Source organism: Paenibacillus sp. FSL L8-0436 (assembly GCF_038593025.1).
Taxonomy (GTDB): Bacteria; Bacillota; Bacilli; order Paenibacillales; family Paenibacillaceae; genus Paenibacillus_AQ.
The window spans coordinates 1,552,295-1,667,637 of record NZ_CP151955.1; the positions used below are offsets into that span (position 1 = coordinate 1,552,295).

General features: G+C 48.8%; 104 protein-coding genes, 1 tRNA gene and 4 pseudogenes (2 of these 109 running past the window's edge). 82 read left to right on the plus strand and 27 right to left on the minus strand.

The features are described 5' to 3' along the window. The 4 genes from NSS79_RS07210 to NSS79_RS07225 all read left to right on the plus strand — a co-directional run. Positions 1–34 carry the end of an aldolase catalytic domain-containing protein gene (locus NSS79_RS07210; RefSeq protein ID WP_179091808.1) on the plus strand. 926 nt of this gene lie to the left of the window's left edge, so only the last 34 of its 960 coding nucleotides appear in the window; the start codon falls outside the window, past its left edge; the stop codon is at positions 32–34. A 180-nt stretch (positions 35–214) separates the two neighbouring features. Continuing rightward, entirely contained in the window at positions 215–2,341 is a 2,127-nt protein-coding gene (locus tag NSS79_RS07215; protein ID WP_342438819.1) for an EAL domain-containing protein, read from the plus strand. 93 nt (positions 2,342–2,434) lie between these two features. Then, positions 2,435–2,508 (plus strand) — tRNA-Gly (locus NSS79_RS07220). 443 nt (positions 2,509–2,951) lie between these two features. Continuing rightward, a complete protein-coding gene (locus NSS79_RS07225) occupies positions 2,952–3,191 on the plus strand; it encodes a hypothetical protein (protein WP_342438820.1) in 240 nt (79 codons plus the stop codon). 133 nt (positions 3,192–3,324) lie between these two features. Here the strand turns inward: NSS79_RS07225 and NSS79_RS07230 are convergent, their stop codons facing one another. After that, on the minus strand, positions 3,325–3,951 hold the full coding sequence (locus NSS79_RS07230; RefSeq protein WP_342438821.1) for an HXXEE domain-containing protein: 627 nt from the start codon (positions 3,949–3,951) through the stop codon (positions 3,325–3,327). Between the two features lie 20 nt (positions 3,952–3,971). Beyond that, positions 3,972–4,559, minus strand: coding sequence for a TetR/AcrR family transcriptional regulator (locus NSS79_RS07235; protein WP_342438822.1), 588 nt, complete (start codon positions 4,557–4,559; stop codon positions 3,972–3,974). Positions 4,560–4,686: 127 nt separating this feature from the next. Here NSS79_RS07235 and NSS79_RS07240 point away from each other — a divergent pair. Beyond that, a pseudogene (locus NSS79_RS07240) lies at positions 4,687–4,917 on the plus strand (hypothetical protein); the annotation flags it as partial. A 29-nt stretch (positions 4,918–4,946) separates the two neighbouring features. Here NSS79_RS07240 and NSS79_RS07245 read toward each other — a convergent pair. Both NSS79_RS07245 and NSS79_RS07250 read right to left on the minus strand, forming a co-directional pair. After that, a complete protein-coding gene (locus tag NSS79_RS07245) occupies positions 4,947–6,302 on the minus strand; it encodes a dipeptidase (protein ID WP_342438823.1) in 1,356 nt (451 codons plus the stop codon). A gap of 157 nt (positions 6,303–6,459) precedes the next feature. Continuing rightward, the gene (locus NSS79_RS07250; protein WP_342438824.1) at positions 6,460–7,140 is read right to left on the minus strand and encodes an SDR family NAD(P)-dependent oxidoreductase; all 681 of its coding nucleotides are present in this window, start codon (positions 7,138–7,140) and stop codon (positions 6,460–6,462) included. 114 nt (positions 7,141–7,254) lie between these two features. Between NSS79_RS07250 and NSS79_RS07255 the strand changes: the two genes are divergently transcribed. From NSS79_RS07255 to NSS79_RS07270, 4 genes are all read left to right on the plus strand, one after another. Then, positions 7,255–7,710: a helix-turn-helix domain-containing protein gene (locus tag NSS79_RS07255; RefSeq protein ID WP_342438825.1), complete on the plus strand. Its 456-nt coding sequence runs from the start codon at positions 7,255–7,257 to the stop codon at positions 7,708–7,710. A 43-nt stretch (positions 7,711–7,753) separates the two neighbouring features. Then, positions 7,754–8,707: a methyltransferase domain-containing protein gene (locus tag NSS79_RS07260; protein WP_076112686.1), complete on the plus strand. Its 954-nt coding sequence runs from the start codon at positions 7,754–7,756 to the stop codon at positions 8,705–8,707. Positions 8,708–8,741: 34 nt separating this feature from the next. Further along, positions 8,742–9,359: an NUDIX hydrolase gene (locus tag NSS79_RS07265; RefSeq protein ID WP_342438826.1), complete on the plus strand. Its 618-nt coding sequence runs from the start codon at positions 8,742–8,744 to the stop codon at positions 9,357–9,359. 202 nt (positions 9,360–9,561) lie between these two features. After that, complete coding sequence (locus NSS79_RS07270) at positions 9,562–9,714, plus strand: hypothetical protein (protein WP_179091807.1); 153 nt, start codon at positions 9,562–9,564, stop codon at positions 9,712–9,714. A 254-nt stretch (positions 9,715–9,968) separates the two neighbouring features. On the opposite strand, the gene NSS79_RS07275 is transcribed toward NSS79_RS07270, so the two are convergent. The 3 genes from NSS79_RS07275 to NSS79_RS07285 all read right to left on the minus strand — a co-directional run bounded on the left by NSS79_RS07275 (position 9,969) and on the right by NSS79_RS07285 (position 12,517). Beyond that, complete coding sequence (locus NSS79_RS07275) at positions 9,969–10,187, minus strand: hypothetical protein (RefSeq protein WP_342438827.1); 219 nt, start codon at positions 10,185–10,187, stop codon at positions 9,969–9,971. Positions 10,188–10,213: 26 nt separating this feature from the next. After that, the gene (gene abc-f / locus NSS79_RS07280) at positions 10,214–12,226 is read right to left on the minus strand and encodes an ABC-F type ribosomal protection protein (RefSeq protein WP_342438828.1); all 2,013 of its coding nucleotides are present in this window, start codon (positions 12,224–12,226) and stop codon (positions 10,214–10,216) included. A 123-nt stretch (positions 12,227–12,349) separates the two neighbouring features. Beyond that, entirely contained in the window at positions 12,350–12,517 is a 168-nt protein-coding gene (locus NSS79_RS07285; RefSeq protein ID WP_179091806.1) for a hypothetical protein, read from the minus strand. Positions 12,518–12,685: 168 nt separating this feature from the next. Between NSS79_RS07285 and NSS79_RS07290 the strand changes: the two genes are divergently transcribed. Beyond that, positions 12,686–13,063: a PH domain-containing protein gene (locus NSS79_RS07290; protein WP_342438829.1), complete on the plus strand. Its 378-nt coding sequence runs from the start codon at positions 12,686–12,688 to the stop codon at positions 13,061–13,063. Between the two features lie 22 nt (positions 13,064–13,085). On the opposite strand, the gene NSS79_RS07295 is transcribed toward NSS79_RS07290, so the two are convergent. Both NSS79_RS07295 and NSS79_RS07300 read right to left on the minus strand, forming a co-directional pair. Continuing rightward, entirely contained in the window at positions 13,086–13,625 is a 540-nt protein-coding gene (locus NSS79_RS07295) for a chromate transporter (RefSeq protein WP_342438830.1), read from the minus strand. Continuing rightward, positions 13,625–14,203 carry a chromate transporter gene (locus NSS79_RS07300; protein ID WP_342438831.1) on the minus strand — a complete coding sequence of 193 codons (579 nt, stop codon included), beginning with the start codon at positions 14,201–14,203 and terminating at the stop codon, positions 13,625–13,627. The genes NSS79_RS07295 and NSS79_RS07300 overlap by 1 nt, the downstream gene beginning before the upstream one ends. 225 nt (positions 14,204–14,428) lie before the next feature. Between NSS79_RS07300 and ggt the strand changes: the two genes are divergently transcribed. The 21 genes and pseudogenes from ggt (at position 14,429) to NSS79_RS07405 (ending at position 38,797) form a co-directional block, all read left to right on the plus strand. Then, the gene (gene ggt, locus NSS79_RS07305) at positions 14,429–16,006 is read left to right on the plus strand and encodes a gamma-glutamyltransferase (RefSeq protein WP_342440313.1); all 1,578 of its coding nucleotides are present in this window, start codon (positions 14,429–14,431) and stop codon (positions 16,004–16,006) included. Between the two features lie 64 nt (positions 16,007–16,070). Beyond that, positions 16,071–16,631, plus strand: a pseudogene (locus tag NSS79_RS07310) (amidase family protein); the annotation flags it as partial. A gap of 561 nt (positions 16,632–17,192) precedes the next feature. After that, positions 17,193–17,633: an amidase family protein gene (locus NSS79_RS07315; RefSeq protein WP_342440314.1), complete on the plus strand. Its 441-nt coding sequence runs from the start codon at positions 17,193–17,195 to the stop codon at positions 17,631–17,633. A 657-nt stretch (positions 17,634–18,290) separates the two neighbouring features. Continuing rightward, entirely contained in the window at positions 18,291–19,868 is a 1,578-nt protein-coding gene (locus NSS79_RS07320) for a PucR family transcriptional regulator ligand-binding domain-containing protein (RefSeq protein WP_340894205.1), read from the plus strand. A 76-nt stretch (positions 19,869–19,944) separates the two neighbouring features. Continuing rightward, positions 19,945–21,084, plus strand: a complete 1,140-nt coding sequence (locus NSS79_RS07325) for an XdhC family protein (RefSeq protein ID WP_342438832.1) — start codon at positions 19,945–19,947, stop codon at positions 21,082–21,084. Then, the gene (locus tag NSS79_RS07330) at positions 21,032–21,592 is read left to right on the plus strand and encodes an NTP transferase domain-containing protein (protein ID WP_256718269.1); all 561 of its coding nucleotides are present in this window, start codon (positions 21,032–21,034) and stop codon (positions 21,590–21,592) included. Before NSS79_RS07325 ends, NSS79_RS07330 begins: the two co-directional genes overlap by 53 nt. A 217-nt stretch (positions 21,593–21,809) precedes the next feature. Then, positions 21,810–22,973: a BMP family ABC transporter substrate-binding protein gene (locus NSS79_RS07335; protein ID WP_342438833.1), complete on the plus strand. Its 1,164-nt coding sequence runs from the start codon at positions 21,810–21,812 to the stop codon at positions 22,971–22,973. Positions 22,974–23,080: 107 nt separating this feature from the next. Continuing rightward, positions 23,081–24,613, plus strand: a complete 1,533-nt coding sequence (locus tag NSS79_RS07340; protein ID WP_342438834.1) for an ABC transporter ATP-binding protein — start codon at positions 23,081–23,083, stop codon at positions 24,611–24,613. Then, entirely contained in the window at positions 24,610–25,725 is a 1,116-nt protein-coding gene (locus NSS79_RS07345; protein ID WP_342438835.1) for an ABC transporter permease, read from the plus strand. The genes NSS79_RS07340 and NSS79_RS07345 overlap by 4 nt, the downstream gene beginning before the upstream one ends. A gap of 30 nt (positions 25,726–25,755) precedes the next feature. Next, entirely contained in the window at positions 25,756–26,685 is a 930-nt protein-coding gene (locus NSS79_RS07350) for an ABC transporter permease (protein ID WP_342438836.1), read from the plus strand. 76 nt (positions 26,686–26,761) lie between these two features. Further along, complete coding sequence (locus tag NSS79_RS07355; RefSeq protein WP_342438837.1) at positions 26,762–27,670, plus strand: FAD binding domain-containing protein; 909 nt, start codon at positions 26,762–26,764, stop codon at positions 27,668–27,670. A 37-nt stretch (positions 27,671–27,707) separates the two neighbouring features. Continuing rightward, a complete protein-coding gene (pucD, locus tag NSS79_RS07360; RefSeq protein ID WP_342438838.1) occupies positions 27,708–30,029 on the plus strand; it encodes a xanthine dehydrogenase subunit D in 2,322 nt (773 codons plus the stop codon). Then, positions 30,019–30,567 (plus strand): (2Fe-2S)-binding protein, encoded by a 549-nt coding sequence (locus NSS79_RS07365; RefSeq protein ID WP_342438839.1) that lies wholly within the window; start codon positions 30,019–30,021, stop codon positions 30,565–30,567. The genes pucD and NSS79_RS07365 overlap by 11 nt, the downstream gene beginning before the upstream one ends. Continuing rightward, a complete protein-coding gene (uraD, locus tag NSS79_RS07370) occupies positions 30,564–31,085 on the plus strand; it encodes a 2-oxo-4-hydroxy-4-carboxy-5-ureidoimidazoline decarboxylase (RefSeq protein WP_342438840.1) in 522 nt (173 codons plus the stop codon). Before NSS79_RS07365 ends, uraD begins: the two co-directional genes overlap by 4 nt. A gap of 82 nt (positions 31,086–31,167) precedes the next feature. Beyond that, complete coding sequence (locus NSS79_RS07375; protein ID WP_342438841.1) at positions 31,168–31,494, plus strand: hypothetical protein; 327 nt, start codon at positions 31,168–31,170, stop codon at positions 31,492–31,494. Next, entirely contained in the window at positions 31,491–31,880 is a 390-nt protein-coding gene (gene uraH / locus NSS79_RS07380; RefSeq protein WP_342438842.1) for a hydroxyisourate hydrolase, read from the plus strand. The genes NSS79_RS07375 and uraH overlap by 4 nt, the downstream gene beginning before the upstream one ends. A 39-nt stretch (positions 31,881–31,919) precedes the next feature. Continuing rightward, entirely contained in the window at positions 31,920–33,314 is a 1,395-nt protein-coding gene (locus tag NSS79_RS07385; protein ID WP_342438843.1) for an allantoinase, read from the plus strand. Next, a complete protein-coding gene (locus tag NSS79_RS07390) occupies positions 33,311–34,606 on the plus strand; it encodes a Zn-dependent hydrolase (RefSeq protein WP_342438844.1) in 1,296 nt (431 codons plus the stop codon). The genes NSS79_RS07385 and NSS79_RS07390 overlap by 4 nt, the downstream gene beginning before the upstream one ends. A gap of 22 nt (positions 34,607–34,628) precedes the next feature. Next, positions 34,629–35,861, plus strand: a complete 1,233-nt coding sequence (locus NSS79_RS07395; protein WP_342438845.1) for an alanine--glyoxylate aminotransferase family protein — start codon at positions 34,629–34,631, stop codon at positions 35,859–35,861. A gap of 299 nt (positions 35,862–36,160) precedes the next feature. Continuing rightward, positions 36,161–37,966, plus strand: a complete 1,806-nt coding sequence (locus tag NSS79_RS07400; protein ID WP_342438846.1) for an adenine deaminase C-terminal domain-containing protein — start codon at positions 36,161–36,163, stop codon at positions 37,964–37,966. 378 nt (positions 37,967–38,344) lie between these two features. Beyond that, positions 38,345–38,797, plus strand: coding sequence for a hypothetical protein (locus tag NSS79_RS07405; RefSeq protein WP_342438847.1), 453 nt, complete (start codon positions 38,345–38,347; stop codon positions 38,795–38,797). A gap of 373 nt (positions 38,798–39,170) precedes the next feature. On the opposite strand, the gene hemH is transcribed toward NSS79_RS07405, so the two are convergent. Beyond that, positions 39,171–40,199 (minus strand): ferrochelatase, encoded by a 1,029-nt coding sequence (hemH, locus tag NSS79_RS07410; RefSeq protein ID WP_342438848.1) that lies wholly within the window; start codon positions 40,197–40,199, stop codon positions 39,171–39,173. A 488-nt stretch (positions 40,200–40,687) separates the two neighbouring features. On the opposite strand from hemH, the gene NSS79_RS07415 reads away from it, so the two are divergent. Both NSS79_RS07415 and NSS79_RS07420 read left to right on the plus strand, forming a co-directional pair. Continuing rightward, positions 40,688–42,982: an FMN-binding protein gene (locus NSS79_RS07415; RefSeq protein ID WP_342438849.1), complete on the plus strand. Its 2,295-nt coding sequence runs from the start codon at positions 40,688–40,690 to the stop codon at positions 42,980–42,982. 218 nt (positions 42,983–43,200) lie between these two features. Beyond that, the gene (locus NSS79_RS07420) at positions 43,201–44,157 is read left to right on the plus strand and encodes an HD domain-containing protein (protein ID WP_038587356.1); all 957 of its coding nucleotides are present in this window, start codon (positions 43,201–43,203) and stop codon (positions 44,155–44,157) included. A gap of 90 nt (positions 44,158–44,247) precedes the next feature. Here NSS79_RS07420 and NSS79_RS07425 read toward each other — a convergent pair whose 3' ends face one another. Further along, complete coding sequence (locus tag NSS79_RS07425) at positions 44,248–44,904, minus strand: 3'-5' exonuclease (RefSeq protein ID WP_342438850.1); 657 nt, start codon at positions 44,902–44,904, stop codon at positions 44,248–44,250. A 152-nt stretch (positions 44,905–45,056) separates the two neighbouring features. On the opposite strand from NSS79_RS07425, the pseudogene NSS79_RS07430 reads away from it, so the two are divergent. After that, positions 45,057–45,575, plus strand: a pseudogene (locus NSS79_RS07430) (TerD family protein); the annotation flags it as partial. Between the two features lie 153 nt (positions 45,576–45,728). After that, the gene (locus NSS79_RS07435; protein ID WP_038598856.1) at positions 45,729–46,400 is read left to right on the plus strand and encodes a VWA domain-containing protein; all 672 of its coding nucleotides are present in this window, start codon (positions 45,729–45,731) and stop codon (positions 46,398–46,400) included. Between the two features lie 42 nt (positions 46,401–46,442). Here the strand turns inward: NSS79_RS07435 and NSS79_RS07440 are convergent, their stop codons facing one another. Further along, a complete protein-coding gene (locus NSS79_RS07440) occupies positions 46,443–47,006 on the minus strand; it encodes a GNAT family N-acetyltransferase (protein ID WP_342438851.1) in 564 nt (187 codons plus the stop codon). Between the two features lie 291 nt (positions 47,007–47,297). Here NSS79_RS07440 and NSS79_RS07445 point away from each other — a divergent pair, with 291 nt between their 5' ends. The 11 genes from NSS79_RS07445 to NSS79_RS07495 all read left to right on the plus strand — a co-directional run bounded on the left by NSS79_RS07445 (position 47,298) and on the right by NSS79_RS07495 (position 57,273). Next, entirely contained in the window at positions 47,298–48,191 is an 894-nt protein-coding gene (locus NSS79_RS07445) for a LysR family transcriptional regulator (protein WP_038587362.1), read from the plus strand. A gap of 123 nt (positions 48,192–48,314) precedes the next feature. Next, a complete protein-coding gene (locus NSS79_RS07450; protein ID WP_342438852.1) occupies positions 48,315–48,830 on the plus strand; it encodes a GNAT family N-acetyltransferase in 516 nt (171 codons plus the stop codon). Between the two features lie 4 nt (positions 48,831–48,834). Continuing rightward, a complete protein-coding gene (locus NSS79_RS07455) occupies positions 48,835–49,731 on the plus strand; it encodes a transporter substrate-binding domain-containing protein (protein WP_341119687.1) in 897 nt (298 codons plus the stop codon). A 33-nt stretch (positions 49,732–49,764) separates the two neighbouring features. Beyond that, positions 49,765–50,547, plus strand: coding sequence for an amino acid ABC transporter permease (locus tag NSS79_RS07460; protein ID WP_341119688.1), 783 nt, complete (start codon positions 49,765–49,767; stop codon positions 50,545–50,547). Beyond that, complete coding sequence (locus NSS79_RS07465) at positions 50,547–51,257, plus strand: amino acid ABC transporter permease (protein ID WP_076114528.1); 711 nt, start codon at positions 50,547–50,549, stop codon at positions 51,255–51,257. Before NSS79_RS07460 ends, NSS79_RS07465 begins: the two co-directional genes overlap by 1 nt. Then, positions 51,254–52,006 (plus strand): amino acid ABC transporter ATP-binding protein, encoded by a 753-nt coding sequence (locus NSS79_RS07470; protein WP_076114529.1) that lies wholly within the window; start codon positions 51,254–51,256, stop codon positions 52,004–52,006. The genes NSS79_RS07465 and NSS79_RS07470 overlap by 4 nt, the downstream gene beginning before the upstream one ends. An 11-nt stretch (positions 52,007–52,017) precedes the next feature. After that, complete coding sequence (locus NSS79_RS07475) at positions 52,018–53,034, plus strand: LLM class flavin-dependent oxidoreductase (RefSeq protein ID WP_342438853.1); 1,017 nt, start codon at positions 52,018–52,020, stop codon at positions 53,032–53,034. 50 nt (positions 53,035–53,084) lie between these two features. Further along, the gene (locus NSS79_RS07480) at positions 53,085–54,266 is read left to right on the plus strand and encodes an amidohydrolase (RefSeq protein WP_342438854.1); all 1,182 of its coding nucleotides are present in this window, start codon (positions 53,085–53,087) and stop codon (positions 54,264–54,266) included. Next, positions 54,263–55,438: an N-methyl-L-tryptophan oxidase gene (solA, locus tag NSS79_RS07485; RefSeq protein ID WP_342440315.1), complete on the plus strand. Its 1,176-nt coding sequence runs from the start codon at positions 54,263–54,265 to the stop codon at positions 55,436–55,438. Before NSS79_RS07480 ends, solA begins: the two co-directional genes overlap by 4 nt. Beyond that, entirely contained in the window at positions 55,438–55,917 is a 480-nt protein-coding gene (locus tag NSS79_RS07490; RefSeq protein ID WP_038587377.1) for a DinB family protein, read from the plus strand. Before solA ends, NSS79_RS07490 begins: the two co-directional genes overlap by 1 nt. A gap of 18 nt (positions 55,918–55,935) precedes the next feature. Continuing rightward, a complete protein-coding gene (locus NSS79_RS07495) occupies positions 55,936–57,273 on the plus strand; it encodes an LLM class flavin-dependent oxidoreductase (protein WP_342438855.1) in 1,338 nt (445 codons plus the stop codon). Positions 57,274–57,598: 325 nt separating this feature from the next. On the opposite strand, the gene NSS79_RS07500 is transcribed toward NSS79_RS07495, so the two are convergent. Beyond that, entirely contained in the window at positions 57,599–58,285 is a 687-nt protein-coding gene (locus NSS79_RS07500; protein WP_342438856.1) for a PspA/IM30 family protein, read from the minus strand. Between the two features lie 60 nt (positions 58,286–58,345). Further along, positions 58,346–58,564, minus strand: coding sequence for a PspC domain-containing protein (locus NSS79_RS07505; protein WP_038587380.1), 219 nt, complete (start codon positions 58,562–58,564; stop codon positions 58,346–58,348). A gap of 375 nt (positions 58,565–58,939) precedes the next feature. On the opposite strand from NSS79_RS07505, the gene NSS79_RS07510 reads away from it, so the two are divergent. Beyond that, positions 58,940–60,886, plus strand: coding sequence for a DUF5050 domain-containing protein (locus NSS79_RS07510; RefSeq protein WP_342438857.1), 1,947 nt, complete (start codon positions 58,940–58,942; stop codon positions 60,884–60,886). A gap of 329 nt (positions 60,887–61,215) precedes the next feature. Further along, positions 61,216–61,845: a YfbR-like 5'-deoxynucleotidase gene (locus NSS79_RS07515; protein ID WP_038587382.1), complete on the plus strand. Its 630-nt coding sequence runs from the start codon at positions 61,216–61,218 to the stop codon at positions 61,843–61,845. A 66-nt stretch (positions 61,846–61,911) separates the two neighbouring features. Here the strand turns inward: NSS79_RS07515 and NSS79_RS07520 are convergent, their stop codons facing one another. Next, on the minus strand, positions 61,912–62,547 hold the full coding sequence (locus NSS79_RS07520) for a CPBP family intramembrane glutamic endopeptidase (RefSeq protein ID WP_342440316.1): 636 nt from the start codon (positions 62,545–62,547) through the stop codon (positions 61,912–61,914). Positions 62,548–62,653: 106 nt separating this feature from the next. Between NSS79_RS07520 and NSS79_RS07525 the strand changes: the two genes are divergently transcribed. The 17 genes from NSS79_RS07525 to sigK all read left to right on the plus strand — a co-directional run bounded on the left by NSS79_RS07525 (position 62,654) and on the right by sigK (position 80,982). Then, the gene (locus NSS79_RS07525; RefSeq protein WP_342438858.1) at positions 62,654–63,193 is read left to right on the plus strand and encodes a peptidase M56; all 540 of its coding nucleotides are present in this window, start codon (positions 62,654–62,656) and stop codon (positions 63,191–63,193) included. 28 nt (positions 63,194–63,221) lie between these two features. Then, positions 63,222–64,034 carry a protein phosphatase 2C domain-containing protein gene (locus NSS79_RS07530; RefSeq protein ID WP_342438859.1) on the plus strand — a complete coding sequence of 271 codons (813 nt, stop codon included), beginning with the start codon at positions 63,222–63,224 and terminating at the stop codon, positions 64,032–64,034. Continuing rightward, complete coding sequence (locus NSS79_RS07535) at positions 64,031–64,321, plus strand: hypothetical protein (protein WP_342438860.1); 291 nt, start codon at positions 64,031–64,033, stop codon at positions 64,319–64,321. The genes NSS79_RS07530 and NSS79_RS07535 overlap by 4 nt, the downstream gene beginning before the upstream one ends. Before the next feature lie 77 nt (positions 64,322–64,398). Further along, positions 64,399–65,265 (plus strand): AraC family transcriptional regulator, encoded by an 867-nt coding sequence (locus NSS79_RS07540; protein WP_038587392.1) that lies wholly within the window; start codon positions 64,399–64,401, stop codon positions 65,263–65,265. 83 nt (positions 65,266–65,348) lie between these two features. Beyond that, entirely contained in the window at positions 65,349–66,761 is a 1,413-nt protein-coding gene (locus tag NSS79_RS07545; protein ID WP_342438861.1) for an ADP-ribosylglycohydrolase family protein, read from the plus strand. Positions 66,762–67,139: 378 nt separating this feature from the next. Further along, positions 67,140–68,117 (plus strand): hypothetical protein, encoded by a 978-nt coding sequence (locus NSS79_RS07550; RefSeq protein ID WP_342438862.1) that lies wholly within the window; start codon positions 67,140–67,142, stop codon positions 68,115–68,117. A gap of 2 nt (positions 68,118–68,119) precedes the next feature. Further along, positions 68,120–69,076: a hypothetical protein gene (locus NSS79_RS07555; protein ID WP_342438863.1), complete on the plus strand. Its 957-nt coding sequence runs from the start codon at positions 68,120–68,122 to the stop codon at positions 69,074–69,076. An 8-nt stretch (positions 69,077–69,084) separates the two neighbouring features. After that, complete coding sequence (locus NSS79_RS07560) at positions 69,085–70,437, plus strand: MATE family efflux transporter (RefSeq protein WP_342438864.1); 1,353 nt, start codon at positions 69,085–69,087, stop codon at positions 70,435–70,437. A gap of 11 nt (positions 70,438–70,448) precedes the next feature. Next, positions 70,449–71,552 carry a 2-aminoethylphosphonate--pyruvate transaminase gene (gene phnW, locus NSS79_RS07565; RefSeq protein WP_342438865.1) on the plus strand — a complete coding sequence of 368 codons (1,104 nt, stop codon included), beginning with the start codon at positions 70,449–70,451 and terminating at the stop codon, positions 71,550–71,552. A gap of 18 nt (positions 71,553–71,570) precedes the next feature. Further along, positions 71,571–72,383 carry a phosphonoacetaldehyde hydrolase gene (phnX, locus tag NSS79_RS07570; protein ID WP_342438866.1) on the plus strand — a complete coding sequence of 271 codons (813 nt, stop codon included), beginning with the start codon at positions 71,571–71,573 and terminating at the stop codon, positions 72,381–72,383. Beyond that, positions 72,373–73,731 carry an aspartate aminotransferase family protein gene (locus NSS79_RS07575; RefSeq protein WP_342438867.1) on the plus strand — a complete coding sequence of 453 codons (1,359 nt, stop codon included), beginning with the start codon at positions 72,373–72,375 and terminating at the stop codon, positions 73,729–73,731. The genes phnX and NSS79_RS07575 overlap by 11 nt, the downstream gene beginning before the upstream one ends. A 127-nt stretch (positions 73,732–73,858) precedes the next feature. Beyond that, entirely contained in the window at positions 73,859–75,271 is a 1,413-nt protein-coding gene (locus NSS79_RS07580) for a hypothetical protein (protein WP_342438868.1), read from the plus strand. Between the two features lie 103 nt (positions 75,272–75,374). Then, positions 75,375–76,280 (plus strand): sugar ABC transporter permease, encoded by a 906-nt coding sequence (locus NSS79_RS07585; protein WP_076114313.1) that lies wholly within the window; start codon positions 75,375–75,377, stop codon positions 76,278–76,280. Between the two features lie 217 nt (positions 76,281–76,497). Further along, positions 76,498–77,145 (plus strand): ABC transporter permease subunit, encoded by a 648-nt coding sequence (locus NSS79_RS07590; protein WP_156130827.1) that lies wholly within the window; start codon positions 76,498–76,500, stop codon positions 77,143–77,145. Next, complete coding sequence (locus NSS79_RS07595) at positions 77,142–78,236, plus strand: ABC transporter ATP-binding protein (protein ID WP_342438869.1); 1,095 nt, start codon at positions 77,142–77,144, stop codon at positions 78,234–78,236. Before NSS79_RS07590 ends, NSS79_RS07595 begins: the two co-directional genes overlap by 4 nt. Positions 78,237–78,278: 42 nt before the next feature. Beyond that, positions 78,279–79,058 carry a DeoR/GlpR family DNA-binding transcription regulator gene (locus NSS79_RS07600; RefSeq protein WP_342438870.1) on the plus strand — a complete coding sequence of 260 codons (780 nt, stop codon included), beginning with the start codon at positions 78,279–78,281 and terminating at the stop codon, positions 79,056–79,058. A 1,222-nt stretch (positions 79,059–80,280) separates the two neighbouring features. Continuing rightward, positions 80,281–80,982 carry an RNA polymerase sporulation sigma factor SigK gene (gene sigK, locus NSS79_RS07605; RefSeq protein ID WP_038587424.1) on the plus strand — a complete coding sequence of 234 codons (702 nt, stop codon included), beginning with the start codon at positions 80,281–80,283 and terminating at the stop codon, positions 80,980–80,982. Between the two features lie 49 nt (positions 80,983–81,031). Here sigK and NSS79_RS07610 read toward each other — a convergent pair whose 3' ends face one another. From NSS79_RS07610 to NSS79_RS07630, 5 genes are all read right to left on the minus strand, one after another. Then, the gene (locus NSS79_RS07610) at positions 81,032–81,349 is read right to left on the minus strand and encodes an ATP-binding cassette domain-containing protein (RefSeq protein WP_342438871.1); all 318 of its coding nucleotides are present in this window, start codon (positions 81,347–81,349) and stop codon (positions 81,032–81,034) included. A gap of 72 nt (positions 81,350–81,421) precedes the next feature. Next, complete coding sequence (locus NSS79_RS07615) at positions 81,422–82,603, minus strand: alpha/beta hydrolase (RefSeq protein ID WP_342438872.1); 1,182 nt, start codon at positions 82,601–82,603, stop codon at positions 81,422–81,424. Between the two features lie 225 nt (positions 82,604–82,828). Beyond that, entirely contained in the window at positions 82,829–83,884 is a 1,056-nt protein-coding gene (locus tag NSS79_RS07620) for a HAMP domain-containing sensor histidine kinase (protein ID WP_342438873.1), read from the minus strand. A gap of 1 nt (position 83,885) precedes the next feature. Then, positions 83,886–84,581, minus strand: coding sequence for a response regulator transcription factor (locus NSS79_RS07625; protein WP_342438874.1), 696 nt, complete (start codon positions 84,579–84,581; stop codon positions 83,886–83,888). Between the two features lie 355 nt (positions 84,582–84,936). Continuing rightward, positions 84,937–85,353 carry a MerR family transcriptional regulator gene (locus tag NSS79_RS07630; protein ID WP_342438875.1) on the minus strand — a complete coding sequence of 139 codons (417 nt, stop codon included), beginning with the start codon at positions 85,351–85,353 and terminating at the stop codon, positions 84,937–84,939. A 120-nt stretch (positions 85,354–85,473) separates the two neighbouring features. Here NSS79_RS07630 and NSS79_RS07635 point away from each other — a divergent pair, with 120 nt between their 5' ends. Next, complete coding sequence (locus NSS79_RS07635) at positions 85,474–86,523, plus strand: NAD(P)-dependent alcohol dehydrogenase (protein ID WP_342438876.1); 1,050 nt, start codon at positions 85,474–85,476, stop codon at positions 86,521–86,523. Between the two features lie 29 nt (positions 86,524–86,552). Beyond that, a pseudogene (locus tag NSS79_RS07640) lies at positions 86,553–86,657 on the plus strand (sigma factor); the annotation flags it as partial. Positions 86,658–86,709: 52 nt separating this feature from the next. On the opposite strand, the gene NSS79_RS07645 reads toward NSS79_RS07640, so the two are convergent. After that, positions 86,710–89,037 carry an AraC family transcriptional regulator gene (locus tag NSS79_RS07645; RefSeq protein WP_342438877.1) on the minus strand — a complete coding sequence of 776 codons (2,328 nt, stop codon included), beginning with the start codon at positions 89,035–89,037 and terminating at the stop codon, positions 86,710–86,712. A gap of 233 nt (positions 89,038–89,270) precedes the next feature. Here NSS79_RS07645 and NSS79_RS07650 point away from each other — a divergent pair, with 233 nt between their 5' ends. From NSS79_RS07650 to NSS79_RS07665, 4 genes are all read left to right on the plus strand, one after another. Next, entirely contained in the window at positions 89,271–90,209 is a 939-nt protein-coding gene (locus tag NSS79_RS07650; protein ID WP_038587622.1) for an ABC transporter permease subunit, read from the plus strand. Positions 90,210–90,221: 12 nt separating this feature from the next. Continuing rightward, on the plus strand, positions 90,222–91,100 hold the full coding sequence (locus NSS79_RS07655; RefSeq protein WP_342438878.1) for a carbohydrate ABC transporter permease: 879 nt from the start codon (positions 90,222–90,224) through the stop codon (positions 91,098–91,100). A 74-nt stretch (positions 91,101–91,174) separates the two neighbouring features. Next, complete coding sequence (locus NSS79_RS07660) at positions 91,175–92,710, plus strand: extracellular solute-binding protein (RefSeq protein ID WP_342438879.1); 1,536 nt, start codon at positions 91,175–91,177, stop codon at positions 92,708–92,710. Between the two features lie 20 nt (positions 92,711–92,730). Further along, on the plus strand, positions 92,731–93,789 hold the full coding sequence (locus tag NSS79_RS07665) for a glycoside hydrolase family 130 protein (RefSeq protein WP_342438880.1): 1,059 nt from the start codon (positions 92,731–92,733) through the stop codon (positions 93,787–93,789). On the opposite strand, the gene NSS79_RS07670 is transcribed toward NSS79_RS07665, so the two are convergent. After that, a complete protein-coding gene (locus NSS79_RS07670; RefSeq protein WP_342438881.1) occupies positions 93,725–94,096 on the minus strand; it encodes a hypothetical protein in 372 nt (123 codons plus the stop codon). The two genes, NSS79_RS07665 and NSS79_RS07670, sit on opposite strands and share 65 nt — an antisense overlap. A gap of 200 nt (positions 94,097–94,296) precedes the next feature. Here NSS79_RS07670 and NSS79_RS07675 point away from each other — a divergent pair, with 200 nt between their 5' ends. Next, positions 94,297–94,623 (plus strand): hypothetical protein, encoded by a 327-nt coding sequence (locus NSS79_RS07675; RefSeq protein WP_342438882.1) that lies wholly within the window; start codon positions 94,297–94,299, stop codon positions 94,621–94,623. A gap of 39 nt (positions 94,624–94,662) precedes the next feature. Here the strand turns inward: NSS79_RS07675 and NSS79_RS07680 are convergent, their stop codons facing one another. Then, positions 94,663–96,369: a histidine kinase gene (locus NSS79_RS07680; protein WP_342438883.1), complete on the minus strand. Its 1,707-nt coding sequence runs from the start codon at positions 96,367–96,369 to the stop codon at positions 94,663–94,665. A gap of 1 nt (position 96,370) precedes the next feature. Further along, positions 96,371–97,909, minus strand: a complete 1,539-nt coding sequence (locus NSS79_RS07685) for a response regulator (RefSeq protein WP_342438884.1) — start codon at positions 97,907–97,909, stop codon at positions 96,371–96,373. A gap of 225 nt (positions 97,910–98,134) precedes the next feature. Between NSS79_RS07685 and NSS79_RS07690 the strand changes: the two genes are divergently transcribed. The 3 genes from NSS79_RS07690 to NSS79_RS07700 are packed head-to-tail and all read left to right on the plus strand — an operon-like array spanning position 98,135 to position 101,658. After that, entirely contained in the window at positions 98,135–99,850 is a 1,716-nt protein-coding gene (locus NSS79_RS07690; RefSeq protein WP_342438885.1) for an extracellular solute-binding protein, read from the plus strand. Positions 99,851–99,871: 21 nt separating this feature from the next. Beyond that, positions 99,872–100,762: an ABC transporter permease subunit gene (locus NSS79_RS07695; protein WP_342438886.1), complete on the plus strand. Its 891-nt coding sequence runs from the start codon at positions 99,872–99,874 to the stop codon at positions 100,760–100,762. Between the two features lie 17 nt (positions 100,763–100,779). Continuing rightward, positions 100,780–101,658 carry a carbohydrate ABC transporter permease gene (locus NSS79_RS07700; protein WP_342440317.1) on the plus strand — a complete coding sequence of 293 codons (879 nt, stop codon included), beginning with the start codon at positions 100,780–100,782 and terminating at the stop codon, positions 101,656–101,658. 138 nt (positions 101,659–101,796) lie between these two features. On the opposite strand, the gene NSS79_RS07705 is transcribed toward NSS79_RS07700, so the two are convergent. Both NSS79_RS07705 and tnpB read right to left on the minus strand, forming a co-directional pair. Beyond that, positions 101,797–102,684: a hypothetical protein gene (locus NSS79_RS07705; protein WP_342438887.1), complete on the minus strand. Its 888-nt coding sequence runs from the start codon at positions 102,682–102,684 to the stop codon at positions 101,797–101,799. 756 nt (positions 102,685–103,440) lie between these two features. Next, a complete protein-coding gene (gene tnpB / locus NSS79_RS07710; protein WP_342438888.1) occupies positions 103,441–104,529 on the minus strand; it encodes an IS200/IS605 family element RNA-guided endonuclease TnpB in 1,089 nt (362 codons plus the stop codon). A 59-nt stretch (positions 104,530–104,588) separates the two neighbouring features. Here tnpB and NSS79_RS07715 point away from each other — a divergent pair, with 59 nt between their 5' ends. Next, the gene (locus NSS79_RS07715) at positions 104,589–105,227 is read left to right on the plus strand and encodes a discoidin domain-containing protein (protein WP_342438889.1); all 639 of its coding nucleotides are present in this window, start codon (positions 104,589–104,591) and stop codon (positions 105,225–105,227) included. Here the strand turns inward: NSS79_RS07715 and NSS79_RS07720 are convergent. Further along, positions 105,206–106,102, minus strand: a complete 897-nt coding sequence (locus NSS79_RS07720; RefSeq protein WP_342438890.1) for an AraC family transcriptional regulator — start codon at positions 106,100–106,102, stop codon at positions 105,206–105,208. The genes NSS79_RS07715 and NSS79_RS07720 overlap by 22 nt on opposite strands. A 178-nt stretch (positions 106,103–106,280) precedes the next feature. Here NSS79_RS07720 and NSS79_RS07725 point away from each other — a divergent pair, with 178 nt between their 5' ends. The 6 genes from NSS79_RS07725 to NSS79_RS07750 all read left to right on the plus strand — a co-directional run. Further along, the gene (locus NSS79_RS07725) at positions 106,281–108,464 is read left to right on the plus strand and encodes an alpha-galactosidase (protein ID WP_342438891.1); all 2,184 of its coding nucleotides are present in this window, start codon (positions 106,281–106,283) and stop codon (positions 108,462–108,464) included. A 117-nt stretch (positions 108,465–108,581) separates the two neighbouring features. Beyond that, complete coding sequence (locus NSS79_RS07730) at positions 108,582–110,366, plus strand: sensor histidine kinase (protein WP_342438892.1); 1,785 nt, start codon at positions 108,582–108,584, stop codon at positions 110,364–110,366. After that, a complete protein-coding gene (locus NSS79_RS07735; RefSeq protein WP_342438893.1) occupies positions 110,359–111,912 on the plus strand; it encodes a response regulator transcription factor in 1,554 nt (517 codons plus the stop codon). Before NSS79_RS07730 ends, NSS79_RS07735 begins: the two co-directional genes overlap by 8 nt. Positions 111,913–111,992: 80 nt before the next feature. Further along, positions 111,993–112,949, plus strand: coding sequence for a sugar ABC transporter permease (locus NSS79_RS07740; RefSeq protein WP_342438894.1), 957 nt, complete (start codon positions 111,993–111,995; stop codon positions 112,947–112,949). A 14-nt stretch (positions 112,950–112,963) separates the two neighbouring features. Beyond that, positions 112,964–113,902 (plus strand): carbohydrate ABC transporter permease, encoded by a 939-nt coding sequence (locus NSS79_RS07745; RefSeq protein ID WP_342438895.1) that lies wholly within the window; start codon positions 112,964–112,966, stop codon positions 113,900–113,902. A 45-nt stretch (positions 113,903–113,947) separates the two neighbouring features. Then, positions 113,948–115,343 carry the 5' portion of an ABC transporter substrate-binding protein gene (locus NSS79_RS07750; RefSeq protein ID WP_342438896.1) on the plus strand. The gene runs 317 nt beyond the window's last position, so 1,396 of the gene's 1,713 nt are visible here — the first part of the coding sequence; its start codon is at positions 113,948–113,950; its stop codon lies off the right edge, out of view.

Sequence of the window (115,343 nt, forward strand, 5' to 3'; positions counted from 1 at the left end):
TACAACTCCTGAGGTGAACTTTGGAGATAAATAATTGACTACATGCAGAAGCACTGACCTCTATGCCAGGGGAAGGTGCTTTTTTGCTGTTTTTTCTTTTTATAATGCAGAAAGCTGAATGTAACTTTATGGGGTAGCCAAGCCGATATTTATACATAGGACTTAATATATCCGTATATTTTAAAATAGATATCATTTCAGACGCGAGGGACTTATGAGACAAGAAGAGAGAAAGACCATTCAAGCGGCAATAGTAGGAGCTGTGCTGTTCCTTCTAATTCAGATTTTTCGTACACCGCTCAGTAATATTGAGAATCAGAATTGGCTTTCGGCCCTCTATCTTATGATTGGCTGTTGCAATATTGCTTTTGGTTTCGCAATTTTTGCTCAGGGCTGGCTGTTTTTCTCCGATAAATTATCCAAGGCAAGACTTTACACCTCTGCTTTATTTTTTGGAGTATGTATTTTTGATTTCTTACACACGTTAAGCTTTGCAGGTATTCCCGGGATTTCTTCGTACATTACTTCAGAACAATCGCTTTGGCTGCTTACCTTCTCCCGTTTGGCAAGTGCACTTGGAATCCTAGTTATTTTTAGCAGAGAGGACCAGCCGGTATCTGTTAGAGGCAAGAAGAAGGTCTTCAGTGTTGCTGTTTTGCTGATTGTACTTTCTTTGGGGGGAGTAATCTTCAGCCACTCTATTGCTGCGGAACAGTGGGGTTATTCATGGATTAACACACTAAAGCATGTTGTGGATATGGCCGTGCTTTTTATTTATCTGCTTGGAGTAGCTATTATCGTGTACCCGGGCAAAATTGAAAAATCGGCGTCATTGCTCATTATTATCCGTGCGCTGATCTTCTTCGCCATGGGCCAGGTCTTTTTTATGAATCTGTTCAGTATCGGCGAGATGGATTATCTCTTTGGAATGCTTAGCAGCGGAGTAGCCTATTACCTTTTGCTTACCGGCGTCTACCGGCTGACAATTGAAGAGCCTTTTCATGAGAACCAACAGGCGGAAGCGCGGATTAATTATTTGGCGTATCATGATGAATTAACAGGACTGCCGAACAGAAGGTGTCTGATGCAGCGCACCGAAGAAATCGTTCAACGCGGTGAAAAAGACAAGACTCAGGGGTTCTCAGCATTTTTGATTATGAATATCAACCACTTTAAGAACATCAATGATTCTCTTGGTCATTACGCAGGGGACCTGCTGCTGCAGAGGGTTGCAGAGCGCTTAGGAAATGAAGTGAAGTCAAACGAAGAAATGTACAGCATGGGTGGCGATGAGTTCGCTTTTCTGATGACAGACCGCACCGGTGTGGAAAACTGTCTGGTCCGGGCAACAGAGATTTTGCGGTTATTCGAAACACCGGTAAAGCTGGAGTCGGGAGAATACCACATTTCACTAAGTCTCGGAATGAGCATTTACCCTGGAGACGGGGATACAGCAGAAGAACTGATTCAGAACGCAGATACCGCTGTTCATAATGCTAAAGAACAGGGCGTAGAAATCCGCCGCTACATCCCGGCCATGCAGATGAAGGCCAAGGAACGTTTCAAGCTGGAGAATGATCTGCGCAGAGCGCTTGAACGCAATGAGTTCTATCTCGTCTATCAGCCGCAGGTGCAGCTGGATACCGAAGAAATTGTCGGGATGGAAGCACTGCTGCGCTGGGATCATCCCAAGCGCGGACTTGTTTCGCCAATCGATTTCATTCCGATTGCCGAAGAGAGCGGGTTAATTGTTCCAATCGGTGAATGGGTCCTTAGAACGGCCTGCCTCCAGAACAAACAGTGGCAGACAGCAGGGTACCGGCCGATATGTGTCTCGATCAACTTGTCCATGCGGCAGTTTCTTCAACCGAACCTGGACGGCAAAATTGCTGCCATTTTGCAGGAGATCGGGCTTGATCCTTGTTATGTTGATCTGGAAATTACCGAAAGCATGACTCTCGACAAAGAAACTGCCTTTGATCAGCTTAACCGTCTGAAACGGCTGGGGGTGTTCATCAGCATAGATGATTTCGGTACAGGCTATAGCTCGCTCCACTACCTGAAGAATATGCCGATCGACCGGCTTAAGATCGACCGGTCCTTTGTTTCAGAGGTTATGGAAGACAGCAACAACGCAGCGATTGTATCGACGATTACATCTATGGCGCATCACCTGAAGCTTAAGGTAACCGCTGAGGGTGTCGAGAACAAGGAGCAGCTGCAATTTTTACGACAGCAGCATTGTCATGAGGCGCAAGGCTACCTTTTCAGCAAACCTGTCAAGGCGGCTGAATTTGAACAGGCTTTCCTCACACCCTTAGTGGCATCGCCGTCTTCGTAGTGGCATCGCTGTCTTCGTTGCAATTCCGTGAGCCGATAGGGTTGCATTTTATTCATAGGAATGATACAATACTTTTTGTCTTCACTTTGCATTGCGGGTGTAGTTCAATGGTAGAACTTCAGCCTTCCAAGCTGATAGCGTGGGTTCGATTCCCATCACCCGCTCCATACACTTAACTTCGAAATCCTTGTCATGCAAGGGTTTTTTATTTACGCAATTTTCGACATACGGTAGGTGAATTTGTACATGGGGCAGTTCATGGGGCAAATTCTGTGCTATTTGATTCATTGCTTCAAGTGGATCAATCAGAGTGAGGTTGACTGCAACGGTCTCATGCGTGTACCGGTTAGTAGTCTCAAGCTTTGCATGTCTTAAAAACATCTGCATGTTCCTTTAAGCAGCTCCCCTGTTCTCATAGCTTATAGTAACGGAACTACCGTACCCTGCCAGCACTGGCGGGGTATTTTCTTTACGTTCAGGAAAATCATCCTTACCAGTGATATAGAGTCCAATATACATAATGTTCCAAGTGAATTATACTTAATTTCTAGAGTTAGGAAGGGTCTAACCTACCAGTGTAGGGTTACTACTTTTTATGGAGGTGAGTGTTTTGCTGAAAGTACTAAGGGTGATTGGTATTTTATTTAGTGCAGCAACAATCATTCTGGCAATAACATTTTTCGGTAACAGGGATCAAGGGATAATGTCATGGACAATAATGGGGATGTGCGGATCATTGATATTTAATGGAGGGGCTTCTTATTTTAAAACTAAAGATAAAATGGCTGCCGTATCTTCGATTATTGGTATTATACTTTTAATAGTCTCACTTACTCAGTTTTCGTTTTGAAATAGAGGGTGACTTAATTGAACAACAACACATACAAAGTCTTGGAGAGCGGCAGTTGGTTTATGCGTGAACGATTTGAATTTAGAGCATACTTAACCCCAGCCGGGAAGGTCCTGATTTTTTGTTAATGCAGTTATTTGGTCAGATAAGGCCCCATCTGTTTGTCGGAGAAATTAAACGGCGAATGGATATCCTTCAGCCACATATTGCCTTTAATAATTAGGACATATACGGCGATCACAAAATACACGGATCCGATGATCCAGTCCGTCGTGCTTGCCAGATGGTGCGTCGCGATATAGTACAGATACCATCCTCCGATAGGAAAGTGGAAAACCAGCACAGCGAATAGGCCGGGATTATACCATGTTTTGGCTTTGATATTGGCGAAGATGCCATGCCAGATAAACTGGAAAAAGCCCATAAACATTGGAGCCAGCGCCAGCCAAATTACTTTCGGAAAGAAGACCGGAAGGAGATAAAAGACATAGGCGATGACCAGATTAATGATCATTGCCGATTGCGGGTTCAGCGGATAATGCTTCGGCTGTTCACTCTTAAATATAACGATATTGAACAAACCGCCAAAATAGCCGGGCCAGCGATATTCTTCAAATTGATGCGCCAGGATCGCGATGAAGCTGAGCCATAAAATCATACTCAGTTCAGACATGGAACGATGATTCATTACGATTCCGATCGCTGTCGCCGCCGCGACCAGCATCCCCAGATCAGGCCAGTATTTGCGCAAAATATTCATGATTCATCTCTCCTCGGCACTTAGTGGTTGTATAAGTAACGCTCCAGCAGCAGGTCAATCTGACGCTCGACCGGCTTCATTTCGACGCCAGCTCCGACTTCAAGAGTCGGTCTCATCAGTGCAGGCATGAACACGGCTCCAAAGATTTGCATCACCATCATCATTAAAAGTTCTTGATCCTGTTCATTCGTCAGTTCCATAAGCAGACTCTTGACTTTATCGAATCCGATAATCCGCATAAACTCCCCGTACTCCTGCTGCGACGCGAATAAGCCGGCGTCCATTGTAATAATCCGCGTCAACACCTCCGGATACTGCTCCACCCCCCGTACATAATGCAGCAGAAAAATCTTCAAGCGCCGTTCCGGCGGCAGAGACAGATCATCCAGCACATCAAAAGATTCCTGAAAACCCGACAGCAGGATCCGGATCACTTCGCTAATCAGCTTATCCTTAGAGCCGAAGTAATAATTCACCAGCGAAACGTTCGTATTCGAACGTACCGCAATTTTACGGATCGTGATCTTCTCGAATCCTTCCTGCTTGATCATCTCGAGTGCAGTTCGAAGAATGATTTCTTTGGTCTCATTGTTTTTGTCCATATGCATATTCTCCCTCCCTTCAGCATTTTTAAATGATATTTAAAACGTAGTTTAAAACAATGTTTAAATTATTATAGCACCCTTTGCTTTTTGAATCAATAATCGCTTCCTTCAAGCATTCAGGGAGACCAGGCAATCCGTGTCCAGACGAGGAAACTGCTGAGATAACACTCCGCAGGAGTCGTTCATTGGTCATTTTAAGGGTGATGTTTCACTGAAAAATTGCACTACGTTATATGAGATTTAACGGGAAATTAAAGCATACATGACGTGCTACCAACACTACAGCTACCAATGGAACTCAAAAAAAGGAGGCGTCCCAGAAGCCATTACATGGCTTTTGGGACAGCCCCTTTTTAGATAAGCAACTCTCAGTGGAGAATGGCTTCTTGTTTAAACTGTCTTCAGGAACTCGACAATCGTAAGCAGTCCCTTATCGAAATTTTCCAGATTGAAATGTTCATCCGGAGCGTGCAGGTTTTCGTCATCCAGTCCAAAGCCCATCAGAACAACTGGTGCTTTGAGGATACGCGAGAAGCTCTCCATGATTGGAATGGATCCGCCGTCTTTGGTGAAGAGTGCACGAGTGCCGTATACCTTGCCAAAAGCGTCTGCCGCAGTCTGCAGAATCGGATTCGACGGGTCGATGTTGAAGGCACGCGCTTTTTCCATTTGTTTCACATGCAGTTTCGCTCCGGCTTGGATATTCGCTTTCAGATGAGCTTCAACAACATCCAGAATATGCTGCGGATCCTGGTCGCCGACAAGGCGGCAGGTGATCTTGGCATGGGCTTCCTTAGGGATGACCGTCTTGCTGCCTTCACCCTGGAAACCGCCGTAAACCCCATTAAGTTCAAGGGTTGGACGGGCGCCGACACGCTCTACAAAACTGTAGCCTTCTTCGCCGTACAGCTGTTCAAGGCCGAGGGCTTCTCTGATCTTCTCTTCGTTCACACCCTGTTTGCTGAACTCCTCACGCAGTAGAGGGGAAAGCTCAGGGACGCCATCGTAAAAACCATCGACGGCAACACGGCCGTTGCTATCATGCAGCGAGCTCAGCAGGGAAACGAGCGCATGCAGGGCATTTGGCACACCGCCGCCGTAGGAGCCGGAATGCAGGTCTGTCAATGCGGTGTTTACGCTGACTTCAAGTGAGCACAATCCGCGCAGCCCGGTGCAGATGGCAGGGCGTCCGCGTTCCAGCAGGGCTGTATCCGAGACAAGCACGGCATCCGCAGCCAGTTTGTCTCTGCTTGCTTCCAGGAATGGCGGCAGATTCACGCTGCCGATTTCTTCCTCGCCTTCAATGCACAGCTTGATATTGACCGGCAAGGTGCCTTCCTGTTTAAGAATGGCTTCGATCGCTTTGATGTGCATGAAGACCTGGCCCTTATCGTCTGTTGCTCCGCGTGCGTAAAGCTTGCCGTCACGGATTTCTGGTTCAAACGGCGGGGTTGTCCACAAATGAAGCGGATCCACCGGCTGGACATCATAGTGGCCGTATACCAGAAGGGTCGGCTTGCCCGGCGCGTGAAGATAATCGGCATAGATTACTGGATGGCCCGCAGTGGGATGGATTTCGATATTCTCCAGCCCGGCGCGCTTCAGTGTGTCCATCAGCCAATGTGCGGCTGAATTGACGTCTTCCTTGTGCACGGACAGGGCGGAAATGCTGGGAATGGCCAGCCATTCCTTCAATTCGGCAAGCTGAGCTTCACGCTCAGTCTGAAAATAAGTTTCATAAGACATAGTGATATGTACCTCCTTGGAGTTCGCTGCGCAAAACAGGCAGTACAAGCCCTGAGCCTAGAGCTCAGGGCAATGCACCGCCGTCATGGTTTGGCAGTGTAATGCTTCCATTATACTGGAGAACTCACTATGGATCAAAATGGATTGGTGAAGTGGCTTACCAGATAATTGTGGCCGGAGTGACGCCTTGCGGGAAGGTATCCTCGGCTTGTGACTTGCTGGTGTATAAATCATACCATGCATCAGCGATAAGACCCGGGTCTGTAGCTGTACCTGGCTTAATGAATACACCCAGCGCTAAGTGAGCGACGTATATCCCTTGAGGAGCAAGGTCGGTGTGCAGGTTGTTGGCATAGTTGCGCAGCCCGCTTAGCGCAATACCGATATTGCCCATCATCGGCATGGGATAGAGGGAGGAGAGGCCGGTTGTGAACAGGATAGCCCCGTCTTTCTTGGCCAGCATTTCCGGCAAGACCTGCTCCACACTGCGGATAGCGCCTACTACCAGTGCCTGGAACGCATCAAGTGCATTTTCTTCCGTAACCTGTGACGCCGGAGTCGGCGGATAATTGCCGCTGGTTGGACTGAATTCCAGCACGTCGATGAAGCCATACTTTTCTTTGATCCCCTGGAAAGCGGCAGTCAATTGTTCTTTATTGTAAAGATCAGCAGGGAAGGCGGCCGCTTCGATGCCCAGCCCCTTTAATTCGTCCACCAGATGATTTAACTTATCCGCATTGCGGGAAATTAAAGCGACTTGAAAGCCGTTTGTACCAAATTTCTTGGCAATGGAGAGTCCGAGTCCCGGGCCGGCCCCTACGATAGCGATTGTTTTCACTTGATATCAGTTCCCTTCCGGTTGTTGATTACTAACAGTAACCATGATAAACTTAGTTGGCTTGTGCAGCAAGAAGGCACTATTATATGCTCAAGTTACATGGAGGTAACCATAATGGATCGATTATTGACTCAGCAAGACGGTCAGCTGCCGATGCTTGAGGACTGCACCATAGCCCGGCAGATTCTGGACCGGGTTGGAGATAAGTGGAGTGTGCTGATTATCGTGAATTTAGGTGTGGAATCTTTGCGGTTCAAGGAGCTGCAGCGGCGCTCGGGCGGGATTTCGCAGCGTATGCTCACCCAAACGCTCCGCCATCTGGAGCGGGACGGAATAGTCTGGCGCAAAGCGACGCCTACCGTGCCTCTGACCGTTGAATATGGTCTTACAGCATTGGGCGAGTCCTTGCTGGAACCGCTGACCGCCCTTGTTGAATGGGTTAACGGAAATCGTGAAGAAATCGCCGGGGCGAGGATCAGCTATGACAACGGCCATACCGGTGCCGATACAGCAGAATTTATAAATGAAACAGAAACCCCGCCAGCAGCGGGAGCGATAGGAGCGGAATAACGTGTCATTGAATTCATATACAGATCTGAAAGAAGAAGTAAACATGCCTAATAAGGGCGGGAATCCCGCGTATATCTATACTTACGCATGCTCGGAGGACGAGATTTCTTTATGCGGAATGGAGCTGCGCTGCCTGTTTGGCCGGGAGATTCCGCCTGCCATTTTTGCAAGTGAGATTGAAGCGGATGTCAGCCGCAGCCCTTTTATTAAGGAACGGATTGACGTGATGTACGGGGGGGACAGCCTGCAGGAAATTTATAAGCAGACCGAGCAGGTGGAGTTGAACGGCAAAACCTTCAAGGTGATTTTTGTGAAAACCAATGATTTGTCCCCTGCGGATAAAATAGAGTATGATGAACGCAGAATTATTGAGCGGGAGATCGGCCTGCGGATTGAGGGAGAAGCGGATGTGAACCATCCGGAGCTAGTATACGGTATAGTAACGCTGGGCGGCCGATGGTACTTCGGGGCTTATCACAAGAACAAGGCAACCTGGTTCCGGCAGATGAAAAAACCGCGCAGCTATTCTATTGCGCTCAGCACAAGAGTGGCCCGTGCGGCTGTCAATATGGCGGTCCCAACTCCGGCAGGCGTCAAAGTCATTGATCCTTGCTGCGGCATCGGGACAGTAATGGTAGAGGCACTGTCGATGGGTATCAATATCGTTGGCCGCGATATCAACCCCTTTATTGCGGCAGGAGCACGGACGAATATTGCCCATTTCGGCTTCGAGGCTGAAGTGGCGCTGGGAGATATTGCAGACATTGAGGAACATTATGACACAGCCATTGTGGACATGCCTTACAATCTATATTCCAGCATTACCCCTGAGGAACAATATGCCATACTCGTGAACGCCCGCCGGATTGCAGACAGGGTTGTCATCGTGGCTATCGAAGCGATGGATGAGATGATAGAGACAGCAGGATTTGAAATTATCGACCGCTGTGTTGCTAAAAAGGGGATGTTCTCCCGTCATTTAATGCTATGCCAATAATCCTTTTCGATATGTTAATGGAGGCGATAAAACGATGGAACAGAAATGGTTAACTTGGGCGAAGGAGATTCAGGGAATTGCCCAGACAGGTCTTACCTACGCCAAAGACGTGTACGACATCGAACGTTATGAAGCGCTGCGTGAGCTGAGCGTGGACATTCTGGCGAATTATACGTTTGAAAGCAAGGAGCGGATCCGGCTCTCTTTTGCAGGTGAAGGCGGGTACAGCACACCGAAGGTAGATGTGCGCGGCGTTATTTTCCGTGAGGGGAAAATTCTGCTGGTCCGCGAGAAGCTGGACGGCAATTGGGCGCTTCCCGGCGGCTGGGCCGATATTGGACTGTCTCCGAGCGAGGTAGTCGTTAAGGAAATCTCCGAGGAATCGGGTTTTCAGGCGGAAGCAGTCCGTCTGCTGGCCGTGCTGGATAAGAAATTCCATAATCATCCCCCGGAGCCTTATCATGTCTACAAAATGTTTATCCTGTGCAAGATTGTCGGCGGGGAGGCAGCGGAAGGCGTGGAGACCAGCGAGGTGGATTTTTTCGCTGAAGATGAGCTGCCTGAGCTGTCCGTGGAGCGGAATACGGCAGAGCAGCTGCGAACAATGTTTCAATTCTTGAATGATCCGCAGAAGCCGGTAATTTTGGACTAGTTAATTGCATATAATGTACGAAATAGATAAAATATAAGTTTTAATTGAGACAAAAATTGGTTAATATTAATTATGTAAGCCTTTGCATAGAAGGACCGCTGAGCCTTTGTATCTAAAAAATATTTGGAAACACAACTTTTTGGGTCAGGCGGTCTACATTTTTTCCTCTACTGTGTCGATAAGAAATTTAGGAGGGGATCGCATGGAACAAGAAGAGTTAAGACTTCCGCTAACGCAGGAGAATGCAACACGTCCTGCAGAAGGTAATATTGCTACCGGACTGGTCTGGGGCATTCTGATTAGCATTCCTTTATGGATCTCGGTGGTTGGCTGGATCATGGGGATCTGGCACTAAACCTTAATCCTAAGGATTCATCTTCCACTAATTGTAACTATAGAATGAAGGCTGTCTCTTCGTCATGAGGAAGCGGCCTTTTTTAATGGATCAGAACTTATTTCAACTTCGGGACGATACAAGGGTGTATACATAAGCAATGAACAAAAAATGGCTGTGCCTCCTTAACATAAGGAAGGCCAGCCATTTTTGAAAATATAAGAATTACTGGGGCTGTCTGATATCGACAATCTGAAAATTCTCGCAGACTACCTTTATAGTTTTGATGATTGCCTGCGGATTTCGTTCAAATCATAATCGGAGGCGGTTCCTGTCTTAATTCCTTTCAGCACCAGCTCAAGCAATTCGTTGGCAAGCCGGGGATTGTCGCCGAAGGACCACGCGCTGTCATACAGTTCTGCAGCTTCGGGATGGGCTTTGATATAAGTATTCCAATAGGCCTCCACGGCCGGAGTGTCTGTCAATGTTATCACCTTTGCTTTCTCTATGCTTAAGGATGTTATTGGTGTGTCTCTGCTTCGCTCAACCAGGACGCATAGAGGTCATCCAGCTTCTCCTGTGCGGCATCTCTAGTATGCTGAAGCTCAGCCAGTTTTTCCGCATCGCTGGCGATAACGGGATTCAGCATCTCAGCATCAATAAGGCCTAATTGCGCCTCCGCTGCGGCTATTTCCTGCTCCCAGGAGATACCGGAGCGCTGCTTGCGGGAATCGGTGGAACGTTCAGGTTTGGACCCGCTTTTTGCCGGGGGTCCAGATCGTAACTCCGCAGTCTCAGCTAGTTCAGCAGGGACTTTGGATTTGGGCAACGTATCCGGCTTCGCCACTTGTTTGCCGCCTTGGTCGCTCATTTCGGTTTGCAGCCTTGCAGCGGCAGCCTTCTCAGCCTGCTTTTCCTTATAATATTCGTAATTTCCGGAGAAGGAGGTGAAGCGGCCCTGATCAATCGCCCAAAGCTTGCCGAAGCAGCGGTTAATGAAATAACGGTCATGGGAAACCGCCAGCACCGTGCCGGGAAATTCCTCCAGCGCTTCTTCCAGTGCTTCTCGGGAATCAATATCCAGATGGTTGGTCGGCTCATCCAGAATAAGCAGATTTGGCCGGCGGTGCATCAGTATCGCGAAACGCAGCCGTGTCCATTCGCCTCCGGAGAGATTGGTGATGTCCTTAAACACATCGCTGCCGTAGAACAGGAACCGGGCAAGCTGCCCGCGGGCTTCGCCTTCCTCAAGTCCGGCCTCCTCCCGGAAATAGCGCAGCACTGATTGTCCGCCGCCCTCCGGCACTGCCTCCTGGGCAAGATAACCAACGACAGCCCTTGATCCAAGGGTGCAGCTTCCGCTATCCGGGGACTCCTGGCCGAGTATCATCCGCAGCAGCGTACTCTTGCCCGCACCGTTGCCGCCGATTAGTGCGGTAGTCTCGCCATATCGCAGGATGTCACTGGCCTCTGAGAATAGCCTGCGGTTACCGTAACCTTTGGTGATCCGGTCGAGGATGACGACCTGGTTGCCGGTCCGGTCATCCTGCTGCAGCTGCAAATCCATCGATTTGCGCTCCAAAATTGGACGTTTGACCTTGACCATCCGGTCCAGCGCCTTCTGCATCGAGGCCGCCCGGCGGTGGAAGGAAGGGTTCGGCGGATTGGAACGGTTGCCCCATTCAATCAGCCGTTTGATGCTTTCCTGCATCTGCTTGATTTTCTTCTGCTGTTCCTGGTAATCGGCGAACTGCTGAAGCAGCCGGGCTTCTTTCTCCACTTGGTATCCGCTGTAATTCGTGTGATACGTGATGGCTTCGCCATCTTCAATCTCGATGACCTTCTTCACTACGGCATCCAGGAAATAGCGGTCATGAGAGATTGCAAGGACTGTGCCGTCATAAGTCTGGAGGAACTGCTCCAGCCATTCTATGGCCTCCATATCCAGATGGTTGGTCGGCTCATCCAGCAGCAGGATATCAGGACGGCGCAGCAGCAGCTCGGCGAGGCCGACCTTTGTCTTCTCCCCGCCGGAGAGGGAAGCGAACCGGCGGTCGTATTGCCCGGTTCCGATTCCAAGGCCTGCCGCTACACGCTGGATTGAAGCTTCAATCTCATAACCTCCGGCTGCTTCGAACTTCTCCTGCAGACTGCCGTATTCCTTGAGCAGCCTGTTCCAGTCCTGTTCGTCCGTTCCGGCGTTCAGCCCGGACATTTCCTGCTCCAGCTCCCGCAGGCGCTGCTGCCACTCCAGGGGTTTCGCGAAGCTGCGCTGGAGCACGGCATATACCGTCTCGTCGCCGTCCGCTTCCTGGATCTGTGAGAGCAGTCCGATGATGCTGTTTCTGCGGATGGAGATTTGCCCTTGATCGGGACGTTCTTCACTGCTCAGCAGGCGGAAGAGGGTGGTTTTGCCGCAGCCGTTGCGGCCGATCAGGCCGATTTTCTCGCCTTGGCGGATATCGAAGGTGATATCGCTCAGCACAAGCTGGGCACCGTGGTATTTTTGTACGTTTTGACATGAAATGATCATAGGTATTCTCCTTTTAAGAATGCCCTGTCTCCGCTGTCTTTCAAAGGGGATGCCTCCAGGAGGACATCATGGAACAAAAAAAGACCGCAGGGAAATTTCCCCGCGGCCTGTTTGTTCTCCGGTTTATGAGATCCGTTGAAGTGTAGGCAGGAAAGGCATTTCACAATTGTGTAGTGTTATTAAATTCTTGTAAATGGACAGACTTCTCCCGTTGTCGGCATTTACATGAACGATGCCAGCCATAGCGATAGGCAGCCGGCTAATAACACTGTTGGTCCAATTGCGATCCATTCCTCTACACCTCCTTCGATACAAATTTAACAGTAGTTTACCTAATATCCGCAATAATAGCAATAGAAAAAAAGCGGAATGAACCACAGCATATAATTGGAATTGCACAATAGGATGTTATATGGCTGAGGCAGCTCACCAAATCAGCAACAGGAAAGAGGAACAGTGATGGCACTTTTTAATGGACTGCTGGGCAATGCAACGCAGGTTGATCTGGCGGCAGTGCAGCGTGAATACACGCGGATTTTGACCCCCCATGAAAAAATTGAGCGGGCCTACAAGCTGATCAGGGATATGTTCATTTTTACGGACAAGCGGCTGATTCTCGTTGACAAGCAGGGGATCACCGGCAAAAAAACGCAATATCACTCCATTCCCTACCAAAACATCTCCCATTATTCGGTGGAGACGGCGGGGCACTTTGATCTGGATGCGGAGCTGTGTCTTTATGTATCCGGCAGCTCATTGCCGCTGAAGAAGACGTTCAATAAATCCGTCAATATCTATGAGGTTCAGTCGGTGCTTTCGCAGTACATTTTGAAATAGGAGGTCCTTGCGGCAGCTACCGCTAGACCGTATACCGGAGTACCAGCCCTCCATAAGCAAAAGCGGCAAGAATCACGAGTGCGGGATGCAGCTTCAGCCGCTTCATAGCCCAAAAGGCAATTGCGGCAATGATCAGCGTCTGCCAGATGCCGATAACGTCCGCCGGACCTTTGGCCATTCTGAAAGTCAGGACGGCCATCATTATGGCAATCACCGGCTGTACAAGCAAGGTCATTCCTTTAACGACGGGCGACTGCTTGTATTTCTGCATCACGCCGAGCAGGATGATCAGTGCGGCAGCGGAGGGCAGAACCGTAGCAGCGAGAGCAGCGCTCAGTCCCAACCAGCCATAGACGTCATAGCCGACGTAAGCGGCGATTTTGGTCGCAATCGGTCCGGGCAGGGCGTTGCCGAGCGCCAGCATATTGGAGAATTCTTCATCGTTCAGCCAGCCGTAATGCGGCACGATCTCTTCGTACATCAGCGGAATGGAGGAGGGGCCGCCGCCGTAGCCCAGCAGATTGGCCATGAAAAAGCCGTAAATCAGTTTGAGCCATTCCATCAGGCGGTTCCTCCTTTATTTTTCTTTGCCAGTATCCGGTAATGAACCGTTCCATAGCTAAGAAAAAGTACGATCACGATGGCAGGATGCAGGTGAAGCCCCTCAAGCAGTACCAGTGCCAGCAGCAGGAAAGCAGCCCCGATCCACTTCCCCAATCCTTTGAACGCTTTTTGCGCGAACTCGTAAGCCATCATTCCCAGCATCACTGCAATCACGGGAGAGACAGCAGCAATCATGCCTGCCACTACCTTGGAGCCGCTTAAATAATTCACCGCGGATAACAGGGCAATCATCGCAATACAGCTAGGCAGAATATGCGCCAGCACGGAAAGCAGTGCACCTTTTACCCCTTTAAGCTTGTAGCCAAGGTATGCTGCCATCTTGGTAGCGATGGGCCCGGGCAAGGCATTTGCGATGGCTAGCGTCTCCCCGAATTCATCATCACTCAGCCAGGAATAGCGGTTTACGGCATCATGCCGGATCAGTGGAATTACGGAGGGGCCCCCGCCATAGCCGAGAATTCCCGTCCTGAACATCGCGGCAGCTATCTGTACATATTCGTTACTGATGGATTTCACGCGATTCCTCCTCCGGGATAAACAGACTTTAACTTTTTTTGTGCCCATACTATATCAATTTGTATGACTGCAACTACAGGATACGGTGTATTTCGATTAATCTTTGTGCACCGTTCACAAAATAATGCCGGGGAATTTGAGTTTGTGCGTAACCGATTGACAGGGGTTTTTGATCTGCTGTTAAATGGCACTAACTTGATTGACATGGGAATGGAGCTGGGAGTCATGACAATAGGGCCGGTAATCGGTACAAAAACGATGGTGGTCAGTCCCCATTATCTGGCCTCTGCCGCCGGAGCGCGTATTCTGCAGCGCGGGGGCAATGCCTTTGACGCTGCGGTAGCGGTCAGCGCCACGCTTGCGGTGGTCTATCCGCATATGACGGGCCTTGGCGGCGATGCTTTTTGGTTGACCTACAGCGCCGGTGAAGGGCGCGTCCGGGCCTACAATGGCAGCGGACGATCCGGCTACGGCGTCCGCAGGGACTGCTATGCCGGGGAAAATGCCATTCCCCGGCGGGGTGTGCGCAGCGCCATTACGGTGCCCGGAATGGCGGACAGCTGGGAGGCGGTCCAGCGCCAGTATGGCCGCCTGACCCTGGCGGAGGTGCTGGAGCCGGGAATCGGCTACGCCACCGATGGGTTTCCGCTGTCGCCGGATCAGCACGGCAACAGCATACTGGCGGGAGCCGCGCTGTCCCCTGGCGCGGCTGCGGTGTATCTGCCCGGCGGCAAGGTTCCGAGGGCCGGCGGGAAGTTTGTGCAGAAGCAGCTGGCCCGGACGCTGCGGACGCTGGCGGCGGGAGGGCGTGATGCTTTTTACAAGGGCGGGATCGCAGAGGAGATAAGCAAGGATATGCTGGCTTCCGGAGGATATCTCACCCGTGATGATTTTGCCGACCATCAGGGCAATTGGGTGGAGCCGATCTCCACGGATTACCATGGGCATCAGGTATATCAGGTGCCCCCGAATTCGCAGGGCTTCACTGCGCTGATGGCGCTGAACATATTGGAGCGGTTTAATCTCGCAGAGATTGAGCATGGGTCCTTCGAGTACTATCATCTGCTGGTTGAAGCGCTGAAGCTGAGCTTTAGGGACCGGGATCAGGTGCTTACTGATCCTGAATTCAGCTCGATTCCGCTGGAGCGGCTATTGGATAAGCAGTATGCGGTGGAGCTGGCCGATTCCATTTCGCTCCGCCGGGCGGCTGCGCTTGGCGGCGAGCCGGTTGGCCGGGATACGGCTTATGCCGCTGTAGTTGACGGCGAGGGGAACGCCGTCTCGTTTATCCAAAGCCTGTATTTTGAATTCGGCTCGGGAACGGTCGCCGGGGATACAGGGATTCTGCTGCAGAATAGAGGCTCCTTCTTCTCGCTGGACCCTTCGCATATCAATACCCTTGAACCGCATAAGCGCACGTTCCACACGCTGATGCCGGCCATGGCCTGCCAAGACGGCAAGCCGGCCATTCTCTACGGCACGCAAGGCGGGGAAGGGCAACCGCAGACACAGAGTCTGCTGCTGACACGGATGCTGCATTATGGCATGAATCCGCAGGAGGCGGTGAATGCGCCGCGGTTCGTCTGGGGCAGGACCTGGGGGGAACCGACCCAGGAACTGAAGGTGGAGAAGCGGGTAGCTCCGCAAGTGCTCGAAGAGCTGGCCGAGGCCGGTCATCTGGTCCGCCAAGGCGCAGACTATGACGGAATCATGGGGCATGCCCATGCGATTGCCATCGATGGCAACGGCTTCCGCAGCGGCGGCACTGATCCGCGCTGCGACGGAGCAGCCATCGGCTGGTAGAGCTGGAAACAAGTAAGAGTAAACAATGAAGCTCCCTGGACAGTCCGGGAGGAGGAGGGAAGAGATGGTCCCTAATAATCGTTTCGGCGCATTTATTGACCCGGAGCTCGAGGTGCCGAACCTTGAGAGTGGCAAGCTGAATGGGCTGAGCTTTGCCGTTAAGGATGTGTTCGCGGTCTCCGGACACCGCTCTTCCGCAGGCAATCCGCATTGGCTGCGCAGTCATGAGCCTTCATCGGCGCATGCCGCAGCCGTACTGAGATTGCTGCAGTCAGGTGCCTCCTTGCGCGGTGCCGCCCATACCGATGAGCTGATGTACAGTCTGGGCGGGGAGAATTATCATTACGGCACGCCGGTCAACCCGCGTGCGGAGGGGCGTATTCCCGGAGGCTCCTCCAGCGGCTCGGCGGTGGCTGTAGCCTCCGGAAGCGTGGAATTTGCCTTGGGAACCGATACAGGAGGGTCCATCCGTGTTCCTTCGGCGTACTGCGGCGTTTACGGATTCCGCCCGACCCACGGGGCGGTGGAGATAGACGGGGTAATCCCGCTGGCACCGGGTTTTGATACCGTGGGCTGGATCACAGACAGCGCCGGAATGCTGCTGCAGGTAGGCGAGGTTCTGCTCGGGAGAGTGGAAGGCGGAGCGGGAGAACCGGAGGATTCCTCCGGGAAGAGTAATGTCCTGCAGCAAAGTGTGGAGCGGGATGGCGCGGGTTTAGGACAGCACCCGGAATATGGCCGGGTGATTTATGGAGGAGACGGCCCGGAGCGTAACGGTGAGTCTGCCGGAGGACATGTACAGGGGCATACCGGGGGACATATTCAAGAGCATACCGGAGGACATGTACAGGGGCATACCGGGGGACATATTCAAGAGCATGCCGGAGGACATGTACAGTGGGATACCGGAGGACATATTCAAGAGCATGCCAGGGGACGTAAACCAGGACATCCCGGGGAGTCGGTCATGCAACATCCCCTCCTGAAGGCAACTGCCGTCCCTGCTTCATTCGCCCGCAATGTGCCGGAGGGAAGCGGAATGGCCAAGCTGTTCATCGGCATGGATGGCTGGGCCTTGGCTGGGCCAGAGAGTTCGGCCAGCCTGAAGCAAGGTTTGGACCTTCTCCAGGCAGGAGTGGGGCAAGTGCTGGAGACTGAAGTTTCACCGGAAGGATTAACAAACTGGATGGATGTGTTCCGCGAGCTGCAGGGTGCTGAAATTTGGGCAACCCATGGAGCCTGGATCGAGCGGGAGCAGCCGGTTTTTGGGCCTGACATTGCTGCCCGCTTCGCTTGGGCGGCAAGTGTGGCCGGGCAGGATCACAGTTGGGCGCAGTCCCAACGTGACGATATAACGGCCCGGCTGCGTCATTTGCTCGGAGAGGACGGCTGTCTCGTCATCCCTACCGTGCCTGGACCCGCCCCGCTGCGCGGCGGGGACCTGCGGCAGCTGGAATTGAACCGCAGCGGGGCGATGATGCTCAGCTGCATTGCCGGGCTGGCAGGGTTGCCGCAGGTAACGCTGCCTGTGGCGGGTCCCGGCGGGCTGCCGCTGGGATTGTCAGTGATCGGCGGACATGGACAGGATCTCCGCCTGCTCTCATGGGTCCGGCGGTTATGGCAATAAGCGCATGGCCATGGCATCACAGAACTTCCGGCTCCGCTGTTGGCGGAGAGCGGGAGTTTTTTTGCAAATATAAGTATTTATATGCTTCACGCTATAAATTATCCTTCTATTTCTCGCTGAAACGGATACCGTCCTTTTGAGGACGGTGAAGCCGTTTCCACTTGTATGCGTATTGGACAATGAATGATTTAAATGTATTCTCTGCAACTATTCGGGCCAGTTCAGCCGGAAACCAGAGAATAAATGTAGTCTGTACAATTAAAAACAGTGAATTTGAGACTTCTGGCTAAAATCAGCTCAAATAGATGTACGGAATACAATTAAAGGCTGCGTGGCGGTAGGAATTCACTATTTAACTGTACAGAGTGCAATTATCGAACGTTGAGGAGCCGAAGGGCAGTCAGCTGCTGCAAATCTCATGGTTGCCGTACCCCTGCTGATGCGATAAAACGCATAATACACGGCTACGTTCCCATGATTTTGCAGACGGTCCATAAGCAATAGTTAAAACTTTGCGATCCGTGTTATGTTTTATTACATATATAATCTAAATTTTCACTTTTATCTTTCCATAACGGTTCATTTTATTTATAATGTTACATAAAGTAACATAAATACGGAATTCATTATCTATGAACTTGTATAAGGAGGGGTGGCATGCATCTTACGGTTGAAGAAGCGTTGTCCATTTATCCTTTATCTGAAGCCAGACTGATTGCCGGCTCCAAGGGGAAACACCGGATTATCAAGTCGATTAATGTGATGGATGCCCCTGATATCTCAGATTGGATCAAAGAAGGAGAAATGCTGCTTACAACAGCTTATCTGATCAAGGATAGTCCCCAGGATGCCTCCGCACTGCTGCAGACGCTGAACCGCCGCGGCTCAGCTGGCCTTGGCATCAAGCTGGGCCGTTTCTGGGACGCTGTTCCGGAGAAGCTCGTAGCCGAAGCGGAAATGCTGAACTTTCCGCTGATCGAGCTGCCGTTCCAATTTACGTTCTCGGACCAGATGAACGGCCTGTTTCGCGCCGAGCTGTCGCGCAGCACAAGCGTGCTGCAGAGCATGATGGAGAAGCAGCGGAAGCTGATGCGGTTTGCGCTCCGCTCAGGACGTTGCGGTCCGTTATTTGACTCCGTATCCGAGGTGATCGGTTACCCGCTGGCGGTCATCAGTGCCCGGGGCGACGCTATTTACAACAATTCGGAGTATTCAGCGGCGTTGCTGCTGGAGGGCTGGCCTTGGCAGAACCGCAATGGGCGCTTCCGCATCGGTGACAAGGTTGGTTTCCGTATCCCGCTGCTGCAAGGGGAGAAATGCACAGGTTATCTTTTATATTGTTCTATTGATCCTCTGCTGCTGCCTGTGGAAGAAAGCTTGTTTGTTCAAGGAGCTGAACTGATTTCTTATCATATTCATGCGGGTTATGAGGACTATTTCGAGCATGCCGAGCACCGGGAGTTCAGTGGACTGCTCCGCCGTTGCCTGAGCGGCGGATTGTCGTGTAACGATCTGTCCCAGGCTGCCGCCAGGCTTGAGGTGATGCTGCTGCAATCCCCTTTCCAGCTGCTGCTAACCGATACGGCCGCCACCGGGGAATCCAGACAAGGCGAATTGCTCCGCCTTAAGGAAGAGTTCATTGAGCATCCGGTACTGAGGGAAATGAAAGCTATTCATGTCGTTGTGGATGAAGGTCTGCTCTCGCTGTACCCTGCGGGTCAGCACAGTCCCGATCAGTTCCGTGAGCTGATCAATGATTGTTTTCATAATCTCAAGTTCGGCAAGGGTAATTATCCGCGGGCAGCTGTGAGCAGTACCAAGGTTAAGCCGGAAGGGCTGAAGGAAGCTTTTGCAGAGGTCAAGGAATGTATGGGTATGGTGCAGTACTGGGGTGCGCACGGAAATGTGGTGCATTACAGACAGCTTGAGCTGAATCTTCTGCTGAGCCAGATACCGGCAGAAACGATGGAGAAGTATTGCAACGGCAGTCTGCGCGGGCTGTTGAGCCGGGAGCCGGAATATATCAAGGAAATGCTGCACACGCTGGAGGTCTATCTGGACAATGACGGCCATGTAAACGAGACAGCCAAAAAGCTGTTTATTCACCGCAATACCGCTACCTACCGGATCGAGAAGCTCAGCGAGCTGCTGGATGTCGATTTCAAGAAGATCAATGATTTGATGAGGCTGAAGCTGGTATTCCTGTTCCGCAAAATGCTGGAGCGCGAAACCTGAGCGGCTGTTGCGAATTGTATGGCGCAAGAGCCGCCACCCTGAACGGGGCGGAAATACGGAGGAGGGAGCGAGCTTTATGAGTACACATGATATTGTACTGCACATCCACGACAATGCTGCTCCTGCGGTGCTTGCAACCCTGATTGGGGTGGAAGGTCATTCTTACCGGAAACCGGGAGCGGCTATGCTGTTTTTTGCAGGAGGAACACTGGGCAGTCTTAGTCCGGGGTGTCTGGAGAGCGACCTGGCGCTTCGTACGCAGGAGGTTTGGGATCGCGGCCTTCCGGAACCGGTGGAGTATGACATGCTGTCTCCCGATGATTTTTCCTGGGGGGAGGCTGTCGGCTGCGGCGGCAAAATCAAAGTGATTCTTGAACCGGTCCGTGGAGAGCTGCGCCGGCTGTTGGAAGAAGTCTATGTGCGGATGGCCGCAGGTGAGAGCCTGATACTTACTCGTGAAGCTGCCGCCGTTGCAGGATACCGGTATACTGTCGAAACTTTCGGCGCTGAACAACAATCTTTTTCTAATCAGAGAAGTGCAGGGGGGAGCTGTCTGGTGAAAAAAGGGCGGAGTCTGCTTCCCGGAACAACGGCAGCGGCCGGTCCGCCCCTCGAACTCTTCAACACTCTATTCGTGCCGAAGCCGCGGCTTATTATCTTTGGCGGTGGACTGGATTCCCGTCCCGTGGCGGACCTTGCGGCAAAATCCGGATTTCGGATTGCCGTCGCCGACTGGCGGGAAGGCAGCCTGCAGCATGAATTTCCCGGGGCCGAACGAGTGATTTGTTCCCCGTCCGAGGCAGCAGCACGTCTTAGAATAACCCGGGAGGATTATGTGTTGATCTGCAGCCATCAATCTCAGCGCGACCGGCAGTTTCTGGAAAGCCTGCTGCCAGTGTCTCCGCGTTATATCGGAATCATCGGCTCCAAGGCCCGGATTGCGCTGTTGGTTGAGGGATTGGAGCCGCCTGCATCGCTGCACGCTCCTGTAGGGCTGTCTATCGGCGCGGAAGGGCCGGAGGAAATTGCAGTCAGTATTGTGGCCGAGATTATTCAAATCAGAAGGGCAGGCTTGCATGAGCTGCCGAAAGGAGTGGAGAGCGTTGAAAGTAGCCGGTATCTATCTGGCAGCAGGGCAGAGCAGACGAATGGGAGTATCCAAGGTGTCACTTCAGCTGTCGCAAGAGGTGTCACTCGGGAGCGTCGCGCTCAGTGAACTGGACCGCTGTGCCCTTTCGCCGTTAATCGTTGTTGTGCGGGCCGATGATGACCTCAAATGGCTGCCTCCAGCCGGTGAGCGGAGTACTAGGCGTACGGAAACCTGCCTGACCGCCCACTTGGGCTTATCTTTTTCCCTGCGCTGCGGGTTGAATGCGATCCTGCCTATGCAGCCTGATGCTGCTATCGTGGCTTTGGCTGACCAGCCGTTTATTACTGCGTCATTGGTGAAGCGGCTGATAGACACTTATGAGCGGAATCCGGGGCTGGACTATATAGCCAGCACCCATAAAGGTCTGGCCATGCCGCCGGCGCTCTTTTCCAAAGAGATGTTCACGGTGCTTCAGGGACTGGACGGCGACAAAGGCGCGGCGGGGATTTTGCGCTCGCCCGATTATAAGGGGATGGTGCTGGAGACAGATTCCGCCCATTGCTTTATGGATGCTGACACAGAAGTGGATTTTGGGGAGATCCGCAAGGAATGGAGCCTTAGGAGTGGAAGCTGACATGGTTTGAGCAGTTTATAGATTGATGTTAGAAATAATCACATATTTCAAGCTTCTTCGACCCCTTTATAGTGCATAAAGCACAAAAAAAGCTAAACTTCTTATAAAATGACACAAACGTATGTTATATAAATTTACGTAGTCTTCAGGTCTCAGTATAGTAGAGATACATTAATGGCTTCGGTCATTAGGAGAGATTTCCTGGAGGAGGAGAGTTATGAAAAAAAGGGGTCAGGGATTTACTTTCAGCTTCGTGCTAATGTTCCTCATGGCGTTAGTTCTGGCAGGCTGCGGAAGCAACAACAATGCGGCTTCAAATGCAACAGAAGCACCGGCGGCAACCAATGCGGGTACAACATCAGAGGCGGCAATAACAGAGCCGGCAGCAGAGAAGCCGACGGTTGCTTTTGTCTATATCGGGCCTCCGGGTGACGGCGGTTATACGTATCAGCATGATCAAGGCCGTTTGTACATGGAGAAAGAGCTCGGCATCAAAGCGGACTTCGTAGAGAATGTTCCGGAAAGTGCCGATGCAGAGCGTATCATCACGGAGCTTGCACAGTCCCATGACATCGTATTTACTACAAGTTTTGGATATATGGACTTCACACTGAGTGTAGCGGGCAAGTTCCCCAATGTGAAATTCCTCCATGCCTCCGGCTACAAAACAGCGGAGAACATGGGCACTTACTTCGGAAAAAATTATCAAGCGAGTTATCTGAGCGGTATCGCGGCAGGCAAAATGACCAAGAACAATCATCTTGGCTACGTAGGAGCTTTTCCGATCAGTGAAGTTATCTATAATCTTAATGCATTCACGCTGGGAGCACAGAGTGTCAACCCGGACATTAAAGTGGATGTAGTGTGGACGAATACTTGGTATGACCCGGCAACCGAACGCCAGGCGGCGATCAGTCTTCTGGATAAAGGCGCGGATGTGCTGCTGGCGTATCAGGATTCTCCGGCCACATTGCAGGCGGCCAAAGAACGTGGTGCATTTGCCGGAGGCAATGACTCCGATATGAGCAAGTATGCACCGGACAATTATTTGACCAACCCTGTATGGAACTGGGGTCCTTACTACGTGAAGGCTGTTCAGTCCGTAATGGATGGAACGTGGAAGAGCGAGCAATACTCCGGGGATATGGCGGACGGCATGGTAGAGCTTGCGCCGTTTGGCAACAAGGTTCCTGAGGATGTGAAGCAACTGGTGGAAGCTGCCAAAGCCAAGATCATCAGCGGCGAACTGGATGTGTTCACAGGACCGATCTCCGATAACAAAGGCAATGTTGTGGTTCAGGAAGGCCAAAAGCTGACGCTTGAAGAAGTCCTCTCCATGGAATGGCTGGCCAAAGGCGTAATAGGCACGATCTCGAAATAATTCGTTTTCTACAATTGCATATAGTATGGCCATATGGGTGGGGCGGGTTCCGGGAAGGGGAACCTTCCCCACCCGTCCTACAAGTATAAGGAAAGGAGCGTCCCGTAATGCAGAATCATTCAGTTGAAATGCGCGGAATTGTGAAGAGGTTCGGAGCCGTAATGGCAAGCGATCAAGTCGATTTTTCGGCAAATGCGGGTGAAATTCATGCGTTGCTTGGTGAGAACGGAGCAGGGAAAAGCACGGTCATGAGCATGCTGTCAGGGGTATACCGGGCGGATGAAGGCGAACTTTTCATTCACGGTAAACTGGCCAAAATCCGTTCCCCCAAGGATGCAGCATCCCTCGGCGTAGGCATGGTATTTCAAAATTTCAGACTGGTGCAAAGTCTCACGGCAGCAGAGAACATCGTGCTTGGCGAAAAGTCGTCTTTCTGGCGTGGAAGCAAATGGATGAAAAATAAGCATTTGGAGATTGAGGCGCTGGCTGAGCGTTTCGGGCTGATGTTTCCGGTAGACTGCCCGATCTGGCAGCTGTCTGTCGGTGAACAGCAACGTGTGGAAATCGTCAAAACGCTGTACCGCGGTGCGGATATCATCATTCTGGATGAGCCAACCTCCGTTTTAACCCCGGGTGAGGCGGAGCAGCTGTTCGAAACGCTGAAGGTGATGAAGCAGGCGGGGAAGACGGTGATCATGACCACACATAAAATGAAGGAAGTTATGGCTTCTTCCGACCGTATTTCCGTCATGCGCAAAGGGAAAATGATCGCTACGCTGAACACGGTGCAGACAGATGAACTGGAGCTGGCCCGGCTGATGGTGGGCCGGGAGGTTACGATCAGCCGCCAGGAGCGGGAAGTTACCCAAGGTGAGGCTCTGCTAATTGTACGGAATTTGGACGTCGCTGCCGATCACGGCCGTAAAGCGCTGGACGGCTTGTCCCTGACTGTAAATGAAGGGGAGATCGTAGGGGTCGCAGGTGTTGCCGGCAATGGACAAAAGGAGCTGGCGGAAGTGCTTACGGGACTTAGGACTTGGCGGAGCGGCGAGATTATATTTGACGGCAGTCCGGTAAAAGCGGCTTCGGTGCGGGGCGCAATTGATTCGGGAATATCTCATGTGCCGGAGAACCGGATGAAGAGCGGCCTTGCCGGACGGCTGGGCTCAGTGGACAATCTGCTGTTCAAGTCCTACCGCAGTGAAGAGCACTCCAAACTCGGCTTTCTGAAGGCGGCGAAGAACCGTTCCTGGTCGCGGGAGCTGGTTGAGCGCTTCAATGTGAAAACTCCCGAGCTGGATACGCCAGTCCAGCAAATGTCGGGCGGCAATCAGCAGAAGCTGCTGTTTGCCCGGGAGGTCAGCCACAACCCTAAGCTGATGGTGGCGGTTCACCCGACGCAAGGTCTGGATGTGGGAGCGACAGCCGGTGTCCATGAACTGCTGATGGAGCTGCGCGGCTCAGGCAGCGGAGTGCTGCTCATCTCGGAGGATCTGGATGAACTGCTGCAATTATCCGACCGGATATTGGTGATTTATAACGGTTCGATCCTTGGGGAAAGTGACCATGAGACTGCAGATAGAGAGAGAATTGGCTTGCTGATGGCCGGGATTCAGAATAGGGAGGAGAGCGCCGTATGAGTCCGAAGAATATAAGCAATGCTGCAGTGCTTGATCCTGTTCCGGCCAAACCGGGCAACCGGTCCAAGCTGCGGCTGGAGTATGATTCAAGCCGAACCCGCTCTCCGTGGTGGACTCCCGTTCTGTCTGTCCTTCTGGCCCTGCTGCTCTGCGCAGTGTTTATTGCCGCCAACGGCATGAGTCCCGTGGTCGTATACGAGAAGATGTTCCGCGGTGCTTTTGGCACCTCTTACGGTCTTACCGAAACGATGGTCAAAGCCATTCCCCTGCTGCTCTGCGGACTCGGCATTGCTGTAGCCTACCGGATTTCCGTCTGGAACATCGGCGCGGAAGGACAATTGACGGTCGGAGCGATGGCAGCTACGGCAGTGACGATTTATTTTCCTGATCTGCCTTCGTTCTGGTCCATTTCCCTGATGCTGGTGTCCGGCACTGCCGCAGGTGCGCTCTGGGGACTGATGACGGCAATTCCGCGGACGCATTTCGGGGTCAATGAGCTGATTACATCCCTGATGCTGAACTACGTGGCCCTGCTTGCCCTTGATTATGTGGTATTCGGGCCCTGGAAAGATCCGAAGGGCTTTAACTTCCCGGGCTCTCCGATGTTTACCGCCGCCCAGTCCCTGCCGGTTCTCGGTACCACAAGGCTGCACATCGGGCTGATCTTCGGCCTTGTCGCTGTGGCTATCTATTATTTGATGATTAAGTTTACCCGCTGGGGTTATGAGCTGCGGCTGATTGGTGCCAATCCGACGGCTGCGCGTTATGCAGGTATCCATATCAAACGCCATATTATTGTCGTAATGCTGATTAGCGGCGGTCTTGCCGGAATGGCCGGAATGGCGGAGGTTTCCGGAGTTACACATAAGCTGATGCAGGGGATTTCTCCGGGTTACGGATATACTGCGATCATTGTCGCCTGGCTTGCCAAGCTGAATCCGCTCGGACTGATTGTTACTTCGATTCTGTTCGGCGGCCTGATTGTCGGCGGCTATAGTGTGCAGACTATCGGACTGCCTTCGTCCATTTCGGAAATGCTGCAGGGCTCGATCCTGTTCTTCCTGATTGCAGGGGATATGATTCACCGTTTCCGCTTCCGCCGGAGCGCATAGCTGTTTCTGCTGAGAGAAGGGAGTTAAGCCATGGATTTCACTACACAGTTATTAATAGCCGCCATTTCCGCCGGAACGCCGCTGCTGCTGGCTACACTGGGAGGCATCCTGAATGAGCGTGCAGGGATTATCCAGCTTGGCGCTGAAGGGCTGATGCTGATGGGGGCGGTAACCACCTGCATCATCTACATCCGCAGCGGCAGCCTGCTGCTAGCTCTGCTGGCAGCGGTGGCCGTCACCGCCTTGCTAGGCCTGGTGCATTCGTTTCTCACCGTCACACTCCGGGCGAACCAGACGATGTCCGGCCTGGCCATGACCTTGTTCGGCAGCGGGCTCAGCGCCTATCTGGGCAAGTCCATCAGCGGATTTCCGCTGCCGGGAACTTCGCCGAAGCTGGATCTCGGCTGGGTCAAGTCAGTCCCGGTGATAGGAGATCTCTTCGGCAGGTTGGATTACCTGACCTGGTTCAGCCTGCTGCTCGTTCTGGTGCTGCATCTGCTGATCCACCATACCTCATGGGGACTGCATTTACGTGCGGTCGGGGACAGTCCGGCCACGGCGGATGTTATGGGGATCCGCGTGCAGCTGATCCGCTACAGCTATGTGACAGCCGGTGCGGCATTAATCGGCCTTGCTGGTGCCGATATGGTGCTGGCATACGCGCCAACCTGGAATGAAGGCCTCACGGCAGGACGCGGCTGGATTGCCGTCGGGCTGGTGATCTTCGCCAGATGGAATCCGCTGCGTGCCCTCTTTTGCGCTTATTTCTTCGGTGCACTGGATTCGCTCGGTTTCCGCCTCCAGCTGCTCGGCAGCGCAATTCCGCCTTATTTCCTTAAGATGATTCCGTACGTCGTAACGATTCTCGTGCTGATGTACCTCGGTTACCGCAACCGCAACAAACCATCCGGCACGCCGGAGTCACTGGGTACACCTTATATCCGCGAGCAGCGTTTTTGACGCAGCGGCGGTGATTGAACCAGCGAGATGAATATAATGCATGGAAGAAAGGCCAACTGGTGAGGAGGCGGAAGTGATGGGAGCTATATGGAGTGAAAAGCCGGCTCCCCCGGCAGTGCATCAGCCCCGCAGCCTGCAGGAGGCATGGGAGCTGAAGACAATATTAGGCGAAGGAGCCGTATATGTATCCGGCGGAACGCTGCTGCGGACGCAATGGGAAGCGGGGACGGCTCCTCTGCCGCAGCAGATGATCGATTTACGGAATATCGCCGGGATGGGTGAAATCGGACTCGCCGAAGATTATTTAACCATAGGTTCTCTGGTTTCGCTGTCGCAATGCCGCAGGAACCTGGATTTGCGGGAGATCGCTCCGGCGGTGCAGGAGGCGGCGCGCAACATCGCCGCACCCGCAGTGCGCAATCTGGCTACGCTTGGCGGCAATATATCTTCCGGTTATGGAGATATTCTCCCGGCGCTGCTGGTTTATGATGCTGAAGTGGCCTCCTTTGACGGCAAATTTCTTTCGGTGCAGCCTGTCGAGGCCTGGCTGAAACGCCGCTGGAGCGGGGAGAAGCCGGCAGCTGAACTTCTTGCCGGGATCCGCTTTCCTTCGGCAGGCCATGAATACGGGGAGCGGAGTAAGCTGGAGATCTTTCGCAAGGTGGGGCGGCGGGATGCCTTTACAGCCTCGCTCGTTACCATAGCTGTTACGGCAAGTCTCGATGCCGCAGGCCGCAGCCTGAGTGGTGTCCGCATTGCAGCAGGCGGAGGTACAGGCAGACCACAGCGGCTTCCGGCGGCTGAAGCACTTCTGGAAGGTGCTGTCTACAGCGACAGTCTGATGGCCGCAGTGTACGAAGCGGTGGATAGCAGCTTTGACACATATAGCGATCCTTTTGCCACCGAAGCCTATAAGCGGAAAACCGCGGGCAATCTCATCGTTTCTGAATTGTGGAAGGGCTTGAATGCAGGCGGAGGAAAGTAATCGTTATAGAAAATTAGGTGGATTGGGGTGAGGGGGAATGCTGCTGAACAAGGAAGTAAGCGGAAGCCGCTGGCGTACACGGCCCGACGGGCAGGGGAAAGTATCCGGCAAGCTGCAGTATTTAACCGACATGAGCGCCGAAGGGATGCTGACCGGACGGGTGCTGCGCAGCCATCAGGCCCATGCCCGCATTCTGTCTATCCGCACGGCAAAGGCGCTTGAGGTTCCTGGAGTACATGCGGTCATTACCCATGAGGATGTGCCCGGGCTGAACGGCTTCGGCATTGCCCTTCCGCATCAGCCGGTCTTTTGCAGCGACCGGGTGCGTTATACTGGCGACGCCATTGCCGCTGTAGCTGCGGACAGCGACGAAATTGCCGAATATGCGCTTTCGCTGATTGAAGTGGACTATGAGCTGCTGCCGCTGCTGGAGGATGCCGAGGAAGCTATGAAGCCCGAGGCAATCCTGCTGCATGAAGAGGGCAATGTGCTTCATCATACGGAATACCGCAAGGGCGAACCGGCAGCGGCGTTCGCAGGCTGTGCCCATGTTGTGGAAGAGACCTACTGGACGCCGCGCCAGATGCATACGTACATGGAGACCGAAGGCGGATTGTTTATCCCGGAGTCAAACGGAAGGCTAACGGTCTACTCAGCAACACAGCATGGTCTGATGGACCGCAGGCAGCTGTCGCGGATACTGAACCTCCCGGAGGAGGATATCCGGGTCATTTCCAGTCCAATCGGCGGTTCATTCGGCGGCAAAGACGAGTTGAATGTCCAGCCGTATGGAGCGCTGCTCGCATTGCGGACCCGGCGTCCGGTCCGGCTGCATAATTCCCGCGCGGAATCGGTGCGTGCCGGGCTGAAGCGCCATCCCATGAAGATTACAATGAAGACCGGCTGCGACAGCGAGGGGACGATCATGGCCCATCAGGTGCGGATTATTTCCGATACCGGGGCCTATGCGACACTGGGGGCGGAAGTGCTGAATTTTGCCACAGAGCATGTGGTAGGTCCCTATCAGATCCGCCATGTGGAGGTGGAGGGCTTTGCGGTATATACGAACAATGGGGTATCCGGTGAATTCCGCGGCTTTGGCGGCAATCAGGCGATCTTTGCCCTGGAAGGGCAGGTAGACCGCCTTGCTGAACGGCTGAATCTGGATCCGTGGGAGCTGCGCCGCCGGAACTTGCGGCGTTACGGCGATCCAGGGCCGCTTGGGCAGGAGATCGCCCAGACGCATGGGGCGATGCAGGTGTGGGAGGCGCTGGCGGCATCTCCGATGATGCAGGAAGCGGAGTTGCCTCATACTGGAGCTGATGATTCAGAGGCTCCAGGTACTCCGGCTGCGATGCCGAAGGAGCCGTGGATTGTGACCGGAACCGGCGCGGCGATCGCCATGCACGGCGCAGGCCTCGGTTACGGTATTCCCGATCCGGGAGGCGGACGGCTGTCTCTGGCACTGGACGGCAAGATCGAGGCGGTCTTCGGCTACGAGGAGTTCGGCCAAGGGCTGATAGCGACAATGGAGCAGATGCTGATCGAGCAGTACGGATTTGCCGCGGATGACCTTAGGATCGTCATTGGCGATACGGATGTAGTGCCGGACAGCGGCTCCAGCACTGCTTCCCGCTCCACAAGCATGATGTGGATGGCGCTGAAACGGCTGCATCCGGATTTTACAGCCCGGCTGCTGGAAGCCGCAGCGGCCAGGACGGGAGCAGCGGTTGAAGGCTTGAAGCCCGGCCCCGGAGGAATCCGGCATAAGGATGGCGGGCTGCTGCTGTCCTATACGGAGCTTGCGCGCAGCATCACAGAGCCGATTGTCTGTGAGACAGTGTTCAAATATCCGACCACTAAGCTGGAACGGGTGGGTGCCCATTTTCTGTACACGTATTCCGCCATCGCGGTTAAGGTGCAGATCAATCTGCTGACCGGACGGGTCCGCGTGACCGATCAGTATCATGCGGTAGCGGCAGGTCCCGTTGCCAATCCGCAAGGCTATCTGGGTCAGATTGAAGGCGGCAGCAGTATGGCCATCGGCTTTACATTAACGGAAGATGCGGTAATGGCTGGCGGCAGCTATGTAACGAAGAACATGGATACGTATCTGGTTCCTACGATTGCCGATATGAACGGCAGCATCCAGGTGCAGCCGATTGAAGATTTACCGGAGCATGATACTTACGGCCCCCGCGGCATTGGGGAAGTCGGTTCGGTCAATCTGGCCCCCGCAGTCGCTTCTGCTGTATTCCAGGCGGTTCGCAAACGGGTCAACCGGCTGCCGATCAAGCCCGAATGGCTGCAGGCTACGCCGTTTATTCCGCAGAAGGCGGTGAAGACGCATGTCGGATAACTACGAATTGGACACCAAGGATAGTCAACCTGGACTTGCGCCACAACAGGCAGCGAGGGATACCGGGGCGGGGTTCACATTGAACTGCATCATCAACGGCCAAGCGGTATCTAAGGAGGTTCCGCCGTCCCGCCGGCTGCTGAGTATTCTGCGCGAGGATTTGGAGCTTACCGGAACCAAAAGATCCTGCGAAATTGGCCGCTGCGGAGCCTGCATGGTTCTGATCAACGGCCGGCCGGTCAACTCTTGCCTGACGATGGCTTATCAATGCGAGGGAGCGGAGATTACAACTATTGAAGGACTCAGCGAAGCGGGGCTGCATCCTGTGCAGCGTGCTTTTCTGGAAGAGGGAGGATTTCAGTGCGGGTACTGCACACCGGGGATGGTGATCTCGGTAGTCGCCCTGCTGGAGGAGAATCCGTCGCCTTCGCAGGAGGAAGTGGAAGAAGCGCTGTCGGGGAATATTTGCCGCTGCACCGGTTATGGCGGGATCTTGCGTGCAGTAAACAAAGCGATAGAAAGCGGGGTGGGCCGATGACTGTGCCGGATGATTTTTTAACGCTGGATAAGATTAATGGGCTTGGCAAAGAGGAATTTGTAAAAACCCTTGGAGGGATATTTGAGCATTCACCCTGGGTGGCGGAGGGGACTTACGGGTACATTCCTTTTCAGTCTGTGGAACAGCTGCACGGTGTCATGCTGGAAACGGCGCGAAGTGCGGAGCGAAGCCGGATTGAGGAGCTGCTGAGGTCCCATCCTGATCTGGCCACGCGGCTGCAGGTCACGCCGCTGTCGGCGGCAGAACAGCAGGGGGCAGGTCTGGATCAGCTGACGCCCGCTGAGTTCGAACGGTTGACCGGGTTGAATGCGGCGTATACGGAGAAGTTTCATTTCCCTTTTATTCTTGCTGTACGCGGCAAAAACAAGGATGACATTATCAAAGCGATCGGGGAACGGGTCAACCGTTCATTGGCGGAGGAATGGGAGCAGGCGCTCTATGAAATCGGCAAAATCACCAGCTTCCGGCTCCGCGATCTGATAACGGAAGAAAAATGATGCATTTAAAACGATGCGGCTAAAACTGCACCTTTGAGAATTAATGCTGCATCCACTACACAACCCGCAGGAGGGATCAGCCATGCCGGAACGGATGAAGGTACACGCCAAAAGACGGCAGAATGAGCAATTGAATAAGCAACTGAACAGACCGCTGAACGGACATTGGATTAAACATCGGATTGAACTGATAAAGCATGGAACGAAAGGTTCCAATAACTTCAACTTTGAAAATTCAACGGAAAAAGCTTGGCAGTGGGCTGGCATCCGTGTGATGGATATATCTCGCTTGCTGAAGTCCGGTTGGAAGGGCGGATGTTCGAGCATGCTCCGCAGGACAGATCTGCGGGATGGCCTGCCATGCCGGATTATAGTTAGTACCGTGGTTCCCGGAGGGATTCCGGCATGAGCGGGCGGCTGACTACCCACGTTCTCGACCTGTCCGGGGGCATCCCCGCTGCCGGCATGGCACTTCAGCTATGGAGGCTGGAAGACGGGGCAGCTTCACTGCTGCGCGAAGCCGTAACGAATGCCGATGGCAGATTGGACGCTCCGCTGCTGGAAGGTGCAGAACTGGCAGCCGGCAGCTATGAGCTGCTGTTTATGGCCGGAGATTATTTTCGCAGCAGCGGTTTGCCGTTTGAAGCCTCCGGAGAAGGGAACAGTGCTGATGGAGCCGCCCCTTTCTTTCTCGAACAAATCCCGATCCGCTTCAATATAACTGATCCGTCCGCCCATTATCATGTTCCGCTGCTGGTGGCTCCCGGAGGGTACAGCACGTACCGGGGAAGCTAATGAAATCATAAAGATCAGATGACCGGAGGTGACCGATTCATGGAAGTAACCTATGAGCTTATCATCAAAAATGGAGATGTAGTGCTCCCCGGGGAAGTGCTTAAGCTGGATATCGGGGTGAAGGACGGCAAGATCGTTGCCCTCGGCAAGCAGCTTGCAGCAGGAGCGGATACCCGCATCCTTGATGCGGAAGGGCTATATGTGCTGCCGGGCATGGTTGACATGCATGTCCACTTTAATGAACCGGCACTGGGCCATTGGGAAGGCTTCCGTACCGGTTCGGCGGCGCTGGCGGCAGGAGGCATCACCTGTTATGCAGATATGCCGCTGAACGGCAACCCGCCAACAGTCAATCAAGCCGCGCTGCAGCTCAAGGCAGAAGCCGCATCCGGGAACTCTGCAGTGGATTATGTGCTGTGGGGCGGACTCGTTCCCGGCAATCTGGAAGATTTGGAGCCGCTGGCGGCAGCCGGGGTTACCGGTTTTAAGGCCTTTATCTCCAACCCCGGCGGTGAAGGGGAAGGGAGATTCCGCGAGGTGGACGATGATTCCCTCTATCAAGGGATGAAGAAAATTGCTGCGCTCGGCGGCATTCTTGCACTGCATGCAGAGAGCGAGGAGTTGACGGCGGCATTGTCGGCCGACGCCCTGCGCAGCGGGCGGACCGGAGCGCGCGATTTTGCCGCTTCCCGCCCGGCGGAAGCCGAGCTGGAGGCGGTAGCCAGAGCGCTGCTATACAGTGAGCGAACCGGCTGCCGGCTGCACTTCGTGCATATCAGCACTTCTGCCGCGATTGAAATGATTCATGCTGCCAAGCTGCGCGGCCTTGATGTTACTGCGGAAACCTGCCCCCACTATCTCATCCTGAATGAGGATACCATGGAGGAACTGGGACCGCTGGCCAAATGTGCACCCCCGCTGCGCAGCCTGGAGGAACAAGAACGCTTGTGGAAGGTACTCGCAGACGGTAAAATCGATCTCATCGCCTCAGACCATTCGCCCTGTCCGACAGAGCTTAAGCTTGCTCCCGGATTGTCTTTTTTTGAGGCGTGGGGCGGTATTTCCGGCGCACAGAGCAGCCTGGAGCTGATGTTCCACGAAGGGGTGAATGTGCGTGGACTGCCGGTTACGCAGATTTCTGCGCTGCTGTCAGGACTTCCAGCGCGGCGATTCGGGCTGGATCACCGTAAAGGCTCGATCGCACCCGGGCTGGATGCCGATCTGGTACTGCTGAATCCGGATCACTCCTATACTTTGGCGGCAGAAGATCTGTTATACCGTCATAAACATAGTCCTTATACCGGAATGACCTTGTCCTGCAAGGTAATGGCAACGCTCAGCCGGGGTAAGGTTGTCTACAACTCGGAACAAGGTGTGGTGGCCGAAGGCGACGGGGAATGGCTGAGGGCCTATGAAGGGCAGCCCTCTACATGAATACGCCGCTGATTCAGGCACCGGCCCGGGAGATGCTGATGCTGCTGGAGGAGCTTGCCGCTTTCAGTGCCCCCGGACCCGGGGTTACCAGGCTGCTGTACACACCGGAATGGCTTCAGGCCCAGCAGTTTCTGCAGGAGCGGATGGCCGGGATGGGCCTGGCGGTCAGGACAGACAGGGTGGGGAATGTTTATGGACGGCTCGGCGGATCACAACCGGACAGTAGAGTGATATTAACCGGATCTCATATTGATACGGTTCTGAACGGCGGCAAATATGACGGCGCTTATGGAATAGCCGCCGCCATGACGGCTCTGAAATATTTGCAGCAGACCTTCGGGCAGCCGCTGCGGACCCTGGAGGTTGTATCCTTCAGCGAAGAAGAGGGCAGCAGGTTTCCCTTGACCTTCTGGGGCTCGGGCCATGTTACGGGCCTGTATGATGGAAGCGAAGCCGAGACTACCGCCGATTCAGAGGGTGTAACGATAAAATCAGCGATGGAAGCCTGCGGTTTAAGCTCGGAGCACCCGCTAGGAGATCTCCGGGATCTCGGAGCTCATAAAGCTGTTGCGGCAGGACAAACGGCAGCCAGAACAGATATCGGCGCTTTTGTCGAATTGCATATTGAACAGGGGATTGTGCTGGAACAATCCGCATTGCAGATTGGGGTCGTGCAGGCCATCGCCGGCCAGAGGCGCTTTACCGTTAAGGTCGGCGGAACTGCCAATCATGCCGGCACAACACCGATGCTGCACCGGCGGGATGCGCTTGCCGGTGCAGCGGAAATGCTGCTGGAGGTGGAACGCTCTGCGGTGGAAGCCGGAGATCCGCTGGTAGCCACTTCAGGCAGGCTTGAGGTTTACCCGGGCACACCCAATGTTATTCCGGGGGATGTACAGTTTACGCTGGACATCCGCCACAGTGAGGCGAAAAGGCTGGAGAGCTTCTGCTCTGGAGTGTTAGCCGGATTTGAGGATATTGCAGCCAGGCGGGGACTGACGCTGGAAGTGGTCATGACGTTGTCCACAGCGGCTGCGCCTATGGATCAAGGCCTGAGCAGGACGCTGGAACAGATCTGTCTGAGTCAGGGGAAAACCTTCCGCACCATGATCAGCGGAGCAGGACATGATGCCCAGCTGTTTGCGTCCGGATGCCGGACAGCCATGATTTTTGTGCCCAGCCGGGCGGGAATCAGCCATTCCCCGGATGAATACTCGTCGCCGGAGGAACTGGCAGCCGGGCTGGATGTCTTAACAGCTATGTTACATGAATTAGCCTATAAAGAGAGCTGAGTTAGCCTAGGGAGAGATGATTATGAAGCGGTACGAAGATTTGTCGCCGTCTCTGCGGTGCATTATGACCCCGGGTCCGGTGGAAGTCGATCCGCGCGTGCTGCGGGCCATGTCTTTTCCGGTATTGGGACAGTTCGATCCCGAATTTACGGGTATTATGAATGAAACGATGGAGATGCTGCGGGATCTGTTCGTTACGGACAATCAATGGGCTTTCCCTGTGGACGGCACTTCACGCTCCGGAATTGAAGCGGCAATGGTCAGTTTGATTGCTCCGGGGGACCGGGTGCTGATCCCGATTTTTGGCCGCTTCGGCCATTTGCTGCATGAAATCGCTGAACGCTGCGGGGCAGAGGTGCTGACGCTTGAGAAGGAATGGGGTTGCGTGTTTGACCCCGAGGAAGTGATTGCAGCCATGAAGAGCTTCAAGCCTGATATCGTAGCAATCGTACATGGAGAGACCTCCACGGGACGTGTACAGCCGCTGGCCGGCATCGGGCGGGCCTGCCGTGAGCAGGATGCCCTGCTGATTGTGGATGCAGTGGCGACGATCGGAGGTGTGCCCGTGGAGACGGATGCCTGGATGCTGGATGCCGTGATCGGCGGCACGCAGAAATGCCTGTCCATTCCTTCGGGCATGGCCCCGGTTACGTATAATGCACGGGCGGAGGCCAAGCTCCTGAAGCGCAAGCGGGTGGAGCGTGGCCTGAGGACCGGTGAGGTCCAGGCTGAAGCGCTGGATTTTGTGCGCAGCAATTATTTTGACCTGGGAATGCTTCAGGACTACTGGAGCCCCCAGCGGCTGAATCATCATACAGAGATGACCTCCATGCTTTATGCGCTGCGCGAAGGGCTGCGGCTGGTGCTTGAGGAAGGGCTGGAGGCCCGGCATGCCCGGCATGCGCTGCATGAAGCGGCGCTAGTTGCCGGACTTACGGCAATGGGGCTGAAGCTGTACGGAGATCCGCAGAGCAAACTGACGGTGGTGACCTGTGTGCTGATTCCGGAGGGCGTTGACGGGGAAGCCGTGCGGACGATGCTGCTGGAACGCTTCGGCATTGAGATTGCGAGTTCTTTCGGGCCGTTAAAAGGGCGGATCTGGCGCATCGGTACGATGGGCTTCAGCTGCCGGGAGAATAATGTGCTGCGCCTGCTCGGTGCGCTGGAGGGGGCGCTGCTGCGGCATGGGCATGCTGTTCCCGCCGGGCTTGGCGTTCAGGCGGCACTTGACGTATATGATGCAAAAGTAAGATAATCGGTTGAATACTGCAGCCGGTCGAGTGTAGGGAACAGGTGCTGTCCAGATTAAACGGACGGCCCGCGCTTTAACCAAGAAACGGCTTGCGTCCTGCAAAGGGCAGTAAGGCCGTTTTTCTTAAAATATAAGAATTTATATGCTTCACGCTATAAATTATCCTTCTAGTTCTAGCTGAAACGCATACCGTCCTTTTAAGGCTGGCGAAGCCGTTTCTACTTGAAATACAAGGTCATAGTTGTTTTACGCTATAACTCAGTTTGTAGCTATATTCAAGATATCGGAGGGGAGTGGAAGTCATGACTTATATTAGAAAACCTTTGGCGGATTGTGTGCCTGAGCTTGTGGCTACAGCCCGCGGCGATCAGCCGGCATCTTTGGTAATAACCGGCGGGAAGCTGGTCAATGTAATCTCCGGTGAAATTCTGGAGGGAATGTCTGTTGCGGTACAGGGGGGACGCATCGCCTATGTCGGCAAGGATGTTTCGCACACGATAGGAGCAGGCACGCAGGTCATTGATGCAGCCGGCAGATATATCGCTCCGGGACTGCTTGACGGACATTGTCATATTGAGAGCACACAGCTGACAGCAACGGAATTTGCCCGTGCGGTCCTGCCGCTCGGGACAACTGGCGGGTTCTTCGACGCGCATGAGATTGCCAATGTGTTCGGACTGAAGGGCATCAAGCTGATGCTGGATGAGATGCGCGGCACACCGCTTGCCGCTTATATGCAGGTAGCGTCCTGCGTGCCTTCGGCGGGAGCTGAATTCGAAACAACCGGCGCTTCTATCGGACCGGAGGAAGTGGCGGAGGCTTATACCTGGGGGCCGGATGTCATTGCCCTCGGTGAGGTGATGAACTTTCCGGGCGTAGTCTACGGCGATGAGAAAATGCTCGGCGAGATCCAGGCTACACTGCGGGCTGGCAGATACGTGGATGGGCATTTCACCTGGCCGTCCAGTGACTGGAGACTTCCGGTCTATGCGGCAGCGGGTGTAACCGGTGACCATGAGTGTGTTACCGCAGAAGATGTGATTGAGCGTGTCCGTCTGGGGATGTATGCCAAAATGCGCCGCGGTTCCGCCTGGCATGATGTGGCGAAGACGATCACAGCGCATACCGAACACGGGCTGGAGACGCGCCGTATGATGCTCGTTACCGATGACCGCAGCTCGGAATCACTGCGGGATGAAGGACATATGGATTTTGTGGTGCGCCATGCCATTTCCCAGGGTGTGAAACCTGTCACTGCCTTCCAGATGGCAACGATCAATACCGCCGAGCGCTTCGGGGTAGCCCGCGATATCGGCTCAATTACTCCGGGCTCCTGCGCAGATATTATTTTGCTGGACGGGAATTTGGCCGATGTTAACGTCGTTATGACCATTGCCGCAGGTGTGGTCGTAGCCGAGAATGGCATCATGACGGCCTCGCTGCCGGCATTCACCTACCCGCAGGACGTGCTGGCGTCCGTTCATTTACCGCAGCTTCCGGTTCCGGATGATTTTATTATCCATGCTCCCGTGGAGTCAGGCAGTGTTGCTGTCCGGGTCATTAAGGTCATCGAGAACCATGTGGAGACCGGTGAACTCATTGTGCAGCGTCCCGTGAAGGACGGCAAGCTGCAGGTGGGAGACGGCCTATGCAAAATCGCTGTATTCGAACGGCATAAAGGAACCGGCAACAAATCGGTCGGGCTTGTGGAGGGGATTGGCTTCCATGAACCGGCGGCAATCGCCATGACCGTTGCCCACGACAGCCACAATGTGCTGATCATCGGCAACGATGATGAACTGATGGCTAAGGCCGCCCGGGCTGTGGCTGAAGCGCAGGGTGGAGTGGCTGTAATTACCGGCGGCGGCACGACCTTGTTCCCGCTTGCGATTGCCGGACTTATGTCCGCGGAACCGTTTGAGACTGCAGCCGCCCAGTCCGCTGCTATCAGCAAAGCTCTGTACGATGCGGGCTGCACACTGAATTATGCTTTTATGACGCTGTCGCTGCTTGCGCTTGCGGTAATTCCCACCTTGCGCATTTCGGATAAAGGACTGGTACGCATCTCTCCGGAAGAGGGAATTCAGCTGGTAACATTATTTTGCTAAGGCTGTCTTAATCTTACAGTGACAAGGTTGAATTAAATAGAATGCGCTCTACTAAATGGGGTGTCTCTTAGTCTGAATGCAGACAGAGACACCCCATTTCGCTATGAAATTGGTCCTTATATGGCGGTGTGGCAACATGAGGGGAAGCCCTTTTTTGAGTCGGAAGTCGCAGGGAAAAGGTATTTTCTTAGATTTGAGGGCATATATTTAACCATTTCATCACATATTGAAACTATTTATTATAAAATTTTAATGAAAAACATTAACAAAATAATGAAAATAGACGATAATACCTATAAATTAATTAAAATTATTGCCAAATCGTGATTATCAGACAAAATGATTGAAAGTTCAAATATATGGAACGGGGTGGATGAGATGATCAAATTAGAAACGCAGGACATCGTGAATATTACTATAAAGCAAATTACCGGTATTTTTAAAATGGAGCCGCTTGAGTTGAGATTTGTGAATGATTTTCAAGGAGAACAATATCTCTTAACGAATGACAAGCTGCATCTCAACAACCAGCATTACTGGGCAAAAGTTATGGAATGTGTTTTCGACAATCATGTCAGACCGGTTCTGATGTGTGAAGTGCTCTACTTCCTGCGCAATGAATTTCTGGAGAGTGACATCAAGCTCAGCTTCTCCTATGATTTTGCCGAAGGTGCAGACGGAGCGGCAACGGTATCTGCGGAAGTCAGCTTTAATGATTCACCGGAACTGCAGCCGGGAGAAATTGCCGAACTGATTGATTTTGCACTGTCCCTCCAGGACAAACAATGGTTTGAGGAACTGACCTCCAAATACAAACAACTGACTGCATGAGATTGGTGCACAGTTCTATCATACCCGCATTTAATAAGCCGCCCTGTCCGCAGTGTTCATCTGCGCAAGGGGCGGCTTATTTCTTTGATAGATAGATTGAACTTATAATTCTTCTATTTTGGGATTGGCCGTGACTCCAGAGAATATTTGGACTTCCGGCCGCTGTTAGGTTTGGATTTCCTGATTTTAACCGCGAATCGCGGTAGAAATCCAAACCTTGCCCATGCTTCCGAAGTGAGCTTTCCTGCGGAAAGCTTTCAGGCGGACGCTATCGCTCCTCCAGTTCCAAAATTCCCCTCCGCTACTTTTCCCTAAATGTATATTTTCAAGTTCATTCTATATAGATCCTTTATTTACTATGAGTTCAAATGCACTATAAAACAGCTTCCTTCAGCCAGCCTTGAGCATTCTCACTGACCTTTTGTGCCAGAAAGTCCAGCCATTCTTCACTGTCGTTCAAACAGGGGGCGGCAAGGAAGGAGTCTGCTTGTCCACCTCCGGCAGCAAATTGCTCTCTTCCTTCCACAGCAAGCTCATGCAATGTCTCCAGGCAATCGGTCACAAGTCCGGGTGAAAAAATCATCGGCCGCTGAATCCCGCGTCCGGCCAGCCCCTTCAGGACTTCCTCTGTAGATGGCCCGATCCATTCCTCACGGCCAAAACGGGATTGAAACGAGATTTGCCAATCCCCGGATGCCCAATTCATCGTTTCAGCAAGCAGGCGGGCCGTTTCCAGACACTGCTCCGGGTAGGGGTCTCCGGTCTCTGCATACCTGCTGGGAATCCCGTGAAAGGTCAGCACGAAGTAATCCGGTTTGGTGTTTATTTTACGTAGTTCTCGCAGTAAAAGCTCTTTCATGGCAAGGATATACCCTGGTGCATTATAGTAGGCTTCCATAAACCGGAGTGCGGGTACAAAACGTTTGGATACCGGTCCGGCAGCGCTGCGGCGCCCGAGGGCGGCAAAGCAGGCGGCGTCGTAGACGGATGCTGTGGTAGTAGAAGAATATTGCGGAAACAAGGGGACCACGATGATCCGGGTCACTCCGGAGGACTCCAGTCTGGCAAATGCCTGTTCCATGCCGGGCTCACTGTAGGCAAGACCCAGTTCCACCTGATAACGGCTGCCGAGCAGCTTTTGCAGTCCGGCCACCTGGGCCTGTGAATGAAGCAGCAGCGGGGAACCTTCCTTGAGCCAGATTTCGCTGTAGAGCTTGGCAGACCGGCGTGGCCTTACCCGTAAAATAATTCCGCGCAGCAGCGGTTGCCACAGCAGAGGGGGATAATCAATGATCCGGCGGTCGGACAGGAACCTCCGCAGATAAGGGCGTACCGACTTGGCGGTGGGGGCGTCAGGTGTTCCGATTTGAGCCAGAATGACGCCGATAGAGGGCTGATTCAACGTAGTGAACGCTCCTTTACATTAACATGACATCGTTATAAAGTATCATAATCCTCTTAGTAAGTACAATACAGGACATCACATTATTATCATATGACGGAGTAAATGGGAGTATTTGAGAGATAAAAAATTTATTTAATTAAAATAAAATGAAAATAGTGATGTTTCTAATAGGGTGTGTGATTTTATGTACAGAGAAGCCAAGCTTTGATTTGATACCATCAAGCCAGAAATTGCCTCTAGCAGACATGAACTAATAAATGTGAATTAATTCACCTATCTATGTGAATTGTTTCACCTTTTGAATAGGATATTCGTAAGAGCTCTTCTATGGTGCTTGGGATAGCTAACGGGGGGACGGGAAAGGGGGGATGACCTCTTAGGAGGAAGCAGGATCTTCTTCTTAAGAAGGGATGAGAGACGGCCAAACGGAAGATCAGCTGTAAAGTGCTACATACTACTGGGGATATGGTAAAGGAGAATACTCATTGAAAAAACTGATTTCTTTGACTGTAAGCGCAGCCTTATTGCTTGCGCCAATCGCTTACACAATTAATGCACCTGCACTGAATTTGAAGGTGGATGCGGTTTCTGCCGCTTCGGAAGAAGCAACGGCTAAACCGGAAGCAACACCAAAGGCAACAGCCAAACCGGCTGCAACGCCCAAAGCGACTGAAAAACCAGCAGCAACAAAGAAACCGGCTGCAACGCCTAAAGCGACTGCTAAGCCAGCAGCAACAAAGAAACCGGCTGCAACACCCAAAGCGACTGCTAAGCCAGCTGCAACAGCTAAACCAGCTGCAACAGCTAAACCGACTGCCACAGCTAAACCAGCTACCACGGCTAAACCGACTGCAACAGCTAAACCGGCCGCTACTGCTAAGCCTGTAACGGTTCAACAAGATGTGTATCAAGACGGGGTATATGTAGCTTACGGCGATGCTTACTCCAAAGGTACCGAAGGCGCGAAAGTAACGATTAAAGACGGCAAAATCGCTTCCATTGATCTGCTGAGAACATCTCCGAAGCTGATCGACAGAAATGTCCGTGAGAATTACAGCGGCCTCTGGGCGGCATATGGTCTGATGAAAGACAGACTGCTCGGCAAGACAAGAGTTGGAGCTGCTGCAGTGGATGCTGTTTCCGGTGCAACCCGCTCCAGCAACGGCTGGAAATTGTCGGTAGACAGAGCGTTTGAAAGAGCGCTGAAAGTAAAACCGGCTGACGCCACTTATTTCGAAGGCGACATCATGGGTATTGACCCTCAAGGTAAATATGCGGTATTTGCAACCTACGATGCCACCAAGCTGACTGCGGTTAAACTGTACCCGCTGACAACAAGCGGAGATTTCGCGGATGAAAAAACCTACACTGCAGAGCAAACTGCAGCGATTGCGGCAATCACGTCTGTACTGCTCGCAAACGGTTCGTCCGCACAACCTGTAGCCGGATTTGAAGCTGACTCCAAAGCTGCAATCCAGGCATTCTGGGATGCAGAGCAGAACGCCCTCATCAATAACACTTCCGCTTATGTTGACGGATTCTACTCTTCCTACGGTACTGCAAGAAGCGTAGGCGTGGAAAGAGCCGATATCGTTATCCGCAACGGCAAGCTGGTAGATGTGAAGCTGTACAGACTGGGTTCCAACCTGGTAGACAGAGGCGCAACTGCTTATGCAGAAGTTGTGAAAGCAAATGCACCAATGACAGCCAAATTGCTTGCCAACGGTTCTTATTTGGCCAATTATGATGAAAAGGTAGACGGTATTTCCGGCGCTACCGAAAGCAGCCATGGCTGGAACCAAGCTGTAGAAAGAGCTTTCGAGAAGGCGCTGAAAGTTCCTGCAGAAGGCAAATATTTTGAAGGCAAATTCGCCGGCGTAGACAACCAGAACAAAGTCCTGCTGCTGGTCGACATTGCTGCCGGCAAAGTAAGCGGCATTAAAGTAAGCCTCTTTGCAGCTGACGGCAAAATTATTGCCGATGACAAGCTGACACCTGAACAAAAAACTGTAGTCGGACTGCTGACTGCAGGTTTGCTTGAACAAGGCGTGGATTTGACGGATGTTCCGGGTCAAGAAGTTTTGTCCAAAGCGGCAAAAGCAGCTCTGACAGACGCTTTGACCAATGCTTCCAAAGTACAAGGCACTTATAAAGACGGCACTTTCACCGCTTTCGGTGATGCTTATGATAAAGGAACCAACAGAGCAGATGTAACTCTGCGCAACGGCAAGATTGTGAATGTTGCTCTTTCCCGTGTAGGTATGAATATGGTGGATTTAGGTAAAGCGGCTTATGCTGAAGTTCAAAAAGCAATTCCGCAGCTGACTACCAGCTTCCTTGCTGCAGGAACAAGAGAAGGTGTACAATCGGTAGATGCCATCTCCGGCGCTACAAGCAGCAGTAATGCACTGAAAGCTGCTGTAGACAGAGCTTATGGTAAAGCTGAAGTTGTAGAAACCGACAAAGCAGCTTACTTCGATGGAATTTTCATTGGAGCAAGTGCCGACAAATCCGTCAATGTTATGGTTACTGTCAAAAATAATATTCCTGTGTTGATGCTGGTCTATTATCTCGACGGTGCCGGAAAAGTGAAGACCCCATATCTATTAACACCGGCTGAGCTTGCGGTGAAGACAGAAATTGAGTCCACTTCCAGCACGAATGGCCTGCATAAATACGGATACCGTCCGGCTGCCTTCGGAGCCAATGATGCTGAGAAGGATGTTTCCGCCAAAGCAGTAGAAGCAATCAAAGCTGCGCTGGAAGCAGCAGGCAAATAATACAGCAACGTCTATGAGGAGGTTATTCAGGCCCTGTAAATGGCTCTGGATAGCCTCTTTTTATGCTGTAAGCAAAGGCTATTGACCGGCTTGGTACAGGCCCGGGCATAATTATGAATCGTTATCGTATAGTAATTTAAAGGGATTTCGAAGGTGAATGTCAAAAGTTTAATATACACAGCAGGATATAATACCTGCTAGTAATGGGAGGCTCCAACATGACACTAATTAAACAGCTATCTCCGCAGGACGAATTTGTCGGGTTCTATCTGTTACGGGAGCTGACGCTCAAACAGACAAACGGTACTCCTCCAAAGGATTATTTTGATATTGTACTCGGTGATTCAAGCGGTCAGATAACAGCTAAATATTGGGATGTCAGCACAACTGATAAAGAAACCTTTTTCCCTATGGCGCTGGTGAAGGTGCGCGGCATAGCGCATACCTACCGTGAGAAGCTGCAGGTTAAGATTACCAAGATCAGACTGGCCAATGAGACGGACGGTGTATCGCTCACTGATTTTATCCGGTCTGCGCCAATCCGTCCCGTTGATCTTATCCATACGATTAAAGGGGTGATGAGCAGCATTGCCGATCAGGAGATTTCCGCAATCGTCTCCTTCTGTGTCGGCAAGGTGGAAGAGAAGCTGATGCATTATCCCGCAGCCAAGACCTATCACCATGCTTATTTTGCCGGACTTGCCTATCATATGGTGCGGATGCTGGAGATTGGCGATTTTCTCTGCAAACAGCGTCCGTTCCTGAACCCTGATCTGATGAAGGCGGGGATCATTCTGCATGATATCGCCAAGCCGGAGGAGATGATTTCCCAGTTTGGCATTGTGTCGGATTACAGTGTGCAGGGAAAGCTGATCGGCCATATCTCGATGGCGTCGAACTGGATTACCGAGGCCGCGATTCGTTTGGGTTTTACTCTGGATTCGGAAAAGGTTATCGCGCTGCAGCATTTGGTCTTATCCCATCATAATCTGGGCGAATGGGGAAGCCCTGTTCAGCCGCAAACGGCGGAAGCGGTGGCGCTGCATCATATCGATGCGATGGATGCCAAGCTGCAGATGGTGGAGGATGCGCTGGATACGACCCCGGAAACAGAAGAATGGACACCGTTTATCCGCGGACTGGAGAACAAGGCGGTTTACCGGTCGAAAATCTAGAATCGTCAAAAAAACGCAAAGAGCAGGTCTTCTTGAGTAACCGAGAAGACCTGCTCTTTATTTTGATCCACAGTAGGTTGCCGGGATGTCTCAGAAGCGCTGCTCAAAAGGTGCTGCCGGGAGCAGCGGAACCCGTTTTTTGCCGGGTTTCTTTGCTGCTTTTTTGGGTGGTGATTTAAAAGGAGTATATCCGCCCGAATACATCGTTCCGGCTTTATAGCCTTGACTGTCCGCGAGCAGCAGCGGTTCGAATTGCTGCTGCTGTTCCATCAGCTTCAATAAGATGATAGCCGCAGCCCGGGCATCATCGAGTGCATCATGATGCTTCAGGCGGATGCCGAAATGCTGTGAGATTACATTCAATTTATGGGAAGGCAACTCCTGGAGCATTTTTTTTCCCAGCAGATAGGTGCACATATATTGAAAATTCGGGTAGCTGGTCCCTGAGGCATCCAGACAATAACGCAGCACGCTCATATCGAAGGCGGCATTATGCGCCACGACGATTTCGCCTTGCAGCAGCGGTTGGAGCAATGGCCACAGCTCAGCAAAAGTAGGCTGCCCCTGGACCATTGACGGCGTGATCCCGTGAATAGCGATGTTCATCCCGTCAAACCGCTGGCGCGGGTCAATCAGCCAGACATGCTCGGCTGTAATAACGCCTTCTCTAACCTGGACAAGACCCAGGGAGCAGGCGCTGGAGCGGCTGGAATTTGCCGTCTCAAAGTCAATTGCTGTGAAGTTCATTTGGTAAAGCCCCTTATCTATCAGGTATATCATTAATACTAAAGTAGTGAGGGGGTAAATACAATCTAGCAATTTTACAAAACCTTGTGAGTATGATACTCCTTATATATGAAAAATTGGAAGAGTACATCGAGGAATGAGGAGATGAGGTTATGCTGCAGCTGCTAAAAGGTCAAAAGGTAGATGTAACTAAAGGGAAAAACGTAAATGAGATTACGTTATCCTTCGGATGGTCAACCGCTAATCAAGAGATGGGGATTGATGCCGCTGCTTTTTTGTTGTCGGAGCGGGGACGCTGCGAACGTGATGAGGACTTTATTTTCTATGGAAATCCGGTATCACAGGATGGAGCCGTAACACACACAGTCTTGAACCAGGGGGATAAGGAAAGTCTCTCGGTTTCATTGTCCCGTCTGCCGCAGCAGGTTGCCCGGATCGCCTTGACATTGACTATCTATGAAGGCGAACAGCTGAATCACCGCATGAAAGATGTATCCGGCCTTTATCTGAAGCTCCAGGATCGTCAGAGCGGCGAGGAACTGCTCCGTTTTGAGTATGGCTCTGATTTATCCGATGAGACAGCGATCGTAGCAGGAGAATTATACCGCCATAACGGGGAGTGGAAGTTTAACGCCATCGGCAGCGGTTTTAATGGAGGCTTGGCTGCACTATGCGTCAATTTCGGACTTGAAGTGGATGAGGCGGGTTCTGCGGAGGTTGCTGCTGCAGCTGAAGTGCTGGCACCGCTTGAACCGCCTTCACCCACACTGCCGCCAGCACCAGCTGAGCCGTCCACACCACCGGAACCTGTAAAGAATTCTGTCCTGTCTACCATTGATCTGCGCAAAAAAATAGTTCAGTTTACACTCGAAAAGAAGCAGTTGACCGGAGTAACGGCCCGGGTTGGGGTTGTGCTGGATATCAGCGGCTCGATGAGAGATCTATATGCCCGCGGCATCGTGCAGGAGGTTGTAGAACGGATATTGGCCGTTGCCTGCAAATTTGACGACAATGGCTCGTTGGATGTCTGGGTGTACGATAACGAATTCAGCCGGTTGCCCCCGGTTACGGAACGGGACTTTGAACAATATGTACAAAGACATATTCTAAAAAATCCTTCGATTCATAAATTCGGGCGGAACAATGAACCTCCGGTGATGGAGGATGTGATCCGCAAGTATACCAAAGAGGATAAGGATTCTACTCCGGTATTTATCATATTTATCAATGACGGAGGCGTCTTGAAATTAACCAAAAAGGTGATTATGAAGGCAGCCGTCCAGCCGATATTCTGGCAGTTTGTCGGGATCGGCAATTCGGATTTCGAAGTGCTGGAAGGATTGGACAACATGACCGGCAGAGTCGTGGACAATGCGGACTTTGTTCACTTGGACCGGATTGAACGGGTATCGGATGACGAGCTGTACGACAGGCTGCTCAATGAATTTCCGCACTGGCTGAAGGCGGCCAAGGACAAACGGATTCTGAGGGCGTAAGAGGAAGTTCAACATTTTTGCAAGAATAGGCTGGCCCATGGGCTAGCCTATTCTTGTGTTTAGGGGGTGTTCCAGCTCAGCAGGCGGGAACGATGAAAGATCCAGCCGGAAGCCTTTAACCAAAGTATCGCCGTTCATAATATCGGTCTCGAAATGCCGTTTGAAGCCCAGCCTTTCATAGAGCCTGATCGCCGAGACCATCATATCCGAGGTGTGCAGGTTCAGGGTGGAGGCGCCCAACCCACGGGATCTCCGGGCGGCTTCCCGAATCAGGAGTGCAGCAACGCCGCGGCCGCGTACGTCAGGGGAGACGGCAAGCAGGCGCAGTACAGGGGAGTGGATGCCAAGCTCCGGCTTGCCGTAAGCCGTTTCCGAGGAGGTGAACAACAGTGCGCTGCCGACAATCTGCTGGCCGGTTTCAGCGATGATGCGCGCGAACGGGGCATCACCGTGTACCGAATCAAGGATTGAGTTCCGGTACGCTTCCCACTGCGGCTCAGGCATGTCGGCAGAATATTGGCTGTATGCGGACAGCAGCACTTCGGCGATGGCTTCGCGCTCATTATCTGCAGCGTCACGAATAATGATCTCTTTTGACATATTCACGATATACCTCCCTTACATAAGTCAGGTGGAAAGATCAGGCGAGTGAAGTTATTATAACTGACAAATCACATAGACATAAGAGGAATTTAATAATTCTGATAAATGAATAGAAAAGTTCTATCCATCTTTGTGACTTATTTAATGGAAATCCGACTGAAATACACGGAATATTTGTTGACAAAAAAATATGCCGTGAATAAGATATATACAAAATCTATAAGAACGTTTCGCCATAATTCATTGTTAATTCATCGGAAAAGTAAAATTAAACCCAACTAAGGGGGGCTAGGTGTGAACATTGAAAATATTGAGGCCTTTGTGTACATCAACCATTATGGAAGCTTCAATAAAGCGGCCGAAGTCCTGTATATCTCGCAGCCGACAGTTACCGCCCGTATACAATCGCTCGAACGGGAGCTGGATTGCCGGGTATTTGACCGGCTGGGCAAGCAGATTAATCTCACCGATAAAGGCAAGCAGTTCCTCCCCTATGCCCAGCAGATTCTCCAGGTCTATCAAACCGGCAAGCATCAAATACAATCGAAAGGACATATTCCCAATGAGCTGAGAATCGGCAGCACTGTCTCGGTGTCCAATTATTTGATGCCCCATCTGCTGCTTCATCTGAAGCGCAGGTATCCGCATATCACGATCAAGCTAACGACAGCGTCTACGGAAGTGCTGATCAGCAAGCTGAAGTCGAAGGAGCTCGATCTGGCTTTTATCCGTAAAGTCGTAAATCCGGCGATTCAGGCTTTTCCATTCTGCGAGGACCCTATATCGCTGTATGTGCACAAGGGGCATCGCCTGGCCAAGGGAGGCCGTGCTTCAATACAGGATATCCGTCAGGAGACGCTGGTTTTCTTTGAATGCGGCTCTTTGGACTGGATGCGGCTGCACCGTGTATTTGAGAGTATGGAGCAGCCGCCGAATATTGAATATCAGGTGGATAACCTGGAGACGGCCAAGAAGCTGGTGCTGAAACAAGCGGGGATTTGCTTTCTACCGGCACTCAGTGTGCAGGAGGAAGTGGCGGCAGGGACGCTGATCCGGGTAGATATCGCGGAGACGGAAGGGATTTCGCTGCGGACCAGCCTGATTTCCCTGAACGGGGAAAATGCGGAGTTTATCGAAACCCTGCTGGAACTTAGCATAGGTAAAGCCGGAGATCGACTTCTTGTATAGATGTATTAAAAAACTCTATTAGCGCATGGATACCTGCGGTGATAAAGTTAATTGCATAATCATAATCACGACTAATTCGATAGGGATTATAAAATTAAAATTCGAAAGGTTGGAGGGCATGCGATGGGTGAAGTATACCGGCTGGCAGAACAGAAGGATGCGGAGCAATTACTGGATATTACATATCGTGCCTATCAGCTGATTCGTGAACTGGGGCTGCATTGGCCAGCGGCAAACGCTGATCTGGCGCTGGTTGAAGACAATATTTCAACCAATGAATGTTATGTGCTTGAAGTCAGCGGAACGATTATTGCGACAATCACTTTGTCAAAAGAAGAAGAGGTCAAGAAGCTCAGCTCGCTGCCTTTTATCAAATGGTTCGCCGTGAGTCCGGAATACAGCAACAAGGGTTATGGCGGAAAGCTGCTGGATTGGGTAGAGGAGCATATTATTCTCGGACAATTGGGCTCACCCGAAGTCACTCTGGCAACGGCGAAAAAACATCCGTGGCTGGTTGAGATGTATGAGCGGCGGGGTTATGAAAAGTTCCTGGAGCTTGATCTGCAAAATGGCGACGGCATCATGTATCTGCTGAAAAAGACACTTATAAACAAACCACATTTCATTCAAAGGGGATAGAAACATGAAGAAGTCAATCTCACTGGTATTTGCATCAATACTCACGCTGGCGATTGCCGGCTGCGGAAATAACAGTAATAGTGCTGGCGGCAACAACACGGACAGCAGCAAGAGCGGGAATGTGGCAGAAGCTGCAGCACAGGCTAATGCGCAAGGGGGTAATGCTTCGGCAGAGCCGGCCAAGGTAACGAAGATCATCGTGGGCACAGGCACAGGTTTTCCAAAAGTCTGCTACATCGACGAGAACGGCAAGCTGACCGGGTTTGATGTGGAGCTGATTAAAGAAATTGACAATCGCCTGCCGGAATATGAATTCGAACTGCAGACGATGGATTTCAGCAACCTGCTGCTGAGTCTGGAAACCAAAAAAATCGACCTGGTCGCCCATGTTATGGAAAAAAATCCGGAGCGCGAGCTGAAGTATTCTTTTAACAAAGAAGCTTACGCCCACTGGAGAAACCGCATTGTGGTGGCTAAGGACAATGAGTCGATTCATTCGCTGGATGATCTGAAAGGTAAAAAGGTGCTGACGGGTGCAACCAGTGCACAGGCGCAAATTCTTGAGAACTACAATAAAGAGCATGACAATGCGATTAACATCGTGTACCAAAACGGTACGGCTAACGATACAGCTGCCCAGATCAGCTCCGGCCGTGTAGACGCCACGCTGGCTGCCGATTTTGTCCTTCCGATCATTGATCCGCAGAGCCAGCTGAAGGCAACGGGCGACGAGCTGTCATCGGCAGATATTCTCTATGTGCTGCGCAAGGATGATGCTGATTCGCAGAAGCTATCGGATGCGATTGACGGTGCGATCAAGGAGCTTAAGACAGACGGTACACTGGGCAAGCTGAGCACGGAATGGCTGGGTGCGGATGTTACAGCGAATTCGGTTCAATGATTAAGCCTGTGAGTGTGGGAAGGGAGGGAGTTTATGGGCGAACCATTTGATATCAGCTATGTATTTTCATTTTTGCCTAAGCTGCTGGGGACGTTAAACACCACACTGCTGATTGTCGCCTGCTCGCTGCTGGCAGGAATTATAGTCGGTTTTCTCGTGGCTCTGCCCCGCCTGTACAAAGTGCCGGTGCTGAAAACCTTCTCTGAAATCTATATTTCTTTTTTTCGGGGAACGCCGATTCTGATCCAGCTCTTCCTGTTCTATTACGGGCTGCCTGAAATCCTAAAACTGGTTCATGTGGATATGACCCGGACGCCGGTGCTTGTCTTTGTGATTCTAACCTACGGCCTGCATACGGGGGCATACATGTCCGAAATGATCCGGGCTTCTGTGATGGCGGTGGATAAGGGGCAGGTGGAGGCTGCCTATGCTACGGGAATGACGGGGTTCCAGGCTTTTACGCGGATCGTATTGCCGCAGGCGCTCGGCATCGCGATTCCGGTATTCTCCAATCTGGTGATTGCGCTGCTGAAAGATACATCGCTGGCCTTCACGCTTGGTGTGATGGAAATGACGGGCAAAGCACAGACGCTTGGCAGCTTGACACAGCATTTTATCGAAACCTACATTGCCCTTGCCCTGATCTATCTGGTCATCAGCTATACAATTGAGAAGCTGCTGCTTGTGGCGGAGCACCGGCTGCTGCGGCATGAAAAGCGGAGCACCCCTGAGAAAAAATCGTTTAGAGTCCACAAAAACTGGTCCTACCGGCGGATTATTGCGGAAATGGGATCGGGTAAAGGAGGCGCAGGATAATGAAACTGGATCCATCATTTATCTGGACGGCGTTCCTGCAAATCTTGAGCGCCATTCCTACCACCCTATATATTACAGTTGTCTCCGTGTCAGTGGGCCTTCTTATCGGCATTTGTGTCGCATTGATCCGGATTTACAGAGTGCCTGTCCTGTATCCGCTGGCGGTCGGGTATGTCACCTTTATCCGGGGCACTCCGATGCTGACGCATCTGCTGCTGATTTATTTCGGACTTCCTGTCCTTATTGACGGACTGGCCGCCCACTTTGGCTGGGGGTTCAGGTCGGTGTCGGTTCCGATGATCGGTTTTGCCTATATTTCGTTCTCAATTACAGCTGGTGCTTATATGTCCGAGGTCGTCCGTTCCGGTCTGCTTGCCGTGGACCGGGGCCAGCTGGAAGCTGCACATTCCATAGGCATGACCACCCCTCAGGCCCTGCGGCGGATTGTCTTTCCCCAGGCGCTGGCGGCAAGTCTGCCCAATCTGTCCAATTCCGTTATTGGTATGCTGCATGGGTCAACGCTTGCTTTTACCGTTTCCGTAGTGGATATCAACGCCAAGGCGCAGATTGTGGCTTCGACGAACTGGAAGTTCTTTGAGGCGTACCTGGCGGCGGCGCTGATCTTCTGGGGGCTTACATTCCTGATCGAGCGGCTGACGTCCCTGATCGAGAAACGGATCAATCTTTACAATCGAGGTGGAGTGGCATGATCAAGCTGGAGCGTATTTCGAAGTCATTTGGCCGGAATCAGGTGCTGAACAATATTGATTTAACCGTCACCAAAGGCGAGGTTGTTGTCATCCTTGGCCCCAGCGGCTCAGGCAAAACTACCCTACTGCGCTGCGTGAACTATCTGGAGAAGCCCAGTGACGGGGAGATTGCCATCGGCGATTTCAAAGTGAACTGCAGGCATGCACGCAAAAAAGAGATTCATCAGCTGCGGCAAAAAACGGCGATGGTCTTCCAGCAGTATAACCTTTTCCGGCATAAAACCGCGCTGGAAAACGTGATGGAAGGGCTGCTTATCGTCAAAAAGCTTCCGAAGGAGGAAGCGAAAAAACGGAGTATCGCTTTGCTGGAGAAGGTGGGGCTTGGAGCCAAGCTGGACGCCTATCCAAGCCAGCTGTCGGGCGGGCAGCAGCAGCGGGTAGGCATTGCCCGCGCCCTGGCGCTGGAGCCGGAAGTGATTCTGTTCGACGAGCCTACGTCGGCGCTGGACCCGGAGCTGGTGGGCGAGGTGCTGGCTGTCATCCGCAAAATTGCCAAGGAAGGCATCACAATGATTGTCGTGACGCATGAAATGGGTTTTGCCCGCGATGTCGCTAATCACGTAGTGTTCATGGATGGCGGTGTGATTGTTGAGGAAGGGACACCGACAGAGTTGTTCAATCATCCGCGTGAAGAAAGAACAAAGCAGTTCCTGAAGCGGATTACACCGGAACTGAACTATTCCATTTAGGAGGCCAAAATATGGCGATTACAATAAGTGTCCTCGACCAAAGTCCAATTTATCCGGGGGAAACGCCGGAAGAAGCCTTCTTGCATACGATTAAGCTGGCGCAATTATCCGAGCAGCTGGGATTCCGCCGTTTCTGGGTTTCGGAGCATCATGACTCCGGGCAGGTAGCGGGTTCTTCCCCGGAGGTGTTGATTTCTCATCTGCTCGCTAAGACAGAAAGCATCCGGATCGGCTCTGGCGGCATTATGCTTCAGCATTACAGCCCTTATAAGGTAGCGGAGAACTTTAACGTGCTGGCTTCGCTTGCACCGGGGCGGGTGGATCTGGGGGTTGGCCGTGCTCCCGGGGGGCTGCCAAGGAGCACACAGGCATTGCAGCAGGGCAGCTTTGAACCCTCCAGCCTGACGGACAAGATTATCGAACTCGAAAAGTATGTACATAACCGGCTGGAGGAAGACCATCCGCTGGCGGGGCTGAAAGCAGGCCCGATTCCAGGGACACCTCCCGAAATTTATGTGCTTGGTGCGAGTGTAGCCAGTGCGGAAATCGCTGCCGGACTGGGGTTGCCGTACGTATTCTCTTTATTCATCAATGGGGATCAGGCGGTAGCGCTGGAAGCGATCGAGACTTACCGCAACAACTTCGAGACTTCGCCGGGAAAAGAACCCCGGGCAATTATTGCGCTGTCTGTCCTGGCTGCCGAAACCGAGGAGGAGGCCAAAGAACTGGCCGGAGCGCATAAGCTGATCCGGATTAATCTGGCCAGCGGCAAAACACTGACGGTTGCTACCCGGGAGCAGGCGGAGGAATTTACCCGGCAGAGTACGGAAGATTACACCATAGAAGAGCGGGAGCCGGAAATTACAAAGGGGACAAAAGCCAGCGTGCGGCAACAATTGCTGGCGTTGTCTACAGCATCGGGTGTCGAGGAGTTTATCGTCACGACTAATGTGCAGCCCTTCGATAAGCGGATCCGTTCCTTTGAACTGCTGCATGAAGCACTGGCCGAAGTGCCTGCGGAGGCCTGACAAGAAGGGGCTAGTCCGATAAACATTATCGAAGGGAAGGAGGGACTTTCATGACAAGCAAAACCGTCGAGTCCAGCGCGGAGGCGTTCTATGAAATCATAACCGGGATCCGGCGCCATTTGCACCGTTACCCGGAGCTGTCCAACGAAGAGTATGAAACCACGAAATATATTACAGCCCTGCTGGAGCAGGCCGGAGTAACTACCCTGGATTATGGGCTGAAGACCGGCGTTGTCGCGGAGATTGGCGGACTGCAGGAGGGGCCTGTAATCGCCCTGCGTGCCGATATTGATGCCTTGCCGATTCAGGAGGAAACCGGATTATCCTATGCCTCACAACATCCCGGTAAAATGCATGCCTGCGGACATGATTTTCATACTGCGGCACTGATCGGCGCTGCTTATCAGCTTAAACGACGGGAGAAGGAATTGAAGGGAACCGTACGTCTGCTGTTTCAGCCTGCGGAGGAGAAGGCGAAGGGTGCGCAGCAGCTGATAGCCAGCGGGGTGCTGAAAGATGTCCGTGCAGTGATTGGAATGCACAATAAGCCGGATCTGGCGGTCGGAACCATCGGCATTACAAGCGGCCCGTTGATGGCTGCTGCGGATGGTTTTGTGGTTGAGATCAAAGGAGCAGGATCACATGCTGCTGTGCCAGAGGCCGGAGTCGATCCTATCGTGACAGCTTCACATGTGGTGACTGCACTCCAGTCTATCGTCAGCCGCAATGTCAGCGCATTGCACAGTGCAGTGATCAGTGTGACGCAACTTCACAGCGGGAACTCATGGAATATTATCCCGGAGTCAGCAGTGCTGGAAGGCACGATTCGCACCTTCAATGAACAGGTGCGCGGTGAGGTGCTTGAGCGATTCAGCCAGGTGGCGACCGGTGTAGCTGCTGCTTTAGGAGCAGAAGCGGCTGTTCGCTGGATCGAAGGCCCGCCGCCGGTAGTTAATGATGCCGCGCTTGCACGGCTTGGAGAGCAGACGGCAGAGGAGCTGGGCTACACCTCCGTGAAGCCGGTGCCTTCACCGGCTGGCGAAGATTTCGCCTTTTATCAGCGGGTGGTTCCCGGATTGTTCGTCTTTATGGGCACCGCCGGAAGCCGGGAGTGGCATCATCCTTCCTTCAATCTCGATGAACGTGCACTTCCGGTAGGCGCCGCATTCTTCAGCAATCTGGCTGTACGTTATTTGGAACAGTTCTCTTCGGAGGGAGGTGCAGTGACATAACGAACCACTCTGTTTATGACGTGATTATCGTCGGGGCGGGTTCAATGGGCATGAGTGCCGGTTATCATCTCGCCCGGAGGGGGATCAAGACATTGCTGATCGATGCTTTCGATCCGCCGCATACGGAAGGAAGCCATCACGGAGAACCGCGGTTGATCAGGCATGCCTACAGCGGTGACCCCACCTATACTGACTTGGCCCTGCGTGCCCATGTGCTGTGGAAAGAAGCGGAGCAGCAAAGCGGAACCGAGCTGCTTGTGCCTTCGGGAGTCCTGAATCTGGCAGACAGCGCAGTATACTCCTTCCGCGGTCGGCTGGCGGAAGCCGGGAAGCAGAAGGTACGAGTAGAGCAGCTGGATGCACAGGAAATCCGCCGGAGGTGGCCTGCCTTGAACCTCCCGGATTCGTTCGAAGCCATGTATGAGCCGGATGCCGGATATCTCTACAGTGAGAGATGTATCGCCGCTTACCGCGGGCTGGCATTGGCTCATGGTGCAGAGCTGCTGACGAATACAGCAGTACTTCATGTGACTGCGCGCGAAGGAAGTGTCACGGTCCACACGAAGAACGGGGAGATTCATGGAGGGGCGGCCATTCTGAGTGCCGGGGCCTGGTTTGGCGCGCTGTCGCCATTCATCACACTGCCGATTAAGGCGATCCGCAAGGTTGTCGGCTGGTTTCAGAGTGCGCCTGACTTTGACAGCGGAAACTTCCCCGGTTTTACACTGGGCACCGAGGAAGGCGGATATTACGGCTTTCCCGGTATTGGCGGAGCCGGCCTGAAGATCGGGCGGCATGACACGGGCTTGGAATGGAAGCCGGGTGAGAAGCTGGCTCCTTTCGGCACTGAAGAGAGTGACGAAGGGGATCTCCGCCGTGTCCTGGAGGCGTATATGCCCGGCGCAGCCGGACGGCTGCTGAAGGGGGCAGTCTGCAAATATGAGCATACACCGGATGAGGATTTTATTATCGACCGTCATCCTCTTCATCCGAATGTGCTTCTGGCCGGCGGGTTCTCGGGGCATGGCTTCAAATTTTCCAGCGTTGTGGGGGAAATCCTGGCTGACTTAGCGGCAGACGGACAGACCCGCCACAATATCCGGCCGTTTTCGTTAGCACGCTTTGAGACACCGGGTCAATTGCAAGCCGGACAACTTTTGGAGGGGATCTAATGGGCAATGTGCAAATCAGGGATTATTTGAATACGCATCAGCAGCTGGTCCAGGCACTGGAGGATTTGACGGAGGAGCAATTAAAATGGAAGGCCGGCCCAGCCAGCTGGAGTGTAACCGAGGTGCTGGCTCATCTGGCCGATCACAGTATAGTGGTTTCATTCCGTATCCGCGATATTCTGGCGGGTACCGAAGTGCAGCTGCCGGTCTTTAATCAGGATGCCTGGGTCAGCGGCCAGTATGCCAACAGCGGGAATGCCGGCGACAGCCTGGAGTTGTTCCGCAGCCTGCTTCACTACAACAGCCTGCTCCTCGGACGGCTCAACCCGGAGGACTGGGAGAAAAGCGGCATTAACTTCAAAGGGGAAACGGTCAGGATTACGGACATCGTACGTTTGTTTACCGCACATGTACAGACCCACCTTGGCCAGATCGAACGTATCAAGCAGAGTGCTAGCGCAGCTTCTTATATTCAATAATTAAGAGGAGGAATGGATATGACCAAGCCAAGACAACTGAAACTGGGGGCGCTGCTGCACGGGGTAGGAGGAAGCACCTCGATGTGGCGTCATCCTGAAGCCCAGCCGGATGCGAGTGTGAACTTTGAGCTCTACAAGAAGTGGGTGCAAAAGGCCGAGGAAGGCAAGCTGGACCTGATCTTTATAGCTGACGGTTTATATATTAATGAGAAATCCATTCCCCATTTCCTGAACCGGTTCGAGCCATTGACCATTCTCAGCGCCTTGGCTGCCGTCAGCAGCAAAATAGGCCTGGTAGGCACCTTGTCCACCTCCTACAGTGAGCCCTTTACCGTGGCCCGCCAGTTCGGATCTCTGGATGTGATCAGCGGCGGACGGGCAGGCTGGAATGTTGTAACTTCTCCGCTGGAAGGCTCCGCTCTGAATTACAGCAAGAAAGAGCATCCTGACCATGGCAAACGCTACCGCATCGCCGCAGAGTATTTGGAGGTGGCGCGCGGATTATGGGATTCCTGGGAGGATGACGCGTTTGTACGCGATAAGGAGAGCGGCGTCTTTTTTGATCCGGACAAGATGCACACGCTGGATCATCAAGGAGAATTCTTCTCTGTAAAAGGACCGCTGAATATTGCCCGCTCGAAGCAGGGACAGCCGGTTGTGTTCCAGGCAGGTTCTTCAGAGGTCGGCAAGAATTACGCCTCGAAAGAGGCCGATGCCATCTTTACCGGACATGACACGCTGGAGGAAGCGCAGGCATTCTACCGGGATGTGAAGGCCCGGATAACTTCGTTCGGCCGGAATCCCGATGAGGTGCTGATCTTCCCGGGCATTGCGCCTATCATTGGCGATACCCCGGAGGAAGCGGAGCGCAAATACCAGGAGGTTGCCGGCCTCGTGACGATTGAGAACGCGCTGAATTATCTGGGCAGATTCTTTGAGCATCATGATTTCTCGCAGTATCCGCTGGATGAGCCGTTTCCGGAGCTTGGCGATTTGGGCCGAAACAGCTTCCAGAGCGGAACGGACAAAATCAAGAAAAATGCCAAGGAGCAAGGCTTGACACTGCGCCAGGTCGCTCTGCAATCTGCTACCCCGCGCAGCAGCTTTATTGGCACACCGGAGCAGGTGGCGGATCAAATCCAGCACTGGTTTGAGTCCGGTGGGGCAGACGGCTTTATGATAGCTGCAGCTGTACCGAGCGGCCTGGAGGAATTCGTGGACCGGGTGGTGCCGATTTTGCAGGAACGGGGACTGTTCCGTAACGAATACGAAAGCGATACACTGCGCGGAAATCTCGGTATACCGGTACCGGAGAACCGTTATTCCAAGTCGACGGAGCCTGCAGGGCGAATTTGAGGATAAGGTCAGCTGGTTTAACAAGCAGTTTAATCCTGATAACCCTGATTATAGAGATTGAACTTAAAAACTTGAGATAAGGGAAAGGAGCATCGGAGGGGGATTTTGGAACTGGAGGAGTGGTAGCGTCCGCCTTTGTCTTCGGATTTCTACCACTACTAGCGGTTAAAATCAAGAAATTCTTACGACAACAGCGGCCGGAAGTCCAAATATTCACCGTAGTTGCGACTGATCCTGTACTCTATAACCTTAAGTTCAATCTATATAGTACACAAAAAAGGATACTCTCCCTTGAAAGGGAAGTATCCTTTTTTGTGTATTTTAGTTACTTGCTGCTGTCCGTTTTCTTGCTGCGGAGCCGTTCCAGCTCGGCTTCTACCGCACTGTTAACGGGGGAATCAGCTGCCTCAGCAGAATGGTGTGCGGAGGTTTCCGCAAGTGCTTCCCACTCGCTAATTTTGTCTTCCATCCGTTCAAAACCGCGTGATGCCGTACCGGCGTTGATAACATGGCCCCGGGTCCCGGGATAAGCAGGGTGACCGCTGTTCTGAGCCTGCTGTCTCGCCAGTTCCTCCGCTTTGCGCGCACGGGCAGCCAGCTCGGTTCTTTTGGCTTTCAGGCGCTCATGCTCTGCTTTGGCACTTTGGATGCTGACTTCCAGGGCAGCCAGAGTCTGCCGGGTTTCTTCCAGACCTGCCGTGCATTCTGCTTCGCTTTCCAGGTAGCGCAGCTTAGCCATTACTGCGGCTCTGGCTGCAGGCTCATTTCCTTCGCTCATTGCTTTGACCGCATCCGCTTCACTGCGTTCCGCAAGGATTTGATATTCGGAGATACGACGCTCCAGCACATTGGCAGCTGCCTTGAATTCGCGTTGTTTATTTTCAGCGCCTGTAATTTTATCATCGAGTTCCCGCAAATATTGTCCAGTCAGCAGAATCGGATCCTCCAGTTTATTCAGACCTTCGTGAATTGCTGCCTTTGTCAGGGTGGTGATTCTTTGGAATATGCTCATGTTCATTTCTCCTTTAGGTTTGGATGAATTTAATGGTTTCAATGGTTTAATTTAAATTGATTAAAAAGAATGGTAGTCATCCGTGAAGCTAGTAATAGGTTCCTTAGGGACGATGAGGCTGGCCACTATATAAATGAGAGCAACGGTGCCGAAGCTGAAGACGGCAGTGACCGCAACAAGCAGTCTAATAAGTGTGGCGTCAATGTTCAGTGTACGGGCCAATCCTCCGCATAAGCCGGTAAGCTTTTTGTCTCTTTCGGAACGGAATAGTTTTGTCATGGTTGAATCGCGTCCTCTCCATTGGGATTTACCAGAATGAATCTTTTTTAATATCCGGTGTCTATGTACTTATTGTAAGGCTATATGAAGTTCGGCAAAACGGCCTGAAGACTGTTTTTCAATCCAGACCTGAGGCGGGGAAAGGTTCCGCAGTAAGGCGGGGATGAATCAGGTAGTTCATGACGAACGAGATGCTTACTTAACGGAAGAAGTCCCTCGATAATTTTCGCATAATGCTTCGGACCTATATTTAAGCACTGCGAGAGACAAAAAAGTGACGAATTATGCATCTGTCGAACTTATTTCATATTATATTGTTTAGTGAAGATAAAATTTATAATGTGGATTGGAGACTTATGATAATGGGGGCAGGTTATGCTGGATAATCGGTTGGTTTTGAAGATAACCAGTTTGCTTGTGGGGTTATGGTTGATATGGGGTGGAACTCACACGGCAACTGTGGCAGCGCAGCAGCAGAAAATCACGGTTATTGTAGACGGAATGGTAGTTAATTTACCAAGGAATCCGGTCACTATCAATAATATTAATTATGTGCCATTGCGTGGACTATTTGAACGGCTGGGAGTGAGTATTCAGTGGGATCAGAACACAAGTACTATAACTGCAAGCAAAGGCGCACAGACGATGGAGTATACACTCGGCAACTATTATGCGCGGATTAACGGTGTCGAGTGTTCTTTAAGCTCACCGGGTCAAGTGATTGACGGTGACGTGATGATTCCTCTCCGCTTTGTCGGGGAGACATTTGGAGCAGAACTGACTTGGAGGCCAGACATAAAATCCATACAGATAACTTCAGATGAGAAGCTGCTGTCTTCTGTTTCTGCGGAGCCAACCGGTAACTCAGCTGCAAATTTGACCAACAGTGGTTTTCTTGTTAAGCAGGGAGAATGGATTTACGGGCTGGAAACGAATGAAAGATTAGAGGGAAACGGACATACATATGTGTCAGAGGGCAGCAGTGGCTACCTGTATAAAATAAACCAAAGCAGCGGCGATAAGACCCGGTTAATCTCAAACCAAGCGCAGATGTTGAACATTCAAGGGGATTGGCTTTATTTTCTTGGCGCTGATGAAGTTAGTAGGGTACGGACAGATGGGAGCGGACTTACACAACTGGCAAATGCCCCTGGTACTACTCAGTTATTTGTTTTGAATGACTGGCTGCTCTATAACACTGAGAATGGGATTTACCGTCTCCAGTTGGACCGGGAAGGAGCGCTACCTGTAAGAGTCTTGGATAATTCTAATATTGATCAAATTACGGTCTCTCAGGGCTGGATTTATTACAAAGAGAACAGAAACGGGGAGTTACCAGGAATCATTGGTAAGGTCCGTATAAACGGGACGGGCAATGTCAGCTTTGGCCGGTTGGACTATGAAGATCTAACTGTTCAGGGCGACTATCTGTATTTTACTTATATCGACGAATCTACCCCTAAAATAGGCAGAATGCCGGTGGGCGGGGGCAGTTTGCAAAGCTTGTCAGCTGCAAGTGGATATAACATATCTGGGAACAAACTATATTTTGGCTCAGGTCCTATTCTTTATCAAAGTGAAATGGACGGTAGCGGCAGGCAGGAGGTGGCAACACTCGAAGGGGCGGACATGCGACTTCGAATTAACCTTCTGGATGGAGCAGTATATTATGAAAAAGGTGTTTTTGCATCAGAAAACAATTATGTTTCGGCGATGTATGCCGTGAATTTGAGTTCGAAATTAGCGTACAGCTTATATGGAAAAGTGCTTCCTAAGGAATTTGTCCATTCATCTAATGTATTTTCGGGTGCGTACGTATCGAATTTACCTGAAAAGGACCCGAAAATTGAATACGAAGCACAGCAAACCGCCAAGGCGGTGATAGAGCAGACCCTTTTGCCGGGTATGACCACCAGGGACAAAGTAAAGGCGCTGCACGACTATGTCGTATTGAATACTGCCTATGATTATGATAATTATCTAAACGGCACCATACCGGAAGAGTCGTACAGCGAATATGGCGTTTTAGTTTTGCATACAGGTGTGTGCCAAGGTTATGCCTTAACTATGAAAATGTTGCTTGATTTAGCCGATGTGGAGAATTATTACATAGCGGGGACGAACAATGAAGGTGATGGCCATGCCTGGAATATTGTTGTTGTAGATGGTGTCTATTATCACTTGGATGCAACTTGGGATGACCCTGTACCAAATATTCCTGGGTATACCAGATATACATATTTCTTGATCCCGGACGAGCAGATGGCGCTAAGTCATAAATGGGATAGGGACACGGTAAAAGGTTTTTTTTCCAGTCTATAAGCTTCTTGAGACGAAGAGAGAATTAAACCTGTAGCTAGAACCAATACTTTCTCACAATGCGCGGAATCCTATTTGAACTACACGAAACTCTGAGACAAGTTGATTTATCAGACGGACTGGGATTTAAAGCGCAGGCAATCTTGGCCTAAGATGTAGGCGTTCGTCCGGTGTGCCGGAAGAACGCCTTTCTCTCTTTTAACATAAGACGTCAACTGCTTTATCCGCATTTAACAATGGGAACCTATACTGTTATTATCTCTATTCCTCCGATAGTTTAAGAGATTGTAAACAGCCGGAGCATATGATGAAGATAAGGGAGGACTGGCCCCATGGGTATTCATAAATATTTCCGCTCTCTGAACGAACTGGAACGGATCATCCGCTGTCCGGGGAAATTTAAATTCGAGGAGCACAGTGTAGCGGCCCATTCCTGGAAGGTCGTGCAGTACGCCAAAACCTTGGCAGATATCGAAGAAAAACATGGTGCGGTTATTGACTGGAAGAAGCTATACGAGATTACGAGCAGCCACGATTACGGTGAAATTTTTATCGGCGATATCAAAACACCGGTCAAACATTCCTCGCTGCAGCTGCGTTCTTTAATCCAGCAGGTCGAGGAAGGTATGGTTCACAATTTCATTGAAGAGCATATTCCCGAGGATTTCAAAAGCATCTTCTTCCATCAATTGCGTGAAGGCAAGGATGAATCGCTGGAGGGGCTGATTCTGGAGGTAGCCGACAAGATGGATCAGGTCTACGAGGCATTCGCCGAACTGCAAAGAGGTAATACGGAAAAGGAGTTTGTGGTTATGTACCGCAATGCCCTGATCAAGATCAAGAACATAGACCTGAAATGCGTGGAATATTTCCTGGCTGAGATTTTGCCGGATATGGTCAATGAGGAAACACTGTCCTCCATCGATATCAAACGGATCACGGAAGAGGCACTGGCTCTGTAGTTTAGGGGCGGGGGCTTTTTTTTGTATACATAGAAATAAATGAAGAGCGAAACTGGGCAGCAGAGATCAGCTAAACATAGAGTTGGATTGTTTCGTGGCGATCAAATATGCATAAAAGACCGCTGAACCGTTGAAAGCGATGTGCAGTGGGACAGTGAGCGCAATAGACTCTGTCACCTGGGCGATCAGCCCAAAGAACAGCCCGCCGGCAAATGCGAATATCATAAATCTGATGCTCTGGCTGTTCAGCTTATAATATTGCAAGTGGGAGACTGCAAAGAGTGCAGCTGTAATTATGACAGCGAAGCTGAGTTCGATTACAGGCGTATGATGAATTTGGCCGAGGCTATGATGACGGGTGAGAACAGGCAGAGCCAGCCCCCGGAAGGCAATCTCTTCGAGCACGGGATAGATAATCACGAAGTTGAACCGGTCAAACCTGCCTGCGGGAGAATAGCCGGAGGATCTCGAGATGAGACAATTGACAATCAGAATGATAAGGAACAAGGGCAGCGCCGTAGACAGATTCTTCGGAAAGCTGTAGATATAAGTGTTTTTTATTAATAAGCTTGCAATGATAACCATAATTCCCCAATAATAGACAGAGAACCGTAGATGCTGCTTATAGATAAGCCCAATTACTATATGAACGATCCTGAACGAAAACGATAATAGAATCGTGATGAACAAAGACCACAGCATTTGCACTTCAGTCCTCCCGGCGGTTTACAGCATAGTTAATTTGATTTTCTTGCTTTACGGATTGGATAGATATGACAAATATAACATGAAGAAAGCGTGCGGGTATATGAATAAACGGAGTAGTAGTAAAAAGAAGCTTAAAGCAGTTTTGGGTCTTACTGTTATTGTCATTGTTATTGTCACTATCCTCGCCTTTCTGCTGAGAGATCAGCTGGCGGCGTTCGGTGTTGAATCTACGGACTTGTCTTCACTGACGATCAATGGAATCGCTGTAAACGAGAATATCGCGGATGTGCAGTGGGATGTGTACAAGAAGAATCCAAGTTTTGTGGATAAAAGCACTGAAGCTGCTAAATACAGATATTATGAGGATTTCCTCGTTGTGTATGAAAGTGACGGAGCCATTATCAAATTAAAAACCTTGTCTGAGCATGGAATAATGAGCCAGGCTGGTGACGAACTGACAGAGCTGAACGAGGTGGAAAGCAAACTGGGAGACCAATACACGGTTCGAAGCTACGACTCCGCCCAGGGCCTAAAAGCAAGGGTGTATTACGACAAAGAAAACCGGATCAAAGCAAGCTTCGTGTATCCCAAAAATGCACCGGACGATAAGATTGTCTGGTCCATTGTAGAGAGGTATTAGAGTGATAAGATAGGAGATAGAGGCGAAAATGGAACGGGATAAGATTAAGTTTAGCTGGGTGGGCAGTCACGCAATGTACCTTGACGATCCTGCGGCCATGAATTTTGGTAATATGGCTATCGGCTGTTATGGCGGAAATACTGCAGCAGGTGCGGACAAAAACGAAGACGGCCTCTTTGTATTGCTTGACCCGGACGGAAGCTGGGAGTTCGTTATGTTGCTGGATGCCCATAAAACGGCAGAAAGTGCAGAGCTGCTGGTTAGCACCATTGACAGTGCAGTCAGTGAAATTAACGGACATCTATCACAGCCCATATCACAGGCTTTTGATGCTTTACAGGAGTATCTATTATCCCTCTTTACCTCGGAAGCCTTCATTAACAGATGCAGGGAAGTGACCGGTGAAACGGCATGCCTGATCTGCGCCCGTAAAGAGAATTACATATGGTGGCTGTCTGTCGGTGACAACTCACTCTACCTGCTTCATCCGGACCTCGCTGCCCGGGGCCAATTCTTATTGAACCAGCGGAATTATTATGAATGGATCGGGTATGCCAACACCTTTGCCCAGCCTGTTCCCTGCTATTCAACTGGAGTCAGAGAGCTGAGAGAACGACATCAAGTGCTCGTCATGACGACTGACGGTCTTCTGGAATATGGGGCACAGTCCTATGCAAATCCGCAAAAGCTGTTTGATGCTTTCTATTCGGCAAGGGATATGAAGGAGTGTATCGGTGCTGCGCTAATGGAGGTGCATCAGGAAAAAGGCCGTGACAGTGCTACTATCATTGCCTGGAGCTTCGATAATAATAGCACAGCAACGATGCCAAGTGACCAGTGAATGTTATTCGAAACTTGACCGACAATTTTATTACAGAATTGGATTGGATAAAAGTCACTTTAATCCAGATTTTCGTTACATTTATGTCTGTGGGTGTGTTTTGCCCGCTAGATGAGCTTGAGCGCAGGGAAAAGGAAAGAGGAGACCGCAGAATCGGGCAAGCCAAAGAGCAGCTGGAGTTCGTCCATATGGAAGAGGCGTATGACCTGAAGGTCGATACGTTTAGGGATGGTTTGGAAGGTTGTGTGGAGAAAATCCTTCAGCAGATGCAAGCAGAACTGGAATAGACTTTTCTTTCACGTTATATCCCAATTTACACCGCTTATGCTACTCTATGAATATTGGACGATAGGAGGGTGAATGCATGAGCGAAGGAGAGCAATTAAACATACAGTATGAGCATGAAATACCCGTTAATGCTTTTGTTTGGTCACCGAACACATTCATGCAGCCCCTGCATTACCATTCCAGTCTAGAGATCGGCTGTTGTATTTCGGGAAAGGGATGGTTTCATTTCGGAGAAAACACGTACCCTGTTCAGGTTGGGGATGTATTCATAGTTAACCATTCGGAGCTGCATATTGCCTGGTCTGATGAAGAGGACCCAAGTACATATATCTTTCTGAATTTCGATCCAGGGTTGTTGCTTACAGAGGACGAGAGGCTCCTGATTCCTTTCTGTTATTCTAACGGACTCTATCAGAACCGGATTCCACATAGCGAACCCCTAGCCATTGAATTGAGACAGCTCATCGAACGGGTCCGATCTGAGCTTGTTGATAAACAGGAGGGGTACTCCAGCATGGTAAAAGCAACACTGCTGCATATATGTACCCTCCTGCTTCGCAATCGCTCGATCCCACTGCAACAGAAGGATTGGCAGAAGCTGACACGTACGATCAGGGAGTACCGGAAACTGATGGATTACATTAAGGAACATTACACGGAAGCTTTAACCCTTCAGGAGGTTGCTAAATATCTGGGAGTCAGCCCCTCACGTGCAAGTCATGTATTTCTAGAAGCAACCGGGCGCCATTTCAAGGATTGCCTCCTGCAGGTCCGACTCAACGAGGCGAAGCGTTTACTCGTGAATACCAGCCTGGATGTCACCGAAGTATGCTTCTCAAGCGGGTTTCAAAGTGTATCGACGTTCTACCGTTTATTTGGATCAATCATTGGGCTTTCTCCAATTGAATACCGGCAGCAATATCAAACATTTCGCAATATTTGAGAATTTCCCTATAGTTATTGAGAAGCCTCTCCTCCAAACGGGTTCTATAATGAATATAAAATACAAAGTTTGGGGTGCGGATCATGGCAGGATGGGATAGTTTACAACGTTTGGTGAAAGAAGAGGTTATTCAGCGCAGGGATGAAGGCTGCAATACAGAGGGCTTTATTGAAAAGATTGAGGCTGCAGGCAATGATCGTGAGCAATTGATGGCAATATATGAACAATTGATGAGGCTACCGGTTAGAACCGATTTCCCGTTTACCGAGCTGTCTGAATTGGATGAAATCCGTAAAGAACGTCCGGAAGGGCCGAGAGTGCTTCATCGGCAACATTCCGAGCCAGTCTGGCGGGACAAATTTTATGGAGCATGGCTTGGACGCAGTGTTGGCTGTGCACTTGGCAAACCCCTTGAGCAGTGGGAATATATGGCCGGCAGCTTCGGCAATCCAGGCTGGAAGAATGTTCAGCTTTGGTTCCAAGGTGCAGACGCATGGCCTATAACGACTTACGTACCTGCCCAATCCCGTGCACAAAAGGAAGTTGGCCTGAACATTGCTAATGTCTCCCCTAAGAGCCTGCGTGAAAACATCTGCTACATGGAGAGCGACGATGATATCCGGTATACGGTCCTTGGCCTCATTATGCTGGAAGAAAAAGGGCTGGAGTGGGATTCTTGGGATGTGGGTCTGTTATGGCATAGAGTTTTGTCTTATTCTCAGGTATGTACAGCTGAGACGCAGGCGTATTTAAACTTTGCACAGGTAACCTCACATCTTAACAATTTATTGAAAAATGAAGGGAATGCCCGGAATTCAGACTGGGAACAGCAGAAGGATTGGGTCCGTACCTATCTGAATCCTTATCGTGAATGGATCGGCGCCCAGATCCGGGCAGACGGATTAGCCTATGGCGCAGCCGGCAAACCAGAGCTAGCGGCTGAACTGGCTTGGCGTGATGCTTCTTTCTCTCATGTAAAGAACGGTATATATGGAGAAATGTTCGTAGCCGCCATGATTGCTGCTGCATTCTCGGAACGCGATCCTGAGCGGATCGTCGAAATCGGCTTAAGCGAGATTCCTGCTGCCAGCAGATTGGCGAAGGATGTTAGGGAAGCCGTTGCGATTGCACGTAGCACGAAGGATCAAGTGGAGTTGGTTAACCGGATATGGGAAGCCTTCAAGCACTATAATCCGGTTCATACCAACAACAATGCGGCTTTAGTGGCGGCTTCACTGATCTTCGGTCAAGGGGACTTCGAAAAAGCCATTACCACAGCGGTTCTGGGTGGCTGGGATACAGATTGCAACGGGGCCACAGTCGGCTCTATTATGGGCGCTATGTTAGGAGCAGAGGCAATTCCTAGCTCATGGACTGCACCATTAAATGATATCCTGTATGCAGAAATCAATGGTTTCCATCCCATCCCCATTTCTGAATGTGCGGCCCGGAGCTTTGAGGTGTTTAAGAAGCTGAATCCGGACTCCTGTTGCTAATAAAGAATAACATGGAAACCTAAAAGGTCTAGCAACCTTTTAGGTTTCTTTAGTTTGTACAAAGGTATGGCTGCTTGCTGTATTTATGATTACGCATAATATTGGACTAACAAAAGCAGAGTATGATTGAAAATATAATATTTATTGCTCTGAGAAACGGGAGACGTCCATAAAAGAACTCTTCCGTTTCTATTTTTATGTCCGTTTTTGATGTCCGTAAGCCGCAATTTTATTAACGGATGATGAATTTTGTTAGCCCACTGTTAATTATAAGCGGATGGCTTGAAAGGCCCCTACTCCAGGCTGTATGATCAAAATAACAACAGAAAACAAAATGAAAACACATGAAAACAATGTGAACTATTAGGAGGGCAAGTTATGATTAATAGAGTTTATTTAGACCGGGAAAAGACTAAATATAAAGGCAACCTGCATCTTCATACCACTTGGTCGGATGGCAGTTTACCTGCAGTACAAGTAGTAGAAGCTTTTAAAGCCAAGGGTTATCATTTCATTTCGATTACCGACCACGATATTTATGCCAGAACGGAAGAATTCAATACGGCTGACTTCGTCACTCTCCCAGGGATGGAACGAGGGGGATTAAACCAGGTTGCAGATAAAAATCCAGGCTACCATTTCGGTGTGTTAAATGATCCTACCGCAGATTCAGAGCTGGAAAGATTCGAACATTTAGAGCAGTTCCCGGTGCCGATTCCATGGGTAGGGGACCACTCGCCCCAACTGCTCATTGACGAAATGCGGGCGCACGGGAATTTGGTCATCTTCAACCATCCGGAATGGCACTTGACCCGATTTGAAGACATGGTTAAATATGATGGATTTTTCGCAATAGAGATTTACAACCATGCTACGGAGTGGTCGACCACAAGCTCTTATGGCGCAGCTTATTGGGATCATGCGCTGCAGAATGGCAAACGAGTATTCGGTATTGCTGCGGATGATTCTCACGAACATGATCCAAATTGGAGATTTCCTGAATACGGAGGAGGCTGGGTACAGGTGCAATCGACAGCGCTGAACCCAGTGGATCTTGTGAAAAGCTTGAAGCAAGGTGAATTCTATTCCAGCAGCGGTCCGGAAATTTACGATCTGCGAGTGGTGGACGGTAAACTCATGATCGAGTGCTCTCCCTGTAAATTTATTATGTTTAAATCTTTTCCCCAAAGAGGAGCTTTTTTAGGGGATTTTGAGAGCGGTGAGCCATTGACCCAAGCGTCCATGGAGGTCGATAAGGATATGCAATATATTCGCGTGGAATGTATTGACTTCTCAGGGAAGGTGGCATGGTCCAACCCTGTATTTGTGTCCGATTTGCTTCAGGGAGGAGAATAGCTATGAAGTCAAAAATCTATTTAGACGAGAGTAAGCGCAAATTCAAAGGGAATCTCCATACCCATTCAACTCGCAGCGATGGTCAATATGCTCCTCAGGTTGTAATCGAAGCTTATAAGAATAAGGGTTATGACTTCATGTGTTTAAGCGATCATGAAATTTATTTCAAATCCGATAGCTACGACGATGACAAATTTATCATGCTGGATGGTTATGAAATGGCATGTGAAATGAGCAGGAAAGAAACGGGCCAGCAATACCATATACACGGGCTTTTCGATAAATCACTAGGCTCAGAATGCGGATTCGAGCACGACGAAGAACATGCGAAGCCGGAATATAAAAGCTTGGATACGATCCAGGCCCTGATAGAAGAGATGAGGCATAAAGGGAATTTAATTATTATGAATCATCCGGAATGGTCCAGAAACCGCGCTGAGGATTTGCTGAAGCTAGAGAACTATTTTGCGGTAGAAATTTATAATCACCAGTCCGAAATCGACGAAGCTGTCGGGTACAGCGTTCGCCATTGGGATTATTTACTGAAGAACGGGCGTAAAGTGTTCGGCGTGGCTGCCGATGATGCCCATGGTGGGCGTATAGATGAGGTAATCTCGGAATTTTTCGGTGGGTGGATTTCGGTCGATGCGGACAAGCTGGAGCAGCAAACGTTGATCACGGCGCTAAAGAACGGACAGTTCTACTCTTCACAGGGGCCGGAAATTTTGGATCTGCGGGTAGAGAATGGCTTCTTGCAAATCAAATGCTCACCGGTAAAATTCATTAAGTTTATTACACATCCCAGTAATGGGCGTGCGTTATATAACAAAGATGCTTCTCCCATTACCAGCGGCGAGTTCAAGATAGAGGGTACAGAGCAGTATATTCGCGTGGAATGCATTGATTTTGAAGGGAATATTGCATGGTCAAATCCAATTTTTCCGGATGAACTGCAATAGGGGCAGAGATGAACGGTTCTGATATGCAATTTCGTAAAGACATGAAGAGGTTAGTCATCCCCTCCGTACTTCAAATGCTACTCGGGAATTCATTTTCTTTGATCAATACATTAATGGTCGGAGGATTAGGGGATACGGCGATTGCCATAACGGCTGCTGTGGGTCAAATCAGCTTTATTCTTGGAATGCTTCTTGCAGCGATTTATGGTATTTCAGCTTACATTACACAATTTTATGGAGTAAAAGACTTTGTAAATGTTAAAAAAGCATTTGCTCTTATGCTGATCTCAAGCACCCTCCTTTCATTGATTGTATTTATTCTAGTTTCTATGTTTAAAGCGCCGTTAATCTCACTTTTTATCCAGGATGAATCGGCAATCGCATATGGCGTTCAATATTTATCTGTGATCGTATTCGTTTTCTTAATTAATTCTATCAAAGATGTTTTTAGCAACGCATTGGGTTCGATAGGTAAGGTGAAGCTGACTCTGATTGTTGGGGTTATGGCTATGTTCGTCAATATTTTACTGGACTATGCGCTTATTTACGGGAAGCTTGGTTTTCCTGTGTACGGTATTGTTGGAGCGGCCTGGTCAACCTTAATATCCTCTATGCTCAGCGCGGTTATTCTATTAGGTTACGTCTATTGGAACAAATATTATTTCAATGTCACGCTGAAAGAAATTCTTTCTATCCGCTGGGATTTCGCCCGGAAAATATACATAACCACACTGCCGCTCTTGTTCCATGAAGGGATGTGGTCGGTTGGCAATATGTTATATGCGGTAGCCTTTGGTCATTTAGGAGTGGCTGCTCTAGCAACTTACCAATTAGCGCTCACATTTAACCGATATTTCATGATGGGAATTTTCGGATTTGCCTACGCAGCCAGAGTCATGATTGGCGAGAAGTTAAGTCAAGTCGAATCGGGTGAATACCTTATCTATGCCCGTAAATTCACGCGGATTGCCCTCTATTCGGGTGTAGTCGTTGGAGCTCTTATACTGCTGCTTAATCCGTACATTGTACATCTATTCCCCAACATTAGCATTGAGGTGCGAACCTCCTTCCGGCATGTGATGGTCATTCAAGCTGTAGTGATGATCATGTTCTTCTTAAATAACCTGTGGATTGTCGGCATGTTCAGAGCGGGCGGCGATAATCTGTACACAATGAAGCTAGTTTTAGTCACGACCTGGCTTATTGCTCTTCCGTTAGTGTTTGTTGGGGTGTATGTCTTTCACCTGCCCGTCGAGATCGTGTATATGCTGTTCGTTTTCGAGGAAGTTGCGAAGGCTGGTTTTGGCTATTTCAGATACAGATCAAATAAATGGGCAAGAAATCTTGTTCGAAATATGTAGGAGGTACTACGATGGGAGACCACTATTTATTATTAACACCGGGACCGTTATCCACAACACCTTCCGTCAAAGCAGTGATGCTGAAGGACTGGTGTACCTGGGATGACAGTTATAAATATATCGTTCAGTTGATTCGGAGTAAGCTGCTTCATATAGGCCGAGCATCGGAAGCCCGTTATACGTCAGTGTTAATGCAAGGAAGTGGAACCTTCGGAATCGAAGCAACGATTGGAACGGTTATTCCCCAGGATGGCAAACTCCTTATTCTGGATAATGGAGCGTATGGCAAACGGATCGGGCAAATTGCGCGGATACTCGGAATTGGTTACCGAACTTTAGAATTCGCCCCGAGCCAAATTATTGATGTAGAGCAAGTGGATGCCTTGATGAAGCAAGATCCAGCGATAACCCATGTTGCCTTCGTACATTGTGAGACAACGACAGGTATTCTTAATCCGCTCGAACAGCTGGTACAGACGATTAAGGGACACGGGAAAATAGCTATTGTCGATGCCATGAGCAGCTTTGGAGGGATACCGGTAGAAGTTGAGGAGTGGGGCATTGATTACTTAGTCAGCAGCTCGAATAAATGTATTCAAGGTGTACCTGGCTTCAGCTTTGTTCTCTGTAACAAGGATGAATTGGCAAAGTGTAAGCACAATGCAAGGTCATTATCATTAGATCTGTATGATCAATGGCAAGTGATGGAGCAGGAGGAAGGGAAGTGGCGGTTCACCTCTCCGACGCATGTGGTACGGGCCTTCTCTCAGGCCTTGCTTGAATTAGAGGCAGAAGGCGGAGTCGAGCGGCGTTATGTCAGATACCTTGAGAATCAACAAACATTAGTTCATTTAATGGAAAGTGCAGGATTTAAAGCATACCTTCCCGAAGCGCTGCAGTCACCGATTATCACTACGTTCAGGTATCCGGACTTTGAGCATTTCAGCTTTGAGTCTATGTATCTCTTTCTGAAAGAGCGAGGGTATGTAATCTATCCAGGTAAATTAAGCGACGTACAAGTATTCCGGATCGGTTCAATTGGCGATGTGCATCTAGAAGATATGGTGGGTTTGTGTGCGGCAATATTGTCCTATGCGACAAACAATGGGGAATGAATGGAGAGCGATTCGTTTATGAAAGTACAAGGATTAATTTTGGACTGGGCCGGAACGACGGTCGATTATGGATGTATGGCTCCCGTGCATGTGTTCTTCGATATCTTCCGGATGATTGGGATCGAACCGACGATGGAAGAAGTCAGAGCTCCAATGGGGTGCTTAAAACGGGATCATATCAAGATGATGCTGGAAATGCCGCGGATACGCAGACAATTTGAAGAAAAGATGGGGCGTCCATTCACCGACAGCGATGTGGATCAGCTACATGATGCTTTTGAACCGAAGCTGCTTGAAATCTTGCATCGATTTGCTGAACCTATTGAGTATGTTGTTGATACCGTGCAGCAGCTTAGAGAGTTAGGGTTACGAATTGGCGGGACGACAGGATATAACGACACCATGATGCAAATTGTCGCAAGCAGGGCAGAGATGAACGGTTACGCACCAGATTATTGGCTGACTCCTGATTCTGTCCATGGCAGAGGGCGTCCGTATCCTTATATGATCTACGCGAATATGATTCATCTGGATATGGGTATGCCTTCTCAAATCGTAAAAGTAGGGGATACGAAGTCGGACATGCAAGAGGCAAGAAATGCCGGAGTATGGGCGGTTGGCATCGTTAAAGGCAGCTCCATGTTAGGTTTGACGCAGGAAGAAGTGAATGAGATGGAGCCGGCTGCTTTGAAGCTTCTAGTTGAAGCGGCTAAGCAGCAGTTTATCGAATGTGGAGCGCATGATGTTATTGAGGATATGTCTCAGCTGCCTGGTCTCATTGAAACGATTAACAGCCGTTTGCTGGGAGGGGACAGCCCTCATGGATATTAAGGCTTATCAGAGAAGTGAAGGAGATATTAATCTATCGGCAGAACGCGGGCAATGGCAAGAAACGAATTTAAGCCGCCACACTAAAGAAGTTCTAGAAGAAGACAGCCGGTACTTTCTGCATCAATCGATGTCGACGCCTTGTTTGAACGTAATTACAAATGCCGAAGGCATCTATTTAGAAGATCTGGATGGCCGCAAATATATGGATTTTCACGGTAACAGCGTGCATCAGGTTGGGCATAAGAACAGTTATGTTATCGATGCGGTCAAGAAGCAATTGGACGAGCTGCCTTTTCTGCCGCGGCGTTATACGAGTCCGGTTGCAGTTCAATTAGCACGCAAGCTCGTGGAGCTGGCACCTGGTGATCTGAATAAGGTGTTATTCACACCTGGGGGTACAAGTGCCATCGGAATCGCGATGAAGCTTGTTCGTAAAGCGACGGGAAACTTTAAGACAATTTCTACTTGGGACTCTTTCCACGGGGCAAGCCTAGATGCGATTTCTGTAGGAGGAGAAGGTGTATTCCGAAACCATATGGGACCCTTGCTGCCGGGAACAGAGCATATGATGCCTTATAATTCCTATCGCAGCTTCTATGGGGATTCCGATCCTGACGGCTCGAAAACCCTTGATTATCTGGAATACATGTTGAAGCGGGAGGCAGATGTCGGGGCAGTTATCATGGAGCCGGTACGCAGCACAGATGTGCAGGTTCCGCCGAAAGCGTACTTCCAAAGATTACGTCAAATATGCGATCAATCCGGTGTTCTGCTTGTGCTGGATGAAATTCCAACAGCCCTCGGGAGAACCGGCAAAATGTTCGTTCATGAGCATTACGATATTGTTCCGGATATTGTGGTGATTGGCAAAGGGCTTGGGGGCGGATTATTTCCAATGGCGGGCATCATTGCACGTGAAGGCTTGGATGTGGCTCATGATATATCCCTCGGGCATTATACCCATGAGAAAAGCTCAGTAGGTTGTGCCGCTGCTTTGGCGACAATCGAATATATTGAGCAGCATGGATTGCTCGAACATGCGGAGCGAATGGGAGTTTATCTGGAGCGGGAGCTGATGGCCATGATGAATAGACATGAAGTCATTGGGGATGTCCGGGTGATTGGAATGCTCGCTGCGATTGAGCTGGTTACCGATCGCCAAACGAAGAAAGAGGCGGTAGAAGGGGCAGAAAAGGTCATGTACCGCTGTATGGAGATGGGCCTGAGCTTTAAGGTTTCTAATGGCAACGTGTTAACCTTGGTGCCGCCCCTAATTACAACTCAAGAGCAGCTGCAGCATGCCCTCCAGTGTATTGAAACGGCGATCTCGCAAGTGTTTCCACGGTAAACAACATGAAAACATAATAAAACAACAAGAAAACATACATTTAACGTGGAATTAATCCTCTTATTACACTCTAATCTTATACTAATATTGTACTAAATTATAAAAAATGGGATGAGGGGAAATGGAGATGCGGACCAAATTATCCATGCTAATTGTAGTATTGCTAGGATTGACCGTCGTATTGGGAGCATGTAGTGCGAAGAATAATACGGGGAAAGAAGCAGCTTCTGCGGCAAATGTTCAGAATAAATCTAATACACCGAAGGATGCCAAGACGAAAGAAATTATTAAAATCAGTGTAGGTGAGGACGATTACGGTGCCCGGATGTCAAACTATGCAGCTGCTTTTAAAGCCTTGAATGAAGAGTTGACGGCACAAGGCAAAAATGTAGAAGTAGTTGCCGACATTTTACCGGCTGTTGGTGATGATGAACTTGTTCTACAAGCCCAAGCCGGCCAATACCGCGATATTTCTATGAATTCAAGCCTGGATATTGGCTGGGAACTGGATGCAGGACTTATTCAACCTATTGATTGGCTGAAGGAGTCAGAGGTATTCAAAACTCTTCCTCAAAATCTATGGGATATCATGGAATACCAAGGGCATGTATACGGTGCAATTCAGGATATGGACGCTTCCCCTCTGTATATAAACAAAACAGCTTTAAAAACACTGGGTTGGTCTGATGCGGATATTGAAGGACTTCCGGATCGGGTGCTTAAAGGTGATTGGACGATGGAGGATATGCTGAACATTGCTACTGAAGCTGTTGAGAAAAAGGTGACGAAGTACGGCTTGGTGAGTGATGGGCTCGACAACATCAGTGTTCAGGACATTAACAACCAAATGATGGGCTTTGAGCCTTACGATCAGGAACAAAGTAAAGTGATTTTCGATAAAAAGGGCATTACAGATACTTATAGTTTTTGGGAGAAAGGAATTAAGAGTGGTGCCATTACGAAAGACTTTGCTGCATTGGAAGATGTGGGCTTCGGATATTTTGTTAACGGAGATGTCATGTTTTTCATTGGAGGTACCGGATCATACAATATTATGAAGGAAGCTTACGGGAAAACAGATAAGGAATTCGAGGATTGGTTTTATGCAAACAGTACCTTTACTCTAATTCCGGCTGGAAGTAAGGGCGGGGAGCCGGGTTCACTGGCCAATCCGCGTCTGTATTATGTCAGCTCCAAGGTAGATGAGCAGAAAATGCCTTATGTTCAACGAATCATTGAATTGGCAATGGCTCCAAATTTACAAATGGACCACACCATAGCCTCAGGCAAACTGCCGGTAACAAAATCGGGACAAGAAGATCCACGGTTTAGTGATTTGAGATTTTTACATGACGTAGCGTACATGCTGGATTATACCAAGGTACGTCCGCCGCATCTTGCCTACCCTGATTATTTGAAGCAGCAAATTAAAGGTCTTGAAGCAATCATGGTTAATGGTGCATCGGCAGAAGAAGCCTATAAGTTATTCGAAGAAAACTATAAGCAAAATGTGGATCAGGACCAAGTTATCTTCAGATAGCCGGCAGCAATACTTTCGATAATAGAAGAAACAACGGCTTGCATATTGCAGGATTGTAAAGTCCTCCTATGGCAAGCCGTACATATGAGAGAGGAAGGGGCCAATGAATTTAGCCAGATTGAAGAAAAAATCTTACCCCTATCTGTTTTTGGCGCCGTTTGCGATCTTAACTTTATTATTCTTTGTCATTCCTGCATTTGCGACTATATGGATGTCCACAACAAATCTAGATCGGAAGATGAAGGCGGATTTCATCGGGCTGGGGAATTTCCGGCAAATCCTTGCAGACATTAATTTATTGCCAATCATTAAGATAACCCTGATTTATGTATTTTTCTCCTTAATCCTTACCGTCGCTTTCAGCTTGCTCTTGGCGATTTGCACACAGTATCTGGTGAAAAATAAAAGAATAGGTGCCCTTTATCGTGTCATATGGCTTATTCCGAGCACCATGCCTGGCTTAGTCTATGTTGTATTCTGGAAATATATATTCAACCCGACACCAGGAGGATTTGCGAATAAAGTCATCATGTACTTTGGTCTGGAACAACCGGTATCCTGGTTCAATGAAGCAGGACTATTAATTATTATTGTTGCCGGAGTCATCTCAGGTGCCTCGGGTGGCATGATTCTGTTCTCGGCTTCGATCAATTCAATTCCCGAAGATATATATAAAGCAGCAAGGGTAGATGGAGCCAAAGACCGTTCTATTATTAAGGACATCATTCTTCCCGCATTAAAATGGCCGATTATGTACGTTACGGTGACTTCGACGATCGGATTATTTGCAAGCTACAATTTTATTTTGCTTGCTACGGGAGGCGGTCCCGTGTTTGATACCACAACATTGGCTCTCTATGGTTACCAGCAGGCCTTTAATCGGTTGGAGTATGGATATGGCGCTGCTATATCGGTCATAGTGGTCATTATTTCACTTCTGCTAACCCTGCTGTTATTTCGGATATTTGATTTCAATAAACTGATTCGTCCTCCCCGGATAGAAGACTAACCATACTAGATAAGAGTGGTGAAACCCTGTGAGCTTATGGAAATTCAGCAAACGGAATATGATTCATTTCTTCATGGTCCTGTTAATGCTGCCTATCATTTTTATGATCATTTGGTTATTTGTATCGTCGGTATACAACTATAATTCAGGGAGATTGTCTTGGGAGAATTGGCAGTTTTTAAGGAGATCTTTTGTTCTTGAAGGAATAAGTTTTCCGATGATTTGGCCGATTGTGATGAATACGGTTGTGTTTGGGCTGCTCATCACGGTGATTGACCTTCTGGTCGCTGTTCCAGCCGCGTATGCCTTTTCCAGATTGAATTTTGTGGGCAAAGGATTTGCTTTGAAATTTCTGTTTATTATGGGGTCCTTTCCCGGGATTACATTATTGATTACAAGCTTTTTTATAATGATGTACTTAGGGCTGCTCAACACCGTATTTGCAGTTGTTGTGCTGTCGGCAGCAGGAATGATTCCTTGGCATGTGTATATTCTGAAGGGATTTTTTGATGAAGTCTCCTGGGACTTGGAATTCTCCGGCATGATTGACGGGTGCAGCCGTTTCAAATGTCTTTATCAGATTATTCTGCCGAATATGCTGTCGGGTATTTCAGCGATCGCCATCTATGCTTTTATGGGGGCTTACGGGGAATGGCTGCTAATCAAGCTGTTTATTTTCGATAACACCAAATTGACGCTTGCCGGTTACCTGGCCAAACTGATTTTTACAGATGATGATAAGGTTACAAATATTGGGCTAATTACAGCTATTGGACTCTTCTATACCATTCCAATCGGCATATTTTATCTATTCACCCAACGGACGATGATGAAGGTGACCATAGGAGGTTCCAAAGGCGTATGATAAAACTAGAAGGAATATCGAAGAAATTTGGCGATTCAACAGCGCTGGAAAATGTCAGCTTGGATATTAAGCGGGGTGAGTTTGTCGCGCTTCTAGGGCCATCCGGCTGCGGCAAGTCAACCACGTTAATGATTCTGGCCGGACTTCTCCAGCCTACGAGCGGAAAGGTATATTTTGACGGGAAAATTGTAAATCATGTGGAGCCTAAGGACAGGGATATCGGGATGGTATTTCAAAGTTACGCGCTCTATCCGCATATGTCTGTCCTTGATAATATTGCATTTCCATTAAAGCAGCGGAAAGTGAAGAAAAAAGAACGTCATCAAAAAGCCCAAGAGATTGCTGCAATGCTGCAAATTGATCAATTGACAGACCGGATGCCAAGCCAGCTCTCAGGCGGACAGCAACAACGGGTAGCGATGGCCCGGGCACTTGCTAAAGACCCCTTGTTCCTGCTGCTGGATGAACCCATGTCAAATCTGGATGCCCGCTTAAAGGTTGATGTCCGCGACGAAATCCGGCGCCTGCAGCTGAAACTGGGAATTACAACAATTATTGTGACCCATGATCAGGAAGAAGCGATGGCAGTGGCTGATAAAATCGCGATCCTGCAAAATGGGAAAATTCAGCAGTACGGTACACCGGACGAGTTATTTATGAAGCCTGTTAATTTGTTTGTCGCACACTTTATGGGGAATCCGCCAATGAACATCCTGAAATGTGATTTGCTCCGCAACGGAAATGAACGTATATTACGTGGAGATGGCTTTGACTATAAGCTTTTATCGACTAAAAAATTGAACGCTGAATTTAAAGGAACAAAGGTAGCCCTAGGGGCAAGGCCTCATCATCTTCAGATTTCCAAAGTACAGCTGGAGAATAGTATTCCGGCGAAGGTCGTGCTGGTCGAACAGCTTGGGCGGGAGAAATTGATCAAGGTCATGTTGGGCAATAATGAAAACACGACGAATTTTATTCGTATATTAAGCCCTTCGGATCTGAATGTGTCGTATAATGAACGTATTTATCTTACACTAGACTCTGAGGCTATTCATATTTTCGATGAAGAAACCGGCAAGGTCATTACCTAATACGCAGGATGATTTTGAAACTATGTTAAGGGAGGGAGCAAGTTGTCGCTTGCTGGGGAGGATAGAAAGATCAGTATTATGAATCTGCTTAATGAGAAGGGCAAAGTGATTGCCAGAGAGCTTTCCTTGCTCTTTGAAGTTTCAACGGAAACGATACGAAGAGATCTCGATGAGCTGGAAAAAGAAAATAAATTGAAAAAAATATACGGCGGTGCAGTTAAGTTCAAGGTGGGGATGGAGCCTCCGCTGTATGAAAGAGAATTATTAAACGCTGAGGCTAAGAGCAAGATCGGGCTTCTCGCTGCGGAGTTAATTGATCACAACGATGTGATTATAATAGATGAAGGAAGTACGGCCCTGCAAATTATTCATTTTTTAGAGGGCAAGCATAATGTAACGATATTGACCAACTCTATACCAGCGATGATGTTACTGATTGAAAATAAAAAACGCGGGGCCTTCGACGGTAAGATTATTTTGATAGGCGGAGAAGTCAACGTAAAACACTTGCGGGTATCCGGTCCGATTGCTGAGAAAATTATGGAGGATTTCTATGTCAATAAATCCTTTATTTCTGTGGATGGTGTTTCCTTGGAGTATGGGATAACAAGCTATGACTATGAGCAGGCGGTACTGACCAGGGAATTAATTCGTTGTTCAGAGACAGTGATTGTAGTTGCAGATGAGTCGAAAATCGCTAAACGAACATTGGCCAAAATTGTTGATTTTCATGAGGTGCATGTTATCGTTTCCGATCAAGAGCCTCCAAACGGTTGGATTCCGAAACTTAAGGATAGCGACGTCAGATGGATCCATCCTTAGGGCTGAAAATCATAAGTTTTTAATGAATGAACCTTAAATTACGATCTGTAACAGATTGTAATTTAAGGTCACTTTTATTGCCTTTCTAGAGCATGTCTTCAAACTGGAAGAGCTCTGGGGAAGCAGGGATTTAGTATTGAAAGTAGGGGACCTAAAAGCCCGCAGCGGGTTCATATACTCGTAACGGACTCAGGAGGCGCTATGGAGAGTAAAACACCTGTTTATTCTCTTTTGCGGACCCAGGCGACCTTATCTGCTCTGCATTCTATCTAAAAACGGCCAGCAGGGAGAAATAACTGCGCTGGAGTCCGTTGTCCTCCTGTAACAGGCTAAAAGCCCCAATTAAGTGCAACTCGGTCCGTTCGTAAACTCCTTTCTCCGCGTGTGATCAGAAAGTGCTACTGTACCCATGATTCCTTAGGGCTTACAGCAGCAGGTTTTGGCGGGGAAGCGGTTTGAAGACACGCTCTAATCTATCACGAGAAATCCACCTTTAATTTCTTCTTCATCTTACCTATAATTACATAAAAAGGGTTATGGAGTGAGTTTCAACGAAAGGAGTTTAATATGAAAAAGGATTGGAGAGCAGTTCAGATCATCATAGTAATCTTAATAGTAACAGATGGATTTAAAAATTTTTATAATTTAACAAGTGAAACCCATTCAATCGGGTTCAACACTTCATTAACAACCTCTTTCTACTACTTCCCATCTATTCTGCTGTCAGTGTGTTTAATACTTTCTATTGCTTTATTTTTTATTACAAAAAGAAATATGTTTTACAGATTGTTAAGTGGGTCTATTCTTTTGTACGGCATAGATACAATTATTTTCACTCTGGTGATATTATCACCTTCAATCAGTGATTACTGGTACATTATGATCATGGGATTATTGTTGGGATTCATCGAATTTACTGTCGGCAAAAAAATGCTCAAAACTGATTGCAAATATGGCAAGTGGAGGTATACCATGCGCTGACGCTAATGATTTCATTTGCGACGCGGATTGTACACAGGAGTCGTGTTGACGCACGGCTCCTTTTATATTCGTATCTTATCACACCAAAGAGTATACCTAAAACCCCTGTTATAATAGCCCGTACCTATTTCTCCCGTACAGGCACTTCTAGGCATCTACCCACATACAATAAAAGGACCATGAACCCGTAGTTCTCATTGCTGATCGGTTTCATTGTACATGTGCGGGAGGTGTCGCCAAGTTGCCAGGAATCATAAGCACGATAGCGCTACTGATCAAAGAACTGACGCTGCTGGTATCGTACGTAAGAAACAATGCTTTTCCCCAGCCGCTCTCGGAGCAGGATGAAAGCAAATACTTAGGCATGATGGCTGAGGGCGACGCTAAGGCTCGTAACTTGCTAATCGAACACAATTTGCGCTTAGTTGCCCACATAGTAAAAAAGTTTGATAACACCGGCGAGGATATGGAGGATCTGATTTCCATCGGCACGATCGGATTAATCAAAGCCATCGAGAGCTATCGGCCGAACAAAGGCACGAAGCTCGCGACCTTTGCTGCTCGTTGTATAGAAAACGAAATTTTGATGCACCTACGTTCGCTCAAGAAAACACGTAAGGACGTATCTCTCCACGATCCAATTGGGACAGACAAAGAAGGTAATGAAATTACACTTATCGATATCCTTGGCTCCGAAGCTGATGATGTCATTAAAGAAGTCGATCTGAAGATTGAAAAGAGCAAGATTTACCGCAACCTCGACATTTTGGACGAGAGGGAGAAGGAAGTAGTTGTCGGACGTTTTGGCCTCGACACAGGCGGTGAAGAACGGACGCAGCGGGAGATCGCCAAGGATCTCGGCATTAGTCGCAGTTATGTGTCTCGGATAGAAAAGCGGGCGTTGATGAAGCTGTATCATGAGTTTTATAAGGCGAAGCGCTGAGGTCTGGATGATAATTTAAGTAATAAGTAGCGATTAACAATAGAACATTTTAAAAGCGACTTGCCAACAGGGAAGTTGCTTTTTTGTTAGTACGCCCAGCATGGGCGTCATCTCTAGGGTGAAAGTCCCGAACGGAGGCTGGTGAGCGCCTAACATTAGCCAAGGACAAGGTTGTCCATCGTGAGGTGGAATCTGAAGGAAGTCGGAAGAGGTACACGGAGGTTGGCTTGAGCATCGCCAAGAGCATCTTTATGGTCGTTGTCTTTCCAGCGCCATTCAGTCCCCAAAATCCAAATCTTTCTCCTCGGCTCACCTCCAGCGAAAGATTGTTCAATGCGATATAGTCGCCAAACTTCAACTCCTCCATAAAGAGAGAGCTTATTCAGGATTCTAAGTACGCCACTCCTGAACAAGCTCAATCAGAAATCTTTCAATAAATCTACTTTATGATGTCCTGGCAATCGCTTAAGCGAGGCGAGGCTGGCCCAAGCCCAATTGAGCAGAGCCAATTCAGCACTACCTCATGCAGCACGTTGATGTTGTCTACCTGACAGTGTTCTAATCCGCCAAGTCGTCTATCCTCTATCGGGTAGAACGTCTTGTTTTTCGAACCCGCTTGCTCGTAATTCTTCAAGGCTTGTGTCAGCGGATTTGGCTGAACCAATATCTCTTCCGCCCCGTGCATTACAAGAAGCGGACATTCTATCTGGTGGAGCACGCCCTCAAGATTATAGGCAAAACGCGGATTCCCCGCAAAATCCTCCAAGCTTTTTGCCCCCAGAATTCTCATGCCGTGTGCGGCCAGACTCGGCGGCATCCATTTAAGCATGGCATCCCAGTCGAAGGCGTGCGTACCGCCGTCGGAGATGACGGCAGCAATCCTGTGATCGAACGAAGCGAATCGCAGCGAGTCGTAAGCCGCAAAACTCTCCCCGTGCACGATAATCTTATCGGGATCAACTTCCGGCCGTGTTAGAAGAAAGTCGATTGCTCGGGAATGAAAAGCCTCACTGTCCGCCCGTCTCCCCTTTCCCTTTTCGTACAGCGAGAGGCCGGTGCCAGGCTGGTCATAGACCAGAAAGTTATATCCACACGAAATGAAGGCGGGACCTAGCCAGAAATAATTTTCAATTGACCACTCGTCGCCACCGTTAAGCGCAAAAAGGGTCGGCTTTGGACCTTTTATCCAGGAAGGGGAGAAGAAGTACCCCTCCAGCTTGACATCCTCGTAATCGACTTGGATCTTCTCCGGTCGGACATCGAAGTACTTTCCGGCAGCTTCGAAGAGTTCATTTACCTTCTTAAAGATACGGATTTTCTCGATGTCATCATCCATCACCGCATACTCTGCGATTCTGTAGTAATTGCAGGCGCGAATGTAGCAGTTTCGTGCTGTATACCAGTTTCCAGCCGTTTCGGCCTCCTTGCCGTGTCTTTCCAATGCCTGGGCGGTTATGAACCATTCCCTGTGCCACGTATCCTTGTCATCGGGGTCGATTTTTTTGCAGGACTCGTAGATCTCGGTGACGTCCGTAGCACCGAGGCTTGCCATACCCAAAGCTTTGGTGACTTGGTATGACATCATGTAGTTACTGGGCCAACGGCTGAACTCAATTGACATTGCAACCTCCTCCTTTTCCAGTTCTAGTGATTGTAGTTTTTTTACTACAAGTATATTTTTACAACACAAAGATAAAGCTTCTTTAAAAGAAAAATAAATGTTTATAAAGAGAATATAAAAAACTATAAACCGCTGAAAAAAATCAAAAAAGGCTGCTGCCTGGGTGTGGTCACACCTGGCAGCAGCCTTTAACTTTGTTGTAAAAGAAGATGTGCAAAAATAAGGTCAGCGCTGTGCCGCCCGGGGAAGGCTGAATCTTATCCCCAAACCGCCATATTCGGAAGGGTAGGCAACAATTTCGCCCCCGTGATGTTCAATAATGGATTTACAGCTTGCTAGCCCCAGCCCCAGCCCGCCCTTTTGGATTTGCCGGGATTTATCCACAGTGAAAAATTTGAGGAACAGAGAAGAAATATCCTTATCCGGCACTCCAATTCCGTTATCCTCGATTTGGAAATAGGCATAATGTCCTAGCGGGTATCCGGTCATATACACTTTCAGCTTATTCTTCCCTCCATATCTTACAGCATTGCTAAAGAGGTTGCCGAAAACCCGACGGATCATCGGTTCATTGAGCATTAGCAATATATTTTCCGTGAATGAATGGCGGCAAGTAAGCTCGTTGTCAAGTCCCGCCAGCTCGTACTCATATTCAAGGGCAATTTTTTCAAATAATTTTGATGCTTTTACAGGTTTAGCTACCATGGATTCCAACTCCAGTTTTTCTTTGGTGAAGCTGGAGAAATCATTGATGAGTTCGACCATATATTCTGACTTCCTTTGAATCAATTCATAATATTCCTGCTTTTCAGTTTCTGGTAAGTCCTTGTGTGCAGCCAGCAGTTCAGTAAAACCGTTAATAGAGGTCAGGGGTGTTTTCAAATCGTGGGCGATTGCGGCAATCATATCGGTTTGCTCTCTGTGGGCGAGTTGAAGCCTATGCTCCATCTTATTGAAGTGCTTATATAGTTCTCCGATCTCGTCATTACTCCTCAAAGCTAGCGGAGGCATTGGATGTACAATATTTACTTCTTCCAGCCTGGTATTCAGAAGCTGAATGGGTTTCTCTATGCAAAAATGAATATAGATAATCAGAATAATAAATATGAAAAAGGCAATGGCAAATATGGGCAGGAGCAATGCTATATATCGCGAGTCCAGCAATGAACTGCGTATAGGGGAATATACTGCAAAGACAAGCTTCAGGTACATTCCAATTGAAAACATAAAAATTATAAGCATCAGCAGGAATAAGAGGGGAAGTTTTATTTTCAGTTTCATACTATTGCTCTCTTTCCGTATATTTATATCCTATGCCCCATATGGTTTTAATAAAGTCATAATCAGGACCAAGTTTCTTACGGATATTTTTTATATGGACCGTTACGGTATTTATTTCTCCGTATTCGTCTCCCCAGACGTTTTCATATATCTGCTCGCGAGTCAATACATGATTGGGGTGACGCATAAGGATAGACAAAATTTGAAATTCCTTCGTTGATAAGTCGAGCTTCCTGCTATGCAGGAATGCTTCAAACGTCTTATCGTTCAAAATGAGCGGAGCATCCGCCTTTTCGTTACTGGTACTAAGTTCATCCCACTCTTTAAACAGCCTGTCCACTTTTCTGAAGTGGGCCTTTATCCTGGAGGCAAGCTCCTGAATACTGAAAGGTTTGGTCATGTAATCGTCTGCTCCTATTTCGAGCCCGACGATTTTATCAATGTCCTTATCACGCGCACTTAAAAAAAGAATTGGAACATTATAAGATTTTCGGATACTTCTGCAGACATCATGTCCATCCATATCAGGCATCACTATATCAAGAACGATGAAATCAATGTGGTTTTCTTCCAATGCAGATAAGGCTTCTTTCCCGGAACATGCCGAAATTATTGCAAATTGCTCGTACCTTAAACTCTTTGTGATGAGTTTTACGATTTCTTCATCGTCGTCTACAACTAATATCGTTTTTGGCATCTGTATACCTCCCAACCTCTTTACATGGACTGCATTTATAACACAAGAGCCGCATGACTCGAATTGACAAGTGGAAACGGCTTTGCCGTCCTTTTTAAGGACGGTACCGTTTCAGCGAGAAATAGAAGGATAAGTTATCGTGTGAAACATATAACGCTTATATTTCAAAAAAAGTCGCGCTCAAAGCGCCTCTCCAGTTCCGGATACGCTGGAATAAGAGCTTGAGCAACGCCTTGGGGAATTCTGATATAAATAATAATTCCTTAATCTTGTTGATGCAATTCTCCACTTCGTAAATAGAATCAAGGTCTAAATATTGAATTGCATAGTCCGTAGAAGTACGTGAAGTCCATTTCTAATGAGCGGATGAACTTTTTATTTTATTGTTTTTATGAACATCTTCCGTACCGCTATCCAAGGCGGTCTTGTAATATAAACATTTATGTTCTATGACTTCCATCGTTTTTTTTAATTCTTCCATCTGTGCTTCTACGGAAGCTTTCCGCTCCAGGAACATGTCATATCTTTGCTGCAAGGTGGAATCCCCCTCAGAGCACCACTCAATAAAATGTTTAATTTCCTTAATCGGCATCCCGGATGACTTCAAGCATTCAATGACTTTTAAAGCGTCCATATCCGATTCCTTGAAAAGGCGTTTCCCGCTGGAGGTCCTTTCTATAAAGGGCATAAGACCTTCCTTGTCATAGTAACGCAGGGTATGTGGTGTCATGTTAAAGTGTTCTGCAACTTCACTTATGGAGTATGTCTTCATTATGTATCTCCAGTCTCAATTGTATTTTTTGCTTGACTTAGAGTTAACTTTAAGTAATAACATATGTTTTGTAAAGCCGGTGTTACAGATTTTAATATTAACTAGAAGAGAGGTTACATTATGATAAAAGTTAGTGCACGCGCTACATTCAGCCAGGAAGGTCCGTTCAAGCTAACCACCATTGAGCGCCGGAATCTTCAGCCGCACGATGTTCTTATTGAGATTAAGTACGCTGGGATCTGCCACTCGGACATTCATACAGCCCGCGGGGAGTGGGGGCCGGTCACCTATCCACTTGTTCCAGGGCATGAGATCGCCGGAATTGTTAGCCAGGTCGGTTCCGCAGTCACAAAGTATTCAGTAGGTGACCGGGTAGGGGTAGGGTGCTTGGTTGACTCCTGCGGAGAGTGCAGCAATTGCCATAAAGGTGAGGAGCAATATTGCCTTAATGGAAGTACAGGCACCTATGGAGCTACCGACCGGTACGGGCACTATACCCAGGGCGGGTATTCCACTCACATTGTTGTAACAGAAGACTTCGTGGTCCGGATTCCTGACGCTATTCCGCTTGATGCTGCTGCACCACTTTTGTGTGCCGGAATCACAACCTATTCACCGCTGCGCCATTGGGGGGCCGCTCCAGGCAAAAAAGTAGCTGTGGTGGGTCTTGGCGGACTTGGACACATGGCTGTGAAAATCGCTCATGCCATGGGGGCTGAGGTTACTGTTTTATCACAGTCACTGAAAAAGAAGGAAGACGGTCTGCAATTAGGGGCGGACCATTATTATGCGACTAGCGATCCGGAGACATTTAAGCAGCTTGCCGGTTCGTTCGACCTGATCGTAAATACAGTAAGTGCGCAGATTAATATTGATGCCTATCTTTCGCTTCTGGCGCTGGATGGTACATTAGTCAATGTCGGTGCACCCGCTGATCCATTGGCAGTTAACGTATTCTCGCTGATCGGCCACCGCCGCTCGTTTGCCGGATCAATGATTGGCGGAATCCGTGAAACGCAGGAAATGCTTAATTTCTGTGCTGAGCACAATATTGCATCTGAGATCGAGGTTATTTCTGCCGACCGGATCGATGAAGCCTGGGAGCGTGTACTTGCTTCAGATGTCCGTTACCGGTTTGTAATTGATATCAGCACGATGGGGAATGAATAAGGATCGTCCTCTTTTTGACATTATATCGTGTCCATAACCTCAAAAAGTTCGATAACACAGGCGAGGATATGGAGGATCTGATTTCCATCGGCACGATCGGACTGATCAAGGCCATTGAAAGTTACCGTGCCGGGTGGGAATTCTTCTCTTGGGGAGGAGCTAGGTTTCACTACAGCCGGCCCGGATCTATTTCTGATTGGATTTCCTGTAGACTGCCGGAGTAACGCCATATCTTTTTTTGAAAGCAATATAGAAGGTGTTTAATGAAGAAAAGCCATATTTCAGTACGATCGGCTCAATCGGCGCTTCGCTGGATAGCAGTTCCCCGCAGATGATGCTTAGACGTTTCTCGGATATCGTTTCCGTAATGGAGCGGTTCGTCTCGTTCTTGTACAAATTTCTAATATAATTTACCGACAGGCCAAGCTCATCGGAGAGCATCTTAACGGACAAATTAGCATCGGTCAGATGTGCTTCGATGAGCTGTTCAACCTGCCCGACCAGACCGGCATTTCTTGAGACACTGCGGACGGCTGCGATCTCATCCAGAAATTTGGCGGATACTCCTGCCATCCACTCCACAACGGCTTCAAGTGTTTCGAGCTTAATAATCTGATTCTCTACCGAGGTCAGACTCCAGGAGCTGGGCAGCACGGGTTGATGGGTGATCTCCTGCATCGAGCGGCGGATTTCCATAAATAAAGTGATTAATGACATTTTGCATTCGAAGTATGGCCGTTCTCTAAGCGAAGAAATAGCCATATACAGGCTGTCAAGGAAGGCGGAAGGATCCGCTCTATGAATGGCCTGTACCATTTGCCTTTCCAGCTCCAGCGGCATATGATACAGCTCGGCAGGGCTTGCATCTGCATACTCCTCTATTACAAAGGCTCCTTGCCCTAAACGGAAACGCTCCTGGGTCATCTCATAGGCCTCCATATACCCCTCATGAAGTTCGTTCACCCCCTCCAAATGTTTGCCGCAGGCTACTGTGGTTCCGATGGTTAGAAATTGTGCTACCAGCTGCTGCGCCTGCTGAAGCTTCCCGGCATACATAACCGCAGATTGCCCCCTGCCAACCGGGAGAATCACTGCAACATGATCTTTGCCCATATCAACGGTAAGAATCCCTTTCATAACGTCTGTCTGCAGGGATTCCTGGATAATATTAGCCATGGCGAAGCGCAACAGCCGCTGGTCTTTCTCCGAATACCGCACTGTAAAGGAAGCAAACTGGTCTATCCGGAAGATAGCTACAGATATTCCCTCCTCAGACAGTTCAATGCCAAGCTCGCTGCAATTGTTGCGGATTTCCGCAATGGATAAGGTAAGCCCCCCCAATAATTCACGTATAAACCGCTCCCGGGCCAGAAACTTGTTCTTCCGCCCATGCTCGGTCAGCTCATGGATCCGCTCATTCTGGGAGACAAATACCTGGGATAAATACACCAGCTCATTGGCTTCGTTCTGCCCGTCCAGCTGCTCCGCATGATGCTGCTCCATAACATTGTGAACAAGCTCCTGGATTGGCGAATACACCCGTTTCGACAATAGAATGATCACCCACAGAGAAGCGGCAAACAGGCCTGCAAACAGTAGCAGTGTCAAATTCCGCAGCCATGTGATTTTGCTTAAGATTATCGATTTGGGAATCGTCTCGATAAATCTCCAGTTTTGGATGCCGTTGATGGAGGTATTGGCGTAGACCAGCATTTGCTCCGGGGATTTCTGCGGCTTCACGATCTTCCAGCCGTTCGCCTCCTTTTCCACGGCCTGGCTGAACTCTTGTATCTGTTCTGCATCCAGCTTCACGGTGCTGAAGACAAGCTCTTTTTTGTCATTGAGCACAAAGACGCTGGTCTCCAGAACATTGCTGTTATTCTGCAGCAGCGTCATGATATTGTCAGCATCGACGTTCAGTACGAAAGCGGAAATAGATTTGCCGGTCTCATAGGGGACGATAGCCGTAATCACTTTCTTCTCCTTGCCGGATTCCAGCGGCAGCATAAGGGTCCGGGGAATAAGAAAGGCTCCGTCAGTCAGTTTCCGGGTCCGCAGCCGCTGTAATACTTCCTGGTCATAGAAGCTGTCAAATTCATTCACGCCCAGCCGGGAATCGATAATTTGCTGCGTATAATCATTAATCAGATAGACCGAATCGATGGATGGATTTCCCTTCTTGATGTTCATCAGCCGGCTCCAAACCGCATAGGTGTCCAGGTCGCTGTGCTGCTCTGAGAGCGCATAAGACTCGATCTGGACATCGGAGCTCGAGGAATAAGCGTAATTGATAGACCATTCCATGAGCTGCGCTGTATTCTTGGCTCCATTGACTAACAGAGACTCGGAGTGGTCGCCGATTTCCTTGAGCAGGGTCTTTGAGGATAGAGAATAGAGGGCAATGAATGAAACTGCCAGCACGATAATATTGGCGCTGACAAAATAAATGATGATTTTGATAAAAGTGGAGCGTTGCTTCAAAAAATTCAACCGGGATAGTTTGAATCTAGGCATGTTGTACCCCCGTCTGTATCTCTGTGGATTGATAAGGCAGATTTATTGTATCATATCGCTGCTTTTGATAAAGACAATCGATGGTTCCTGAAACTGTGATGCTTTTGGGAAGTCCGCTGATTCATGCATACAGTAGACATCGTTAATTCCCGCAATGGTCTGGAATATCAAAGCCTGGTATGTTTTTCCCAGACAAAGCTTGTAACGAATTATTCACGAGGGGGTACACAGAAATGCCAAATGTCCGGAAACGCGGGGCAGGCTACAAACTGCAGCAAATTGCACGTAATCCTTTTTTATACGGGATGGCGGTGCCAGGATTGCTCTTCTTTCTTATCTTCAGTTATTTTCCGATTTACGGAATCCTTATTGCGTTTAAGAATTATGACTTTTCCAAAGGGATTACCGGAAGTGAGTGGGTAGGCTTCCGCAACTTCAATTATTTCTTTACATCGGACGACTTCTGGATCATCCTGCGCAATACCCTGCTGCTGAATGTGCTGTTCATTGTTTTTACAACACTTGCAGCGGTTCTTATTGCTCTGATGTTCAATGAGATCCGCAATAAGTATTTCAAACGGATTTCGCAGTCGCTGATTTTTCTTCCTTACTTCATGTCATGGATTGTGATCGGCATGCTGGTTCAATCCTTCCTGGGAGGTGAATCTCCGCCTGTCAATGCGTGGATTCAGAATTTGGGCTTTGAGCCGGTCAATTGGATGTTTGAATCTGCCTTATGGCCATGGATCCTTACGATTATCCGTGTGTGGCAGGGAGCCGGCTACTTGTCAATTATCTTTTTGGCGGCCATTACGGGTATCTCCGAGGATTTATATGAAGCAGCACGGATAGACGGCGCCTCCAAGATGCAGATTATGCTGAGGATTACCTTACCTCTGCTTGTTCCGACCATTTCCATTATGACCCTTCTGTCGGTAGGCAGAATCTTCAACGGCGACTTTGCCATGATCTATGCGATTATCGGTGATAACTCTCTGCTGTACCCGACGACGGATGTGATTGATACCTTCGTATTCCGTTCCATGCGGCAGCTTCATGATTTCGGGATGTCCTCCGCGGTGGGCTTGTTCCAGTCGGTGATGGGTCTTATCTTCGTGATTATCGCCAATGCGGTTACGCGCAAAATGTCCAAAGAATCTGCTTTGTTCTAGGAGGGAAAACACTTGAAACAGACGTTGTCTGACCGTTTATTTAGCATTTTTGCCTATGTTGTCCTCATCTTGTTCACCCTATTCTGCATTCTTCCATTTCTGTTGATGGTCATCGGTTCATTCACAGAGGAGAGTGAGCTGATTGTGAACGGCTATACGCTCTTCCCTAAAGCATTCTCGGTTGCCGCATACAGAGCGCTCCTGCATTCAGACGCCTTGTACAATGGATATGGCATAACCATAATCATTACAGTTGCGGGTACGATCACTGCACTCTGCATTTCGGCCATGCTGGCCTATTCACTGGCCAATAAACGTAATGTGCTGCAAACTCCATTTTTACTTTTCTGCTATCTGCCCATGCTGTTCTCGGGAGGAATCATTCCCTTCTATATCGTGGTCAGCCAATGGCTGCATTTGCAAAATACAATCTGGGCGCTGATTCTTCCGCTGCTATGCCAGCCTTTCCTTGTATTCCTTCTCGTAAGCTTCTTCAGAACGGTTCCGGAGGAGCTGGAGGAAGCGGCACGTATAGACGGCGCCAATGAAATGAGAGTATTCTTTCAGATTATACTTCCGATCTCGAAGCCGATTCTGGCTTCAGTGGGACTGTTCTACGCGCTTTATTATTGGAATGACTGGTATATGGGACTGATGTTTATCGATAACGAGAAGCTGTTCCCGCTGCAGCTGATACTGCGCCGGATGGTCTCTAATATGGAAGCGGCCAAAAATCTGATTCCGGCTTCCGCTGCAATCTCTACCGTGGCGCCGACTTACGGGGTCCGCATGGCAACGACAGTGCTGACTATCGGTCCGATTATCCTGCTCTATCCCATGCTGCAGAAATATTTTGTCAAAGGGCTGACGGTAGGGGCAGTCAAAGGGTAAGGCAGTTTCTGGCATCAACCGGATTTCCGGTTATTGCATATAAGCATTATTATGAATTAGGGAGGGTTATTAAAATGAGATCAAAGAAAATGCTCAGCATCACTATAGCTGCGGTACTGTCACTATCCATGCTTGTATCCGGCTGCGGGGGAAACGGAAACAAAAATGCGGGAGCTGGCACTCCGGATAACGGAGAGGGCCAGAGTAATTCAGCGGACAGACCGAAGGAGAATGTCGAATTAAAAGCATATTTCCCGGGTGATAAGCCTTCTGGCTTCGAGGATGTGCTCAAGGCAGTCAATGAAAAGCTGAAAGCGGACAACGTAGGCGCTTCGTTAAATATCAATTTTCTCCCGTGGTCCGATTATGGCAATTCGGTCTCGGTTAAAATGTCGGCAGGCGAGGAATTTGACATGTATCTGGATGCGCCGTGGTTATCGATGTCACAGATGATTGCCAGCGGCTCGATTATTCCGCTGGATGATATGGTAGCTTCGCGCAAGGAATTGAAGGAGTCCATTCCCGATCAAATGTGGGATGCCAACAAATTTGGCGGGAAGATCATGGGTATTCCACTCGGGACTGTGCAGGGAACCTTGTACGGCTTCGTTATCCGCAAGGATCTGCGTGAGAAATACGGGATGCCCGAGCTGAAGACAGTAGCTGATGTGGAGAAATTCCTGTATACCGTCAAAGAAAAGGAAACTACGATTAAGCCGTTTGTAATCGACGGCCGCAAAGCAGACAAGCTTCCGGCATTATTTAATGACACCTTAAATACTGGGAAAGTAAGCTATATTGAGACCTTAGTGCCTATGTTCTATTATTCACTTGAAAATAAGAAGGTTGTAGGAGCGTGGGATGCCAAGACGCTGGACCAATCCTTTGAACGGGCGACTAAGTATTATGAGGATGGCATCCTGTCCAAGAATATTGCCCAGGAGCAGAATGCCCAGACTTTATTCAACCAGGGTAAATATGCGGCAACCTATTATGCGGCTGATGGCGTAGAAGGTCTGAAGTATCTGGACGCGCTCAAGATTGATGGAGCCGAGCTTGAAGTGGTAGTTCCCCACGACGAGACCTCCAAGCCGTATTCCAATTACCAGCAGTGGAACTTCCTCACGATCCCCAAAGCTTCGAAGCATGCCGAGCTGGTCATGGATGTAGCCAATTGGCTGTCGGTTAAAGAAAATCATGATCTGCTGGAGTATGGTGTTGAAGGAAAAGACTGGGAATCCGTGGGCGATTCGAGTTACAAGCAGCTTTCTACGTATGTCTTCCCCGGGTTTGTGCTCACCTGGCGTCCAACACTGGAGCGTACTCCGGACAACATGCTGGCCGGTGACAAGGAATGGGTTGAAAAGGCCGGCGCAGCTGATTTCTTCAACTTAAGCCCCATCACCGGATTCAGCTTTGACGCCGAACAGGTGAAGACTGAATATGCCAAGACCACGCCATTCTTCGATTCTGTGTTCCTGCCGCTGTCCCAAGGTGTACTGCCTGCAGATAAAGGCAAAGAAATGCTGAAGGACAAGATTCTCGGTGTCGGCGGTCAAAAGGTAATGGACGAGATTCAGAAGCAGATCGATGCGGTAGTAGCCAAATAGAGCAGAAAGAGGAGATATGAATGACAGTAATACGTTCAGAACATAATCCTATCGTCAGGACGACCGATGTGAAGCCTTCACGGCCGGACTTCAAAGTGCTTGGAGCCTTCAATGCTGGAGTTGCTGTTTATGGAGAAGAAACCATTCTGCTGCTCCGTGTGGCCGAAGCGCCGGTCCGGAGCGCCGAAGGAGAGGTGCCGGTCCCGAAGCTGAATGATGCTACAGGAGAGATTACGGTAGAACGTTTGTCATCAAACGATGAACGGTATGATCTCAGCGATACCCGCTTTGTTGCGGAGAAGGGTCAAATGGTGATGCTGACCTCCATGTCCCATCTTCGCGTGGCACGCAGCAAGGATGGCATCCATTTCACCGTGGAGGATCAGCCGGCGATCTTCCCGCAGACGGCGCTTGAAGCCTGGGGAGTGGAAGACCCGCGCATCACGCAGATCGGAGATAAGTATTACATCACATACAGTGCAGCTTCTTCCCGCGGGGTAGGCGTAGGCTTGGCTGAGACATACGACTTTGTAACCTACAAGCGCCACGGAATAATCCTGGCTCCTGAGAACAAGGACGTGATGCTGTTTCCTGAGAGGATTGGCGGCAAATACTATGCCTTAACCCGTCCGGTACCGCATTCCTTCGGTGCGCCGGAAATGTGGATCGCGGAATCGCCGGACCTGCTGCATTGGGGCAATCACCGTTTCCTGATGGGACTCCGCAAGGCGTCCTGGGACGGTGGCAGAATGGGCGGCGGAGCCGTACCGCTCAGGACTGAGCGGGGCTGGCTGACACTGTACCATGGTGCCGATACCAAACACCGGTATTGTATGGGAGCCGTACTGCTGGATCTCGAAGATCCGGGTAAAGTCCTGGCACGTTCGACCCGGCCGTTCATGGAGCCGGAGGCGGATTATGAAGTGAACGGTTTCTTCGGCGGCGTGGTCTTCTCATGCGGCGCCCTCTTAATCGGGGATACCGTCCGGATGTATTATGGGGCTGCTGACGAAGTCATGGCAGTTGCTGATATTCCTCTGAATGATATTTTTGATACTCTGTTATATGAAGAGAATTAATTAGTCTATCCGGCATATCGTATTTACCGCAATATTTCAGCAAAGGGAGCGCCATAATCGGTGCTCCCTTTGCTTGGCTTACCTCAATTCCTCCAGCCGCTATACTGCCAATGATAAGCAGCACAATTGGAACACCAAACAACAGGATAAGTCCAGAGGATATGCCTTCATAACTAGTTGTGTGGATAACAATAGGAACGGTTACTCCGAAAAACGAAAGGATAAATAAAGTTACACCGATGACAAGTCCGACAAGACCAAATGTTTTAATAGTTCTTGCTTTTGAATTAGATGAGCGTTTTGTCATATAGAAAGCCTCCATTAATCATTAAACTTGTGTGCAAACCTAAATCTGACATGCGTTAGGTGCTTACCTCTCAAAGTATGCTTTCTATAGGGTAGACGATGAAGTGCGCCAACCCTGCAACCCAACTGATGCGTTTGTTTTCAGTTACTGTATAACACCAAGGAAGATGCTAAGCTTGCTAAAGGTTAATGACTATGAGAATGACAAAGAAATTTAAATTGCAGATTGCCGCTAATCATGTGAATTTGTACAAATGGGTAACTGAGATGACTCCAGCTGAATATGAATCCTTTTCAAAAGGTCACAAGGCAATGGGCAGTTATTTTGAAGATGGGGAATTCTATAAAGCATATATATGCCGATGGATACCAGCCATTGTTGGAGTTCCATGGGAAATGAAGATCACGCCTATTGATAACACCTCTTACGAACTTAGTTGTACGATTGGAGCGGACTTTCCATCTCGGCTACTGGCTATTGCAGCATGGATAAATGGTTTTGGCGGATTCTTTAGAAAAGAAATTTAATAAATAGTTTTTCATAACAACGGGGGGAGATGCTTTAAACTAGGAACATACTTGAAGTTCGCCATAAGGAATTTTGAGTGTAACTTGAGTCCCTTCCCCGACAATACTATGGATCGTCAATCCATACTGCTTGCCGTACATTAGAACCGCCCGATCATTTACATTTTTAAGCCCATAACCTTTAGATTGAGATTTAAGCAAAAGAACAAGCTGCTCTTCCTCCACTCCAACCCCATTGTCAGTGATCTGCAGAACAATACTTTGCTCTTCTTTCTTGGCTGAGAGACGTATTATTCCATCACCGTCTTCACGGTTTTCAATTCCATGAATAATCGCATTTTCGACTAAAGGTTGGAGCATCAGATTGGGCATAAGGCAAGAAAGAATAGAGTCATCAATCTGATAGTCCACTTTGAAATTGTTGCTGTGCATAATCAATTGGATATTAATATAGGACTGCACATTAAGAATTTCATCTGAAACCAATATAAGATTATCTCCCTTATTGAGAGTAGTACGATAAAATGTTGATAAAAGCTGTGCCATTTCACTAATATCCGTCGCATGGATTCGCAGTGCTCTCCAATTAATTATAGAGAGGGAATTGTAAAGGAAATGAGGGTTGATTTGCGCCTGCAGAGCTTTCATCTCATATTCCTTGCGTGCGATTTCTGCCACATACACAGTATCAATAAGAGTTTTGGTTTTCCCCACCATATTTCCAAATCCTCTGATCAGATCACCAATTTCATCTTTAGACTCGCTAGAGACTTTAATTTCCAAATTCCCTTCTCCAACAAGCTTCATGCTTTTATGCAGCCGGTGAATAGGCAACATAATTCTACGCGAAAAGAGAGTGCCAGCCACGACAACTGCCGCGATGCAGGCGGCAATCATCAACAGCACGATCAAGGCAATCCACCATGCGGACTTTGTGATTAGATTTGTCGGCTTATATAAATATACGCTCCATCCCGCAAGCGGAACAGTAGAAGACAAGGCGGTGTAGCTTTCACTTTGCCAATGTTGCTTAGCGGTAACCGGAATGTCCGGATTTTCACGGTTAGCGCCCGAGGAATAGACGGTATTTCCGCTGGAGTCCAATATAATAATCTCCGAGCCGTGAAATTGGAGGGGCTCAAAAGTTTTGAATAGTTTATCATAGTTAACCCGTGCAAATAGAATATTATCTTTGGGATTTCTGTGTTTCGTGCTAAGGATTCTGCGGACACTGTATATGTTTTTTTCACTGGCAGACCAAAGAACATCAACCGATTTCATTACATTCGGATACCAGGAGGTTCCCTTTATTTCATCAATAGGGATTACGGTGTTTCCGTGTTGAGGTAAATTAGTCCCGGTATAAAGCGTGATTTGTTCTACTCCAGGATTTAAATAACGTGCGGTATAGAAGTTTTGATCGATTACATTAGTTAACTGATCATACATTTCATATTCACTGGTATAAGTGTTATTAGCGGCATTTATAATTTCTTGATTGAAGCTCAGAAAGTTCATGAATTTATTATAAACATCAAGTTGATTATTTACAGTTAAGACACTTTGAGTTAATGTGGCATTTAGATCGGCTTTTGCTTGCTGCACTAAGAGTGACCTGGTTTTCGAGAAGCAAAAACTTCCGAGAACAATCACAGGAATCATACTTACCAGTAAAAAAGAAAGCTTTATTTTGGTTTGAAATCGAAAGTCACCGATTCTCTGTTTAAAAGACCGCCATATCTGCATGCTATTCCTCTCCCAAGTTGAGTTTCTGATTCAGCTGTCTGAATTTCTCAGGAGTATGCCCGAAAAAATCTCTGAAATTTTGGCAAAAATAAGAAACGTTTTGAAATCCCACTTTATAGCAAATGTCCGATACTTTTAGATGTGTCTGCATCAGCAAGTCTTTCGCTATTTTCATACGAACATTTTTAATATACTTGTTTAATCCGTTCCCCGTGTTCTTTTTGAAAATTGAACTTAGATAATGGGGAGACAAATGTACCTTTGCAGCAAGAAGATCCAAACTCAAATCCTCGCCATAATGTTCCCCGATGTACTGCTTTACAGAAGCAATATCCCGGTTTAAAAATTCCGAAATGCTGTACTCTTGTTCAAGACGGGCAATCCCTTCAAATATGATTTCTTTTATTTCCTTTAATTCTTCTGATTTGTATAGTTTTTCGATTCCCCGGCAGAGCTCTATTTCAGGGATAGGTGCTGAATAAGTCATAATTTCCTGATACAAAGAGGAGAACAAATACTTGACATATAATTGTGAAAATTGAAGCTGCTTCGCATATTTCTGATACAGTAAATCTGTATTGGCTCTAAGACTGAAAAAATCTCTAGCCATCAAATCACTTCTGATTTTGTCTAATAAATCATTATCTGATAGTTCGGGGAGCCAATCATCAGCAAAATAAAAATCTTTTTTGACATCAAATACAAAAAAATCCGGTGAGAAGAACCGGTATTCCATCAGTTGATCTAATTGAATCAGAGCTGTTGAAAGATCCGGTAGCCTGGTGATTTCATCATGAATAGCAAGGTAGCAATTCACTTTATATTTCTTTAGTATGCTGTCTCGTATATGCATGCCTAATTCATGGGATGAAGAGAAAGACCATGATTGGCGCTGGGAAAACAGCAGCAGACTTTGACAATCATTTAGATTTAAGTAATCAATCTGCCCCTCTAACAAAGACAAGATAAATTCCTCGAAATCCGGTTCGGCATTCTCAAAAAAATTCTTTTCAAATTCCATCAAAACCATTCCATGATAATGATCGGGCAGACCGAACGAAACATCCTTCATAGAGGACGGCATTCCCAAGCCGTTAACCAGATTAAAAAGCACATGTTTCTTAACATAACCTTGTTTAATTTGCGAAGCAGCATTTTCCTGTTTTTGGTCCATTAACTGATCCATTACTTTTTGCATGGTATTTTGAAAGGCTTCAACATTGATCGGTTTGAGGAGATAATCAGAAACACCGAGGGAGATGGCCGTTTTTGCATATTCAAATTCGGCGAAGCCGCTGAACAGAATAACTTTCAATCTGGATTGAAGGCTTAAAGCTTTTTTTGAAAGCTGCAGTCCATCCATTAAGGGCATTCTAACATCAGTAAAGAGGATATCTACAGACTTATGCTCCAAATAATCGAGAGCCTTTCGTCCGTTTTCCGCCGTTACGACATGGAGGGGAAACCCCAGTTCATGAATGAGAAATTCAATACCCTCCCGTTCTTCCCTTTGGTCATCTACTACTAATATGCTTAACATTTCGGTCTTCCTCTCCAAGCGCAGTATGCCAAACCCAGTAATTCATTTTGATTGTACCATGGTTTAAATGAATTCAATCAGCGGGCAAAACATGTTGCTTAAAGTGAGTTATATATTTGTGTAAAACGTAATTTATTTGCGTATACGGTCAAATGGCCATAGTTCTACAATGAAGAGGCAAAACAATACGGGCTTTTGTTCTTATCAATTAAGGGGGATTATGTAATGAAATCGACAGTTAAAAAGTCTGCTTTTATCTTGTTGACAGCGCTTTTATCCGCTTCGCTCGCAGGTTGTCAAAACTCCAATTCCAACAATACCACCAAAGACTCTGCGGTCAATTTGAATGATCCGGCATGGAAGAAAGCCATGACGACACCTTATGAAGCCTATCCTGAAACCGTTAACTATACGGTTGGAGCGACAGCAACTAGCTATACGGCGCTTGAGGGGACAGCTTATGAGGGGGATAATTCCACCAACAATGTGTGGACGAGATATTTTAAAAATAAGCTCAACGTGCAAAACGAAGTTGCATTTGAAGCGAATGACGGCACGGATTATGTTCAAAAGGTTTCGATGGCCATTGCAGGGGGCACTATTCCCGACATCATGGTGGTTTCCGACCAGACCACCCTGCAACAGCTCTATGAGAACGATCTGATTGCGGATTTGACGGATGCTTATACAAACTGTGCCAGCGACCGGATCAAGGAGATTTACGATTCCTATGATGGCCGTGTTCTGGAGACCGCCAGATTTGACGATAAAATAATGGCCCTGCCCACTACCGAAATTTCACACGGCCCGGGTGTACTTTGGTTGCGTAAAGACTGGATGGATAAACTGGGCCTCTCCGAGCCTAAAACGATGGATGATGTAGAAAATATTATTACTCAATTTCTAGAGAAAGATCCCGGCGGCAATGGAGCCGGAAAAACGGTCGGTCTTGTGGTCGATAATGAAAATGTTGCCGGAATATCCGGGGGGCAATATGAATTGAATAACATTTTTGCGCTGTATGGCGCTTTCCCAAAACAATGGATTAAGGATGGAAGTGGTAAGGCGGCTTATGGTTCCGTACAGCCTGAAATGAAACCTGCCCTTGCAAAGCTGGCGGATCTATACAACAAGAAATTGATTGACCAACAATTTGCCGTGCGGACATCGGACGACCGAAAGGCACTGCTTACCAGCGGAAAAAGCGGTTCGTTCATGGACAACTGGTGGGGAAGCTGGACGGTGGCGGATACGCTTAAGCTGAACCCGGATGCCAAGTGGGTTTCCTATGTGGCTCCGCAATCGGAGGATGGCTCAGTTACGATGTTCACCGGCAATCCTGCGAGCAGTTACCTTGTGGTTCGGAAGGGGTTCGAGCATCCGGAGGTTGCTGTAAAAATGGCCAGCCTTCAGTTTGATTACCAGCGTTATCTGGAAAAGGACGCAACCATTTTGAAGGAGTTTGAAGACTACAGCAGCAATAATATCGGTGGCTCTCCGCTGGCCATGAATATCGATTACTATGATGCATTTTACCGTAATGTCGGGATTTATGAGGATGCGCTAAAGACCGGTGACAGCAGCAAACTGCTCAGTAATATTGATAAGAACTCCTACCGCTCCTACAAGAAATATCTGGACAGTTTAAAAAACGGAGAGAAGCCGGACCCGACCGCGTGGGCTGGGTATACTTCGAGCATCACAACTGCCAACCTGGTCAAGAATTCAAAAGTTAACGAGATTAACCCTATCTTTTTTGGAACAACGCCTTCCATGGCGCTGAAGTGGCCGACATTGACGAAAATGGAGCTTGAAATGTATTTGAAGATCATTACCGGAGAGCAAACGCCTGATGCATTTGATAGTTTTGTGAGCAGCTGGAAAAAAACCGGCGGCGATACGATTACAAAGGAAGTCAACGAAGCACTCACCTCCAAATGATGCTGAAAGAGATGATTCTTGATGAAAAATAAAAAAGACCAAACTGCGTTCCACCTTATGCTCGCACCGAGTATGGTATTCTTGTTTATTTTCTCCTTCATACCCATGTTCGGCATCGTAATGGCTTTTCAAAATTACATTCCGGCGAAAGGTATCAGCGGATCAGCATGGGTGGGTCTTGATAATTTCAAGTTTATGTTTCAAATTCCCGACAGCCGGCAGATTTTAATGAACACAATGGTAATCGCCATATGGAAAATTATTGTGGGAACCTTTGTTTCGATTGTATTCGCCTTATTGTTAAATGAAATCCGCGTACGTTTTGCCAAAAAGTTTATGCAGACCGTTGTTTATTTGCCTAATTTTCTTTCCTGGGCCGTATTGGCTACAGTCGTGATGAATATTTTTTCGTACGAAGGACCGGTCAACGCATTATTGGGATGGCTTGGCATTGACCCGGTTTTGTTTATGGCCAGCAATCATTGGTTTAGACCTATGCTGGTGCTGACTGATGTGTGGAAAGGGTTTGGATATGGCTCCATCATATACTTAGCCTCATTGACGGCTATTGATCCGGGACTTTATGAGGCGTCTTCCATCGACGGAGCCAATCGTTTTAAACAACTGTGGTATGTGACTTTGCCCGGCTTGATGCCTACCATATTACTTGTTACGACTTTAAATTTGCCTAATGTACTCAATGCCGGTTTTGACCAAATTTTCAATCTTTATAATCCCTTGGTTTACGCAACTTCCGATATTATTGACACTTATGTATACCGGGTAGGCTTAGTGGAGAGACAATACAGCTTGGGTACAGCCATCGGGCTCTTGCGGTCTGTTGTCGGAATCGTCCTCATTCTTTCTGCCAATAAGCTAGCTCAAAAGTTAACGGATTACCGGATTTTCTAAAGAGGGAGGTGTTTTCCATTTACGCGCATTCCATAAAAAGCCGAATTGCCGACATCATGATCTGGATATTGCTGCTAGCTTTCACTTTGTCCTGCCTGATTCCTTTAATTAATCTGGTTGCTATTTCGTTCAGTGACAACGCAGCGGTTTCTGCCAACATGGTAAGTATTTTTCCGGTTCATCCTACGTTCAGTTCCTATGAGAAGCTATTCTCGGACAGCCAGTTTTGGCGCTCATTTATGATTTCGGTAGAGCGGGTTGTCCTTGGTTTGATTGTCAACATGAGTCTGATGATTCTGGCCGCTTATCCGTTATCGAAAAGCTCAAAACAATTCCGGGCGCAGAAGGTGTACATGAATATTGTGATTATCGCCATGCTGTTCTCCGGGGGGCTAATTCCAACCTTTATGGTAGTCAAAGGGCTTCATCTCCTCGATTCCATATGGGCTCTGATTCTGCCGGGAGCCGTGGCGGTCGGGAATGTCATTCTATTGATGAATGCGTTCCGGGCAGTGCCCAAATCCTTGGAGGAAGCTGCAACCATTGATGGGGCTTCGCAGTGGAGAATTCTTTCAACCATATACGTGCCTGTGGTGTTGCCTACAATTGCTACGGTAACGCTGTTCACGATTGTTGGGCATTGGAATGATTATTTCGGTGCTCTGGTGTATATAAATAAAACGTCAAACTATCCGTTGCAGACTTATATCCAGCAGCTCAGCGTAGACGCGCAAAATATAACCGATCCGCAAAAGCTGATCGAATACGCCAAAATTTCAAACCGGACACTAAATGCCGCCAAAATCGTTGTCTCCACATTGCCGCTGCTCTTAATTTACCCTTTTATGCAAAAATATTTTGTTACAGGAATTGTAGTAGGTTCTCTTAAAGAGTGATGTATAGAGGGACAGACAAGGAAGTCGATGAAATAACCCGTATAGATATCCTCGGCTCAGAGCCGAGGATATGATCAAGGAAGCCGATCTGATGATTGAAAAGAGCAAAGTCCACTGTAACCTGGACATGTTACATAGTTATAAATAGCACAAAATAGATTTTTCTATCCAATACATAAATACAGTTGATGGACTTTGTTTTTCATGCTCTTTCATACTTAAATACATATCAATTCCATCAGAAACATCATGCCATAAATCCGTAAAGACAAAATCATAATTCCCCTTAGCCATATGTTCTTGTGCATATTCAAAGGCATCTGCTTTGATAATCTTTATTTTTTGAGTGTTTTTGAATTGTGGCAATATACATTTACTAAATAATTGAATAACATCTTCATTGCTTTCAACAATCGTAATACTTTCAACCTGATCTTTTTCTGAGATCATATAGGCATAATAACCAAGCCCCAGTCCAAAAGTAAGTACATTACCAAATGCCTTGGCTACAGCTTCTTTCATGGTTTCTATTTCATTCGGTGTGATGGTCATCCAGATTCTATTATTCTCTAGAATTGCTGGGAATATGAATTCAGTTTCAAAGAAACCAATCTGTGGGATTTGTCTTCCTTCTCGTGTTGTGATTATGTCATTGCAAACAAAAACTTCGTAAGGTTTGTATTTTTCATATTTTAGTTCACTATTGCCCTTTTTTATTGTTGGTATCTTAATGTTCTTAAAATACGAATTGTTATAATACTCATTGGCATCCAGTTTATGAGACATCTTATTGAAATATTTGTTGAATAAGTCTGCATCATCAACCTTATCAACAATATCTAGTCCTAAAGCAGCTGCAAATATTAGATTAAACGCATATTCGATAGTTACACCATATTTAACAATCTCATCAATTTCTTCTTTGCTTATGAAGTCAGGTTTATTATTTAAATAATTGCTTAATAAAGCAAATACTTTGTTATCCTCTTCATTAACTTTGTCTTTTATTGCTTTATTACGTTCCATATTTTCACCTTTTATTTTTACTATAGCATATGCCTGTCAAGTACTAGTGTATATGGGGGTGGAAGTCAATAGCTTTATTTTTGGATAAGAAAAGAAGCGAGGATGCGATGGCAATTCGAAAACTAATGATTAATGGTTTGATTATCTTTATGGTTGTTAACTCCCTATTCACCTACAGTTTATATGCTGCGTCTCCAACTTCCAGTTCATTGGGGTCGTCTTACGGAGGTGAATGGGTTGACAAAGTATTGGTTGAGGTCGAGGATCTCGACGGTACGATAAATCTTACATTTGATAAGAATACGGGCAAAGCTGCTTTAGAGTCTCAGACCTATTACTGTTAATGAACAGAAACCCGTGAAATTCACCTACGAATACCTGGACTATACCGAGCATGAAAATCCAAGGACTATGCGGGGAGAGGGTATCATTGAATTCAAATCTGGCACGATCGTGCTTAAAATGGGAGGACTTCCGCCGGACATAGACAAAATTTTTGCTCAGCCGCGGACCTTCATTCGTGATCCTTATGCGAACCGCGTTCCAAAGCCTGAGGATGCCAAAGCTGTTGTATCCCAATACTGCAAATGCAAAGAGTCCAATCTGGTGAAATTCATTTACCCTGCTGCAGACAATGAAAGCATTGAATCCCCACCACTTAGCTGACGCTTGAAAGGGTGGATTCTTGCGAACAGAGGAGCAATCTCCTCTTATGGGCAAGCGATCCCTGCGTTCCCGCAGTTCTACGTGTAATAGCTATACCGCTAACTGTTTGATATTATGAGCCGCATTTTCATCCCGATCATGGTGTGTTCCGCAAGCTGCACATGTCCATTCTCGAATCGAGAGGTTCTTCACTTCGGGATGGATTGTGCCGCATACGTGGCACTGCTGACTGGTCGGCTCGAAGGTGTCGGCAACCCGGAGGGTTCTTCCATACCAGGATGCTTTATACGTGAGTTGACGAACCCATTCGCCCCAGGACGCATCAGCGATGGACTTGGAGAGTTTGGGATTTTGAATCATATTCGCCACACGCAGATGTTCGATGCTGATCGTTTGGTACTCACGGATCAGCTTCGTTGTCATCTTGTGGAGAAAATCGTGCCGGGAATTTGCAATGTGTTCGTGAATACGGGCAATGTGTTTCTTGGCTTTCTTCCAGTTGGAGCCCCCTGGTGTGCGTCTCCCCAACCGCCGCTGCCACAGCGCTAGCTTTTTCTCGTATTGACGGTAAAACCTGGGGTTGGCAAAATGCTCGCCGCTTGAGCACACCGCGTATTCCTTAAGCCCCAAGTCAATGCCGATATGTACATCTACTTGTGGGAGCGGGGTCTTTTCGACCTCGCAAACCAGGGAGACGAAATACTTATCGCTGGCGTTTTGACGTACCGTAGCGGACAGTATACGCCCCTCCAGCTTCCGAGAGTTGGCGAAACGCATCCAGCCGAGCTTGGGAAGCTTCAACCGGTTGCCTTCAATGGCGATATTTCCGTTCGTGAATTTCGTGGTGTAGCTTTGTACTGGATGCTTCCGGCTTTTGAAGCGAGGCGCTTGATTTTGTTTTTTGAAAAAGCGGTCAAAGCTATCTGCCACATGCCGAACGGCGGACTGTAAAGCAATACTATCGACTTCTTTGAGCCAGTCATATTGGGTTTTTAGGACGGGGAGCTGTGTCGCACAGGTCTGATAGGACAAACCTTTGCCTGTCTCGGCATAGGTTTGGTTCCACTCTTCCAGGAAATGATTGAACACAAAGCGGCAACAGCCAAACATTCGACGAATGAGTTGCTGTTGCCCGGTATTTGGGTAGATGCGATATTTATACGCTTGGTGAACGATCATGTGCGACACCCCCTTTTGTAGTATTTTTTTACAGTATAGCACATATGTTCGCTGAATAGTTGAAAACCGCCGATTCATCTCCGCCTATAGAGGTCGGAGTCTTTTCGGCTTTTGGAGGTGAAAATTGGATTGTTTATATCGAAGTGTATGTAAGAGGAATTCTTTTAACCGAATATAAAGTGAATTTGCACACCTATAAGGCAACAGAAATCAAGGATTTATGGTCGCAATCCTCTCATTTTGCCAACAAAGTTAAGGTTTCAAAAATCACAGCATCATCCACATTACCTAAATCGAAGGCCGGCTCTTATAGTGCAAATCAAGTAATCGATGGGGATACAGCCACATGCTGGTGCGAAGGGGTTAAAGGGAGTGGAATAGGACAAAGCTTTACGGTTAGCTTCCCCAAAAAAACTGAGGTTAGCAGCTTGAAGGTTTTTCCGGGGTATGGTAAATCCGTCTCCGCATATCTGGAGAACAACAGTGTGCGCAAAGCAAAAATAACCTTCTCCGATGGAACCTCTGTCATTGCTGATTTCACGAAGGAATCCGTATGGGATCTGCCAAAAGTTAAAGCAACAACCAGCATTACGTTCACCATATTAGAAGTCAACCTAGGCTCTAAATATAACGACACTTGTATCTCGGAATTTACCATTTTTATTTCTTCTATTTCTCATGGTGTGAATCCGCTATAAAAAAGATGTTCCTCTTCAATTTGCAGAATTTGCTTTGGGGAATCGTCCTGGGATAGGGCAAGAATTTCCGCACGGTAATGTTTAGGAGAGGAGCCCTTTAGCTTTTTGAACATTTTTGAGAATAGTAAAGCATCGCTGTAGCCTACGGATCGGGAAATGTCAGCGATCGAAAGTTCCGCGTTTCCCATGATCTCACATGCTCTATTGATTCTATAGCGAATTAAATAATCCTGGATGCTTATATGCATCCGCTGTTTGAATAATGAACACAAATAGCTCCGGTTGAGTCCGATAAATTGGGCAATGTCCGTAATGGTTATTTTTTCGGGATAATTCATCTCGATAAAATCCTTTACCTTTTCAACGTAAATCTCAGCACGGGTTTCTTTTAATTCAGGGGATGTAGCCGGACTGAACTCCACGAGCAGCGATAACAATAAATAAAGAAGCCCCGTCAATCTGGTTTCCCGGGCTTTACGGAATTCCCGCGACTCGTTCATTAACTGCAAGTATTGGTAAATCTTATCATCCCTATCGTAGTGGAAGATGGGGGAATCCTTTGTTAGCCCTGCTTGCTTGAGGAGCAGTTCCGCCGATGTTCCGTTAAAACCAACCCAGCAATAGGACCAAGGATTTGCTGTATCAGCTTGATAATAAGTGAATACATCGGGGGAAATTAAGAAACCTTGCCCCTTCCGCAACGGATATTTGATTCCGCCGACTTCAAAAAATCCCTCTCCGCTCAAAACATAATGGAGTAAATAGTGACTCCGCACAGCTGGCCCGAAAAAATGACCCGGTATACATTCCTCAATGCCGAATTGGTTGAGTTGTAACTCTGTATGCTGTTTACTTCGTGGTAAATACTCAATCACAGTAAATCTCCTTAATATAAAATATCTAGTATCATAACATATTTAGTGAGTACCATGCCATGTACTCTATGTCTGAGTTTAATATATTATTTCTATAGAAGTGCCTGTCTTATTGCATGGGCTTATCAAGTATTAAACCATGTGGACAGTATTCACTGGAAGGAAGGGATATTTTGCTATGGGCATAATTGTACAAGAGCAAGCCGGGCTGTTTCATCTGCAGTCGTCCGGTATGAGCTACATTTTACAGATAGTAGATGGTCACCCTGTGCATGTATATTGGGGAAGCAGACTGAAACACCGGGAACCAATGTCCGATTTGCTAATTTCTACCCCAAAAAAGGCTGGAATAGATCGGCTGCCGCAAGAATACCCGCAATATGGGAGCGGAGACTTCCGGAATCCGGCGTATCAGGTTGAACTTGAGGATGGAACACGTATCACTGAGCTGAAATATGAAGGTTACCGGATGACTAAGGGAAAGCCTCTCCTAGCCGGGCTACCGGCCGTTTATACCGAGGATGAAACGGAAACAGATACGTTGGAACTGGATTTAACAGATGCTTATTCAGGGCTTAAAGTTGTGCTTAGTTATAGCATCTTCGCGGATCGTGACGTCATCATTCGCTCGGCCCGGCTGAGTAATGAGGGTGGCACAAAGTTGCGGCTTCGGCGTGCCCTGAGTGCCAGTGTCGATTTTCCGGGTAAACGCGATTTTGAGATAACGTATCTTTCAGGTGCCTGGGCTCGGGAAGGTAATATTACCCGCAAAGCGCTTCATCAAGGGGAGACCCGAATCGATAGTAAAAGAGGCATGAGCGGCCATCAATTCAACCCTTTTGCCGCGTTGGTCACTCCGGAAACGACAGAACACCACGGTGAGGCTTTTGGTTTTAGCCTTGTCTATAGTGGTGGCTTTGAAGCAGATGCGGAAGTGGACTCGTTTGGCTCTACCCGGTTTAGCATCGGGATAAACTCCTTTGATTTTGCGTGGCTGCTCAGTCCAGGGGAGAGTTTCCAGACCCCGGAAACCGTTATGGTTTACTCCGGGCAAGGACTGGGAGACATGTCACGAACGTATCACCGTCTGTATCGGACCCGGCTTTGCCGGGGGGAATATCGGGACGAAGAACGTCCTGTTCTAGTCAATAACTGGGAAGCTACCTACTTTGACTTTAATAGCGATAAGCTGGTGTCGATAGCAGAAGAGGGAGCCAAGCTGGGGATTGAGCTGTTTGTTTTGGATGATGGCTGGTTCGGGAAACGGGATTCTGACAATTCTTCGCTTGGTGATTGGTACGAGGATCGCCGGAAGCTCCCGGGTGGTCTTCAGGAGGTTGCGGAACGCATCAATAAGCTAGGCCTGAAATTCGGGCTCTGGGTTGAGCCTGAGATGATCTCGCCGGACAGTATGCTGTACCGGGAGCATCCAGACTGGTGCCTTCATGTTCCGGGACGGAGACGCAGCGAAGCAAGATGGCAGCTAGTGCTGGATTATACCCGCAAAGAAGTGCGCGATTATATCTATGACTCGCTGTCCGCTATTTTTTCCAGTGTGCCGGTCTCTTATGTGAAGTGGGATATGAACCGATGTTTAACAGAAATAGGCTCGGCTGACCTGCCGCCGGAGCGTCAATCCGAGACCGCCCATCGTTATGTTCTGGGATTGTACGAGCTGTTAGAGCGCATTACCACCGCATTCCCGCATATTCTTTTCGAGAGTTGCTCCAGCGGAGGCGGCCGGTTTGATCCAGGCATGCTCTATTACATGCCGCAAACCTGGACCAGTGATAATACCGACGCCGTGGAACGGCTGAAGATTCAATACGGCACCAGCCTGGTTTACCCCGTAAGCGCAATCGGAGCGCATGTGTCGGCCGTGCCGAACCATCAAGTGGGCAGAATAACACCCCTTGATTTCCGGGGCGATGTCGCGATGTCTGGAAACTTTGGTTATGAGCTTGATCTTACGAAATTCTCTGAAGAGGACAAAGAGACGGTCAAACGCCAAATCGTAACTTACAAGGAGATTCGCGGATTAGTACAGAGGGGTGATCTGTACCGCTTGAAGAGCCCCTTCGAAGGAAATGAGTCCGCTTGGATGTTTGTTTCCGAGAATAAAGAAGAGGCGCTGGTCTACTATTTCCAAGTGATGGCCGTGCCAAACGCGCCCCAGAGATTTTTGCGTCTAGCCGGGCTTCATGCGGAACTCGCATACGAGATTCAGTCGGGATACAGTGGAGAACAGTCTATCCATGGGGGAGATAGGTTAATGCAGTTGGGGCTGCCCCTTCCTTATGAACAAAAGGATCATGAAAGCGGATGGTTCCGTATCCGAGCTGTGAGTCCTGACAAGGCTTGATGTAAAGGAGCTTTCACTATCCGAAAGAGTAAAACACATCAATAAATCAATGCCCCTTTTTGTGTGAAAAGGGGCATTTTGCGTGCAGTGGCCGTATTGGCCCGGGAGGATTATTCCATGAATTTTACCCGAATGATGAATGACATGAAAATGAAGAAGAAGCTGGCGCTTACATTTATTTCAGCGGCTGTTCTTCCGTTGGTGTTATCCAGCTTATTTTTGACCGGGAAGCTTCGGGAGATTGTCATTAATAACGCCTCTTCGCAAGTAACTGACAATGTGGAGCGCGTCAGAAAACGTACGGAAGAGCTGATTAAGGTACCGCTGGACATTTCCTATCGGCTAACCATTGATAACCGGATGAAGAGGGTGGCCACCAAAAAATATGAAAGTTACACCGAGGTTATTCAGGCATACCGGGAATATACGGATATTCGCGACTATATCCAATTGTATAAAGAGATTTCCAGCATTCGTGTGTATGTCGTTAATCCGAAAGCACTCAACAACTGGGAATTTATCCAGCCGGACCATACCATTACGGCCGAAGCGTGGTACAAGGAGGCCATAGATCAGAAAGGACTTGCCGGCTGGAACCTAATCAAGGATGAACGTAACGATACCGAGCATCTTAGTCTCATACGTTCATTCTCTGTGGATTCAATTGGGCAAAAAGGTGTTCTGGTCATTAATGTAGATAAACAGCAATTAAGTTCGATTCTGGACCAGGAGTCGTTCACTACGCTTATCGTGGATAACCGGAATCGGGTCGTCGGCTCTAATGAAGCGGAGTTTTTCGGGAAGAACCTGTCAGAAATTGATGGAGAAGAACAGATACTTTCGCGTCAGGAAGGCAGTTATAACACGGTCGTGGGCGGCAAAGCCTCCAAAGTGGTGATCGCAAATCTGAATCCGGAGAATAGCTGGAATGGACTTCGGATCATTTCCATTTTTTCCGTTTCCGAGATTACCCGTGATGCCAATCAAGTGATCAGGCTCGGCGTAGTTGTGATAACGGTCAGCCTGGTATTTGCAGTTTTGCTAATCTATGCTTCAGCTTCGCTATTATCCAGAAGGCTGCTTCGCCTAAGCAAACATATGTCCAAAGTGGGATTGGGATCTTGGGAAACGTATCTCCATATTGACGGTAAAGATGAAGTTGGTTTGTTGTCCAAGCAATTTAATGCGCTCGTTAGAAGCGTGCATGATTTGGTCCAAGAAGTCCAAGAAACGAATCATCAGAAAAATCTTGTAGAGCAAAGACAAAACGAGATTAAGTTCAAAATGCTGGCAAGCCAGATTAATCCGCATTTTCTCTTCAACTCTTTGGAATCTATACGAATGGAGGCTCACATTCGCAAGCAGGATGATATCGCGGAGGCCGTGTGGCTTCTGAGCACGTTATTGCGCAGCAGTCTGGAGGCTGGTAACGGCAACATTCCGCTTCGGGAAGAACTTGAGCGTGTGCGCTGTTATCTGGGTATGCAAAAGTTCCGCTATGAAGACCGGTTGAAATATAGCTTGACGGTTGATCCCGATTTGGAGGAGATGCCCGTCCCTCCGTTAATTATTCAGCCTTTAGTGGAAAATTCCATCGTTCATGGTCTTGATAACCGCGAAGAAGGAGCTGTCATTAGTGTTGAAGTGAAGAGAATCCCGAAGGGAGTTCGAGTCAAGGTATGGGACAACGGCGCAGGCTTCCCGGCAGAACGTCTCGCTAGTATTCGAGCGGAGCTTGCCGTATCCGTACATGAGCAGGAAAGCAAGCGGATTGGTATTAGAAATGTAAACGATCGGCTCGTCATGCTGTACGGGGCATCCAGTGCCTTGAGTATCGAAAGCGAGCTCGGGAAAGGCACTTACATCACGTTTTTCATTCCTGGAGGTGCATCCAATGATTAAGGTAGTGATCGTGGACGATGAACCGAAGCTCCGTCAAGGACTTCAAACGCTAATTCCGTGGGGGAGTCTCGGTTTTACAGTTATAGCTACAGCAGGCAATGGTAAAGAAGCATTGAAAGTTATCGAGGAAGAAAACCCTCAGGTTGTAATTGCAGATATCCGTATGCCGGTTATGGACGGCTTACAATTGATTCAGCGCTTAAGAGCGGCAGGTCAACATTTGCATGTTCTTATTCTCAGCGGATATGCCGATTTCGAATACGCCAAACAAGCGATCAAGTATGGGGTTGCGGGTTATCTCCTTAAACCAGTGAACATCAGCGAAATGTCCGCTAGTTTAAAGCTGGTGCGTGAGCAGATCGAAAAGGATTCCCTTTCGAACGAGGGGCGTCAGACAGAGGTTATGGACCGGGATTTGTATCTACACAGTCTACTTGTTCCTCAGCAGAAGACGGAAGATCCGGCAAAGCTGAGAAGTAAGACAAAACAAGCGGATTTGTTATGGGGCAGCTACGAAGTTGTGGTCATCTATCCGCGAGTTTCCGATGCGGATCGTTCTGAAGAATTAATCCGGCTTTCAGTTGGACTGAAACAAGGGATAGAGGGGCGAAGTAGGGGAATGGTGACCGTTATCTCCCCCTATGTCATTCTTCTGCTCAACGCGCCGCTGCACGGAAGACAACGGCGCGATAATCTGTACGGCGAAGTTCGGAGCATCGCAGGCGATACCCGATTCGCTGCTGCAACCGGAGGGGCTGTTACCGAACCGGAACATATTAGCAGCTCTTATTCAAAAGCCCAGAAAGCGGTAAAACAAGCTTTTTTCAGCACTAAGGATAGTCTTCTGGAGCCGGATATTTCTTGTTTGCCTTCGCCGGCAATGTCCCGGCTGCCCGATGACAACTATGAAGAGAGGATAGAAGATTTAATATTCCGCTTGTATTATTGCCTGGATGCAGGAAACAAGACAATGGTACTTCAGCTGCTAAACGAGGCCGCAGCATTTTTTCTCAAGCAGGGACAAGATGAGCAGTCTGTTAAACAATCCTTCTTTTTTCTTTCTAACGCGATTATTCATAAACTGGCCGCTGCCTCCCGGATCGAGTTAAAGGAAACGGAGACAGTCTCACGATTTTTAAACGGGATATACCAGCATGATCATCTGCAGGATCTCATAGAAGAGATCCACTGTTTCTTGTCAGCATTTGCGGAGGACTTCGAACCTAAAGGCAAGGAGCAGGAAATTAAAAAAATGCTCGACTTCATTAATAGACATTATGCAGATGACCTAAGGCTGTCATCGCTTGCAGGACTGCTAAACTATAGCACCCCTTATTTGGGACAGTTGTTCAGGACTATGACCGGAGAGTACTTTAATACTTATCTGGACAGGGTCCGCATCCAAAAAGCAAAAGAGTTTCTGGGCCAAGGAATGAAGGTATACGAAGTGGCCGAGCATGTCGGTTACACGAACGTTAATTACTTTCACAGCAAATTCAAAAAATACGAAGGCCGTTCTCCGTCGGATTATAAAATCCATAATTAGTGGATGATTTTCCCCGAAATTCTTAGTATGGGCCATGCCTCCCTTCTGATTTATTATGTATTCAAGAGAGGGGAGGAACTATGAAAACGATAACAGTAAATGCGGAAAACGCATACAAAAAGAGAAAAAAAAGTGCCTGGAAGGAGTTTAAAAATCAGAAGTATCTGTACTACATGTCTATACCATTCGTTCTTTGGGTCTTTGTGTTCCAGTATTTACCCTTATGGGGCTGGACCATGGCTTTCCAGAAATATAAACCTGGATTAGGTTTTTTTGAACAGAAATGGGTGGGCTTAGAGCATTTTCGCAGCTTGTTCAGTGATGATCACTTCTACCAAGTGCTGCGAAACACGCTGGCTATGAGTTTTATGGGGCTGATCGCCGGTTTCATTGTACCTGTCGTCTTTGCTCTGCTCCTAAATGAGGTCCGTGTTCAGGCTTTAAAACGGTTTGTCCAGACCGTATCTTATCTTCCACACTTTGTTTCCTGGGTGGTTGCCGCAGGGATTGTCGCCAAAATGCTCTCTACGGACGGCGGAGTAGTGAATGATATCCTCCTTGGCCTGAACCTTATCGATCAGCCGATTCAGTTTATGGCCAAAGGCCACTTATTCTGGGGGATTGTAACTGGTGCGGATATTTGGAAGGAAACAGGCTGGAACGCAATCATTTACCTGGCTGCTATATCCGGTATTGGTCCTGAATTGTATGAAGCTGCACGGGTAGACGGTGCTAGCCGATTGAAACAAATATGGCATATTACGTTGCCGGGTATCCGGCCGACAATGATCGTCCTTTTGATTATGTCCATTGGTCATCTGTTAGGTACAGGTTTTGAGAAACAATTTCTGCTAGGGAATCACCTGGTCATCGATTACTCTGAAGTGCTTGATTTGTATGCGCTTAATTATGGTCTGGCTATGGGACGATACTCCTTCGGAACGGCTATCAATATCTTCAATTCGTTGATAAGCCTCATCCTATTGTTTGCGGCTAACGGAATTTTTAAGCGCTTTACAAATGAAAGCATTATGTAAGGAGGAAGGGTGACATGGGGGTTGTTAATAGCAATGCGCCGGTCGGCCGGGTAAAACAGAGCCTTCAGGCGAAAGCACCACAAGATCGAATCCTTGAAGTAATCGTTTATCTTTCAATGATTATCGTAACCATTCTGACGATCTATCCATTCTTAAACGTACTGGCCATATCCTTTAACGATTCAGTAGATACCGTTAGAGGAGGAATCACCATCTGGCCAAGGCAATTCACGTTGGATAACTATAGTCTGATTTTCACTTATGGAAGCCTGACTACCGGGTTCAAAATTTCCTTTCTGCGGACCGTCATTGGTACCATAGCAGGCTTGATCAGCGGTTCTATGCTGGCTTACACGCTTGCGCGGAGTGATTTTCAGGCGAGAAGATTTATTTCAATTTTTCTTGCTGTCACTATGTATGTCACCGGGGGCTTGATTCCGGGTTTTATTCTGATGAGGGATCTGCACTTGATTGATACGTTTGCTGTCTACATTCTGCCAGGTCTTGTAAGTGCATTTAATGTCTTCGTTATCCGTTCCTTTATAGACGGTCTGCCTTATGCGCTGCAAGAATCTGCTAAGCTGGATGGCGCCAACGATTTCACTATATACTGGCGCGTTATTCTTCCTCTTTGCAAACCCGCATTAGCTACCGTGGCTCTGTTCTTGGCGGTGGGGCAATGGAATTCATGGTTCGATACTTATCTTTTTAACGGGTCTAACGAATCTTTGACAACTCTGCAATATGAGTTAATGAAAATTTTGCAAAGTACTACTACAAGTGCAAACAATTCTCAAGATGCCGCTAATATGGCTGAGCGCATGTCACAAATTTCGCCGGAATCCGTTAAAATGGCAATCACTATTATTGTTACAGTGCCGATTCTTATCGTGTATCCTTTTTTGCAAAAATACTTTGTCAAAGGCATGACGCTCGGCGCAGTAAAGAGTTAAAACGATACAAATGATTAACTAATTCATTATTTTGGGGGGAGCTTCATGAAATCGGGAAAAAAAGGGATGGTTATGTCTTCCATACTGGCGCTGACTTTAGCGTCGACACTTGGAGGGTGTAGTGGAAACAACAACAATTCAGCTGCCGGAGAGGGAAACAACGCAGAAGGAGGTTCTACGTCCGGGACAAATTTGAAGCCGATTACGCTTACTTATTTTTCGGAGGACTCCAGCACGAACTGGAATAACATGAAGGATGAAGTCGGTAAGCTTATTGCTGAAAAAACCGGTGTAACCCTGGATGCTGAGTTTGCTGTCGGTGACCCGGTACAAAAGATTTCACTGATTGCCGCGACAGGCAACTATCCTGATTTGATAGCCGCAAAGGCGGATGTCGGCAAACTTGTCGACGCTGGTGCTATTCTCGATCTGACGGATTTGATCGAGGAGCACGCGCCTAATATCAAAAAAATGCTGGGAGACAAGATTGTCCGCACCAAGTACAATTTGGACGATCAAGCGATTTACGCTATTCCAACCTGGTCCTCCGTTGATGAGAAGAAAATTAAAGCCGACGGAGGCTTTGAACTCCAACACCGTGTCGTCAAGGAAGCTGGATATCCTGAAATACGTACGGTAAAGGAATTCGAAAAAGTGATCCAGGATTATATCACCAAACATCCGAAGGACGAAAACGGCAACAAAAATATCGGACTTTCGCTGAATGGGGACGATTGGCATATGTACCAGGTCACCAACTCGGGATTCCAGACAACCGGAGGACCGGACGACGGCGAATATTACATTGATCAAGAAACACATCAGGCGACTTATCATTTCCGCCGTCCGGAAGAGAAAGAATATTTCCGCTGGCTGAATCACATGAATGACATTGGACTGCTTGATCCGGAAAGCTTCGTGCAAAAGACCGATCAGTTTAAGGCTAAAGTGGCTTCGGGCCGTGTTCTCGGCTTGGCTGATCCGGAATGGGATTATGGTGACGCACAGAATGCGCTAAAGTCTGCAGGGAAATTCGATCAGACTTACGGTCATTATCCGGTTACCATGAGTAAGGAGTACAAGGATACCAGTTTCTGGTCTGCCGGCTTTGACGGAGGTTACGGAATCTCGATTTCCAGCAAGTGTGAGGATCCGGTACGTGCAATTCAGTTCCTTGACTTCCTGGCATCCGAAGAGGGACAAATCCTGAATAACTGGGGTATTGAAGGGAAGCATTACACGGTTGAAGCTGGCAAAAGGGTAGTTATTCCGGCTGTACAGGAACGGATGGACAAAGACAATGCAGGTTTCCAAAAAGAATCCGGTGTAGGACTTTACTGGAACATGATGGTTCATTACGGGGATGGAATTAAGGATTCAACCGGTAACTATTTCACACGTAATTATCCGGAAATCTTGACCACAACTTACAGCGAGCCTG

What these genes read in the sequence shown, in the direction of transcription:
- NSS79_RS07215 (WP_342438819.1), top strand. Translation starts at nt 215, where the DNA reads ATGAGACAAGAAGAGAGAAAGACCATTCAAGCGGCAATAGTAGGAGCT.
- NSS79_RS07230 (WP_342438821.1), bottom strand. Translation starts at nt 3,951, where the DNA reads ATGAATATTTTGCGCAAATACTGGCCTGATCTGGGGATGCTGGTCGCG.
- NSS79_RS07235 (WP_342438822.1), bottom strand. Translation starts at nt 4,559, where the DNA reads ATGCATATGGACAAAAACAATGAGACCAAAGAAATCATTCTTCGAACT.
- NSS79_RS07245 (WP_342438823.1), bottom strand. Translation starts at nt 6,302, where the DNA reads ATGTCTTATGAAACTTATTTTCAGACTGAGCGTGAAGCTCAGCTTGCC.
- NSS79_RS07255 (WP_342438825.1), top strand. Translation starts at nt 7,255, where the DNA reads ATGGATCGATTATTGACTCAGCAAGACGGTCAGCTGCCGATGCTTGAG.
- NSS79_RS07260 (WP_076112686.1), top strand. Translation starts at nt 7,754, where the DNA reads ATGCCTAATAAGGGCGGGAATCCCGCGTATATCTATACTTACGCATGC.
- NSS79_RS07265 (WP_342438826.1), top strand. Translation starts at nt 8,742, where the DNA reads ATGGAACAGAAATGGTTAACTTGGGCGAAGGAGATTCAGGGAATTGCC.
- NSS79_RS07270 (WP_179091807.1), top strand. Translation starts at nt 9,562, where the DNA reads ATGGAACAAGAAGAGTTAAGACTTCCGCTAACGCAGGAGAATGCAACA.
- abc-f (WP_342438828.1), bottom strand. Translation starts at nt 12,226, where the DNA reads ATGATCATTTCATGTCAAAACGTACAAAAATACCACGGTGCCCAGCTT.
- NSS79_RS07285 (WP_179091806.1), bottom strand. Translation starts at nt 12,517, where the DNA reads ATGGATCGCAATTGGACCAACAGTGTTATTAGCCGGCTGCCTATCGCT.
- NSS79_RS07290 (WP_342438829.1), top strand. Translation starts at nt 12,686, where the DNA reads ATGGCACTTTTTAATGGACTGCTGGGCAATGCAACGCAGGTTGATCTG.
- NSS79_RS07295 (WP_342438830.1), bottom strand. Translation starts at nt 13,625, where the DNA reads ATGGAATGGCTCAAACTGATTTACGGCTTTTTCATGGCCAATCTGCTG.
- ggt (WP_342440313.1), top strand. Translation starts at nt 14,429, where the DNA reads ATGACAATAGGGCCGGTAATCGGTACAAAAACGATGGTGGTCAGTCCC.
- NSS79_RS07315 (WP_342440314.1), top strand. Translation starts at nt 17,193, where the DNA reads ATGGATGTGTTCCGCGAGCTGCAGGGTGCTGAAATTTGGGCAACCCAT.
- NSS79_RS07320 (WP_340894205.1), top strand. Translation starts at nt 18,291, where the DNA reads ATGCATCTTACGGTTGAAGAAGCGTTGTCCATTTATCCTTTATCTGAA.
- NSS79_RS07325 (WP_342438832.1), top strand. Translation starts at nt 19,945, where the DNA reads ATGAGTACACATGATATTGTACTGCACATCCACGACAATGCTGCTCCT.
- NSS79_RS07335 (WP_342438833.1), top strand. Translation starts at nt 21,810, where the DNA reads ATGAAAAAAAGGGGTCAGGGATTTACTTTCAGCTTCGTGCTAATGTTC.
- NSS79_RS07340 (WP_342438834.1), top strand. Translation starts at nt 23,081, where the DNA reads ATGCAGAATCATTCAGTTGAAATGCGCGGAATTGTGAAGAGGTTCGGA.
- NSS79_RS07345 (WP_342438835.1), top strand. Translation starts at nt 24,610, where the DNA reads ATGAGTCCGAAGAATATAAGCAATGCTGCAGTGCTTGATCCTGTTCCG.
- NSS79_RS07350 (WP_342438836.1), top strand. Translation starts at nt 25,756, where the DNA reads ATGGATTTCACTACACAGTTATTAATAGCCGCCATTTCCGCCGGAACG.
- NSS79_RS07355 (WP_342438837.1), top strand. Translation starts at nt 26,762, where the DNA reads ATGGGAGCTATATGGAGTGAAAAGCCGGCTCCCCCGGCAGTGCATCAG.
- pucD (WP_342438838.1), top strand. Translation starts at nt 27,708, where the DNA reads ATGCTGCTGAACAAGGAAGTAAGCGGAAGCCGCTGGCGTACACGGCCC.
- NSS79_RS07365 (WP_342438839.1), top strand. Translation starts at nt 30,019, where the DNA reads ATGTCGGATAACTACGAATTGGACACCAAGGATAGTCAACCTGGACTT.
- uraD (WP_342438840.1), top strand. Translation starts at nt 30,564, where the DNA reads ATGACTGTGCCGGATGATTTTTTAACGCTGGATAAGATTAATGGGCTT.
- NSS79_RS07375 (WP_342438841.1), top strand. Translation starts at nt 31,168, where the DNA reads ATGCCGGAACGGATGAAGGTACACGCCAAAAGACGGCAGAATGAGCAA.
- uraH (WP_342438842.1), top strand. Translation starts at nt 31,491, where the DNA reads ATGAGCGGGCGGCTGACTACCCACGTTCTCGACCTGTCCGGGGGCATC.
- NSS79_RS07385 (WP_342438843.1), top strand. Translation starts at nt 31,920, where the DNA reads ATGGAAGTAACCTATGAGCTTATCATCAAAAATGGAGATGTAGTGCTC.
- NSS79_RS07390 (WP_342438844.1), top strand. Translation starts at nt 33,311, where the DNA reads ATGAATACGCCGCTGATTCAGGCACCGGCCCGGGAGATGCTGATGCTG.
- NSS79_RS07395 (WP_342438845.1), top strand. Translation starts at nt 34,629, where the DNA reads ATGAAGCGGTACGAAGATTTGTCGCCGTCTCTGCGGTGCATTATGACC.
- NSS79_RS07400 (WP_342438846.1), top strand. Translation starts at nt 36,161, where the DNA reads ATGACTTATATTAGAAAACCTTTGGCGGATTGTGTGCCTGAGCTTGTG.
- NSS79_RS07405 (WP_342438847.1), top strand. Translation starts at nt 38,345, where the DNA reads ATGATCAAATTAGAAACGCAGGACATCGTGAATATTACTATAAAGCAA.
- NSS79_RS07420 (WP_038587356.1), top strand. Translation starts at nt 43,201, where the DNA reads ATGACACTAATTAAACAGCTATCTCCGCAGGACGAATTTGTCGGGTTC.
- NSS79_RS07425 (WP_342438850.1), bottom strand. Translation starts at nt 44,904, where the DNA reads ATGAACTTCACAGCAATTGACTTTGAGACGGCAAATTCCAGCCGCTCC.
- NSS79_RS07450 (WP_342438852.1), top strand. Translation starts at nt 48,315, where the DNA reads ATGGGTGAAGTATACCGGCTGGCAGAACAGAAGGATGCGGAGCAATTA.
- NSS79_RS07455 (WP_341119687.1), top strand. Translation starts at nt 48,835, where the DNA reads ATGAAGAAGTCAATCTCACTGGTATTTGCATCAATACTCACGCTGGCG.
- NSS79_RS07460 (WP_341119688.1), top strand. Translation starts at nt 49,765, where the DNA reads ATGGGCGAACCATTTGATATCAGCTATGTATTTTCATTTTTGCCTAAG.
- NSS79_RS07465 (WP_076114528.1), top strand. Translation starts at nt 50,547, where the DNA reads ATGAAACTGGATCCATCATTTATCTGGACGGCGTTCCTGCAAATCTTG.
- NSS79_RS07470 (WP_076114529.1), top strand. Translation starts at nt 51,254, where the DNA reads ATGATCAAGCTGGAGCGTATTTCGAAGTCATTTGGCCGGAATCAGGTG.
- NSS79_RS07475 (WP_342438853.1), top strand. Translation starts at nt 52,018, where the DNA reads ATGGCGATTACAATAAGTGTCCTCGACCAAAGTCCAATTTATCCGGGG.
- NSS79_RS07480 (WP_342438854.1), top strand. Translation starts at nt 53,085, where the DNA reads ATGACAAGCAAAACCGTCGAGTCCAGCGCGGAGGCGTTCTATGAAATC.
- NSS79_RS07490 (WP_038587377.1), top strand. Translation starts at nt 55,438, where the DNA reads ATGGGCAATGTGCAAATCAGGGATTATTTGAATACGCATCAGCAGCTG.
- NSS79_RS07495 (WP_342438855.1), top strand. Translation starts at nt 55,936, where the DNA reads ATGACCAAGCCAAGACAACTGAAACTGGGGGCGCTGCTGCACGGGGTA.
- NSS79_RS07500 (WP_342438856.1), bottom strand. Translation starts at nt 58,285, where the DNA reads ATGAGCATATTCCAAAGAATCACCACCCTGACAAAGGCAGCAATTCAC.
- NSS79_RS07505 (WP_038587380.1), bottom strand. Translation starts at nt 58,564, where the DNA reads ATGACAAAACTATTCCGTTCCGAAAGAGACAAAAAGCTTACCGGCTTA.
- NSS79_RS07510 (WP_342438857.1), top strand. Translation starts at nt 58,940, where the DNA reads ATGCTGGATAATCGGTTGGTTTTGAAGATAACCAGTTTGCTTGTGGGG.
- NSS79_RS07515 (WP_038587382.1), top strand. Translation starts at nt 61,216, where the DNA reads ATGGGTATTCATAAATATTTCCGCTCTCTGAACGAACTGGAACGGATC.
- NSS79_RS07520 (WP_342440316.1), bottom strand. Translation starts at nt 62,547, where the DNA reads ATGCTGTGGTCTTTGTTCATCACGATTCTATTATCGTTTTCGTTCAGG.
- NSS79_RS07525 (WP_342438858.1), top strand. Translation starts at nt 62,654, where the DNA reads ATGAATAAACGGAGTAGTAGTAAAAAGAAGCTTAAAGCAGTTTTGGGT.
- NSS79_RS07530 (WP_342438859.1), top strand. Translation starts at nt 63,222, where the DNA reads ATGGAACGGGATAAGATTAAGTTTAGCTGGGTGGGCAGTCACGCAATG.
- NSS79_RS07540 (WP_038587392.1), top strand. Translation starts at nt 64,399, where the DNA reads ATGAGCGAAGGAGAGCAATTAAACATACAGTATGAGCATGAAATACCC.
- NSS79_RS07545 (WP_342438861.1), top strand. Translation starts at nt 65,349, where the DNA reads ATGGCAGGATGGGATAGTTTACAACGTTTGGTGAAAGAAGAGGTTATT.
- NSS79_RS07550 (WP_342438862.1), top strand. Translation starts at nt 67,140, where the DNA reads ATGATTAATAGAGTTTATTTAGACCGGGAAAAGACTAAATATAAAGGC.
- NSS79_RS07555 (WP_342438863.1), top strand. Translation starts at nt 68,120, where the DNA reads ATGAAGTCAAAAATCTATTTAGACGAGAGTAAGCGCAAATTCAAAGGG.
- NSS79_RS07560 (WP_342438864.1), top strand. Translation starts at nt 69,085, where the DNA reads ATGAACGGTTCTGATATGCAATTTCGTAAAGACATGAAGAGGTTAGTC.
- phnW (WP_342438865.1), top strand. Translation starts at nt 70,449, where the DNA reads ATGGGAGACCACTATTTATTATTAACACCGGGACCGTTATCCACAACA.
- phnX (WP_342438866.1), top strand. Translation starts at nt 71,571, where the DNA reads ATGAAAGTACAAGGATTAATTTTGGACTGGGCCGGAACGACGGTCGAT.
- NSS79_RS07575 (WP_342438867.1), top strand. Translation starts at nt 72,373, where the DNA reads ATGGATATTAAGGCTTATCAGAGAAGTGAAGGAGATATTAATCTATCG.
- NSS79_RS07580 (WP_342438868.1), top strand. Translation starts at nt 73,859, where the DNA reads ATGCGGACCAAATTATCCATGCTAATTGTAGTATTGCTAGGATTGACC.
- NSS79_RS07585 (WP_076114313.1), top strand. Translation starts at nt 75,375, where the DNA reads ATGAATTTAGCCAGATTGAAGAAAAAATCTTACCCCTATCTGTTTTTG.
- NSS79_RS07590 (WP_156130827.1), top strand. Translation starts at nt 76,498, where the DNA reads ATGATTTGGCCGATTGTGATGAATACGGTTGTGTTTGGGCTGCTCATC.
- NSS79_RS07595 (WP_342438869.1), top strand. Translation starts at nt 77,142, where the DNA reads ATGATAAAACTAGAAGGAATATCGAAGAAATTTGGCGATTCAACAGCG.
- NSS79_RS07610 (WP_342438871.1), bottom strand. Translation starts at nt 81,349, where the DNA reads ATGGAGGAGTTGAAGTTTGGCGACTATATCGCATTGAACAATCTTTCG.
- NSS79_RS07615 (WP_342438872.1), bottom strand. Translation starts at nt 82,603, where the DNA reads ATGTCAATTGAGTTCAGCCGTTGGCCCAGTAACTACATGATGTCATAC.
- NSS79_RS07620 (WP_342438873.1), bottom strand. Translation starts at nt 83,884, where the DNA reads ATGAAACTGAAAATAAAACTTCCCCTCTTATTCCTGCTGATGCTTATA.
- NSS79_RS07625 (WP_342438874.1), bottom strand. Translation starts at nt 84,581, where the DNA reads ATGCCAAAAACGATATTAGTTGTAGACGACGATGAAGAAATCGTAAAA.
- NSS79_RS07630 (WP_342438875.1), bottom strand. Translation starts at nt 85,353, where the DNA reads ATGAAGACATACTCCATAAGTGAAGTTGCAGAACACTTTAACATGACA.
- NSS79_RS07635 (WP_342438876.1), top strand. Translation starts at nt 85,474, where the DNA reads ATGATAAAAGTTAGTGCACGCGCTACATTCAGCCAGGAAGGTCCGTTC.
- NSS79_RS07645 (WP_342438877.1), bottom strand. Translation starts at nt 89,037, where the DNA reads ATGCCTAGATTCAAACTATCCCGGTTGAATTTTTTGAAGCAACGCTCC.
- NSS79_RS07650 (WP_038587622.1), top strand. Translation starts at nt 89,271, where the DNA reads ATGCCAAATGTCCGGAAACGCGGGGCAGGCTACAAACTGCAGCAAATT.
- NSS79_RS07660 (WP_342438879.1), top strand. Translation starts at nt 91,175, where the DNA reads ATGAGATCAAAGAAAATGCTCAGCATCACTATAGCTGCGGTACTGTCA.
- NSS79_RS07665 (WP_342438880.1), top strand. Translation starts at nt 92,731, where the DNA reads ATGACAGTAATACGTTCAGAACATAATCCTATCGTCAGGACGACCGAT.
- NSS79_RS07670 (WP_342438881.1), bottom strand. Translation starts at nt 94,096, where the DNA reads ATGACAAAACGCTCATCTAATTCAAAAGCAAGAACTATTAAAACATTT.
- NSS79_RS07675 (WP_342438882.1), top strand. Translation starts at nt 94,297, where the DNA reads ATGACAAAGAAATTTAAATTGCAGATTGCCGCTAATCATGTGAATTTG.
- NSS79_RS07680 (WP_342438883.1), bottom strand. Translation starts at nt 96,369, where the DNA reads ATGCAGATATGGCGGTCTTTTAAACAGAGAATCGGTGACTTTCGATTT.
- NSS79_RS07685 (WP_342438884.1), bottom strand. Translation starts at nt 97,909, where the DNA reads ATGTTAAGCATATTAGTAGTAGATGACCAAAGGGAAGAACGGGAGGGT.
- NSS79_RS07690 (WP_342438885.1), top strand. Translation starts at nt 98,135, where the DNA reads ATGAAATCGACAGTTAAAAAGTCTGCTTTTATCTTGTTGACAGCGCTT.
- NSS79_RS07695 (WP_342438886.1), top strand. Translation starts at nt 99,872, where the DNA reads ATGAAAAATAAAAAAGACCAAACTGCGTTCCACCTTATGCTCGCACCG.
- NSS79_RS07705 (WP_342438887.1), bottom strand. Translation starts at nt 102,684, where the DNA reads ATGGAACGTAATAAAGCAATAAAAGACAAAGTTAATGAAGAGGATAAC.
- tnpB (WP_342438888.1), bottom strand. Translation starts at nt 104,529, where the DNA reads ATGATCGTTCACCAAGCGTATAAATATCGCATCTACCCAAATACCGGG.
- NSS79_RS07725 (WP_342438891.1), top strand. Translation starts at nt 106,281, where the DNA reads ATGGGCATAATTGTACAAGAGCAAGCCGGGCTGTTTCATCTGCAGTCG.
- NSS79_RS07730 (WP_342438892.1), top strand. Translation starts at nt 108,582, where the DNA reads ATGAATTTTACCCGAATGATGAATGACATGAAAATGAAGAAGAAGCTG.
- NSS79_RS07735 (WP_342438893.1), top strand. Translation starts at nt 110,359, where the DNA reads ATGATTAAGGTAGTGATCGTGGACGATGAACCGAAGCTCCGTCAAGGA.
- NSS79_RS07740 (WP_342438894.1), top strand. Translation starts at nt 111,993, where the DNA reads ATGAAAACGATAACAGTAAATGCGGAAAACGCATACAAAAAGAGAAAA.
- NSS79_RS07745 (WP_342438895.1), top strand. Translation starts at nt 112,964, where the DNA reads ATGGGGGTTGTTAATAGCAATGCGCCGGTCGGCCGGGTAAAACAGAGC.